Raw genomic sequence first — 115,343 nt, 5'->3', positions numbered from 1 at the left:
AAATTTGCTCGTGGGGTGTCCAAGCCACAAAGCAGCGATTGGACCGCCTTTAGGGCTCATTTCGAGGTGGGGCTTCGGCGGATTGGCCAGTCGATACCTGATATAGCCGAGCTGCCGTTGGGTATAAACTGAACATCCTTAGCTCTTGAGAATGACGGAAACCTTCTTGCTCATTTTGCTGGCCCCCGTAGGCGCCCTGCTTCAAAACGACGGGTATCTGACGGTGCAGTGTCCGCTTCATCGCCTACGACAACACATTCGATGACCTCGTCGACAACGCGATCGAAGTACCTAAGGCCGTTACCGATCCTGCGGTTCCAGCTTCAAATACCGCGCCGCCTCGACTAGGGGAGCGGCGGTACCATCTCTATCATTCGCTGACCTGGCCGATAACCTAACTTCGCCATCTTCGCGACTAGACGATCCTGATGCGATGGCAGCGCACGAAAGAGCAGTCAGTCAGACGCTTGGATGGGTCCATGCCCGCCAGTTTCGACGGATCGGAAATCGAGCGGCTGTCCGAACGAGCCAACGCCGATAGGTGCTTGCCGGCGGGATGTTCGGTGCCAGGTCTATGCGGCTGTCTTATCTCGATCATGACGGAAGGCAGGAAGGTGCCTTTGCCGTAGACCAGCCTTATCGGGTAGAGGACGGTTGCAACCGACGCGGCTCGGCTCTCGTCTTCAAAATGGTCCTGAAGGACATGCTCCGCAGTGACGAAGGTTCCGAACGGATCAGCTTTGAACGCGGTGCCAAGTCCGGTCAGCAGGCCTCCTTCTCGGTCCACCGTGATCACCGAGGTGTCTGCCGCCGTAGGCCGAAAGGGTCCTGAATTAGGAACCGCGACGGCGGACCTTGGCACTTGTTGGGATCGATTGGAAAACTTGCTGTCTGTGACCTACGGCTCAACATAATTCTTGCCGAATCGTCTGGCGAGTTCGGTGCCAACCTCGGGGGTGAGCGGCACGGCGAGGAGGCTGGTCTTGGCGATCGCAGGAGCGGCGCGGTCGAAGAGCGCGATGCATGGTCCGCCGTTGAACCGCGAGATGTAGGCGATGCCGTCGGCGGCGGTGTTTGCATGGATGTACGCGCTCAGCTTCCAGGTCGCGACGTAGTTGTCGCCCATGACGTCCGACAGCCGCAGACCGTGTGCCGAGATACCGGCATCGTCGAGCGGATAGAGGCGCAACGTACTCGAGGTGGCGATCTCGCTTCGCGCCCGAACAAGCACGTCCGTAGATAGCACGTCGGTCACGGTCGGCACGCGGACAAGCGTCTCGCCGAAGGCGGTCTCCAGCTTGCGCGCGAGATACAGCACCTTGAAAGTACCGTCCGGGTCGTCATAGCGCAGGTCGGGCGCAGCACCATTCGGTCCGAAAAAGATCGGATCGTGGATCAGGCGATGGATCCGGTGCAGAACGGTTCTCGCCCGCAGGCTACGGGTTCGCAGGGGGAGTGACATCTGCTTACGCCCAGCCGCGCACCAGACTAAGGAGTTGGGCTCGGACGCCATCGTCGACACCACGTGCGAGCAGGTCGAGGATCGAGGTCTGCTCTTCGGCGAAGCCGTCGAGGGGAGCGACAAGCAGTTGCAGTTGGCCCCAGGGGTTCATGTCGCCGAACTCCGCGAGGACGGGTTTGAGGCCGGCGACGACTGCACCGTCCTTGAACTGCGCGGCGGGGAACCGAATGTCGTTGCCGTAGGGCACGCCGAGGATCTGGCCACGCTGCCGCTGCTTGTCGACGGCCGCCGGGGTGACGCCGAGGAGTTGCGCGACGTCTGCGCGGCTGAACACGCCGCCAGCCCTCTTGGTTAGCTCGGTCCGAAAGTTTGCGGTGCGTGCCTTGGCGGCTCGCTCGGCGGCGAGGCGCTCGGGCGGGGCTGGTGCGAGGTCGCGCGGTGCAACGGCCAGCGCCTGCGCTGCGTCACCTGCAGCGAGGATCGCCGCGAGTGTGTCCTCGCTAGCGCTCGCGATCGCGCTTGCCACAGCTCGACTCAGCACTTCGTTCGCGCGGCGACGAAGAGTGAAGTCGGCTGTGATAGAATTCGCACGGCTGCGCGGTGTCACGTTTTCTGAAGCGGCAGGAGCATTCGTCATTAAACCATGTCCTCGTTGTCTTTCATATGGCACATCTTGACACTGCGGACAAGTTGAAGCTTGATACGACGAAGCGCCAACCGCTGCCCGCATGCACCCAGGTGTTCCAGGCAAGGTGCATACGCATAGAGGAGACATGGAGGCGGCATCCCTGAACGGATGATACGCCATGACGAAAAGGCCGGACTCATGTCCACCCCGGCCCGCAGAACAGGTTGCTATTGCAAAGTTTCAGACGATGACGTGGGTCGCCGCTGCGCGTCGGTATCCGAGCTTGCCAGCAGCTTCTTCCATTTCACTTTCCCCAACGCAGCAGCGATCGGTTCCAGTCGATGCCGAGAAGTCGATCTGGTGGAGTTCACGGTGGATCGTCCAAATTTGGGGGGCGACCCGTAGCGGCAGCTCCTGCTAACGGGCGCATGGCCGCAGATCTGGTCCAATGTACGATCGGTCAGGCGAGCATCGTTACCCTTGGCCTTGAACGCATGGCGACGGGAGTGGAAGACCAGGCGTCGGCCGTTGGAGACATGACGATCGATGATGCGGTTGATCTTTGGCTGGCCTCCTTCGTCCGCTTGCCAACACTGTTCTCCTTAAAATCTGGAAAGAGATGCGTGTGGCCAAGCGCGGTGAGCGATGCCAATCCATCCCGAGGCAATGATCACGATCCTGAGACCTGACGATCACGAGCGGTGGCTGACGGGAAGTTATGACGACGTACTGGCGTTGCAGCGTCCATATCTGGCGGACCAGACGAACGTCCGGGGGCCGGTGTTCCCGATGCGTCAGCAGGCAGAGTGACACCGCTCCCGCCTATAGATCGCCGTTCACGGCGGATTCTATGCTGCCCGATTTGCCGACGTTCGTCGTCTAATCGCTGTGGATAAGCGTCGAACCGGGACCCCACCCGGATCTAGCTAAGTAATTGCTAAGGCTCATAAAGTCGCGACTAGAAGGGGACGCAATCGGTGCCAATCGCGACCTCATCACAACCCTACCTTTCCAAGATATCGCAGCTAGCTGCGTCGGCTAGAAGCTTGAGCCGGCTTTTAGTGCCGATCCACAATCTTCGTGACTAGACGATCCCGATGCGATGGCAGCGCACGAAAGAGCAGTCAGTCAGACGCTTGGATGGGTCCATGCCCGCCAGTTTCGACGGATCGGAAATCGAGCAGTCGTCCTAACGAGCCAACGCCAATAGGTGCTTGCGGGCAGGATGCTTGGTGCCAGACATACGCGGCGGCGTCATGTATCGATCATGACGGGAGGCCGGAAGACGGCTCGGTGTCCGCTGGACGAAGGCTCTTTGCATGGTATGGGCCTTCGCATGTTCGTTCGTTAATCGCCGGGAGCTCGATCATCCCGAGTTATTGGAAGTAATTAATGGCTGACCGTCCTCGTCTCGCGCTTGCGATTCCGACATATCAGCGCGCGTTGATCGTTGCCGAAAATCTGGCTGCAATGGCTGAAGAAGTGCGCGCATTGGACGTGGCAATCTACCTCTCCGATGACAGCCCCGACGACGCGACGGAGGCGGTTGTGCGGGAGCTACGACATATCATCCCGAATCTACACTATCGGCGCAATGCACCTGCTTTAGGACACGACGCGAACCTGATCGCGACGCTCTGCTGGGCAGAGGCCGAGCACGTATGGTTGATGGGCGATGCCATGCGGGTGAAACCCGGCTACCTTGGCCGCATTCTCGCATTTCTAGATGATCAGGACTTTCTGTTCGTACGCGGTCACTCCGAAGATCCGCGGATGATCCCTCAAATGCAAGGGGAGGAGGCCCTTGCGTTCATTCGTGAAGCATTGTGGCATCAGACATTGACGGGTGCCACAATCTATCATTCACGCGTGTGCGACTGGGTCAGAGAACAAGGCACCGCGCTCATAGTCAAGCGCAATTTTCCACAGCTTAGCGTTGTTCTTGGCTATGCAAGTACGCAACCTGTGAAAATCGGCTGGTTCGGCGAAGCAGCGATCGCGTCCGTTGCGAAATTAAGTTACTGGCGTGCTCGTGCGATTGGCGTATTCGTTGATGATTGGGCCGCGCTTGTACTTGCCTTCCCAATAGTTATTCCGGAGAATTTACGGAAACGTGTTATTCGGTCGCATTCGCAAAATACAAAGCTTTTTACTCCCGAGACATTGCTTTCGCTAAAGCCGTCTGGCGAGTTTTCGTGGAGTTCGCTACGCCGACCCCATTTCTTAAATGCGATGCACCTTCCATACTGGCAGGTTGTTGGGCTTCTGACAGTCCCGACCGCGGTGATCGCCGTGACAGCCGCGACTGCACGCGCAAGGCGCGGTCGGCAGTGGGTACGTAACCGATTGCACCGAACAGCATCTCAGACAAACCGATAAGCTGAGCGCGTTGGTCGCTCGCAATCGCCGAATGACTACCCAAGCCACCGTATCGGCGACGAAAACAATAAGTCGGTAAGGCGATCGTGCTCACACATTGAGGGTCGATGTGTGAGCACGATGCTCATTAGAACCGCAACCGGACCCCGGTGGAAATGCTCTCGCGGTGGTCGTCACGGCCAGTTTGTGCCTCGACTGACGAGAACAGCTCCACGCCACTCGGAAGGCGGTAGGCGACCCCTGCCGAAGCGGTGCCGACTACTTGCGAGCGCGGAGCGCCCAATGCGGTAAAGGTCAGCGGTGCGCCTGCATAGCTGGCCGTAGCATCGGCACGCTTGCCTTCAATCCGGGCGCGGGCACCAAACCCGACATAAGGCCGGAATGCCGCGTCGGACGTCTCGTCGCGTGCAAGGGTCGCACCGACATCGGCAAAGCCTGTGACCTGACGATCACGCATGACGGTCAGCGCGAACGGTCCGCCGTCCTCGCTCACGCGGCCGCGTGTGGTGCGGATATACGTGACACCAACCTTCGGGGTCACCGTCCAGTCGCCTGTCATGGCCGCTGCATAGCCGATCGTCAGGTCGCCGGCCCAGCTGTGAAGACCGTACCGTCCAGCTGCCGTGCTTGCCCCTGGCAACGACCGCATCGTACGGGCATCGCCACCGTCGTACAGCACCGATGCGCCCAGCCGGACGCTCCCGGCAGCATAGCGGCCGTGGACGCCTGCAACGACGCCATCGGTGCTGGTCGTGGCGCCCAGTGTCGTGATCCGTTGGCGGCTGTCCAGATAGCCGGCAAAGGCGCCGACCGACCAGTCATGGTTGCCGATGCCGATCCCGCCCAGGAACCCATAGCCGCTGCTCCGTGCTTTGGACGTGCCCGCATCTCGATCCGCACCAAGCGTATGCCACTGGCCGACCCCTTGCGCGAAGGTGAAGACACCAACGTCCTCACGGTCAGTCGTCGCAAAGCCAGGCCCGCGTGCAACGTCGGCCAGGCTCAGGGCCTGGTCGACGCCCATCTGGGTCGCTGAGGCATACGGCTCGGGCGTCAGCTGCGCGAACGCGAGCGGGTTGGACGCACCACTCGCGGTGAGCAACGTCGGCAAAACTGCGAACAGGGCACTTGTCGCCGGCTGCACCTGGATCGCTGTATTGGCATAGTCGATGCTGCGCGCAACCTGGGGGCTGAACGCGGCGTCGCCGAGGAACTGGCCAAGCAGCTGTATCCGGTCGGCACGCTGCACGACGAAGCCGAACACAGATGCCGCCTTGTCGATCGTCGTATAACTGCCGGTAATCCCGCCGCTGGCGACGATCAGATCGTATGACGTGCCGGCCCGCACGACACCGTCCGCGACGATGCGCAATGTCGCGCCCGATGCGATCGATAGCCCGCCATTGATCACCAGCTTGTCGGCAACGGTCGGCGTAATCTCGAACAGCGAGACCGAGCCATTTGCGAGCGAGACGTTGCCAGTGACCGTCATCGTGCCCGGCGAAGCGCCGGGGCTAAGCGTGCCAGCGACTGCGATGTCGCCAACGACCGAGCCCGCCGATCCGAAGGTCGCGCCCGAGCGTACGGCAATCTGTGGGGCGCGGATCATGGATCCGGCCAACCCGACGAGTCGACCACCCGACATGTCGACAGTGCCAAACGATGCCGTGCCGGCTATCGTCGCATAACCGGCAGTCATGCCGAACGCTTCGACGTTCGCGATAGAGCCAAACGCGACGGGTGCCGCAGCGCTACCGCCCGCCACCAGAACCGTATCGGTCCCGGCACCGCCATCGACCGACCCGGCAAAAGTGCCTGCGATTGTGAAGCGGTTGTTGCCTGCCCCAAACACGACCGGCGCCGTGAGCGATGCGCCCGGACCGACCGTAAGGTTGGCTACAGCGTTAAGGCGTTCATAGGTCTGAGCCCCTGTAAGTGTAAGTGTGCCGTTGCCCTCGCTGTTCAGGATTTCGAAGTCCCGCAGCATGTCGTTGCCAAGCGTACGGTCGCCTGCCAGTTCGAACGTCGCCGTGTCGGTCCCAGCGCCGCCCGAGACGGTGCCAGTGAGCGTTCCGCCAATCGCCAACCGGAAGCTATCATTGCCAGCGCCGAGATCGATCATGCCGGCGAGCGTACCGCCCGCAGCGACTGTTACGCTCTGTGCGCCGTCCCCAAAGGTCAACGGGGCGACGTTGCTGCCGAGCGTTCCCGTTACGCTCAGCACCCCGCCGGTCAGAGCCACACGCTCGAAGCCCGTCGCGGTACCAGCCAATGTCACCGGCGCGTTCGCCATGAAGCGCAACAGGTCCGTTCCGGCCCCGCCGGCGTATAGCCCGGCTGCGCGTGTCGTGCCGAGCGCCAGCTCGTCGTTGCCGGCGCCTAGCGAAACCATGCCGATATCGCCGTCGACCGAAAGCGTCTCGGCCGCGTCAGAGCCGGTAACGGCGCCAATAGCAAAGCCACCCAGCGCAACGTTGAGGCCTGTGCCTGCTAGTGCCACCGACTGGAAGTTCTGGTCGAGGGTCAACGCCAGTGTGCCACTGCCCTCAACATTCAAGCGTTCGAAGTTGCTGCGCTGACCAATGCCGCTGCGATTGCCCGCGAGCATGACGGTATACAGGTCGTCGCCCGTGCCCCCATCAACGCCGCCTGCGACAGTACTCCCGAGGCCTTCGACAAAGCGATCGTTGCCGGCTCCCAAGAACACGGCCCCCTGGATCGTACCGGTATTGATGACGCTATCATTGCCAGCACCGAGGTCAATGCTGCCAGCGATCGTGCCGGCATTGGTAACCGTTTCAGCACCCGCTCCACCGGTAATCACTACTGCGCCAGCGCTGCTCAGCACCTGCCCGGCTGCGATCGTTACGTTGCCGTCCGACACGCCGATCGTGTCGAAGCGGAAGGTCCCGGAATATGCGACGTTGCCGGTGCCGATCTGCGTAAAGCGTTCGAAGTTGATGAACTGGTCACCGTTGACCGCGCCGCCAACCGTTGCATCAACGATGAGACCGTCATTTCCTTCGCCCGCATCAACGGTGCCGATCAGCACCGCATCTGCGCGCTGGAGGAAGGTATCGTCACCAGCGCCAAGGAAGACGTTGCCTTCGATCCTGCCGCGGTTCTCGACTTCGTCGTCCCCGCTACTGAGATCGATCGAGCCTAGGATCGTGCCAGTATTAACAATCCGGTCACTTTCGCTGCCGATGGTCTGGATTGCGCCAGCGGCAAAGTTCGCAGGACTATCTGCGACGACGGTGCCGCCGCGGATCGTACCTGCGTTGGTGAGGTCGAGACCAGCGTTATAGGATATGATCGCGGTCGCATCTTTGCCGGTCGCTTCGATCAATCCGCTGCTCGTGTTGACGACCATTGCGGCAGCGGGAGCATCAGCGGTGAGCAATAGTGCGATGCCTCCGTCACCGTTGGCGCGGATCGTGCCCGCGTTGGTAACGTTGAGTGTTTGCGTGGCTGCGCTAGCCGTGCTGAGCACAGCACCGATACCGAAGTCGCCGGTTGCTTCGATCGTACCCGAATTGTCCAATGACGCACTGCCGGCCGAGATGCCGCTATCGACCAAAAGCGACACGGCCGTACGCGCAGCTGTGATCGTACCACCATTGACGAGCGCAACCGAAACTGACGAAGGCGCTGCGTCGTCAAGCCAGTATGAAGGGTAAGATGAGGCGGAGAAGGCGCCGACGAGGGTACCGGTGTTGGCCGCTGCGATCGAACCACCATAATTACTCGCCAGATATGCAGCCGTACCGTTTGTGCCCCCCGAAATTCGTCCGCTATTGGTGAACGTCATCCCGGTGGCATATAAGGAAACGGCATCCGAGCTCCCGTCGTTATCAATCGCACCGCTGTTGTTGAACGCGAGCGCTGCTCCCTGTTGAATTGATACGGCATTGCCTGCGAGGGCCGATGTCCCGATGGTTCCGGAGTTCGTCAACGATGCCGTCGTGACGAATGCGCCGCCGTCGATCGAACCTGCGTTGGTGATTGACGCAAGCGTCTGATCCGTCGGGAACAGCGGATTAGGCGTGAACGGCGAGGAGAGTGAATAGGGCAGCATGGTTGTCATGCGACCTTCGATCATGGCTTGGTTCACGATACTGCCGTTGCCCGCCACATACAGGTCACCTGCCAATGTGGCAGGCGCAGTTACGGTCACGACCGTGTCGTTGCCTACCGCCTGTATCAATCCGTCTTCGAAGTTACGGACAGCCGTAAAATCGATCGCAACCGTTGCGCTGCTGGTAAGGATACGGCCGTAGATATCACGTCCTTCGCCACCATCAACGATGCCCGAGACTCCTAAGGAATCTCCGGTCTGAAGCAGCAGATCGCTACTGTCGCCAAACAGCAGGTCACCCGCGATCGTGCCGCCAGCCGCAACGAAGGTGCTGCTTGCGTAGGACCGCGTTGGCGCGCCCGAATAATAAGGGTAACCATACCCCATATCGACGGTGCCGTTCACCGCCCCAGCATTGGTGAACGTACCATAATAGAGCTGAACAGCCGTTCCGCCCGTGCCGGAAATTGTTCCGCCAGATGCGTTGGTGATCGTTGCCGAGGCGGATGTATCGGTTCCGGAAATAGCGATGCCACCGGTGCTCGCCAACATACCCGAATTGACGATCTTTCCGCCATTGTATGCGCTGACCGCGACACCGGCGACCCGAATCGTACCCCGGTTGTCAAGCGTTCCACCCAACACGCCGCGCGCCGCCGCCCCACCGTCAACCTGTGTGATCAGGCCGGTGTTGATGACATTGGCTCCGGAGATGCCGATACCGCCGTCCAGCAGAATGGAGCCAGCGTTAGTGACAGATCCGCTACTGGCAAACCCACCGGTGATGCCGGTCGAACCGCTGAAGGCGTTACGATCGGTAACGGTGATCGTGCCGAAGTTGGTGAAGCTGTCGTCGCTACCAAGGCTCACGCCAACGCCCGAACCTGCAGAGCTGCCAGCCGCCCGCGTGACGGTAATGGTACCGCGGCTGCTGATCGCCAGTGTGCCGGTGGGGCTGCCGTAAGAGGCCTGCGTCGCTAAGATGCTGCTGACGGCAAGCGCCGATGTCGATGTGGTAGTTGCCAAATTGGCGTCGAGGTCGACACTACCGGAGCCGGCCAGCAAAACCTGACGCGTAACCGTCGTTGGGGCAGTCAGTGTTAGAGCAGCGCCGTCCGTCAACTCAAATGCGGCGCTCGCGAACGGACCGACCGGAGTCAACACGGCGGATTGCGTTCCCGTCACGCGATAGCGTAGCAAAGCCCCATCTGCGGCCGTAACCGAGCCTGTGATGCCCGCGAACAGTCCTGGGCCCGTATTGGCTAGGTCGGTGAACAAGAGCCCCCCGGAACCCAATACGAGATCGCCGTTCAACACGCCGCCGGTCTGCGAAATGTAGCGCTGAGAGCCAGCGCTCTGATAGTCCCCGGTCAGCGATACCCGGCCGTTGATCGTGCCGGCGTTGACGACCGACTCGTTGAAGGACGTGCCGGTAATCGCTTGGCCCCCACTACCGATTACGCCACCCGCGTTGTTAAACACCACGCCGTACGCGTCGAGCTGTACTGCAACCCCGTTGCGGTTGCTCGCGGTAATCGATCCGGTATTGGACAGGTACGCGCTGGTCTGCACGCCGATTTGTGCGCCCTGTATCGTGCCGCTGTTTGTCGAGAGTGTGCCAACGTTGCCACTGAGCTGTGCGCCGATGCCGGCTGTTGATCGGATTGTCCCACTGTTGGTCAGACTATTGCCGAAGATCGAGACCCCCGTGCCGAAGACGGTCAGCGTACCGGTGTTGACGATACGTGCCTGAGAACTGCTGATACCGTTCCCGGCCGAATTGATTGCGCCGTTATTTGTGATTTGCGAGGAATAGCCGGACCCTGCCGTGATCGCATAAGCCGATCCGCTGCCAGTCTGGATGCTCCCCTCGTTCGTAAAAACCTGCGCGTTGGCAAACGCGGTCCCAGACGTGACGATGGCCGCACGATTGACGAGGGTTCCACCGCCGATCACCTGGATCGTCGTGGGTGTGACGAAGCCTGCGCCGAGCGTGGTCGTCACGCCTTGGTCGGTGGCAATCGCGAGCTGTTGAAAACCCGTCAGCAATGTGACCGGTGTCGCGATCGTCGTGTCGCTGCCGATAGCGATCTGTTGAGTATTGATGCCTCCACCGGCGTCGACCGTGCCGGTAATGCCCGTTACCGGCGTTGCTGTGCCATCATAGCGCACCACCAGTGTATCGTAGCCGGAGCCGAACACGACCGAGCCGTTGATCCGACCCTGTGATGAATCGATCATGCTGCTGCTGTTACCCGTCACGACGTTGCCGGTGATCGTCCCCCGGTTTACAAGGTTGAGATAGCCGGTGCCGTTTATTGCGGTCGTGCCGCTACTGCTAATCAGGCCGCCAGCCTGATTTTGTACGATCAGGGACGACGATGCCAATGCTGCGCCGGCGCCGAAGTTTGCGATCGTCCCGCTACTGATCAGCGTACCAATGCTCGAACTAACGATTGTTGCTGCACTGCTGTTCGAGCGGATCGTGCCAGTGTTGGTCCATGTGCCGGGACTAATGGTATAGGGGTAGCTCGAGCCAGCGTTGCCTGTCGTTAGCGCGCTATTGCTGCCGCCATCGATCAGTCCTGCATTTTTCAGCATCCCGACGGGCCCGACAATACTGCCCGAGATCGTACCGGTTGCCTGGTTCGTGATCGAGGTGAACGATGACCGGCTCGTCGTGAAGCCATTTGTCGTCGATGCGACATCGCCCCGTAGAGCAATGCCGCTCGATCCGGTAATAGTGCCTGCATTATCAAGGGTAGCAATAAGCATCCCGTAAACATTCCCGGGGGTTTGCCCCATCGTCAGCGCAGTCGTTCCGGATAAGGTTGCACCGTTTGTTACGCTTAACGCCAACTGCGTCGTGCTATCGATGTAGGTAGAAACGGGGCCTGTCAGCAACGTAATTCCACTTTCCGAACCACCCGCCACTTGCCCAGAAATGGTGATCGTCTCGGCAATTCTTGGAAGGGTATTCGCGACTTCGATCGTTATCGGCGAGCTAGCTGTATTGGTGACGGTTGCACTGTCGGCAACGCTCACTGTTGTGCCTGCTGTCGTGACGCGAATACCGTTCACGTCAGTGCCGGCACAGGTAGTGATGCTATTTGCTACCGTTGGTTCGGGTGAGCACTGTGCGAATGCTGGCTCTGCGACCCAAACAGCTGCAACCATTGCACTCGTCTGCAGCGCGCGCATGCGCACACGGCGCGTCCGCGACGTCATTTCTCCGACCTTCATATATTCCCCCGAGTGTTGGAGGAATCGCTAATGAATCGGCTAGGGCATGTCTACAACGTACTGTTTGCCGCCAACCGACGAGCTCGTATGTACGTGAGAGGCGGCATAAATTTATGCAGTCAAGCGGCGTTTAATAAGGGTTCTGGCGAAGCAGATCTCAGGAATGCCAATATGGTAAATTCGGATTAATAATATCTTTCTACTATATAGATAGTAGAGGGATGCGTACTGTAAAATCTCGAGAACCGCATCTATCAATACTGTCGCTGCGATGTCTGAATATTTGTAATAATCTATTTAGTCCCAGCTTATTCGCTTCGCTAGCAAAACCTCTCAATGAACGCGGGGCGGGATGGATTATTCACATTGCGCATCTCGATTTAAATTTCGAGTTAGATGAGCTGCGAGAGTAGTGTTACATGAAAAATCTAGGTACTAATTCTACAATTTTAAAAAGATTGATACGCAGGTCAATTGTTGCTGCAACCAGGCACGTGGGAATGACACCTCGGTCTAACGATTTTGGCCTGTCTGCTCCCAGTTAGCCTGGGCTTTCAAATGGCGTTCGCGGCGTGAAGCCTCCCGCAGCAACCTCTTACGCTTCTTTCGCGAAGTCATGAAAAGATCTGCCAGAACTATAAAAACAAGTGCGAGGATGATCATGTAAGCCATCATCGTCTCCAAAAATATTGGTTCCGATATATAACCGATATGAACCAAATTGGCTGCGTGTTTACAAGCTTAACGGAGTGCGCCGTCTCATTCTGGCGCACCGGTAGTTCCGTAATCTGATTCCGTACGATGTCCGTTGGCCGGCTCAGTGCGGTCATCCACTCGAAATTGCGGCGTTCGATCGCAAACCCAGCTCCATAAACGCCTTCGGCGTGCAGCTCCGCCAAGTCCCGTCGAACCCGAGGGGGCAGGATCGCATGAGATAAACGAACAGCTTTTGAAGGTGAAGTACGTTAAGCCTTGCCGATTGTCAGGAAACTGTAATAGTCCGTGCGAGTGATCGGCAAATGCCGGCATGTGAGAGGATAATTGGATGCTGACGGCAGGAATTTCGTGGTGCGTTGTCTCGATCGCTCTGGGATTTGGTGCCGGGCGTGTGGCAAACCGCGTGAAACACCAAGCCGTGTAGGTAATGTGGTGCGTTGCCGTCGCGGTAGCCTGTATTTGGGGTGGTTCGTGTTTTTTGATGGCCGTCGCGGGGCTAGGCTACCTGTGCAGTTCGGCTGTTCGCAGGTTTTTCGACGGTAACGATGGGTGAGTAATCCATATCCATGGCGTTGTCACAGACGCGTCTATGGGGTCAGGAGATCATAGCATCTCGCTCGTAAATAACCATTGCCTTGGTATAGGCAGTCGATCATGCGGCTATGTGAGTCCGATCTTCAGCGACAGCTAGCATAGTGTTGACCGCCTCAAGAATTTCCGCAGTGGGGCGTGCTCCCCAAGCCTGTGGGTCGACTTGGCACAGTTTGGCGCTGGGCGAATAATATCCGTGAGTAGTGGTAACGAGCGGGATATTATTTTCTATTGCGTAAAGGTCGATAAGTGATGTGACCTCAAAAAAACTCGCATTGACGACAAGCGTTGCGCCCGAAACGAACGGAAAAAATAGAGGCTTTGGAAGCTGGCTAACGTAGATGATGCCATGCTGAAGCGCAAAATCTATGGTTGACCGGAAATATCCTTCGTCGGATCCCTTCCCGCCTGCCAGTACAATCTCATACCCGCGATCACGCAACTGCATGGCGGCCAGTCCTTGGAGTGCTGCAAGCTGGTTTTTGCGTGGCTCAATGCGGCCTGATACCAAAATGTAGCGTGGCGCAGCCGACATGCTGGGAGATGCATAAGGTGCTACGGGATGTGGCAATAACCATGCCCCGTGCCCAGGTGCCCCATGACTGGCGCTAATTTCTGCGAGTTCACTTTCCGACGTTACCAGAAGTTCGCACCGTTTAATGAGCTGGGCAATGACTCGGTCGCGGCTAAGCGCTACCCGCAGTCGGGACGCGTCCAACTTTCGCAGCGCTTTTGCCGCATCGACCATCGCCTCGTATCGATCGGGGCGCTTGCCCGCGAGCGAACCAAGCACACCTTTCAGACCGCCTACTCGGCCTAGATATTTTGCGACGCCAGCAACGGGATGGTGAAGCGGATACAGTAAGATCCGGCCCTCAGGACGGGCGCGCGCCATGGCGATCGCCGCTTCATAGGGACGATCAATATTAAACAGGAACAATAGGTCGGTTGCGTCAAGGGCCGGGGGCAGCGCCTCGGCACTAACTACGCAGACGGTTGCTCCTGCAGCTTGAGCATCGCGTGCGATCTGACGAGCAAGATCGACGTCACCCCCTGGCTTCGCAGCATGATCGTGACGTAGCACGAAGTAGCAGCAGCCATACCCCTCAAGCGTCGCGATGTTAAAGGGTTCTAGCAACGTATTCTCTCCATGCCTGCTATCTGCATGGCGATATCAGGGGGTTGGAGCAAGGTGTCAGATCATACGTCAGTGATCCATCTGCGGCGTTGTGGCTGATCCGCATCAAGCGCCTGCCGTCCTGGAGGCCCTCGGAGCGGACAGCCATGTGCCGCGAACAGGCATTCTAACGGAACTGCCAGGCTAACTAGCGGGTAGCGAAGAGTGCATTCCGCTCACCCTTTTGCCGAGACTGGTGTTGAACCAGGCCCGTATCGAATGGTCTGCTAGATAATGGCCCTTCTGCCGGCCGATACATTCCTGTCAGCTGCCTCACCGCCAGCGGTGACGTCGCCGATCTGGCAGGCATGCTGGGGCGAAGCTCATTTTTCAAACGCCGCAGCTCTCAGAAGTCCCAGATATGCCGTAATGGGGTCGACAACATCCTGCGACTGGTCCACCCGCGACATGATAATTGTTCCTTATCAGGGCGCTGCTGGTCACCGATGTTCTCGATTTTCAACGTAAGTGGCGTGGAGGGGGTTCAGTCGCATGACGTGCTCACGCGCGATTGGACCTTCGTTCCGTCAAAGCCGTGGCAGGGAACATTCGCTCACCGACTGCGGGCAACGATCGCCGGCCGCCGCCCGCCGCCCGAGCAGGCGATTCTAAAACGACCAAACTGGCGATCGCGCTGGGTTCTCTACTTTGCCTATCTTCCGCAAGGTAAGGTAACGCCTGCGCATCTTTTTACACTCGAAAGACTGGCTCGAATGGATGCCGGCCTGTTTGTCGTGTGCGCACTACCCCCAAACACCGCAGTGCCAACGGCCATCTACGATTATGCGGATGCCGTTGCGTCTAAGGGGTTGGGTGGCTTTGATTTTTCCGCTTACGCCATTGGGCTACGCAGCCTCGTCGAAGAAAGCCCAGGGTGTAATTTATTTGTAATGAATGACTCTGTTTTTGGACCATTCGTTGATCTGGACAAAGAGTTTTCTGCCGCGAGCTGGGATCTTACTGGGTATACCGCGTATTCTCTGATCGAAAACCACATTCAATCTTATGCCTTCATACTAAAAAATGTCAATGATCGAGTAGAAAAGGCTTTAAGACCCGTATTTCCAAAAAGATATACGTACGACAGATACAAGGACGTCGTCTTTCAGCAGGAAACTCGACTAGCCCGTATTGCGAGCCATCACATGTCGGTGGGCGCCAAGTGGTTCTCAGATCATCGGCTCACGAGTGAGCCGTCATTCTTTTCTGCTATTTCTCTTCTAAATTCTGGATTTCCGTTTCTGAAAAAGTCCCTGCTCCATAGACGGCCCGATGTATATGATCATGAAGACATCCAGCATGTCCTGGAGGAGCTTGCTCACCCACGCGGATAGAGCTGTATTGCCCCTAAACCGGGAGGGGGCTGTTAGCGTTGGATGGTTAGTTGCGTAATTGAGGCTTGTTTTGAATAACGATCTTGTAAGCGAGGTACAGACAGACCCGCCGCTCAAACCTTACTCCCCCCCAATCAACCACCTTGCAGGTCGTGACTGGCTGAACATGCAAGCGGTTGGGTCTTGCGACGGGACGAGCCGCAACCGTAAGGCAAGTTTCACCGGTATCCCGAAGGCTGGCAATTGTGGCATAGGGCCCCGATGGAGCAGCGTATCAGCCCCCTTCGGACACCGCATATGACTACGAGCAATCGCCGGTATGACCCCATTCCCGGCCATGCCCCGGTTCAGACACCAGGACATATTCCCGGCAATCCTGACTCGCTCATCTCGATAGGCAATATGGAGGCCAGGCGCGTGCGGTGCTACGCAGCGATCGCCGGTGGGGATAGCGTTGCGATCGGGTTGGGCTTTCTCCTTGCCAACCTTGTATATCTCGGAGCGTGGTCGTCCTTGCACGGAACGACGATGTTGAGCGTCCTGCTGCCAATCTATTTCTGGGTGGCTGCGATCAACGGTTCCTACAATGCCGAGGTTCTTCGGGACCCGCGCATTGGTGCTTTCAAGGCTATTCGGGCGATCGTATTTGCCGGCGCCGCGATGCTGATCATCGCGTATTCGTTCAAAATCGGCGCGGTATTCTCGCGCTGGATTTTTTGGACCGGAATGATCGGCGCCGTTGCACTTCTGGTCGCCATACGGCTCGCGCTAGGGCGGATCCTTCTTCGCAGTCTTGGGGGGGCTCCGTTCAGCACGGTCGTTATCGTTGACGGCGTTGCCTGGGATGCCGAGGCGCATAGCGTCGTCATCGATGCTCAACAAATTGGCTTTGATCCTTTGACGGAGGATCCCCTTCAGTACCACCGACTGGCAAAGCTCGTTGCCCATGCCGACCGTGTCGTAATAGCTTGCCGCGACGAGCAGATCGTTGCGTGGGCCCATGTTCTCAAGAGTATGGCCGTCGACGGTGAGGTTCTGGCGCCTGACGTTGATCGCATCGATATGATTGGTATCGGTCGCTTCCAGAGCCACAGAACCTTGGTGGTGTCTGCAGGCCCGTTGCATCTAAGGGCACGTATCTTGAAGCGCTTGTTCGATGTCATTGTCTCGGCCCTGGCGTTGCTGCTGCTGTCTCCGCTGCTTGTGATGATCACATTGGCTATTCGCCTTGAATCGTCTGGGCCGATCATGTTCCGGCAACAGCGAATTGGGCGCGACAATACGTTGTTCATGATGCTTAAGTTTCGCAGCATGTATCATGATCAATCCGATGCGACCGCAAGCGTGCTAACAACCCGTTCGGACAGCCGCGTAACCCGGGTGGGGCAATTCATTCGCCGTAACAGCCTCGACGAGCTCCCACAGCTTATCAACGTCCTGCGCGGCGATATGAGCGTAGTCGGGCCGCGGCCGCATGCCTTGTCGGCGCGTGCGGCAGAACAGCTTTATTGGGAAATCGACGCACGCTATCGGCATCGTCACGCGGTCAAACCGGGCGTGACCGGTTTGGCGCAGGTTCGTGGGTTTCGAGGCGCGACGGTCCTGAAGACCGATTTGACCAATCGACTATCGTCGGATCTCGAGTATCTGCGAGACTGGTCGATGGGCAAGGATTTCTGGATCCTGTTTCGCACCGTCTTCGTCATTAGGCACGACAATGCATTCTGAGAACGTTCCATACAGTCCGCCTGTCAGTGTCGATTCAACCGGCTCGCATTGGCTGATCGATCCAGCGCGTATATCCGTCGTCATTCCCACCTTGAACGCCGAGCCGTATCTGTCGGCATTATTGCCGGCACTGGCACAGCAGGGGCTTGCCCCCGAACAGTTCCTCGTCGTGGATTCCGAGTCCGGCGATGCGACCTGTGACGCGTTTCGCCGCTTTGGCGCAACGGTCGTGGGAATTGACCGCCGGACGTTCAACCACGGCGGTACGCGGCAGTTTGCGGTCGAGTTGCAACCCGAGGCCGACATCGTCGTCATGATGACGCAGGACGCCATCCCGCAGGGACATGATACGATAGCGCGGCTGGTTAATGCCTTTACCGATCCCGGGGTGGGAATGGCATATGGACGGCAGCTACCTAGGACTGCCGCACGCGGCATCGAGCGGCATGCACGGCTCGTCAACTACCCCCCGAGTTCAGAAGTTCGCGGGTTAGAAGACCGTACACGTGTCGGCGTGAAAACGGTCTTCTGCTCTGACTCCTTCGCAGCGTATCGTGTGAGTGCGCTTGCGGAAGTAGGTGGCTTTCCAATCGATGCTTTTTTTGCAGAAGACCAGCTCGTCGCCGGACAGATGCTGATAGAGGGTTGGCAGATCGCCTACCGCGGCGATGCAGAGGTGATCCACAGCCATGGCTATACGGTCGCCGAAGAGTTTCGCCGATATTTCGACGTCGGCGTATTTCATGGCCGCAATCGCTGGCTGATCGATACGTTCGGCGCTGCCGAAGGCGAAGGGTTACGCTTTATACGCTCGGAGCTGACCTATCTGGCGCGTCACGATCCGATGCTGTTGCCGTCGGCTATTGTTAGAACATTTGCGAAATATGCAGGCTACAAAATGGGTAGTCGCGAGGCAAAATTGTCTAATCGATGGAAGCAACGGCTCTCTATGCAGCCCTTTTACTGGCGTCGGCAGCCAGATTGATCCGTACCTCCGTTGACGCTTGGGCCAACGTTAATCAAGGCAGCACTGCCAAACGGTGGCGAGGCATAGGAGCGTCCCCGCAGATCAATGATCAGGCGGCACCGGATCAGGTATCTGGGGCCTTATCGAACTGAGATAGATCGTATGGTTACAGGCTGTGCCGACATTCGATCGTTTGACATCAACGTCAACGTCTGTGCCTTGCATCCCTCTGGCGGTACCGTGATATTCACGCCGGACAGTTCGTTGCCCGCGGTGGCAAAGCTACGGATTAATGCTGTGGCCGATCCAGAACACGTTAGCTGCCACTCGGCTGGTGCTTGCAGTGCCGACCCCTGGACGATGTCGGCGTCGATACGATGCGTTCCAGGTTGCAGGAGCAACGTCTGCGCTAAAAGTGGTACGGCTATGTCATGAGCTGGATTGATATCCAGTACATACCCTTGGTCGGTTTGCCGAAACGCAATGAATTGATCGGCATCAGGGCCGATACGCCACTCAAAGGCACTGACGGGCGCGCCTTTTTGGCGTGTAGCAACCGCCCTGAAAGAGGGATCGTACGGAACCTGACCGCGCGCGTTTGACGATATGCCAAAGCTTCGAAGCCAGTACCCACGGGCCATCGCGACGTCGCCGGTATCCACCATACGATCGATGAACGTCATCCGCTCGGCTCCAGACGGAGGCGATTTCGTTCCTGCCAAGAGTGACAGCAGGGCTTCCATCTTCGGATAGGATTCCCGAGGCAAATTGGTTCGGGAATCTGCAAAAAAGCCTCCGCGCCAAGGCGGGTTATCTTTCAGCACCGCTGCAAATGCCAGACGTGAAGGCGCATCGCCGATGCTGGCATGGAACAGCTTTTGAACCGTAGCTGGTTCGGTTTGGCGGCGCGCCAGAGCGTTGAGTTGCGCCATGACCCTTGGGTAATCGGTTTGTAGAGCAGCATCGCGCATGACCCACAAACTGGTTGGCGTATCGCGCCAGCTAAGTTTTTCTGCGACTCTCATGACATTCGCTGCGACAGCTGGCTTGGTCGCCTGAAGCGCCTGACCGAGGGTACGCATGATACGTACGTCCATAGGGGCGGCAAAGGCTGTCGGTTTGGCGATCGCAAGAGCTTGATCGAAATGCTGGCTACGCAGGTACAGCTGCGCCAGCTTGTTTCCGGCATCAGGGTGCGAGCCTGGATCGAACAGGAGCAAAAGTGCAGGACTGCCGCTCCTGGCTGCTACCGCGGCGAGCCCCTGCACCCCGACAAACCACAAGAGCAGCGCGGCACCAACGAGTGTTGCACCCTTACGAGCGTAGCCACGCCCTGTGGACTGCGATGTGGTCTGTTCGGTTTGCATTGTTAACCCTGAGTGGGCCGATCGCCGTAGTTGTAAAGGTACCCGTAGTCGCTGGAATAGTAGCCGATCGATTTGGCATCGAACTTGGTCAAGAGGATACCCAGGACATGGGTGTTACCCGACACCAGGCGACCCAATGCGTCCTTCGCCTGGCGGGCGTGAACACGATTGGCTTCGACCACGAAGATTGTGCTGCCAACGCTGGCGACCAACGTTGGAGCGTCGGCAAGGCCTAGAACTGGCGGAGAATCGATGATGACAACGTCATAGATACGTTCGCATTTCTCGATCAGCGCCTTCAGACCGGCGCCGGCGATCAGTTCGGCCGGGTTCATCGGAATAGGCCCTGCCGTGACAAGGTCGAGACCGGCTTGGTTCGTATGATGAACGACGCTTTCGAACGTTTCCTGGCTGGCAAGGACGTTCGAGAGGCCGATCTTGTTGTCGATATCGAAGCGCTTGTGTTGCGAAGGCCGGCGCATATCGGCGTCGATCAACACGACCTTCAGTCCGATCTGCGCAAAGCTGTAGGCGGTAGCAAGTGCGCTTGTCGACTTGCCTTCGCCGGGGCCGCTGCTCGTAAAGATCAGGCTCTTAGGCGCCCCTGTTGACGTCGAGAGCAAGAGCTTGGTGCGCAAGGCCGCATATGCCTCGGACATGTTGGATTTGCGATCCGCCATCTCCTCACGCGGGTTAGTGCTGTCACTCAGCTTTGGAATGACGCCGACTGCGGGCAGCCCCAGCATGCGTTCAACGTCATGCGTCGAGCGGACTAGATCATTGAAGTTTTCACGCAGGAAAATAAGCGCGGAACCAACGAGCAAGCCTGCCACGATCGACAAGGCCAAATTAAGCAACGGCCTTGGCGATACCGCCCGAACCGGCGGATCTGCACGGTCAATGATCGAAATGTTATTGGCCGATATGCCGGCAGCAGCGCTGATTTCCTTGTAACGCTGAAGTAGGCCGTCATATAGCGTGCGGTTGGTGTCAACTTCCCGGCGCAGAATGTTGTAGCGGACGCCGCGGTCTTGTTCTGCGAGCGTCGTGCTCTTGAAGGCCGTGAGCTGGTTCTGCAGCGCGCTTTCCTGCGCCTGGGCAACAGCATAATCCTGGCGAATGCCATCGCGCAGTTCGGTCGCAATGCGCGTTGCTTGCGCCGAGAGCGTATCGATTTGCGCCTGCAATTCTTGCTGGGTCACATATGTCGAATCGTAGCGCTTTGCGTTCTGCTGATATTGCGCGCGCAGCTGCGCGCGCTGCTGGATCAAGGCCGAAATTGCGGGATTTTGCTGTACAATCGACAGGTTCATCAATGGCGTTGCCGCCGTCTCGCGCCAGCGCTGCTGGGTCTTGATGCGATCGGAGATGGCTTGCGAAAGATTTTGGTTCAATTGGATCAAGCTCGATGTCGTAAGCGAGCTTGGTCCCGATTGGGATCCGGCCTGACCGGCCCCTGTATCGATAAGCCGCGCAGAGCGTGCATAGTCGATCAAAGCGCGCTCTGATTCCTCAAGGCGTTGGCGGATCTGCTTGAGCTGGTTTTCAAGAAATTGTCGCGCATAGGCGCTGGTATCAAATTTGCGGCGCAAGTTGCTGGTGATGAAGTTGTCTGCAAAACTGTTTGCGATCTTCGCCGACAACGCGCGATCCGGGCTGGAAAATGAGACATTCACCGCACTCGAATCGACCGGCAACTTGACCTTCAAATTCCCTTGCAATGCATCGAGCACCTGCTCACGCTTGGTCTGGGCAAGGTTGAACGATCCTTGCGGACCTTCCGCTGCTTTCATGTGCATCTGCGGAAGAAACGTCGGGTCACGGAACAGGCCAAGCTGCGTCGCAACTTCGCGTGCAAGCGAGCGGCTATTAAGCACGTTGACCTGAGTTTCGAGGTAACGGTCGGAGTCACCGCTAGGCGACTGAACGTCAGCCCCCTCGATAATCTTGGCCTCCTTCATGTCGATCTGGACCTGCGCGGTCGCTTTATACATCGGCGTGCTGAGGAACGTCACAACGACGCCCAGAAGGATGCAAACTGCAAGCGCAGCGATCATTAGGTAGCGATTACGGTAGACCGTCGACCAGATCGCTCGCACATCGATAAGGTGCTTGGGAGACTGCGCGGACGCCTGCGCCGACCCCGCGCCTGGTGGTAAGCCGTTGTCCACGATCCCCGGTGCGGCCGTGCGAGGCAGGTCGTTTGAGAAAGCGGTGCTCATAAGGAACTCTGTCGATTTGCGGAATGCCGGGGCATGTGGATCAATTTACTAGCAACGGTATGAACAGGCCGAATGCTGGGAGTATGCTCAGCACATCATAGTAGCGCGATTTGGTCGAAGACGATCCCACGATCACGTAATCGCCGCTCTGGATATACGGATCAGGCGAGCGTCCTTCGCGAATGGCCAACACGTCGAACAGTGCACCGCTACGTACACCGTTGACCGTCCGGAAAATTGCTACGCGATCGAGTTGCGCCACACGGTTCGCGCCCTTGGCCATCGCAATGCTCTGAAGCAGGGTGGTCGATCCGAGCAGTTGGTACACGCCAGCTTCCTGAACGGCGCCATCGACAACGACGTTTTGCGTCTTCGTCGATGCAATGATGACCGAGACGTGAGGTTGACGCAGCCCGCGTTTCCGAAGCTCGGTTTCGATGACCGCGGCAAGCTCGGTGCTAGTGCGGCCGACAGCATGAACCTCGCCAATCAGCGGCAGCACAAGTCCGCCACCTGCTTCGACTGGTGCTTCCCTGACCGCAAGATCAGGCTCTCTGAAGACCGTGATCGTGAGGCTATCGAGCGGGTTGATACGGTATGCAACCTGGTCAGCTTCGATCCGCTCGGGAGGAATGACCTGATAGGCCTCCTTACCTTGCGGAAGATTGAAATGCTCCGAGGGGGTCGAGCATGCGGCCAAACATACCGACATGCTCAAGAGAACGCCTGCAACTGCCTTCGTCATACTGTTACCGAAACTCTCTTTGGGACTCGACCGGACCGTTCCGACGCGTCTCACTGCGCACACGACGGCGATTGCCACCGCGATAGCAACTAGGGTCTTGTAAATCCAGCGCCGTTGGTCGGGTGGCAAGAATCGCGCAATATACGCTCATGACCGCAGCGAGTGCGAGTGTGCGTAGCGGGTAGTCCAGAACCGAATGCAGCAACACCTCGACGACACCTGCAATCGCGATGGCAATGGGAGCAAAGCCCATATGCTCACGCCGACATGTTCGCAGTCGGGCAATGGCCGTTGCCGCGAACCATACCCCAAAGCCGGCCAGCAGAGCTACGCCTGCCGCGCCACCCTCCAAAGCTATCTCTAGGTAATCCGAATGAGCATGATTGACGTATGTCGGCTTGACGATGGACAGCGGTTCAAGAGCAGCGAAGATTGGCTGGAATGTGCCAAATCCAGAGCCGAACGGAAAATACACCTTCACGCCTTCGACGACGACAGGCCAAAACTGGTAGCGCAGGTCGGAGGAGGCGTCGAACCGTGACAAGGCTTGCGATACGATGGCCGTTTGAGGAAGTATGACGGCCAGCAGCAGCATCACACCGATGAGACCGCCAAACGCTAGAAGGGTACGGCGTTTGTCAAGCGAGGGAGGGGCGATGATGACTGCACATGCAACGATCCCGATAGGCAGGAGACCTAGGCCGGCGCGAGAAAGGCAGCCAAAGACGGTAAGTGACAAAAAGCATACCGCAACGATCGCGATCCACCGGCGAATGGTAATGTCCACCTTCTGGAACTGGTCCATGATCGACCAGGCAACGGCAGGCATGGCTGTGACAAGAAACAGGGCGCTATGATTCTTGTTCGCGAACAGGCCCGTACCAGGACGGCCATAGGTCGTGTATAGGTTAAGCCATGACAAACCTTGATACTGCGCGACGACCAGAAAGCTGTTCAGCAGGCAGAAGACCGCGATTACCTGGAGGAGCCGTCGCTGGGCGTCGCGCGTGATCCGCAAGGTCGCGACAAACATGGTGAGTGGAACGAGGAAAAAGGCGATCGTATCGCGGGTGCTTGCCGGGTCAAGGCTGATGGGCGCCCATCGCCCTGGCTCGCCTAGCGCTGTATACGCGGCGAGCTGCTGCTCGCGACCGGGCAAACTTTGCCAAAACGAAGGGGGCAGGGGCACAATTTGCGCGATCATCAGTACCATAGCCACGACGATCAGCGCTGCTGCCGCCTTGGCCGAGGCTCCGTGTTGAAGTTGCCACGGACGCAAGCAGAACCAAGCCAGTACGACGACGGCTGTGATTTCGACAACCAGCCGATGAAAGGGGAATAGCCAGTTGCCACCTCCCAATATCATGGCAATGGCCAGCATGCCTCCGGCCGCGATAGCGTCGCCGCGAGCGCCGGCTTGCGTCATTTCGTCTTTTCCTTAACGTGTTCCATCGTTATGGGGCCGCCTCTCGCATAAGATGCCTTAGGTGGCAATCTGACGTCAGTTCATTACCATATTGGGGAGCAATTTCAGATGCCAAACCCCAGCAATATGGCTTCTGAGCCAATGTCGGGTCCGGTTGGACGGATTTGGTTCCTGGCATCGCTGCCACCGCCGGTAAACGGTCAGGCCAACTGCAACGCGGCCATGTGGACACGGTTGTCCGGAAAAGCTCCCCTCATAAAATTGTCCCTTGGCCGTTCCCGCGTCGGCAAGATTGTCCGTTCTTTAGCCAATAGCTGGAAGCTCTTACGCTACGCAAAATGCGGCGACGCGGCCTATATATCCATTCCTGGTCAATATGGCGCTTGGCTGCTCCTGCCGGCTATCGCTTCGGCGCGGGCCAAGGGGCTTACGATATGGTTTCACCATCATTCGTTCCGTTCGATCAACCGCGGCCCCATGTCCGTTATGCGCCAGCTGGTTGCCAGAGCAGGTCCACGGCAAAACCACATCTTGCTATCGAACGGTATGCGCGATCGCTTCGCGGCGCTGTATCTGCAATCTAGCGGGCGCGCGCATGCAATGTCGAACACCGTATTGCTCGCGCCGGACTTGCGCATGAATCTGGCACCGCGATCAGACGGTCCGCCGACGCTTGGTCATATGTCTGTCCTGACGCGCGAAAAGGGTGTGCTGTATCTGATCGACCTGTTCGATGAGCTGAGCCAACATGTGCCGGGCATTCGTTTGGTGATCGCCGGGCCGGCAACCGATTCAAAGCTTTTAGCGGCCATTCACGCTGCTCAAACGCGGCATCCGAAGACATTTGAGTATCGAGGCGAGGTTGCGGCCATCGAGAAAGACAAATTCTACCGCGATATTGACTTGTTTGTACTGCCGACAACATTGGTTGATGAGGCTGAGCCGCTTGTGATGATCGAGGCATATGCACGTGGCGTTGATGTATTTGCAACTGCAGTTGGCTGCATTCCTGATCGCATTCGTGACCCCGAATGTATTTTATCCCTGGATCGTTCTGAGGATGCAGCACGTATCGCATCGGCTGTACGGGCAATTTCAACGGATTGGGCAAATTTGCGCGGCAAATGCCATGATCATGTAATACAGCTATCAAAGAGCGGAGAGGGGCAGGGCGTCGAGGTCTTCGAAAAACTATTTGGCAGCGTGAAATATGTAGAAATGGAGCATATTTTATCAGCTCCTGCGAAGGCGACGAAGGCAGACGCACCGTGAACTTTTACTTTGTACTTTTCATTCTATATATTATTGCGCCGAAAATCTCTCTCTTGGGAGAGAATATTCCTGTGCGCCCCGAAGATATTATCAGCGCCTTTGCTATCGTTATATTCTTTGCATTTCCGCGGCGCCGGCCGTTGGTAGTAACACTTCCTGTAAAGATGTATCTAGCGTTTGTTGCGGTAAACTTCTTTTCGGTAATAATACATTTTTCCGATGTTGGTCCAACGGGGTTCCTGTACGCGTTTCGTTTGTTACAGTACCTTTCGTGGTACTTCATTCTATATGAAGCATGTTTTGAGGTAAAATGGTCAGTAATGCGCTGGTCATTTTTGGCAATAAGTGCCATATTTATAGTTTGGGGTATACTTGAGTTGACCGGGGTCATCTCGGTGATCGGAAAATTCACCGGTGCCACGGAACGACTGACGATCAACACCTCGGGGCCATTTGAAACGTCAGTGATGCTGGCGATGCTCGCCTATTCGGTGTCGAGCTACATCGTGGCCGTGCCACTTCTTGTATTGGTATTCTTTACGCAGTCCCGCGTGACGCTGGTAGGCATGGTCGTGAGTTATTTCTCCTCACGCCCGCTGCGCGCGGTGGTCGCCGGAATGCTCGTGTTCGTTCTGTATCCGATCGCAATCCAGCCCTTGATGAACTCTCTACAGGACACGCGGATCGGGCAGTCTGAAGCGCCTGAGCGGATGGCAAACGTACTTGCGGTTTCCTGGTTACGCGCCCCCGTTCTCGAGGATCCTAGCTTTTTTCGTGAACGCCTTCTCACGGGAAACACCATTCAGCGATATATGGTGGATACCAAAGGCGACATGAGTTTTCGGATCCGAGCGGTACGTTGGCCTACTCTTATCAAAACTACGGTCAGCAATCCGGTTGCCTTGATCTTTGGGTGGGGCCCCAGCGCTTGGGGAAATGCGCTCGATAACTACTATGTCCGAGTATTTGGTGAGACGGGACTGGTCGGCCTTGGCCTGTTCCTTGCCTGGCTATGGGTTACGTTCCGGCGCCTCGAACCCGAAGGCGTGGCACGATACTCGCTGGTCATGATGGCGGCAGTTGGCGTGTTCATCGATATTTTCACCTCCTCGAAAGTCATGCCGCTTTTGTGGGCGTTCCTTGCGTTTGAAGAGGCGCTTCATCCGTTTGCGCTTCCTCAGAAGGGCAGGCCCGGTGAAATGCTGCGGCGCCCCCGTCGTCTTCCCCTGAGACTTGAAGACGGAACTGCGTGATGAATATTCCAATCCCCGATCGTGGCAGCGTGTCGCCTTCGATAGTAAACTCCCCGACGCCTGACGACGTTGTCGTTGCGATTGTGACGTATGGGCAGCGCAGGTCGATGCTGCTGGCAGTACTCGATCGCCTGCGAGACGAGGCTGTCGGTCACGTTGTGGTTGTGGATAACGGTGCCCGCTGGCCCGTTGCGACAGAACTCGCTGCTCGGTTTGGCGGCTGGGTCGAGACTGTTCCCATGGGCGGCAATATGGGCAGTTCTACCGGCTTCGCTGCAGCTTTCGAAACTGCCGGACAGGCAAAGCAGCCTTTCATTTGGATACTTGATGACGACAACCGTCCGGAGCGTGGCTGTCTGGCATCGTTGCTCGCAGCGCATGCGCAGGAGGCCGAGCACACGTCCTTAGCATCGCTGGCTGTCGTGGCTATGAGAACTGAACATTTTGGCGGTCATGTTTCTGCCAAGCAGTTGATGACGCGCTGGGACAGCTTCAGCGGTTTCCATGTCGCAGACCTTGCTTCCAAAGTTGCTCACCGCTTGCCCGGCAGGCGCCAAATCGTGCGCAATCGTGTCGAATTGGGTGTTACGCACTTTGGTGGAATGCTGTTTCATCGATCTTTGCTCGAGCTGCACGGTATGCCGCGTCCGGATTTTTTCATGTACGGTGACGATACCGAGTTCACCTGGCGTATAACGAGTAGTGGCGGGCGTATTGTTCAAGTAACAGAAGCACTGGTTGAGGACCTTGAAGGGTCATTCCAGCAGACGTCACATGTACGGAATCGGTTCATTGGCGCGTTACTGTCCGATAGCGACTTCAGAACATATTATTCAGTCCGCAACCTCGCTTTCTTTGAAAGCAGGTTTAGAGTTCGTAACATGGCAATGTTTGCTTTAAACCGGACAGTATATCTTGCTATTTTGCGTCGCTACGCGCGGCGTTTAAATCGAATGGACCGATACGAATTCATCCGCGCCAGCGCGGAAGAGGGTTTGGCAGGACATCTTGGGGCGAACGACCGATTTCCACTAGTCAATTGATGTTTGGGTCATAGTTATGCGTATCCTTAACGTCAGCCAGAATTATTACGTCGTCGGCGGTATGGATCGAATGATGTTCGAGCAGGCCCGTATTCTGGAGGAGCGGGGCCATGAAGTCGTTCCTTTCACGGCTGCAGATCCGCGCGATCAGTTCAGTCCCTGGGCGGCGCACTTTCCGCCCGCGGCACCGACCGATCGCACACCGATCACCGAACTGCCGGCAACGCTCTACCGCTCATCAGCCGCGAAGGCCTTGCGTACGCTGATGCAGAGCGAGGCATTCGACGTCGTTCATCTCCATAGCTGGTATAAGCGTTTGTCACCGGCAATTCTCCCGGTGTTGCGTGATGCCGGCGTGCCAGTGGTGCAAACCCTGCATGAATATCGTTCGGTATGCTCGCGTTCCACGATGTTTCGCGATGGCGAAATTTGTCGCGACTGCGCAGGCGGAAGGCATTGGCCGGCAATTGTTCACCGCTGTAATGGCTCGGTTGCAAAGACCCTGGCATCGGTTGCGGAAATGACGATAGCCGATCAGCTCGGATACCGCACAGTCGTGCAGCGCTTCTTGCCGGTCAGCGATTTCCAACGCGGTTTGCTGATCGAGATGGGCATGCAAGATGGGCAGATGCGCACCTTGCCCAATCCGGTCAGGATGCCGGACGAGGCCCTACAAGCTTCAGACGATACGGTCGGCTGCGTCCTGTTCGTCGGGCGACTTGAGAGCTACAAGGGTGTCGACGTGTTCATGGACCTTGTACGCGGCAGGCCTGACGTCGGCTTCGCGATGGCGGGGGATGGCAGCGCACGCACCTCGATTGAAGCGGCGCATTTGGCGAACCTTGCGATATTGGGCCAGCTCAATGAGGCAGACCTGCTTTCGGCTATCCGTTCCGCAGCATGCGTCGTTGTCCCCTCACTTTGGCCCGAGGCTTTCGGCCTTACGGCCGTGGAAGCTATGGCTGCGGGGACACCGATTATTGCAAGCCGTACCGGAGGTCTGACCGAGATCGTGCGTGATGGTACAGACGGCTACCTCGTCGATCCAGGTGATCGCGATGGCTTCATCACAGCGATAGACCAAATCCTTGGTGATCCCGCGCGCGCGCGGGCTATGGGCAAGGCCGGAAGAGCGCGGGCAGCCGAAGCGTTTTCCGAAGATCGGTTCTACGCACGCCTCATGGCCATTTACGGCGAAGTCATCGCAGAAGGAACGCCGCAGTGATCGAAAAACTCGTCAAGCTCGCTACCGGGCGCGACTACGCCATCGGCGCGGGCGATCTGGGCTATATGATCTCCAAGGGGGCGGTCCCCATGCTGCGCGGCCTCGTCTGGTCGGTACTGCATGTGCGGCGCTGGCGCGGACTGATGCTCGGGCCGAATATCCAGTGGGTGATGTCGGGCCGGATCCGTACCGGTCGCGGTGTGCTGATTGGTGGGTTCAGCTATGTCGACGGATCCGCGCGCGAAGGCATTGTGCTGGAGGACCGGGTGACGATCCGCGAGCATGCCTGGATTCAGGGGCGCAGTGGCTTGAACGATCCCGCCGAGGGGCTTTGGATCGGTGCGCATTCCTATATCGGGCCGCGCGCAGTGATCGGCATCGGTGGACCGATCCGGATCGGCAGTGGCGTTCAGGCCGGTGCCGGTCTTACCATCACTGCGGAATCACATGAGGCAGACGAAGCGGGAAGCTTCGTCTCCGGCCGTACCGAACGTCGCGGCGTGAGTATAGGCGATCGCTGCTGGCTCGGTAACAACGTTTCGATCCTCGACGGCGTAGAGATTGGCGCAGATTGCGTGATTGGTGCCAATTCTCTCGTCACGCGTTCGATACCGTCTGGATCGGTCGCCTTTGGATCACCAGCGCGTGTGCACCGGCGGACGGCACATTGAATTGCCGCTATCGTGCGTACGGATGCTGTCATTCGGCGAAACAGACCGTTTCCATAACGACTGCATCATTCCACGCTTAGGGTCGTTCCTTAACGATGCCTTCGAATATCAAAATTGCAGAGATGGCAGCCGTCGTCCGTCTTCTTCAACTCGCACTTCCACTCGCCGATAAAAGCGCCAGCCACCGTACCGCCGCTACGATCGCTGCCGCCATTCATAGCGCGACGGATCGTCTAATTGAGCTACGAAGCTAACTTTATCCGGTCATGCGGCGGAACGGTTCACACAACCTTGCTCGCCGGTGTCGCGTTGAGCTAAACCCGTCTCACCAGACCCGCCTTTTGTTTATCGCGCACTTCGCGGATTCACCTCGCCTCCGCCTCCGCCTCCGCGCGTCGCCAGCGCTATGACCTCCCGTAGTGCCGACTTTGCAAGCGCGTCTCCCATCATCGATTTGAATAGGCACTACGAATATATACCATTGTGCTTATCTGGGCCGCATTTGCACGTTCCTATAGCGTCGCACTGAAAGTGCCTGCGTTGATCTGCCATTCTTTGCGGTAATGACTGACGAACATGCGGGCCTTGGTATGATTTTTTGGTACAAGGTTGCCCTTGACCGTAATGAACGCCAGCTGCTCTTCCGGGTTCCGCCCCAGCTGGATTGGCTCCCCCAACACAATCGGCAGCGTCGGCTTTGTCGGGTAAAACCTATTCCCAGTAATAGTTACATTGCTAACATTGTAGCTGAATTGCACGCCGGCGACGGTAAAGTTTCGAATGCTATTAGCGCTTATTGTAACTCCGCCAGTATCCCCGCCCATTGCAATGCCTATAGGGCCACCGTTGATCCGGTTATTCGCAATCCTAAGATTACGCGGCTCGCCGTTTATACGATTGACCCGAATGCCAGATGTGCGACAATCCGCGATGTCATTATCAATGGCTTGGCAATCCGCAACTGTTTCCAGAAAGACGCCGATACTGCATTTGTGCACGGTATTACGGCGGATGATGCCGTTGTGTGAGGTTGCCGTCGTCGAATGGCCTGCATCATCATTGCCATAGATGTCGATGCCATTGTCGACGCAGTCGGAGACCGTATTGCGCTCGATCACAAGTCCGTTGAACTGCGAACTTTGGATGCCGATGTAACTTGCGCGCTCGACCAAGCAGTCTGCGATCCGCAATCCACGGCCTGGATTTCCATTGGCGCCAAGAACCATGATCGCCTGTCCGTTGGCGTCACGGACATTCAGACGCTCGACCGTGACGTTTTCGCACCGACCGCCCCATCCCAGTACGACAGCCCCGCCATTGCCGTCATCGCGGAATTCGCCCTGCCCTGAACGATTGGCCTCAAGAGTGAAGTCGCGCAGCGCCGCATCGTTCAGCGCCCCAGCCGTCGAGATGATGCGTGCATAGGTGCCCTTGCCGCGTTGCCGGTCCGCTAAACGTAGCACCGAGCGAGTGCGGTCAGCACCTTCCAGTGCCACGCCCGTACGCATGGTTAGAGCCTCGACGCCTGTTCCATCCTGGGAAGGGCGAAGATGTAAGGCAAACGTACCCGTACCGAAGCGGACGGTCCCCCCTCCGGCCGCTGCTGCCGCATCGATTGCGCGCTGAAAGGCTGGAGCATCGTCAGTCGTCCCATCGCCTCGGGCACCAAATTCGTTCACGTTGAATACGCGTGTTGGCTCGTTGTGCTGCGCGCACGCAGGTAAGGTGATTGCCGCGACGCTCGAGCCAAAGCTCAGCGCAATGAACGTTCTGCGATTGGGTTGGTAGGACAATCCTGCCTCCTGTTTATCGGCACCGTATGGTGCCCTGCGGGCGATACAGGCCAGTAGGGCGTGGTCGACCCCTAAACGACGGCTGCACAAGAGGCGAGCGCACAAGCGGGTATCAGCACCGGCGCTGTCAGCGGTAAATGCAACTCGTATCGGCTTTCCAACCGGGACACGCATCGGCGGAAAACGCGTATTTGCGGTTGCCTCGTCCGGTTAGCGCTATCCATGCCTGCCTCCAGCGCCGGCATTGATACTGAATCGGAAAACTGCGCGACGGTGATACCTTACGATCCAAGTCGGTGAGGGCTGCTCTAGCTGCAATAAATGCCGAAGATTTAAGCAACTGTACAACGATATGCCTAAATTATACGCAATTATATTTCTTGTCTAGACATTAGTTCTGTAGCATGATCGACATCGAACATGCCCGTAGAGGCAATTGTAGCGGGGAGGGAAAGGCGATCAAAAGGGGAGTCCTATGCGCACTATCTTGAAATTCTCTCGCCTCCTTGGCTGTACGGCGACGATTGCTCTATCATTCGGTCTTGCCGACGCAGCGCACGCTCAAAGCGCGGATGCGGTACCCGTCGCTGCTGGCGCGGCCGCCGACGAGCCCCCCGGCGATATCGTCGTCACCGCGACCCGCCGCGAAACATCATTGCAGAAAACGCCGATGGCGATCACCGCGCTATCCGGACAAACGCTCACGAATGCTGGCGTCACCAACATTGCCGATTATGCCAAGTTCGTACCGAGCCTGCGCATCCAGGATAACGGCCCTGGGCAGCGCCGCGTCAGCCTGCGCGGCGTACAGACGTCGGGCGAGGCGACGGTCGGCGTCTATTACGACGATACGCCGGTAACGGGATCGGTCGGCGTATCGAGCGACGCGGCCGGACGCACCGCCGATTTCACCCTGTTCGACGTCAACCGCATCGAAGTGCTGCGCGGACCGCAGGGCACGCTGTACGGCGCGAGCTCGATGGGGGGCGCGATCCGAGTAATCCTCAACAAGCCGACGCAGGAATATGAGGGCAAGGTCGAATTGCAAATTGCCGATACCAAGGGCGGAGGCTTCGGCTATTTCGTCCAGGGCATGGTCAACGTGCCGCTGGTCAAGGACTTGGTGGCGGTGCGCGCGGTGCTATATCGGCGCGATTCCGACGGTTACATCGACAATACGTACCTCGGTCGGAAGAACACCAACGATTACACCGCGACCGGCGGCCGCGTGATGGTGCGCGTGACGCCGTCGTCCAGCCTGACGATCGACGGTTCGGCGATGTTCGAGAATACCGATGCCTATTCGGCAAGCTGGAACCCCGCGGTGGGCGACTACAAGGCCGCGTCGCAGGTCATGCTGCCATATACCGACCGCTCACAGATCTATAACCTGACCGGCAAGCTCGATCTCGGCTTCGCGTCGCTGACCTCGATCAGCTCCTACCAGCATCGCCGTTCGGCCTATGCCGCGGACGACAGCTATTATATCGCCAGCTATCGCACCGCCACGCGTTGCGCGGCTTATGTCAACGCGAGCACCGGCGGTGGCGCCTGTTCGGCCGATCAGCTGACCAATTACTTCGGCTATATCGACGGCCTGAGCCCGGCGGCGATCTACTATCCGGGATCGACCAAGGATTTCACGCAGGAAGTCCGGCTAAGTTCGATCGGCACCAACCTGTTCGACTGGACGGTCGGCGGCTTCTACCAGAACCGCAGGAACGACGTCACGTCCGAGGACGCGCGCGCCGACAAGGCGACGGGTGACATCATCACGCCGAACCAGATCTTCTATCGGCGTGAAATCTTCGACAAGCTGGAGCAGTTCGCGGCCTTTGGCGAGGGGACGTTCCATCCCACGCCGACGATCGGCCTGACGGCCGGTATCCGCTATTTCGATTACAGCAAGACGGTGGAGGGGTTCACCGACATCGCCTGGACGCTGATCGGTGCGCCTGCGCGGCCGCTGTCGACAGTTGAGTCGTCAGAAAACGGTACGTTGCTCAAGTTCAACGCATCGTGGCAGGCGACGCCCGACACGATGTTCTACGCGACCGCATCGCAAGGATTTCGTCCGGGTGGCGCGAACCAGGTGATCGGGCTTTCGGCGGATCTCACGCCATACCGGTCAGACAGCCTGTGGAATTATGAAATCGGGTCGAAGTTCACGCTGCTGGACCGCAAGCTGACACTGAACCTCGCCGCCTACCAGATCGACTGGACCAACATTCAGGTCAGCGGGCGCACCACCAACGGCGCGTTCAGCTTCCTGTCGAACGCCGGCGCGGCACGTATCCGCGGCGTCGAGGCGGAGGCGTTCTTGCGGCCGATGCGCGGGCTGCAACTCACATTGTCGGGCAACTATATCGATCCCAAGCTGACCGAAGACCAAGTCAACGAGTCGGTCGTTGCTGCCGGGCGCGCGGGCGACCGCATTCCATTCATTCCGAACTGGTCCGGAGCGGTCGGCGCGGAATACACCACGCCGGTCAGCAACAGCCTCGATTTCTTCGCGCGTGCGGACGTCAACTACGTCGGATCGTCCTATTCCGAATTCCGGCCTACCAACGTCTATCGTGTCAAGATCGGCGCATATTCGCTGACCAATTTGCGCATCGGTTTCGACCTCAAGCAGAGCGATGCGGGCGTGTATCTCTTCGTCAACAACCTGTTCGACGAGGTTGCGATCAATCGGGCGTCGCAGTCTTCGACGGCGAACTCCTATTCCGCCACGTCGGCGGCGCCGCGGACGATCGGGCTGAACGTCCGCAAGAGCTTCTGACCGTTTCTACAGACAAAGGTAATCCTGCATGACCAGATCGCTTTCGCGCGTGGTACGCGTGCTGTTCTTGACCTCAGCGCTGGGGCTGTGCGGTTCTGCGCTTGCCCAGAGCGTACCGAGCCCGAAGGCGGTGCTGGGCCACGACCCGGGCGACGATTACTATCTCGCCAATTATGAGGACTCGATCCGCTATTTCCAGGCGCTGACCAAGGCGTCTGACCGGATCAAGCTGTTCGAAGCGGGCAAGACCACGCACGACCGGACGATGATGTATGCGGTGATCTCGTCACCCGCCAACATCGCCGATTTCGACAAGTACAAGGCGATCTCCAAACGGCTGGCCGATCCACGCGGGCTGACCGACGCGCAGGCGCATGCGCTTGCCAAGGACAGCAAGATCATCGTCCATATCGATGGCGGGATGCATTCGAGCGAGGTGTCCGACCACCAGTTGCCGCTCGCGCTCGCGTACAAGCTAGTGTCGGCGAAGAACGATGCCGAGATCGACGCGATCCTCGACAAAGTCATTCTCGTGCTGTGGCCGACGCTCAACCCCGATGGCCAGGACATGGTGGTCGACTGGTATCGCAAGCAGCGCGGCACCAAATGGGAGACGAGCAAGACGCCGTGGCTGTACCAGGAATATGTTGGGCACGATAACAACCGCGACGGCTACATGCTCAACATGAAGGAAAGCCAGGTCGTCAACGCGACCGAGCAGACCTATTCGCCGGCCATCTGGTATTCGCAGCACCAGAGCGCGCCGTGGCCCGCGCGCATCTGGGTGCCGCCGTTCGCCGATCCGGTCTCGTCCAACATCAGCCCATACATGCGGATCTGGACTAACGCGATTGGGACCAACATCATGACGCGGATGCAGGCCGAGCAGAAGCCGGGCGCGATCGCGCAGGCCCGCTTCGACAATTGGTATGCGGGTTTCCTCGATTACATTCACGTGTTCCGCAACACGATCTCGTTCTTCACCGAAACCGCGCACGACAGCGCGACCCCGATGACCAGCAAGGTCGAGGACTTCCCGGAGAACATGCGCGATCTGAAGGCGCAGATCATGTATCCCGATCCGTGGCGCGGCGGCGAATGGCATCTGAAGAACTCGGTCGACTATATGGTGACCGCATCGATGGCGGTGCTAGATACCGCGCAGAAATACCGCGAGACGCTGTTGTACAACCGGTATCAGGCGGGGCGCGACATGGTCGCGGCGTCGGTGAAGGACGGCCCGGCGGCCTATGTCATACCCGCCGGCCAGAGTGACATGCCCGAAGCGGCATCGCTTGCGCAGCTGATGCTGAGCCACGGCCTGGACGTGTTCCAGATCGATAAGCCGACTGCGATCGGTGGGCGGGACTATGCCGCGGGCAGCTGGGTCGTGCCGACCGACCAGCCGTTCGCCGGACTGGCGCGCGAACTGTTCGACAAGCAGACCTATCCGGATTCGATCCTGGACGGCAACGGCAAGCCGGTCGATTTGCCTTATGACGTGACGGGCTGGACCCTGCCGATGCAGATGCACGTCCGGGTCGACCGCATCTCGCAGCCGATCGCGGCCGAGGCGCGAGTGGATATGCGCAAGGTCGACAAGGCGACGCCGCCGCTCGGCGTCGTGAGCGGATCGGGCGGCACCTATGTCGTAAGCCGCAAGGTCAACAACAGCTACCGCGTGCTCAACACCGCGCTCGCGGCAGGCGGCCAGGCGACATGGACGCAGGATGCGATCGCGATCACCGGCGTCACGGCGCCTGCGATGAGCAAGATCGCCGCCGAGTTCAGCGTGCCGGTCACCGCCTCCACGGACAAAGCGACCGGAGAAGTCGTACACAAGGGCCGGGTCGCGCTGTATCGCCCATGGGGATCGAACATCGACGAGGGCTGGACGCGCTGGCTGTTGGAGCAATACGCGTTCCAGCCGAAGAGCGTCTACAATGCCGACGTGAAGGCAGGGCTGGCCGGCAAGTACGACACGATCATCATCCCCGACATGAATGCACCAAGTAAGGGACGTCCCGGCGATACGACACCGGCGCCCGACGTGACGTCGTCGTACAAGGGGCCGCTCGGGACGTTGATGGACGGGTTCGCGCCAAGCCAGATGCCCCCGGCCTATGCCGGCGGCATCGGCAAGGCCGGCGCGGACAAGCTGATGGCGTTCGTGCGCGGCGGCGGCACGCTGGTCGCGCTCAACAATGCGTCGGATGCGATCATCGACCTGTTCGACCTGCCGGTCACCAACATCCTGAAGGACGTGAAGAGCGAACAGTTCTTCTGCTCGGGCGCGTTGCTGCAGGTGGAGCTGAAGCCGGCGCTGGCGGCGACCGCCGGGATGCCGGTCGATCCGATCGTGATGTTCGAACGTGGGCCGGCCTTCGCGCCGAAGCCAGGGTTCGAGGGCGAGATTCTCGCGTCCTATGCGGCGACCGGCAACCCCTTGCGTAGCGGCGTCCTGCTTCACCCGGAGATGATCCAGGGCAAGGCAGCCGCGGTGTCGGTCAAATACGGCAAGGGGACGATCTACCTCTACGGCTTCAAGCCGCAGTGGCGTGCCCAGTCCCACGGCACCTACAAGCTGCTGTTCAACACGCTGTATAAATGACGTACGCGCCGCCCCGGTCTCTCTCGCGAGACCGGGGCGGTTATCGCGGTGATCCCCCGCTGGCGCCAAAGCGTGCGACGAGATCGTAGCTGTTGCCGACGAACAGCTGGCGGACATAGGTGATCCGGTCGCTGCCCCGCCAGGTGCGACGTTCCACGCACAGGCATGCGGAGCGCTGCGGAATGCGCAACAGGCGTGCTTCCTCCACGGTCGCGTCGAGTGCCGATATCCGCGTCTCCGCCTCGGTCCAGGGGACGTGCTGCAACAGCCAACTGCCCGGCGATACCGCCTCGATATCCGTCGCATCACCGATGTCGGGCACCGCCATCACGCTGATCAAGCGATATTCCAAGGCCAACGGTATGGCGTCGGCTAGATGCAGGCCCTCCAGTTCGAACAGATCGCCGTCGCCGGCCAGCTGCATTTCGTCCTGCAGGCTCGGTACGGGCTTGCGGACGCGGTGGCCGATCGGCTGATAGGCGTAGCTCTGGCCGCGGTCGCGGATCTGGGCGGGCAGGTCGGGTACGTCGAGCACCATCGAGTGCATCCGCGGCCGCGCGACGAACGTGCCGGCGCGCTTTCGTCGGTCGATCAGACCGGCCGATAGCAAGGCCGACAGCGCCTTGTTCACCGTCATCCGCGCGCAGCCATAATGCTGCATCAGGTCCTGCTCGATCGGCAGCCGGTCGCCGGGTGCGAGCTCGCCCGACAATATCCGCGCCTCGAAATCCGAACGGATGCGTTCGTGCAGCGGCTGCCTCATGAGGAAAGATTCTCCAGCACGATGAGGTAACGCGCGATCGCCGCCGCACGAGCATGGTGTCTGCCTTGGCTAACCAGCTTTTCGCCGTATCGCCAGACGCAATCGATCCCGGACCTGCCGGCCGCGAAGATGAACGCGTCAACGATGCCGTCGCCGGTCTTTCCGGCAAGCGACGGATGCTGGAGATCGAGGCTGACGATGTCCGCCGGCAGGCCGACTGCGAACCCGGGCGAGACGCCGAGCGCGACCGTGCCGCCGGCCAGCGCATCGGCATAGATATCCGCGCCGGTCGACCGTCCTGTGTTGCGCGCGAGCAGGTTGCGGCCAAGATGCGCGAGGCGCTGGCCATATTCGAGCAGGCGCATTTCCTCCGTTGCATCGATCAGCACGTTGGAGTCGCTGCCCAACCCATAGCGTCCGCCTGCCGCCAGAAAGGGCACCATCGGAAAGACGCCGTCGCCGAGATTGGCCTCGGTGATTGGGCATAGTCCGGCGACCGCACCCGAGCGCGCCAGTGCCGTCGCCTCGGGATCGGTCATGTGCGTGGCATGGACCAGGCACCAGCGCGCATCGACATCGGCATGGTCCAGCAACCATTCGACCGGCCGTTGCCCGCTCCAGGCGAGGCAGGCGTCGACCTCGCCGGTCTGTTCGGCGATGTGGACGTGGATCGGGCGGTCCTTCGCCAGCCCTTCAAGCAGGCCGAGCTGTTCGGGCGTCACCGCGCGCAGGCTGTGCGGCGCCACGCCGACGATCGCGTCCGGCAGCGCGGCTGCGGCGCGCGTCGAAGCGAGGTCGAGCAGCCGCGCATAGCCGTCGATATCGTGGATGAAGCGCGCCTGGTCGGGGCGGGGCGGCTGCGCACCGAAGCCGGCATGCGCGTAGAAGACCGGCAGCAAAGTGAGCCCGATCCCGCTGTCGAGCGCAGCGGCGACGATCGCGTTGCTCATCTCGGCGGGATTGGCGAACGTCTGCCCGTCGCGGTCGTGGTGAAGATAATGGAATTCGCCGACCCGGGTGAAGCCGCCCTCGAGCATCTCGATGTAGGCGAGCGTGGCGATTGCCTTCACGTCCTCGGGCGTCATTCGCGCGACGAAGCGGTACATCACTTCGCGCCACGTCCAGAAACTGTCCTGCGCCGGCCCGCGGATTTCGGCGAGGCCGGCCATGCCGCGTTGGAAAGCGTGGTTGTGGAGATCGGGCATGCCGGGCAGCGCGCAGGCGTGGCGTTCACAGACGAGGCGGTCGTCGCCTGGAGCCGCGTCGCAGTCGGTCTCGATCGAGGCGATGCGTCCACCAACGACGGTTATCCGCACGTTCCGCGCCCAGCCGCCGGGCAGAAGCGCCTGTTCGAACAGGAGCGACGATCGCGCTTCGGACGTGCTCACATGCATGGACAAAATCTCCGATCGGCTGGTACAGTTTTGTCTATACATTAGGTTCGAAGGGTGCAATCAAGATCCTCGCAAACTGTAAGCGCAACCACGGGGGTAACGGTAACGTGCGATGCGATACGCTATGGACTCGGGCGCGGTTGGCGACTTGCGCAGGCGACGGGCTGGGCCTGATCGAACAGGGATGCGTCGCGGCGAGTGACGGCACGATTGTCTATGCGGGTCCGGTGGCGGATGCGCCGGTTTTGGATCCTGTGCAGCGGATCGATTGCGCGGGTCGCTGGATTACGCCGGGCCTGATCGATTGCCACACGCACCTCGTGCACGGCGGCGACCGGTCGCATGAATTCGAACTACGGCTGGCGGGCGCATCCTATGAGGAGATCGCGCGCGCAGGCGGGGGCATCGTCTCCACCATGGAGGCGACCCGCGCGGCGAGCGAGGATGCGCTGGTCGCGAGCGCATTGCCCCGGCTGGATGCGCTGATCGCCGAAGGGGTGACGACGGTCGAGATCAAGTCTGGTTACGGCCTCGACACGGCCACCGAAGTGCGCATGTTGCGTGCGGCGCGGCGGCTGGGTGTCGAGCGGCCGGTGCGGGTGGCGACCACGTTCCTCGGCGCGCACGCGCTGCCGCCCGAATATGCCGGGGATGCCGACGGGTATATCGCGATGCTGTGCGACGTGCTGTTGTCACAGGTGGCGGCGGCTGGGCTTGCCGATGCGGTGGATGCGTTCTGCGAGGGGATCGGCTTTTCGCTGGCGCAGACCGAACGCATTTTCCGCGCAGCGGCCGCGCACGGCCTGCCGGTCAAGCTGCATGCCGAGCAACTGTCCAACCTGCACGGCGCCGCGCTCGCTGCCCAGTACGCCGCGATCTCCGCCGATCATCTCGAATATCTCGATGATGCCGGCGTGGCGGCGATGGCGCGCGCGGGAACGGTCGCGACGTTGCTGCCGGGCGCCTATTATTTCGTCCGCGAGACCAAGCTGCCGCCGATCGCCGCGTTGCGAGCCGCCGGCGTGCCCATCGCGCTAGCGACCGACTGCAACCCGGGGACGTCGCCGCTCACCTCGTTGTTGCTGACGATGAACATGGGCGCGACGCTGTTCGGGCTGACGGTCGACGAATGCCTGCTCGGCGTCACGCGCAACGGGGCCCAGGCGCTGGGCCTCGCCGATCGCATCGGGACGCTGGAGGCGGGAAAAGCCTGCGACCTCGCGATCTGGGACATCGAGCGCCCCGCCGAACTGGTTTATCGCATGGGGTTCAATCCGCTCCATGCCCGCATCTGGAGTGGTCAATGAACATCGTCGTCCTCACACCCAGCGCCGTCACGCTGGCGCAGTGGCGTGCCCTGTATCGTGGTGCGCCGGTGCGCCTCGATCCGGCGTGCGCGCCGCGCATCGCGGCAAGCGCGGCCGCCGTTGCGCGCATCCTGGCCAAGGGCGCGCCGGTCTACGGGATCAACACCGGCTTCGGAAAGCTGGCAAGCGTCCGCATCGACAACGAGGATCTGGCGACGCTTCAGCGCAACATCGTGCTGAGCCATGCCGCCGGCACCGGCGCGCCGTCGCCCGTACCGATCATCCGGCTGATGATGGCGCTGAAGCTCGCGAGCCTGGGGCAGGGTGCCTCAGGCGTGCAGCCAGCGACGGTCGCTCTGCTCGAGGCGATGCTCGACAAGGGACTGACGCCGGTCGTGCCGTGCCAGGGCTCGGTCGGCGCGAGCGGGGATCTCGCTCCGCTGTCGCACATGGCGGCGACAATGATCGGCGTTGGCGAGATCTGGGTCGAAGGCGTGCGGCTGCCGGCCGGCGAAGCGCTCGCGCAGGCCGGTCTGGCACCGATCGAGCTTGGCCCGAAAGAGGGACTGGCGCTGCTTAACGGCACGCAATTCTCCGCGGCCAATGCGCTGGGCGGGCTGTTCGAGACGGAGTTGCTGTTCAAGTCGGCGCTGGTGACGGGTGCGCTCTCGACCGAGGCGGCCAAGGGATCGGACACGCCGTTCGATCCGCGCATCCACGCACTGCGCCGTCATGCCGGGCAGATGGAGACCGCGGCCGCCCTGCGCACGCTGATGCAGGGGTCGGAGATCCGCGCGAGCCATCTCGAGAACGACACTCGTGTCCAGGATCCCTATTGCCTGCGGTGCCAACCACAGGTGATGGGCGCGGTGCTCGACATCCTGCGGCAGGCCGCTACCACGCTTGAGATTGAGGCGAACGGCGTGTCGGACAATCCGCTGATCTTCCCCGAGACCGACGAAGCGCTGTCGGGCGGGAATTTCCACGCCGAGCCGGTCGCCTTCGCAGCGGACATGATCGCGCTCGCGATCTGCGAGATCGGCTCGATTTCGGAACGGCGCACGGCGATGCTAGTCGATCCGGCGCTGTCGGGGCTGCCGGCATTCCTAACGCCGAGACCGGGCCTCAATTCCGGCTTCATGATTCCGCAGGTCACCGCGGCGGCCCTAGTCTCGGAGAACAAACAGCGCGCGTATCCGGCCAGCGTGGATTCGATTCCCACCTCGGCCAACCAGGAAGATCACGTCTCGATGGCGGCGCATGGCGCACGGCGGCTGCTGGAAATGGCGGAGAACGCGAGCGCGGTGATCGCGATCGAATATCTGGCCGCCGCGCAGGCGATCGACTTCCACACGCCGCTGGTCAGCAGTACTGTCCTTCAAGCCGTGCATGTGTGCCTGCGCGCGGAAGTGCCGCGGCTGACCGACGACCGGCACTTCCATCCAGACATGGAGGTCGCCAACCGGTTGATCCGGTCGGGCGCGCTGGCCGCGATCGCAGGCGACCTGCTGCCGGGGGTTGCGTGACCGACTGGCTGCAGGTCCACCGCGGCGACGCCCCGCTGATCGTCGCCTTTCCGCATACCGGCACCGACTTGGTCGATGTCGAAGGCGGTTTCGCGTCGCCGTGGCTAGCCCGGCGCGATACCGACTGGTGGATCGACGATCTGTACGCCTTCGCGAAAGACCTTGGCGCAACGACCGTGCGGACGGCAATTTCGCGCAGTGTGATAGACGTCAACCGCGATCCGTCGGGCGTGTCGCTCTATCCCGGCATGGCGACGACCGAACTGTGCCCGACCACCAATTTCGACGGCGAGCCCCTGTATGAGGGAGGAGAGGGGCCAAACGCGGCGGAGATCGCGCGGCGACAAGCGCTCTGGTTCGATCCGTATCATGCCGCGCTGACGGCTGAGATCGCCCGGCTTCGCGCTACGCACGACGCCGTCGTCCTGTACGACGCGCATTCGATCCGCAGTCATATCCCGCGGCTGTTCGAGGGCGAACTGCCGCAGTTCAACATCGGCACCAATGGCGGCACGACCTGCGCGCCGGCCCTAACGGCGGCGGTCGAGCGGCACTGCGCGGCGAGCGGTCTGGGTCACGTGATCGACGGCCGGTTTCGCGGCGGCTGGACCACGCGGCACTATGCAGCGCCCGAGGACGGGTTCCACGCGATCCAGATGGAGCTCGCGATCCGCGGGTACATGGACGAGCCCGCCGACCTGACCCCCGGCAACTGGCCGTCCGCTTTTGATCCGGCGCGTACTTCGCCGATTGCCGCCACGCTTTCCGACATCCTGGAGGCGTGTCTCGCCTTCGCCCGAGCATAAGGACTGCTATGACTCGCCTCGACAACAGCCGCGATATCCGTGCGGCGACCGGCACCGAACTGACCGCCAAGAGCTGGCTGACAGAAGCGCCGTTGCGCATGCTGATGAACAATTTGCACCCCGACGTGGCCGAGCGGCCCGAGGAGCTGGTCGTCTATGGCGGCATCGGCCGTGCCGCGCGTGACTGGGAAAGCTATGACAAGATCGTCGAGACGCTGCGCCGGCTCGAGGACGACGAGACGCTGCTGGTGCAGTCGGGCAAGCCGGTCGGCGTGTTTCGCACGCACAAGGACGCGCCGCGCGTGCTGATCGCCAATTCCAATCTCGTGCCGCACTGGGCGACATGGGAGCATTTCAACGAACTCGATAGGCGCGGGCTCGCCATGTACGGCCAGATGACCGCCGGGTCCTGGATCTATATCGGCACTCAGGGCATCGTGCAGGGCACGTACGAGACGTTCGTGGAGATGGGCCGCCAGCATTATGACGACGACCTGTCGGGCAAGTGGTTGCTGACCGCAGGGCTCGGCGGGATGGGCGGCGCGCAGCCGCTCGCCGCGGTGATGGCGGGCGCGTCGTGCCTCGCGATCGAATGCCAGCAGAGCCGCATCGATATGCGGCTGCGCACCGGCTATCTCGATGTCGCCGCCGCTACCATCGAGGAGGCGATGGCGATCATCGAGCGGAGTTGCGCCGAGAAGACGCCGGTCTCGGTCGGGCTGGTCGGCAACGCCGCGGAAATCCTGCCCGAGCTGTTCCGCCGCGGCATCCGGCCCGATCTGCTCACCGACCAGACCAGCGCACACGATCCGATCAACGGCTATCTGCCGATCGGCTGGACCGTCGCGCAGTGGGCGGAGGGACGCGAGCGCAATCCGCAAGGCGTGGCCGACGCTGCCAAGCAATCGATGGCGGTGCATGTCCGCGCGATGCTCGATTTCCAGGCGGCGGGCGTGCCGACCACCGACTATGGCAACAATATCCGCCAGGTCGCGCTTGATGCCGGCGTTACTAACGCGTTCGATTTTCCCGGTTTTGTGCCCGCCTATATCCGGCCGCTATTCTGTCGTGGCGTCGGTCCGTTCCGCTGGGTGGCGCTGTCAGGTGACCCCGAGGACATCTACAGGACCGATGCCAAGGTGAAAGAATTGCTCCCGCACGACACGCATCTTCACCATTGGCTCGACATGGCGCGCGAGAAGATCCAATTTCAGGGTCTGCCGGCGCGGATCTGCTGGGTCGGGCTGGGCGATCGCCACCGTCTGGGCTTGGCGTTCAACGAGATGGTCGCGAGCGGGGAACTGAAGGCGCCGGTGGTGATCGGCCGCGATCATCTCGACTCGGGATCGGTCGCTTCGCCTAACCGCGAGACCGAGGCGATGCTCGACGGCAGCGATGCGGTGAGTGACTGGCCGCTGCTGAACGCGCTGCTGAACACCGCATCGGGCGCGACTTGGGTGTCGCTGCATCATGGCGGCGGCGTCGGCATGGGCTTCTCACAGCATTCGGGGATGGTGATCGTTGCCGACGGCACACTGGAAGCTGCGTCGCGGCTCGAACGCGTGCTGTGGAACGATCCGGCGACCGGAGTGATGCGCCACGCCGACGCTGGTTATGAGACCGCGCAGGATTGCGCGCGCAAGAAGGAGCTGGATCTCCCGGGGATCCTGTGAGCGACGGCGTGCTGATCCGCGCGGTCGACTGTCCGGAGGTCACATGGAAAAACGGTGGGGGGACGACGCGCGAGATCGCAAGTTTCCCCGCTGGCGCAGGCATGGACGACTTCGACTGGCGGGTCAGCGCCGCGCGGGTCGACACGCCGGGAGCATTCTCGCACTTCCCTGGGATCGATCGGACTATCGCAATCCTTTCGGGGCGGCTGCAACTGGAGGTCGCGGATCGGGATGCGATCACGCTCGTGGAAGGCGGCGGGGCGTATGATTTCGCCGGCGATGTCGCCGCGTTCGGCACGCCGGTTGCTAGCCCAGTTCTCGATCTGAACTTGATGGTACGGCGGGAAAGAGGCGTAGGCGCAATTTACGCGGTAAGAGCTGGTTTAATCCCTGCCATAACTGCAGGAACGATCTTGCTAGCCACGCGGGATATGGTGCTTCGTATCGGCAGCCGTGCCATTCGCATGCAGATCCACGACGCCTTCCGTTTTGCTGCCACACCCGACGAACATCTCATAGTGGACGCTCCTGCTCTGGCGTTGTCGGTAGCGCTTCACGGAACTCGGCAAGCGACGAACATCGCCACAATTGCAGAAACTGGTCAGGACGGATTGTCGGTCCGCCAGTAAGGGGCGACATGGCCTACCAACTTGATATCAGTAAGTACTCGTTCCGAGCCAAAGTTACGGCTGAACGAATATCGGATGTTGGGCAGCAGAAAACCAGCCGCGAACGTCCGCAACTGCGTCTGGCCAGAAGCGGTAGGGCAGAGACGCTTCGCCCACAACCCGGTCGAGGCGGTGCACGATGGGGTTGCTCGATAGCCGCCCCTCGCTCAGCTTGCGATTTCAACAGGAGCAACCCGCATGGCCGACCGGTTTTGGGTAAGCCGCAGGGGAGGTAATGCTGATACCCTGGATATGCCCTGCGCTCGTCATCGTTCTTTTTTGGGAATGTAACGTCTTATATTTTCGAGGGTAGTAGCGACCGATTAGTGGGCGATTTTTGCCCTGCCACGTTATGATGCGATGCTCCGTCGCTTAATTTATATCAGCCGTTCAATGATTGGTGCCGATCCCAAACAGGTTGAAGCCATCGTATCGACATCAATCCGTCGCAACGCACCGCTTGAATTGACAGGAATGCTTTGGGCTGATGGTGAAAGCTTTGCACAGGTAATCGAAGGGGACCCCCATCGCCTTGAGCAAACCATGGACCGTATCCGTATAGATCGACGTCATCTGGACATTGAGGTGCTATTGGATCGTTCCGTCGCGTCTCGTCAGTTTGGCAATTGGTCGATGAGACAGGCAGTAGATGACGAGGCCAGTGCGCACGCGAGCACGTTCATGATCGGCTTTGCAATGGGGGAGCGCACGAACTTGGCAAATCGATTGTATGAGATCGTTTTGGAAAGTGACCGGCGAAATTTGTTTTAAGGCGGTCTGATATTGCCAGAGGCCAGTCAAGTATCTAGATGCTCCGAAGAAATGGAGCATCCTATGTCCGACAATACGCTCGACCTGAACCCCGTTGAACTTGCCACGGAGCTGACAATCGCCTGGTTAGCTAACCCTAACACGCGTACCAATGCTGACGACGTTCCGTCCTTCCTGAACAAAATGTATGAAACTGTTTCGGTGCTGGTCGGCGGTAACGCTACAGCTGCCGAGCCCGAGGCACCGGCTCACGAATACACCCCGGCAGTGACGGCTCGTAAGTCGCTTGCCAGTCCCGACCACATCATCAGCATGATTGACGGTAAGCCGTACAAGACACTGCGTCGTCATCTCGCCACTAACGGCATGACGCCAGCGGAATATCGCACGCGTTATGGCCTGAAGGCCGACTATCCCATGGTTGCTCCTTCCTATTCAGAAGCACGCCGCATAATGGCCAAGAGCATTGGTTTGGGTCGCAAGCCTGGCCAGACCAATGTAGCCAAGGCTGACGCAAAGCCTGCTCCGGCTCCTCGCAAGCGCAAGGCCGAAGAGGCAGCCGTGGAATAATTCATGAGGCTGGCTTCCTTTAAAAATAGGGAGCCAGCCTATGCTAACAGCTGTAGCGGTGATGGGTATTCATCGGATCGGCAGCAGCTCATATCACGTTAGGCGCTCCTGCGTTCAGTCGCGGTGATTACTTGGTTCCGGCCTGCCTTTTTGGCACGGAGCAAAGCCGCGTCGGCGGTCTGCAACAGGCTTTGCCAGTCGGTATCCGCTGGCGCGCAAGCAAGACCGATGGAGACGGTGATCGGTCCCAGCTCTCGGCCATCGTGTTGTACGCGAAGCGCCGCGATGCGGCTCCTGATCTCTTCAGCTCGGAGCGCGGCAGCAGCCTGGTCGACGCCAGGCAACAGCAAAAGAAACTCTTCACCTCCGTACCGGAATACCAGGTTGTTATCCCTTACGGCTGCCTGCAGAGCCAGGCCTACTGCCCGCAGCACCGCGTCACCTGCGTCGTGCCCGTTGTCATCGTTGAATCGCTTGAAGTGATCAACATCGATCATCGCGCAGCAAACCGGTGAGCCAGTGCGTTCTGCGTCGATCAACGTGGTGGCCAGCGCTTCATCCAGCTGCCGTCTGTTGGGCAGCGTCGTGAGCGGGTCTGTCATGGCAAGCAGGCGCAGTGCTTCTCGTAGGCGCAGGTTGTCCAAAGCGAGACCGACATTCTCGGCCAGGAGTTGTAGGTAAGTTTCGTTCAGTGATGTAGTAGGATCGACCTTGCGGCTTTCCAGGTACAGCATGCCAAGGGTGCCCTGCTGTCCGATCAGCGGCAAACACAAGCTGTCCGGCCCGTCGCCTCCGTCGATATGGCTGCACGGTATGTCGAAGCTGGCACCAGAAGGGCGATGTGGAACTCCCCGCCGCAGCCCCCAGCATGCGAGGGGCGAAAACTCGGCAGCAGAGTGAACCGGCTCCAGCCACGAGCATCCCTCGACAAGAACGTTTCGGCTGGGATCGAACAGATAGAGGCGCCCTGCCAGCTGCGGGGCGACCTCAGGTGTGAAGCGCTTCACGATGTCCGTTAATTCCGAGACCGTGTCGCAACCCTGCATCCGCTGTGTCATGCGCGACAGAATATCCCGCACAGCACGATCCGCGTCGCGCTCGTGTTCCAATCGCTGACGTTCGATTCCGTTTTCCCGGAACACGCGCAGGGCCTGTGCCATATCACCGATCTCGTCGATTTGATCGAAGTGTGGCGGTTCGGTCTCGTAATCCTGGGCTGCAAGTCGGCCGATTACATCACTCAATTTCACAACCGGGTGGAGAACACGGCGCCGGAATACGAAATACAGTACGCAAAGAAACAGAAGGCCAGTCACTGCCAGCATCACTTCAGACGTGGATCGCCAGGCTCGCGAGGTCTTTTCGGCCGTTCGGAGGTCGTCGGCCATACGTTGATCGAGGCGGTACTGAAATCGTTCTACTGCCGATCGCGAGCGATCGAGTTCGCGTTCATACTCCGGAGCAAACAGCACGCGCAGAGCGGTATTGGTATCGCCCTGACGACGTGCAGCTATCGCTCGCTCCTGTCTGGTTTGAAGAGTGTCTGCCCAACCTAAGGCCTCACGCAGGCTTTTTAGCTCGTCTTCCCCGGCACCCGCATCTTTGATCCGCCGCGTCCGTGCTTCGACTGTGCCCAGTTCTGCCCGCACCTTTTCGTACGCCAGCAGGTCGGACGCATCGCCGTTGATGACGTACTGGCGGGAAAGCTCGCTAAGAGCGAGTACATCCTCGTCAATCGTCGCGGTCGCCCGATCGAGAGCATAGCGTTGGCTGACTGAGGTCCGCTCCTGCTGCTGAGCCGAGGACGCGAGCAGCATTGTAGTGCCGGACGCCAGCGTGAGCGCCACGGTCGCGCCGTATGCCCAGTTCGTGATGGTTGCCAAACGCATACATGACCGTACACGCCCGTTAGCTAGTATGCCGTTAATGATGCGGCGCGACCGGTGAAAGGCGACCAAGATTTTAGCCGCTAAAATTCATTTGCGCGGTTCGTTAAGCGACCCCTGTTACGGCGCAGCCCGTGCAGCTTCAATTCTCCCGTGTGGGCAGATGAACGAGGCGATCCAAGAAGCGCGGGGGTTGGGGTATCACATCCAGCGCGGCCGAGAGCGCATTCATGAATGGAGCGACCAGCTACGCGAGCGGGCCGAGCTGGCGGCGCAGCGCATGTCGAGCTTCGTCCAGGGTGCAGCGCGCGCGATGCGGTCGGGCTGCACGTCAGTAGCGGTGACGGATTCGACGCACTGCCGGCGCTCAACCAGTCACCGGCGCGTGAGCAGGCGCCGGCAATCGAGCTGGACCAGCGGGGGCAGGGTGGGCGCAATCGGCAGCGGCAGCAGGAACGGGAACGACAGCGCGGGCACGAGCCGGATATCGGCTTCGGGCGGTAGCGTCAGGCCCGCGCTTCGCTCTCGGCAACGTAGCGGCGCAGCACGCGGTTAATTTCCGTCTGGTAGCCGCGATCGTGGGCGTGTTCCTTGAACCAGCTTACGATATCGGCATCGAGCCGGAGCGTGACGGGCTTCTTGATAGGGCGATACAGACCTGGCCGGCGGGCATGCTGCCACGCCTCGGCCGATGCTTCGGGGATATCGGTGGTGTCGATCTGATCGTCCGGCAGAACTGCGAGCCGATCGAGCTGATCCTGCAGCTCGGGACTAAGCGCTTTCTTGCTCATAGCGTTTCCTTTCGTGTGCCGTTGCCTTTCGGGCGCTGATAATACGGACCCGGTCTTCGTCATCCGGTTGGGGATGGCTGTGAACGACCACCAGGACGACGACGGCACCGATCATGCCGATAGCGTGCCAGCGTTGCTCGCCGCCTTCCATGCGATCAGGAAGGACCACGTAGAGCAGATCGCTCCAGACTTCCTGCGCCAGCTCGAAGGACACCCCATGCTTGGCGAGATTCGATGCGGCTTTCCCATCGTCCCACTCGAAAACCACGGCCATTCCTGTATTTACAGAAATGTATGTACAACTATAGAGACGTTGATGCAAGGAGCACCGGCAGTTGCGGCCAATTGCGGACGCTCGTCTCGCGTGGTGATCGCGTCAAAGCTGCCACAAACAGCGGGCAGGCGAGGCGGGGAAAGGCGTGGTTTGCGGGGTCACAGGTTGGGGCCGATACCCCGCCCAGGGAGCCCGTCCTAATCGACGGTTGCGCGCTTCGTCCTCCCCACTGACGTGCCGGAGATGGCGACCTGTCACCGAGGCGAAGGAGGCACGGGGATCGAGGCATCGCCGGGCGTAAGAGCCGGCAACGTTTCGGTTTCGGCTGCCACCGTGTCATTAACGCTCAGCGTCAGCTGCGAAGGGCGCGCGGGAATTGGGGCATCGCCGGGCGCAAGAGGCGGCGATGCTTCGGTGTCGACTGCCACCGTGTCATCGCCGCCCAGCGTCGCGATCGCGGCCGGCGGGGTTACCACAATGGGTACGTCGATGGTTCGCACCACCGGTGGCGGAGCCGGCTGATAATAGTCGCGCCAAGCGTCGTATGCCGCGTAAAATTCGACGAACGGGCGGTCGAGCCGTAGCAGAGCTGCTCGGGCGAAGGCCGGTAGATCGTCATCGGCGACTTGACCGACCTGCGCGATCTCCACGCGTGCCACCGCGCAAAAGGCCGCCCGCATCGCCGGCTGCGCGTAGAAATTGTAGATGCGCGTCTGATTGTCATCATAGACACGCTGCCAGTCCCACCAACCGGGCGCCTGCCACTCCCGAATATAGGCTTGGTAGTGGCGATCGATCACGGCAGCATGCGTCTTGATCCACGCATTATAAGGCTCGACGACCCCACCACCTGCCTGGTCGCAGCTGAGCGCGGCGACGTTCAATGCGTTGCGCAGATGCCAAACGGCGGCCTGATCGGTATTGTCGAGATTAGGCGTGACAAAGGTGCCGTCGGCGCGCTTGGTCGGACTCTTCATGCCGATATAGCCACCAGCCGGCATCGGCGGGGGCGGCGGCGATAGCGTCGCGACAACCGGTGGCGGCTGCACGGGAGCGGGCGGCGTGGCGCAACCGGACATGGCGAGAGCCAGTCCGCCTAGCAAGCCCCATCCGAGGTTCGCGCGCAATGTCATCGTCTCGCCCAGGTAATCCGTTGAGGCGCGCTTAGCCCGCACCAGATGAACATTACAAGAATGGCTGATCTCCCCTCGTCCCCTCCCCGTCCTCAATCGAGGTTGTGGCCTGTCGAAGGGTCGGCGCCGATTTGGCTATATGCAGTAGCCCCGGCCCCATGGAGCGCTTCGTCGTTACGGATGGCTGCTGCCGGGAAGAGCGGCGCTATCACCCCGCCTGGCCCATTGATCACTAAGAAGTCGTCTTCGGCTCAGACGTTCAAAGGTTCGGTCGACGGTGTTGTTCATGAGCGGTCTCCTACGCGCCGACAGCGCACGAGCCGGCCGAAAAGCGGCTGAACCGAAATCGCCCACTTGCGGCCGTTCGCACCGCACGGCACGATGCGAGCATGATCGAGATTTTAGGACAAAGCTACGGGGTCACGGTCGGCAGCGATATTCAACGTGACGGCATGTATTTGGAGGTCGAGGATAACGCGAAAGTGGCCCTTGCTGAGGTATTTTACAGCGACCGCGACAACAGCATGACGTTCACAGGCTACCGAGCCGATCTGCCGCTTCCCCTTGTCGAATGGCTGATCGCCCACGCAAAGGAACGGCTGACACCCGCGAGCGGAAATGGCGGCTAACCCTCCCATCCCGGACATTCCGCTAACGCCCAAAAGCAGACATTAGGTCGCGCCAGCGGACGCTACCCAATCGCGCAAAGCCACCGCGTCATAATAGGCGTTGTGCGGAACCGCACTTCGCTGCTCGGAAGCAAAGTCGCATGTTCCGAGCAGTTCAAAACGAACAGAGCGCGCTATCAGCCGTCCTCCGCGCCGATTGGTAAGAAGGGAGGCCGCGTGTGCGATATCCTCCGGCCAGTCGGCAATCAGCACCGCGTCTGTGTCTGAGGCAAGATAGTCGCTGAACAGTTGAGCAACCTTGGCGAGCGGCCACTGCCTCGTTTGCAGGACGGGCAAGACGTTTGCTGCAACCCAAGGGACCGGCATAGGGCAATCGACCGCCTCATAGAACGGCGCGACCTCGTCGCGCTCTGGAACGGCAGCGATGGCGATCAGTTCGCCCCCAAACCCGTTGAATTCAGCATCAACAAAATAGCGCACACGATCCTTTCACCAGAACATGCCAAAGGCGTCCAGCAGCGATGTCCCCTAACCTCCCATTCCGGCCATTCCATTTTCGCCCAGTGCGGGGCTCTACGGCGTCGCGGATATGGTCGCCCCCTCTGCATTTGACAGGCTGCCGAGATATTTAAAATGACCGCTGGTGCACGTTGCGGCCACCTTCATACGTGCAACCGGTGCGAACTTTGCGGTGAACACTATGGTGCCGACACTAACCGTAACGTCGCCCAGTTTCGAAACCGACAAGGAAAAGGGGATTTCTCCAGAGGAGGGTACGCGACCTTGAGGTGTCTCCTTAAGAACACCGCGTTGCATCTCGATATGATCGACATCAAATTCAGTCGCATCGTCTGCCGGAGCATTCATCTGAAATCCAACGCCGTTCTTATCATCGGCACTGACGATCGCTACACTGGCGGACGGAACATAGTCTTTCGATGCCATCGCGAGTGCTGAGATCGTGCCGACAACCGTTACCGGCAGCGCCACGATCTGTGCCTCCGTACTGAATTGGTCTACCGATGCATCACAGTCGAATTGCAGCGGTGTCTGGGCATTCGCGATCAACGGTGCACCCAGCGTCCCCGTCAAGATCCCGATGACGATCATCAAACGGATATGTTTCGCCATTCCAACGTCTCCACGTAAATATGCCGTTCTTATCGTACGCAGCCGTCAACATTGCCATGCTGAGGTTCAGCGCACGCGATCTTCGAGGCGATCGCCATTGGCTACGTAGCGCGGCGCGGAACGGCGACGCTGGTCGCCGGCTGGCCCGGCTCTAAAACCGACTTCCGCATGGCGTTGCCCAGGATGTAGGTTGAGGCCGACCTGGCAGGGTAATTCTACACGGTCTCCTCAGGCTCGCCAACCGATCAGCTCTCGAGAAACACGGTCCCTTTTAGAAGGGCCGCAGCGTCAGCAGACGTCCGCTAACGCGAGCTGCCTTGCCAATAGCGGACGGACCGCAATCCTCCCATATCGGCCATTCCGCTAACGCCCATTCGTCGCCGTTCAGGTTAACTACGACGTTTCTCCATTGTCGCCGTTAATTGGCTCCTACATCGTGGCGCAATGACATGGATCGCCGAGATATTCGTCCAAGGCTTCTGGGAAGGTGCGGTCGAAGTTGCTTACCACAAGTGGGGATGGGTTGGCGGTGCGGTGGCTCTGTTAGGACCATTCGTAGTTGGTGGAGCAGTGTTGTAGATCATCTTCGGATGGCCGCCGACGCCCAGGTTGCGGACGTCCAGTCGAGCTTTCACGGTGAAAAAAGCCGCCATTGCTCTGGGTCGCTCAATCCGGCAAAATCAGCCTATGAATTCCTCGTCCGTTGAGCATCTGTGGTCAAGCCTTTGGGCGCCGCGACCTGCTGGGGAAGATATCCGACTGCGGTTCGCTCTCGGTGGCGAGGAGTTTGACAACACCGTACAGCAAGTTCCGCGCTTTCTGCGAGCGCACCGGCGGGCATCGTCTGTAGCCGACGCGCTGTTCAGCGAGAGCTGCGTGGCCGTCGTGGCGTGGAACGGTCGCCCGCCCTATCCCGAGGAGCTTGCTGACGACGTAAAGGATGGGTTCGTTGCCCTACAGTCCACCGGATTTGCGGCTCCTCAGATAAACGAATGGCAGGCAACTCTCTACCCCGACCCGGACGGTGAGGCGTATGTTTGGGACCTCCGCAGTTATGAAATGGGTCGTGATAAGGTCGCCCGCGACACACTGCTCTGGCACGCCATCGCTTCAGAGATGCCTATCTACCCGAGCGCTCCGGTCGTCACCTTCCTGCTCGACCCAATCACGTCCGTGATGCTGCACGTCTACGATGATCGGGGAATGGACATCGTAGCATATGATCCCGCTAGACTTCACGGTCTTTACTCAAAGTTTGCAGATTGGCTCTTCGACTACGATCGTGAGCGGATGGCGAAGCTGTTCTAACCACGTCCGCTCGTGCTGCCCCCGCGCCTGTAAGCTGCCGGTCCGCAGTTCTCTCCATCCCGGCCATTCCGTTTTTGCCCGATTGCAGATGGGGAAGATGACTGGCAGCATGATGTCATGATCGCTGTCTTTATCCTCCTCGCCAGCGCACCCGTGTCGGGCTGCGATCTAGCTCACATCAGCGGAGCCCGTGCTGTCCATGAAGCGCTCGGTCAGCGTGCCGTGAAGATTATGGCGGCTGCGGCTGCAACAGGTCCAAAGGCAGACGCCTTACTAAGCGCTTTGGTCGACGAATCGGCTAGCTTCAATCTAATCATTGGAGACGTGGGATTGCCGAATGCCGGTATAGCAGGTGCTCGGTCAATCGCCCAAACTATCAAGGCCGACCAGTTCCGGTATCTTGGCTGGGATTATATGGACCTTCCTGCTGACGGATGCGGAAAACAATTGATCACCGTGGATTTTATAAACAACCGCGACCGGCGCATTTCTCAGATGGAATTTACGTTTCAACAAGCGCGCTTGACCGCTGCAAAGGGTTGGCAGCACTCATTTGAAAGCGGGCCGCTGCCTGCTTTCGTACCGGATAGCAACGGCAGCTAATCTATCCATTTCGGCCATTCCGCTTACGCCCACTTGCAGACATTCGAAGCGCGTGTGAAAGTAGCGTCGATGAGGAGTGTCTGTGACTGTATCGGCTAATCCTCGAGCAGCTAACCTCGAACGCTGGCGTCCGGCCCTGTGGACGCTCCTTGGAGCCTTACTCCTCCTTCCGACCATCGCGATGTTGTTCACCGACGAGGTGCGTTGGACAGGTACCGATTTCATTGCGGCTGCCGCTATTTTTGCCGTTGTCGGCTGTGCGATTGAGCTGATCGTTCGGTTCGTTGATCAGTCTGTCTTACGCATGGCTCTCGTTTGCGGAGTGATATTAGCCGCCTTGATAATCTGGGCCGATGGTGCTGTCGGCATCCTCTAAATTGTGTAGCGGGACGGCGGCTCTCCTTCCCATTCCGGCAATTCCGCTTCCGAATGTCACGCGCTATAGCGTTGAGCAGTGTCACGATCCTTTTTAGTGAGCCGTATTATCAAGGCGGGAATCCCAAGATGGTAAAAAGCGAGCTGGTGGAACGCATCAGTCAACTCAATCCAGAGATCCAGCGATCTGACTGTCGGAAGGTCGTCGAAACGTTCTTTGATACTATGATAAACCAACTAGCTACAGGGGGTGATATTGAATTGCGCGGTTTCGGTCGCTTGTTCATGTCGCAAACTGCCACCCGAACCATACGTAATCCGCGCAGCGGCTCGGTTGTGTCAGACCAGTCGGTAGCGGCGGTGCGCTTTCGGACGGGCAAGCCGCTTCTCGCATTATTGAACGGTGCGTAGCAATTCAGGTGGCGGGTAGGCGTCGGCGTCGCGGTCGTAGCGAAAGGCATCGCGAGTGAAGAAGGCCTCGCGCTGGCGACCGCAGCCGATGGCCGGAATGTACGGCATGATATTTCGCTCGACCAGCTAGCCGAGCAGCGAGCCGCTGCCATACGCTTCGTCGGCCGAGAGGCTTGCGGGCGCGATGCCCAGCTTAGTTCTGATGCGTGACACCAGCGTCCGGGTTGCAGCCACTTCAGCTGCGAAGCGCGCGGGGGGGGGGGGGCCTCAACGTAGAGGATACAGCCAAAGCGGAGGTCAAGCAGCGGGTTGATAGCGTAGGCGTAGCGTGCCGGCCGGTGATTGCAGGTGAGCGTTGCCTGCGGGTCCGGCGAGATGCTTGCCGGCTCGACGGAGGCCGGCTCGTCCGGACCTGGCGGCAACGCGGCAGCGAGCGCCGCGAGATCCTCGGCGACGGGCCGCGAGACGCTCTCCCGAGCACGCCGTTCGTCAACTGCGTCGGCACCCTTCAGCTTCTTCTCTCGGCTGGCATCGGCCATGATCGCGCTGCCATCCACCTTCACGTCGCGCCCCGCTACCAGCCCGGCCGCAGCGCACTTGGCGACCACCTGCTCGAACAGCAGACGATGCAGGTCGCGGGCGCGGAAGCGACCGTGCCGGCTCTTGGAGGAAGTCGAATGATCAGGCACCCGATCGGCCAGAACGAGACGACAGAACCACCGGTAAGGCGAGGGTGAGACGCACCTCCTACAAGCGCCGTTCTGAGCGGCTGCCGGATAGGTAGCTGACCAGCAGTTTCCGCAGAAGTAGTTCCGGATCGATTGAGGGTCGCCCGGTCGTGCTGTAGCTCGCCACCAGTGCGTCGCGCACGAAGCCGAAATCAAAGAGGGCGTCGATACGTCGGAGCAGATGGTCAGCGGCCCATGATCGTCGAGCCGGAACCCATACAACAGCGCGCCCTGCGCTACCTGCCGCCCATCATGTCCCTACTCCTCGCCGCTTTGCAGGAGCGAGTCACGGCACCCGGCGGTAGCAGGCACCCGTTTTCAACAGTGTCGTCTGGTTGTGACACCCCAAGCGACGCAAGCCTTACCCGTTTCAGCGATGGGGACAGGTTTTGGGAAGAACTGCGTTTTTCCGTTCCGATCCATTCCGAGAACAGCCCTGCGTCGTCTCGATTGTTGTTCCTAATTGGGAAGGCCGGGATCAGTAGAAATTGCTATTACGAAGGCTCGCATTCGTTACGCCTTGCTCAAAGCACGCCCGGCGGCGATTAGGTAATTCATGCCGTCGACACCTCTGGAATCGTCGCCCCCGCTCAGTGCGGTTGAGCTCCAAGTGCTCACGCTGCTGGCGAGGGGGCATACCACGAAGTCTATCGCGGCGACCCTCGATTTGTCAGTCTATGCCGTCAACGAACGGCTGCGCGAGGCGCGTCGCAAGACGGGAGCCGCCAGTAGTCGCGAGCTCGCACGCCGCCTGGCCACACAAGAAAATTGGGACAAGCAAATCGGGGTTCCGGACGAGAACCCGCACAGCGCAGAGCCGGAGTCGCCTAGCGCGGCCATAGCGGCCCGCCGGCGATCGAGGAGTTTTGTCATTATGCTCGCAATCGTTTCAGTCTTCGGCCTTGCCGTTGTGGCCTTGCAAGTCGTGCCCCCGCCCGCAGCCATGCGCAAACAGGGCGCATCCGCACCGGCGTCCGGTGTTTCGCGCAGCATGGCCCCCCTCAGTCCCTATCGAGCCCGTTTCGACGCAGAGGCGCGCAACAACAATTGGGCCGCCCCCGCCGAATTGCGTACCCTATCGCTTTTTACTCTCGTTGATGGTGTCCAATCGATCGAGGTTCATTGCGCCGCCACTCTGTGCCGCGTTGAAGGCGCGGTGCTACCTGACGCGTTGAAGCGCGTCAGGTCCGGGGTTGAGGGGGCTACCTTACGTGATCGCCTCCGAGAGGCCGGGCTTGAAGTCGTTGCAACGGATTTTCGCATTTCTCCGGATGCGGCAGAGCCGGGTAAGTTCACCACCTTCCTAACCCGTACCGGCTGAGTCTAGACACGGGTCTACCACTTGTTTGGACGTCCCAAGTCGCCCCGGCGTCTACCATCGGCACTGGGGCGCACCTCGCGTACTCGCCAGCTTATCAAACGCGCTTCGCCGTACCGGTAAGGCAGATATCACAGGTTTTGCATTGGCTATAAACGCAGGGAAACGCCCACTTGTTGCCGTTGAAGCTGAAACAGGCGCTTCCCGATAGTGGACGTTCAGCCGAACTGAGCTCACGGTGTATACAGGTTGCAGGTCGACGGCGTAGAAGTCGGCGTAGGGTTAAAAACCTGAGAATAATCGCGCCGGTCGCGAACCACGAATGACGCAATATAGTGGATCGTCTGCGGAGGAGCGAGCCATGTACCGAACAGCGGCTGGGTGCGATAGTTTAACTCGACATACATCACGCCCGCTCCGCCAGGCGCCATGATCGGAGTCGAGCCGTTGTCGCTGATGCCTAGCGGCAGGTCGTAACCCTTGTCAGTCATGGCATCTGTACTGCCCGCCGTACTCGTCACGTTGGCTTTAAACTGACCGTCGAAGCCCGCCCCGCTTTTGGCGCCGATACACCGCTGCCAGTGGATGCGCTGCACCGGTTGCGTATCATAACTTTGCGCGACGTTTTCTAGGCTTGACACCGTGATACGCCCATTCGTCGTCAGGCTGATGCCTGCACCCTGGTACCGGGCCGCTTGAAGGATGTCATTCACGTCGACTTCGCGAAGCTGCTGGGTCGCCAGGTTGCTGTACGCTCCGACACGGGAAGCGTTGTCCGCAAGGTTCAATGCGATCTGGCTGACGCGCAGGTGGACTATCGCCAGGTTCGCTAACTCGACGCCGTAACATCCGACCAGCAGCACTATTGGCGCAGAAAGGGCGAACTCGAGTAACGCTAAGCCGGCTCGGTCGTGACAGAAGCGGACGGCGAACTTGCGGACATTGCGCTCTATCATATGCATATCGTTGCGTTGACGTTGACGGTTTGACCCGCGTAAGGCTGGTTCTTCAGCAGCGTGCTCGCTGTTATCGTCTGCATCGGCGACAATTTCATCAGCCCGGCTACCGGGAACATACGCGGATAGGTGATCGTCATCGTGTACAACGTCACCGCGCTTGCACCGCCTTGGCCGTTCAGGCCTGGGTCGGCATCCCACGCGCCGTTGCCGTTTTCGTCAGTGTAACACTCGCCTGGATCGCGCACTCCGTTGCTATTGGTATCAGTAAAAGGCTCGGGAGCGACCTCGCCGAAGCTGTCGTAGCTCTTGCGAGTTGCACACCATGTACCAGTGGATACCGAGGACGCGCAATTATTGGTAAGGTTATTAATCAGTGGCTTCATCAACGTGATGACCTGTCCGTCAATGGTAGCTGCGTTGCTGGCGCCGCCCTCGATTGCCGAATCGCGTGCCGCCTTTTGAACGGAACCTGTGAGGATAGACTGCGCATAGGCCCGGTACAGCAGATCGCCGAGCCCCATAACCATCAACAGCATGACTGGACAAATCAGGGCGAACTCGATCAGCGTCGCGCCGCACAAATCTTCGACCAACCGCTTGCGGGCGGGAACCACTACTTTGTGACCCGCAGCATGGCGAGGTGCTGCGCGATCGACGTGAACGCTGCCGACAGGCCATTGCCACTGGGGGTAAAGAGCGCCTGATTCGTCGTCGTCGCACAGGTTTGCAACGGGGTCGACGTACTGGTCGCAATTGCGACCGTCCACACATCGACATTGCGCGCCTTCGCGGCCGCACAAGCGGCGAGGAAGCGGGAGTTATGATAGTTGGTCAGGCTACTGGTATCACCGTTGGCAACACGCTTGTCATAATCCTCGTAACCGTACATCGAATAGGCATTGCTGTTTGGCGACATCACGCCGTCGGTAAGGAAAACAATCACTCGGTTTGGCGGGTTGCGGCCAGGCCACGTGGCAGTATCGCCCGCCCAAGCGCCGGTGGGCGAAATTAAGCGACTGCCCCAAATCATGCCTGTATCGTGGTAGGTGCCACCCTGCGGCACGAAGTCAGTTGCGTACAGATAATTATAGACGTTGCTGCGTGCCATCACGCTGAGTCTTTTTACCGGCTTGCCGCAGGCGGTATAACCGCTTTGAACCAATGCGGTGGAACCTAAGCTTGGACGGTAATTGTTCTCATCACCATTTGTATAATCGGTCGCGGCAGTTCGCCAATATTCGATATCCTGCATATGCGGCAACCACCGACTCGTACCGCTTGGCTTTGCGTCGGGATCTAGCTCGGAAGGCAGGCTGCTCGTCACGAAGGTGCTCTGCCCGGGATTTTGAACCGGGGTTTCGACGCACCCAAGCCACTGCGTTTTAGAACCGTCAACTGCGGTAGGATCGGTCATCGACAACGCGCCGTTGACCAAGGAACTCACGTCCCATTGCAGTTTTTTGTATTCCCATTTCGGGCCAAGCGTCTCGGTGCGGGTGTAGCAGAAGTAGCTATTCGAGTTAAACGCGCCTTGCGTGCGCCATACGTCTGAGGTGCTGGTAGCTGTGCTTGTAGAGGGGTCGTAAGTAAGCGCGGTAGAAGGTGTGCGAACAGATGCCGCGGTACAGTTTGCCTGCGTCTTGCTATTGCGCACATCAGATGTGGATATCGTGTAGTCTGCATAAACATGTCGTGACTGGTAATAGGGCTGATCCGACGATCCGCCAGAACCGACAAGGTAGCTCGGCGAAACGTCCAAGATCGCTTGTCCGGCATTCACAACTGAACTGTAGGACACAAACCCGTAGCGGACGTTCGTAGCGGGATCTGCGTTGGCGGCGAACGCGTCGTAAAAGCTCAGTACCGCTTTGCGAAGCGCTTCAATGCGCGAGACGTTGCTTCCGTTAGAAAATAGCTCCTTTACGGCATAGGCGCTACTGCCGGCATAGCCCGGTACGCCGCCGCTCGTTGGGCGCGTATAGGAATATGTGCCGGTGCCGCAGGTGTCTGCGCCACCCGACAGACACGCCATTGAACCGGTCGTATCCAGCACAAACATGACGTCTGTGTCCGCAACGTCGTACCGAGCCTGGCAATTTACGGCGATCGTTTTCTCAGACATGTTGAAGATCTTCATCAATGTCATAGGCACCGTGGCCGAGGCAGTGCCGGCAACTTGGCTATCGCTGGTCTTTGTCGGAGTGAAGACTAGGCCGGTACTCCCCATCCAGCCGGTCCTAAAGTTGTTAGAAAAGAAATTATTCGCTTGCGTCACTGCAACCGGCTCGAGAGTGCTATTGGCGCTCGTCATAAACTTGCGTCCTGCAAGAACCCCTGCATCGCACGCTTGCTGAAGACGCGCTTTGACGACGTAGAGACGCGCGACGTCCACCGCTGATCCCGCCAGTCCCAGCAGAGGAATGAGAAACGCGGCCATCATCGCCAGTGTGTTGCCCCGCCGGTCGCGGACAATGCGCATGAGGAAGCCCGCGTGTGCGCGGTTATCACCCAACGTTATCATAAAAAATTACAACCTCTGCCTCATCAATCGGGCGAGTAGACGCGCAGCCGATCAATCTGGACTAAGCCAAAGTGGTTAATTTTACCCCCACTCTGGATAGAATCGGCGCGGCTTTGACCGCAGTCTCTGCCGAAATCCCCGCTCGCAGACGGGGAATTGGGAACCATCGTGGTGAACATGGGGCGGAGTTTCCGCCTGGGCGTGGCGGCCGCAAAGGCTTATGCACTAAATGCTAATGGTCCCCTGTCATCAGGTGAACCATGTTGCGTAATCTTCGTCATCTCACCCGTTCGGATGATCCGTTACCGACGACAAAGGCCGCGAGGTCAATCCGTCTGGTGGACGCGTTTGAAGCAGAGGGATCCGGCTGGTTCTGGGAGACGGATCCGGACGGAACGATTACGTATATTTCTGATCATATACGACAGAATCTATGTAGCGATGCGTTAGACGCCGGTACTGCTACATTGCCACAGATTCTCGAGATTGATCCGGAGGGGATTTCGTCACGAACGTTGCATTTCCAGCTGTCGACCAGGGCTGGTTTTCACAATGTTGCGGTGCGCGCGATCGAACAGTCGATCCCAGTATTCTGGGCGATTTCCGGCCAGCCTCGGTTTGACAGCGAAGGAGTGTTTCAAGGTTATGTCGGGTCCGGTAGCGATCTGGCTGAAAGGCGCCGCTCGCAAGCTGACATTACTAGATTAGCGTACACTGATGCGTTGACTGGTCTGGCAAACCGCGAACGAATGCGCAATGCGCTGGAGCGCCTTTTGCTTGCCCGCCAAAGCGGCTTTCATCCGACCGCCTTGCTCCTCCTAGACCTTGATCGCTTCAAGGCCGTGAATGATACGCTCGGCCATCAAACGGGTGACGAACTTCTCCGGCGTGTGGCGCAACGTATCCAACGCGTTGTCGGCACGGACGGCGCCGTAGGACGGCTAGGGGGTGACGAGTTTAAAGTCATTCTCGCGAGCGATACTGCCAGGAGAGATGCAGAAGCTATCGCCACCGACATCATCCATTCGGTGTCGCAACCCTACCTCATCGAAAGCGCACCTATTACGATCGGGTGTTCGATTGGAATCGCAATAGCGCCGGAGCATGGACAGACGGTAGACCACCTCGTCCGGAACGCCGATCTTGCGCTCTACGCAGCCAAGGACGGAGGACGCGGACTACACCGTGTCTATACCGACGACATGCTTGTTGAGGCCACGCACAGGAAGCACCTCGAGGATGACTTGCGCCAGGCTCTGGCCCAAAACGAGCTTTACGTCGTCTACCAGCCCGTCGTCTCGATGGTCACAACGCTGATCGTCGGATACGAGGCATTGGTGAGGTGGGAGCACCCGGTACGGGGGGCAGTAAGCCCAGCTGAATTTATTCCTATTGCCGAAGAAATTGGTCTGATCGATGGCATAGGCGAGTGGGTCTTGCGGACCGCAGTTGCCGATTGCGCAAAGTGGCCCGCCGGCATTCGTGTCGCCGTGAACGTATCGCCAATCCAGTTCGCAAACCCCAAGCTGCCGTCGGTTGTCGCAAACGCGTTGATATCTGCGACGCTGGCTGCGGATCGCCTCGAACTCGAAATAACCGAAAACGTCTTCCTGAATGAGGGCAGCTGCACAGACCAGATGTTCAAGGCTCTCAAAAGTCTAGGCGTCCGTCTGGCTCTCGACGATTTCGGCACCGGCTATTCGTCGCTCGGTTATCTAAAGAATGCACCGTTCGACAAAATAAAAATTGATCAGAGCTTCATTCGCGGCGCGATTGTTGCAGGAAACCGCAACGCTGCCATCATCCGCGCGATCGTGACGTTGGCCGATACGCTAGGGATGGAGACGACGGCGGAGGGCGTCGAGCAGCAGGACGAGATTGCGTTTATACGGGAACTCGGCTGCAGCCATATCCAGGGCTATGTTTATGGACGGCCGGCCAGAATCGAACATGTGTTGGCTTGCCTATCGGACTACGGTGCGCCTGCGGAAGCCGTCGGCCATAAGGTCAGTCGTGCACCTCGCGAAAAGGTGCTTCGCAAGGCGCAACTTTTGCAGGGTAGCAATCGAACCCAGATTATTGTCCGCAACTTTTCAGCGAACGGAGCTATGATTGAAGGCTGTAACTTTAACAACACCGACGTCGGCGCATCTGTATTGATTGAGCTGGTTGATGGACATATACTATCTGGAAGCGTTCGATGGGTCAATACCGGAAGGGTCGGCATCGAGTTTTCGAAAAGCGTTGATCAAAAGATCATTATTTGAGTATCTGGAACGATATAGATTCTGTACTGCGCGCAGGCCCAATTAATGAATTGTACACTTGTTGCTGTCACCGGACGGAAAGGCCGATCACCATACGGCGGTCGGGCTGAGCCTGACCACAGCACGCGAAAGGGCGGTTTGCACGAGGTGAATCGGCATCGCCAGTTCAGCTACTGTCAATGTGTCGCCTTCCTGCATTAACAAATCATGCGCCAAATTGAGGAGCTTTAGCGCCTCTCGATATCGTTCCATACAACCCGTCCTGAAGTGTCAAACGCCCAATGCACGAACGGACCTTTCGGGTGCAAAAAGAACAGGTTAGCTTAGGTTAAGTCGCTGCCGATCGGTGGTTTCGCACATTAGGCGAGCTACTCTTTCAGCCTATCGCCTTGTAAGCCAGACCTCAGTGTGCCGGGAGGCTTCAGGCTGCCCCGCCGATTGCGACGTACATTTATATCTGTTTTGCCGAAGGATCGCGAGCGCGCAATTCGCCGCCGCCTCGCCGGTGTCGTTGTAATAGCGAACATCGGCAACGTTCGGCGTCACCTAGACAGGATCGCTGAATTTCTCGACTGTGAATTTCTTAAGGAGCGCCGCGCGTATTGCGATACCGGTTTGCTTCGGTTCCGACCCTGCCCATTAAATATAGATGTTATTTTCAAAATTGGCTTCACATGCGGGTCTCTCTGCCGCGGCGACATAGTTACGAAGAGGAGCAGGTTGCGGCGGGTAGATGCGCGCTTGGGATCGTCCTTCACAGGGAAAGAGTCATAAAATAGGATCGAGCGTTACTATTCACGTCCTCCCCACTCTTGAAGTTGGAATGGCTTGCGGTACTCTCTGCGCCTGCGAGCTTAAAGCATAAAAACCCGTTAGAAAACATCCGCAGCTTCCGGTAAGATCGTTACAATACCTGGAACTCTCGTCAGTGTTTGGCCGCCTGCCAAATCAATAGGTGAGACTACACTGATGGTTACCCTGCTTACCATCGTTGAGGGTCTATACGCCGTCGTTCTCATTGGCTTTGCAGTTTGCGCAATTGCGGCAAAATACATTCCGGCGTGAATGATTGGTTCCTCTGATGATCGGTTGGGCACCGCAGCGGGGAGGCGTCTTGGGAATGCTCAACCCGCTGCGATACCTTATTCATGTCACTAACCCAGACCGTAGGCAATCCCCACAAATCCGAGTTTGAAACGTTTGTCGCGACGAACGCGTGTGACGAGCACGAAAGAGGAAGCTCGCCGCGACTATTCATTGAACGCACCTGCAATCCCCACGGGTCAATCGTTTCAGGAAACTCGAAAAGGCAACGCTCGGTTTCGATTTCTGCGTTTGCGCGACGTACCGCGTCGCAGCATTAAGGTAAGGGCTTTCAAGCATCCTCTCCTAAAATTTCGACCGGGTAACTCCGGCCATTTTTTGGCCTGTTGATTAGGTTGTCGTGAGTGCCTGCGTTGTAGCGACTGCCAACTTGAAACGCCTGCAGGCTAGATCGTTGACGGAGGGGATTGGACATGGCCGCAATCACCGAGGAAGCCTTACACGGCAGATGGTTCTATCAGAAGACGATCAGCCGCTCGATCGTAACGGCGCGAGCTGCTATGTTCTCCGCAACGGTGAGATGAAGACCGGCACCGGCGCCGAAGTAGCCACGTACAGTATCGAGGGAGGGCGGTCATCAGGTCCACCGAACGACACCGATGATGACCGTGCACACGTTGAGCAGCTTGGACCCGTTGTTCGACAAGACAATAGACACCTTGTCGTCGTCCGTGATCTATATCCTCCCCGATCGCAGCGATCCGTATCATATGTACGGTTCATTCGTTCGCCGCTTCGCCGCGTTCTCAAGCGCCGATGTCTCAACCGGCGCCAGCAGGCTAGCGGGTCGTCCTCCATGCACCAAAAGTAGACCGTCTGCGCATCGGCAGGCCGAAGTTCCGGCAAAATTTCCGCGATTTACCCGCCGACGTGGCCGTTCGGACCGCCGACCATCCTGATCGCACCCGGTAACGCGAACCCTGTGCTCTTTTGGGCAAGGAGTGGTTCGAGAGAACTCAGTGCGGATAGATATGCAACAACTCCAAGATACGTAAAAAAATGCGGGTATTGATGCGGGTATTGATGCGGGCCGCGAACGGTTGCGCGCAGACACCCTTTGCCGCTGCCCCGCGCGAATACGTGTGTTTTTGACTACGTATGCCGCAATGTGCAAGCTGGCCGACCGTCATGGGCTTGGCGCAAAAGACGATAGAAGTTGCCAAGAATCTGCGTCAGAACCCTAATTCGCGTTGAGGGAGGCCAGGTAAAAAAAACGGGGCGAACCGACCGCTCAGCTTTGCCCGGTCGAAATCATCTATCTGGCCATTTTCGCCGGTTTGGGGCATCGGGGCGGCATAAACCCGTTCTGTCGACCATTTATGTCCGGCAGCGACCTTGTTGGAAGCCAACCATGCCAGTATCCAGCCTGAGATGACGTCTTCACTCTCACCTGTTCAGCTCATTCGCCCAACCCGTCACGGGGATGCGCGTGGATGGTTCACCGAGGTCTATAATCGTGAGGCGTTTGCCAAGCTCGGTATTACCTGTACTTTCGTGCAGGATAATCATTCGCTCTCTGCTCCAGCCTATACGCTCAGAGGCCTGCATTATCAGACCCCGCCGCGCGGGCAGGACAAACTCGTGCGGTGCATCCGTGGGCGAATTTTTGACGTTGCCGTCGACGTTCGCAAAGGCTCACCGACGTACGGAAAGTGGGTCGGCGCCGAGCTGTCCGCCGAAAATGGGCATCAGCTTTTTATTCCGATCGGCTTTGCGCACGGCTTTGTCACGCTCGAGGACAATTGCGAAGTCACCTACAAGTGTTCGGATACCTATGCTCCCGCCAATGATGGCGGCATCCGCTGGGACGACCCTGCGATCGGCATTGATTGGCCTATGCCCGTCGGGACCGCACCCGAGTTGAGTGGCAAGGATAAAGTCCAGCCGCTGCTCGCGGACTTCGACAGCCCTTTTCCCTATGACGGCCGCCCGCTGGCGCCACTCGCCTGAAGGACAGACCTATGCGCATTTTCGTCACCGGCGGGGCCGGCTTCATCGGCTCGGCTCTCGTCCGTCACCTCATCGAGACCACCGAGCATGAGGTGCTCAATTTCGACAAGCTGACCTATGCCGGCACGCTCACCACGGTCGAGCGCGTCGCCGACAGCAACCGCTATCGCTTCGTCCAGGGCGACATCTGCGACGCGGACGCGGTGAAAGCCGCGATCGCCGAGTTCAAGCCCGAGATCGTCACGCATCTCGCCGCCGAAAGCCATGTCGACCGCTCGATCGACGGCCCCGGCGCGTTCATCCAGACCAACATGGTCGGCACCTACACGATGCTCGCCGAAGCGCGCGCCTATTGGCTCGGGCTCGACGACGCGGCAAAGGCGGCGTTCCGCTTCCACCACATCTCGACCGACGAGGTCTACGGATCGCTCGGCGACACCGGGCTGTTCACCGAAGAGACCCCCTATGATCCGCGCTCGCCTTACTCGGCGTCGAAGGCGGGCTCGGACCATCTTGTCAGCGCGTGGGGCCACACGTTCGGCCTGCCGGTGCTGATCACCAACTGCTCGAACAATTACGGGCCGTATCACTTCCCCGAAAAGCTGATCCCGCTGATGATCGCCAAGGCGCTCGATGGCGGCGACCTGCCGGTCTACGGCAAGGGCGACCAGGTCCGCGACTGGCTGTTCGTCGAGGATCACGTCCGCGCGCTGCATGCGGTGTTTGAAAAGGGCGAGCCCGGCCGGACCTACAATGTCGGCGGGAACAACGAGAAGCAGAATCTCGAGGTCGTGAATACCGTCTGCACGATCCTCGACCGGCTGCGTCCCCGCGCCGATGGCCAGTCCTACGCGACGCAGATCACCTATGTCGCCGACCGTCCCGGTCACGACAAGCGCTATGCGATCGACGCGAGCCGGATCAAGAACGAGCTCGGCTGGGAGCCCGCCGAGACGTTCGAGACCGGCATCGAGAAGACGATCGCCTGGTATCTCGCCAACGAATCCTGGTGGCGTCCGCTGGTGGCCGCCAAGGCGTCGGAACGCCGCGGCGTGGCCGTTTGATGTCTGTGCGTATGAGTGTCGACACGAAGGGCTTGCAATGACCCAGCCAGTTCGGACAATTCTTGTTACCGGCGCCAATGGGCAGCTTGGTACTGAACTGCAGCGGTACGCTTGGCCCAAGGGCTGGGCCGTCGTTGCCCTGGATCAGGATACGCTCGACCTGCGAGATACCGCTGCCATCGCGACCAAGGTTGCGGAGCGTGAATGGGCGGCCGTCATCAACGGCGCTGCCTATACTGCCGTAGACAAAGCTGAGACAGACCTTGTCAACGCTTGGGCCGTCAACGCAATGGCACCTGCGGCATTTGCTGCTGCCTGCGCAGGTGCTGGCATTCCCATCGTTCAGGTTTCGACTGATTATGTGTTTGACGGTGCCCGTGAGGGCGCTTGGCAGGTAGGCGATCCGGTTGCGCCACTTGGGGTCTATGGTGCATCGAAGCTGGGGGGTGAACTTGCCGTACGTACGTCGGGCGCACGCCATGTGATCGTTCGCACGGCTTGGGTCGTTAGTGCGCATGGCAGCAACTTCATCAAAACGATGCTGCGTGTTGGCGCAACCAACCCGACGTTGCGGGTAGTCGACGATCAGCACGGGAGCCCGACATCGGCAGCCGATCTTGCAGCAGCCCTTGCGACGATCACCATGCGCCTCGTTGATGACGCAGCAGCGCCTACGGGCACCTATCATTTTAGCAATGCTGGCGCTGTGACCTGGGCGGGCTTTGCGCGCGAAATCTTTGCACAAAGCGCGGCGCGGGGGGGCGCTGAGGCTGAAGTGCAGGGCATTCCAACAAGCGAATATCCGACGCCCGCGACGCGGCCTGCTAACTCACTTCTAAGCCACGACGCTATCACACAAGATTATGGCATTCACCCCCAAGCATGGCAGACAGCACTCGGCACCATTCTTGACGAACTAATCGGCGTACCAGCCAAGGAGACACAGGCGTGAAGGGCATTATTCTTGCGGGCGGTTCGGGCACGCGCCTCCACCCAGCAACGTTGGCGGTCAACAAGCAGCTGTTGCCGGTGTACGACAAGCCGATGATCTATTACCCGCTGTCGGTGCTGATGCTCGCCGGCATCCGCGACATCCTGATCATCTCGAGCCCCGAATATATCGGCAACTACAAGAACCTGTTCGGTGACGGCTCGGCGCTGGGCCTGACCATCGCCTATGCCGAGCAACCCAAGCCCGAGGGTCTGGCGCAGGCGTTCACAATCGGCGCGGACTTCATCGGCGACGACAATGTCGCGCTGGTGCTGGGCGACAACATCTTTTTCGGCGCCCATCTCACGGACTTGCTGGCCAACGCGGTCGCGCGGCCGGACGGAGCAACGGTTTTCTCCTACCGTGTCGAGGATCCCGAGCGCTACGGCGTGGTCGAGTTCGGCGAAGCCGGCAAGGCGATCAGCCTCGAAGAAAAGCCCGAGGCCCCCAAGTCGAACCATGCGGTCACCGGCCTGTATTTCTATGACAATCGCGTCGTTCAATATGCGCGCGATCTCAAGCCATCGCCGCGCGGCGAACTCGAGATCACCGATCTCAACCGGCTCTACATGGAGGCCGGCAATCTGTACGTCGAACAAATGGGCCGCGGCTATGCCTGGCTCGACACGGGTACACACGATAGCCTTCTTGAGGCCGGAGAATTCGTCCGCACCATCCAGCATCGCCAGGGCGTACAGGTCGCGTGTCTGGAAGAAATTGCGTATCTCCAAGGCTTCATCACCGCCGATCAGGCGCGTGAGGCGGGCGAACGCTTCAAGAAAACCAATTACGGTCGGGCAATCCTGAACGCCATTGACGGCTAGGATTGCTGCCCATTTTGCTTTGCCGCATTCATGGAGAATGCGGCAAAGCAATCTTGTCGTGCGGGATAGGTTGCTGTGAAACCGCCTCTTCCGGACAGGCAGAGATGCCGGTGCCAACGCCTAGCATTTTATTCTCAGGTAATTTGTTTCGATTCAGGCGCTGATCCTCAATTTTGTATCCATATGCCCTCGGCGAAAGCCCGCATGAACCTAGCGGACGCCAACCCGCCCAGCTGATGGATGGGCGCACTGTGCTGTAGACTGTTCGGCCTGCTTCGATGATCCGCCTCGCCGCACTGCTCGCGCTATCTTCCGCTGCTTGATCCCGGCAGCGGCTGCTATTGTGCATACTCGCTGCTTGTCGTAATCGCGCGGGCACCGATAGCGCCACTGCCGTAGATTTACCGTTTGCACGGCACGCCGTACCGTGCGCTTACACAGCCTCGGCCGCGTCGGTCCGCCGCCAATATCGAATGAATATGGCGATAGTCCATGGCAGGCTGACTACGACGATAATGGCGCAATACGCCATCAGAACGTAGCTCGCTCCCCAGAACGACGTAAAGTACGTGGCTCCGGCGACCAATACACCGCAAACCAACGAGTTCCACAGCATCGGTTCTTCTTTGTGGACGCGCATAAAGGTGGCAAGCGCAAACACCGATATGTTACAGGTTGTTACCACCCCGATCAGAACAAGATCCGAAAGGGGGAGGAAGCGATGCATAATCTTGAGGTCAAAATATCGGCCCAGAGAAATTACTGCGCACAAACCAATGCAGGCGACGATCTGAAATGCGATAGACTGCCCGAACAGATGTAGGAACCGCCGCCGCAATTCTGCGCGATCGCCGCGGGCAACAAGTCCAGACAACATCGGCGTTGAAGCCGACATCCAACTCATAGCTATCAGCGAGATGTTGCCGAACACCGCGATCGACAATCCGATCATCGCTGCTTCTGCAGCGCCCCGATGGGCAAAGACGAACGGGGTGAAGACCTGATACAGCAGGTATCCGCTCATCCAGCTGACGCCGATCCTCCACTGCAGCGGGAAAATGTCGCGTCGCCAGCCATAGCCCTGCGCACCTTGCGCCACCCGTTCGACAAATGTCGGTACCCCACTGCGCCGGCGTAGCCACCATCCTGACGTCAGCGCAGATACGACGCTGATACAGGCTGCGGCATACAGCGTGGGATGGATAAGAATAATGATCCAGCAGGATACATATCCGACTATCGTCTGGGCCAAGCGCAAACGCGCAACATGCGCGATCTTGCCGGTGCCCTCGGCAATGGCTAATTGTGGGCTGTAGTAAAGGTTAACCGCCGCAGCCACGACGATCAGCAACCAGGAACCCACCCATTCCCGAGCGGGAACTGCACTGCTGCCTTGCCTAAGAAAAACAAGCCCGCCAATGCCGACGGCAACGGCAAAGACGATAGATAGGATCGCAAACCATCGGCGGACGGACTGACTAAGAAGTCCAATGCGATCGATGGCTGCTTGTCGCTCTTCGGGCGACGAGTTATGCTCTTCGTCAAGCTTTACAATTTCATGACTAACGAGCTGCGTTAGCACGAAGCTCAACCCAAGCTCAAAGAACGCTTGCAGTGCAATAAGACTGTTAAACGTATAGTAATAGCCCTGCATCTCGCGGGAAAATAGCGTGCTGGTCATCAATACCATAACCAGTCCCGCCACGACGCCCCAAGCGCGCTGAAGGACTGTCATGGCGATCGCCATATCGATGCGGAATTTTCGAGCTATCGTAAGCATCTAAGATCGTTTCGAACCATTATGGAGTATCGATATTGGAGGCGACGCCATGGCCAAGTCACGATGGCTAGGCAAGCTAATCCGGCAATAGGAGGTTGGTTCTGGCGGCAGCCATTCCTCTGGGTTAAGGAGCGCCATGCGTGTTGATTTCCGATGTGATGTGGACGAGGCGTTCGCCTTATCCCGACGGCCCCGTGTGTGTGGGGCCAACTGATGACTATAGATGCAGGAGCGCTGGCCGGGCAGCGCTGTGTCGTACTGGGCGCAGGCGGCTTTGTAGGAACGTCGCTATGTCGGCTACTCAACAGTAATGGCGCAAACGTTGTGGGATTTGGCAGGCGGTCGCGTATCGATACTGCCGTATTTCCAGGGGCCTGGGTCGACGGAGAATTTAACGATGCTCAGGCGATCGCTCAGGTTATAGATAGTGCCGATGTTGTATTTCACCTGTTGGGAGGAAGTAACCCTTCGGCGTCTAACCGCGACCCTGCAGCCGAGTTACAAACATCGTTAGCCACCAACCTATCTTTGATAACTACGGCAATTCGAGCGAGAGTTGGCAAGCTAGTCTTTGTGTCGTCTGGCGGTACCGTCTACGGCGCTGCTACGCATTTTCCGATACCCGAGGATGCTCCAACGGATCCTATCTCAGCCTATGGTCTCGGCAAATTGACGATCGAGAAGATGCTGCGAATCTACAGTATGATCGACGGGCTGGATTATACGATCTTACGAGTTGCTAATCCCTATGGTCCTTTCCAAATACCCAATCGACCTCAGGGTATTTTAGCAACAATTATTCAACGAGCATTGCATGGTAGCCCCGTCGAAATCTGGGGCGATGGTACTGTCGTACGCGACTATCTTCACGTCGAAGATGTGTGTGACGCGCTGGTGCGTGCTGCCGCGACGAACGCAGGCAGCAAAGTGTTCAATGTCGGATCAGGTATCGGCCGATCACTGAACGAGATAGTGGCGTCGGTATCCGATGTGCTCGATGTAAATATTTCGGTCGTTTATAAGGCTGGTCGTTCTGCTGATATTCCGACCAATATTCTTGATTGCACGCGCGCCCAGCAGCTTCTTGGCTGGACGCCGCAGGTCGACTGGGCTGAAGGTTTGCGTGGTACGGCTGACTGGCTATCTCGACTGGGGAAAGACTAATTTGGTCAGAGTTGGGCCCCCTGTGTCCGATAAGTGTCATTCTCGGACACAGGGGTAGCGCGCGAAAAAAGGGCGTGGCACACACTTTATATGGCCACGCATCACCCCTTTTCGATTCTCCCAGACGATCCCGATCTTGCGGTACCTTCGGCATCGCTCGTGACGGCGAATGAGCGCGAGCCGACGTTGCCTGCAATCCTCCATGAGAAGATTGAGCGTGCTGCCGCGTACGCTAAGGCAGCCCGTGCCGGCGCGACACGTCGCGCGTATGATTCCGATTGGGCAATTTTTACGGCGTGGTGTGCACAGCACGGTTTGGGCGCGTTGCCGGCAAGCCCCGAAATCGTCGCGGTGTTTGTGAGCGACCAAGCCAGTACGGGGCTCAACCCGTCGACAATCAACCGACGGGTAGCTGCGATCGGGCATCATCATCGTGCAGGTGGGCATCCGGCGCCTACCGCCATGCCAACGGCTGGTCGCCTGGCCGAAGTTCTGGCCGGCATCCGCGTCGAACACGGCGGCGCCAAACGTCAAAAGCGTCCGGCCGATGCTGCGGCGCTGCGCAACATGCTAGCGACAATTGAAGGTGATGGCCTTCGAGCGCTGCGCGACCGCGCAATCCTTGCCATCGGTATGGCCGCCGCTTTGCGCCGTTCCGAAATCGTCGCGCTCCAGGTCGAGCACGTCGGAATTGTACCCGAAGGACTCCGCCTGACGATTGCTCAGTCAAAGACCGACCAAGTCCGGCGAGGTGCGGTTATCGCCATCCCAGAAGGATCGCGTATTCGACCAAAGGCCCGCCTTCTCGCATGGATGACATCGGCTGGGCATACCGAGGGGGCAGTTTTCCGCCGCTTATCTCGTCTGGATGCGCTTACGCCGGCGGCAATGTCAGATCGTGCAGTCGCCCGATTGGTCCAGCATTATGCAGCGGCAGCTGGTTACGATCCGTCGCAGTTTGCAGGGCATTCTTTACGCGCTGGATTTTTGACTGAGGGTGCATCGCAAGGTGCTACGATATTTAAACTTCAAGAAGTAAGCCGACATAAGTCAGTTCAGATTTTAGCAGACTATGTTCGCAACGCTGAACTTTTTAAGGATCATGCGGGTCAGGGTTTCCTGTAAGATGCTGAAATATAATAGCTAATGCTAATCCGATATTCTTCCGGGTCGGTACGTTTTGTAGATTATAAATCAGACATGCCTACATGTTGGATAGTGCCCATGTCGACATGACGACACATAGGGTTGTTGAGATGACGACATGTTGACCTATCTAGCGCGAATGTGTGATTGTATACATGTCGGCAGGTACGCTGACAAACGGCGCAAGGCATCGGCAGTCGATTTAGTTTGCGGATCATGCAGAGCGTCCCTGACCGCTGGCCAAGAGGATCCGTGACGATCACGGCGGACACGGACGACGGCGTGGAATCGGACCATCAAGATTCATAGGACAAAATGATCGCGACCTATCCGCACCAGTCCTTGCGCCCGCAGCGTCGTCAACATGGCGTCTTGATTGACTGTGGCCTCTCGCCTTCGATCACCAGGTTCCCGCATATCGCCATCGTTGGTATGGATCGCATTTTTTAAAGAATCCAGGTACCAATTAAGGTTTAGAAGAGAGAGATTTAGCATAATCGCTGATATAGGGTTTGAGGGACTGACGTATGTAAATGAATCGATATTGCATGATGATACAATAATCTGTCGCTGGGATTACTTGAGGGCCGATGGGGATCAGATTATGCTTCCCGCCTAGCTTGGAGTTTTGGAGATGCCGCACACATCCGAACTTTTGAAACGTTTACGGGAAGCACTGGCTATAGCTGATGCGGCAGACGACCATTTGGTCGCGGCTTATCTAGCCTATCCTGTCGAGCTTCTAGAAGCACGTCAAGACAAGCCCCCGTCAGTATCCGGTCCGCCTACTAAAGGCTGATCATTTCCCACAATCTTCATTTTTTCAATTAACGTACCCACTCATGCCGTACTGGCGCGCCATCTAAGCCGGATGGGAGGTTCGGAATTTCTCCGTTCGGGTTGTTCGAGCTTGCGTGGTAAAAGCGCCGGGCCTTATGGGGCAGGTAGCCCGGCCTGATCGAGGTGCAGATACAGTGAGCTGAAGTCCGCGACTGAGCGCATATGCTCCCAGTCTGTAAAACTGAGATAGCGCTTGTCGCGATAAACGAGGCCGTCTTCTGCAAGTAATTTCAACGTGCGGTTGACGTGTACACTGGTGAGACCAGTAGCATCACCAATCTGTTCCTGCGTCATCGGAAGTTCGAAATTTTCCCCGTTGTTTAACCCAGCGAATTTCATACGGGTCGCAAATTCGCACAGCAGATGGGCAATTCGTGTGCGCGCGTTGCGGCGCCCGACGTTCATAACCCATTCGCGGAAGACGGACGCATCGACGAGTGCGTCGATCCACATTGCCTGCGCCACCGCTGGACGCTCCGTTGCCAGCACCCGAAGCCCATCCCTATCGACATCAGCGGTTTCAAGCTTCGTCAGTGCCTGCACATTATGATCGGCTAGCTTTAAGAACAGATGCTGGAGGTCAAGGATGTCGCCAGGCATATGGAGCGAAACTATCTGGCGGGCCCCCTGTGCGGTGAGTTTTTGCCGATAAGCAAAACCCGACAGTACAAAGCTGCAATACCGCTTCGCTAGCTCGCCTTCACGTATCAAATAGGAATTGGGTTCGTACGTCCGGGTCACGTAGGGAAGTGCCAAAATAGCGTTTTGGTCCTCGGATGACAAAACATTCCGAGAAGCGAGCTTTCTTACTAGCTTTTCCATAGGATGGTCGGTGTTTGACATGCAGCGCTCCATTGGGCGGGAGCTCACGCATCTCTCAGTCGCCAAAACCTAGGTTAATCCTGCGCTAGGTAAATAGCCCTAACATGGATTTCGTTGAATTAGATAACATAGATTATATGTATATACACTCGGTAAGATGCAAGGCGATCGCCTCGCTGGACCATTCCAGTTGAGCCAGACCCGCGGCTATCGCTAACCGGCCAATCGCGGTGGAAGCGGCTGCGTCATCGAAGGTTAGGCTTGCTGCCAGTGGGGCTCCCGGCGCCAGCTTCATGATTGATGCGACTTGCGCGCCCGCACCCGAACAGGCGCCGCGTTGGCGGCGTGATGCTTTAGGAGATCGTCAAGGCTTGTGGCTGCCGGTTGTGGAAAGAGTGCTTCAAGACCCCCCTTCTCATCGCAAAGCCACCGCGGACTGGATCACGTCCTCAAACGATGCCTTACCCTCGTTCTCTAGTCGCTGCCAGGTCCGGTAAGCGATTGTGGCGCGCTGCGCCGCAGCCTGTTGGGTCCAGCCCATGGCAATGCGGCTAGCCCTTAATCGATTCGCAAGCATGTGTTGAATTTCTGAAAGTGTTTTCAACCAAGACCAAATATGATCAATTAAAACACCTAAATACAACATAGTTATCCATATATGGACAATTATAGATTGTACTTCGAAGTCAATAAGCTACCGTTTAGCCCTATTAATCTACAGGCGCTAAGGATTCTGACATATATTTACCTAAAGTAAACGTTCACGGACCTGGGTAAATTTTCTGTTCTTCGGAGGGTACTCGTAATGCGCGGCGAAGACCCATTGAGCTCGAGGCGTTCATTTCCTAACCTCATGAACGCCGGAAACTCACCTTCAGGTTGGATGAGAAAGCGAGGGCCCCTCACCCGACCCGCAGTCGTCGGCATGCAGCATTACGCGCTTGGGAAGGGAGTGCGCGGCTGTCATGCACTATCGCTGGCTGCTTCTGGGGCGGCCTTGTTTGTGCGTCGCGTTTATAGCTTTGGCGATGGTTCACTTGGTCGGGCTCACTGTTGACCGACGCCGCCACTCGATCAGTGACGATCAGCCCGTGCGTCCGCTACTTTCCATAGGACATCACCAGCGTCATCAACGACGAGCAGGCTGCCATCGGCCGTAACCGCGGTCGCACGCGGCCGCCCGCGCACCTCGTTCCCATCGATAAACCCCGTTAGGAATGGCTCAACGGAGCCTGTTGCCCCGCCGTTGTTGAACGGGACGAACACGACGTCATAGCCCGCCAAGGCTGACCGCTCCGTTGAGCCATGCCGCGCGACAAACGCGCCGTTGCGATAGCGCGCCGGAAACGACGTGCCGCGCCCGAACGCAAGCCCCAGTGCGGCGACATGTCCGCCAAGGGCAAAATCGGGAGCAGCAACGCTGTCGAGTGATACGGGAGGCTTGGACACGTAGCGAGCGTCCTGATGAGCTCCAAAGTAAGCGAATGGCCAACCGAAATGCTGCCCGCGCCTGACGCTCGTCAAATAGTCGGGGACAAGTTCATCACCCAAACCGTTTCGCTCGTTGACCGCTGTCCAGAGCATCCCGGTATCTGGTTCGAAAGCCATCCCGACCGGGTTGCGCAGTCCAGCGGCATAGACGCGCAGCCGATTACTGCGGATGTTCAACTCGAGAATGTTGGCGCGCTGACGCTCGATTGCCCTGCCTCGTTGTCCAGCGTCCGACGCGGCACCTATTGCGACGAACAGATGCTGCCCATCCGGAGCGGCAACCAGATTGCGGGTTAGATGAAGTTCCCCCTTTGCCGTTGGCAAGCGCACATGGACCTTTAGCGGCACAGTTTGCGGTATTGCGACCTGCCCTAGTAGGAAAGGCACGGAGACGACGCGATCGTTCTCGGCGACGTAGAGTCGCCCTCGAACAATGGCCATCCCGTAAGGTGCTTTCAGACCGGACAAAAGGGTCGAACGGAACTCGGCAACGCCGTCACCGTCTCGGTCCCGAAGCAGGTAGATGCAGTCCGAGCCCCTGCCTAGCCGCATCTTGCCGCCTCGCGGATTAGCCCCGGACTGCGCGACGAGAACGTCGCCGTTCGGCAGTGGTACTGCGTTCAGCGCTGCGCCAAAACCTCGGGCGAATGCTGTGACGCGCAAGCCAGATGGGGCTATCGGGGTTTCTCCATCTGCGAATGCACGCAGCTTTGGCGTGAGCCGAACTGGAGGTGTTGCATAGAAGTCCGGCAGTGCCGGCGCCGGACCGGTGACCGGCATTGGAATAGATTGAGCCTGCATGGCGGTAGGTGCAACGCACGCAGCGAGCAGGATTTGCACTCTCATCATTAGCCTCCGTTGCCGCACGGGCGAAAGCCCGCCCGCCACCCACAGGCGACCGCAAAAGGTGCGGCACCGTGCTACTTACGTGGATTAAGATGAATGGCCAGTTGCAGCATTAGACCGCTCATGGGCGGCCAAGGGGAGCGCCAATTGCCTAGAGGAAGATAGTGTCCAAACCGGCAGCAATCGCCAAGGTCATCGAATGGCGCACACTGGTCGCGGCGGTCCATAGCTGAGCTGTTTTACTGGGAATATGGTGGGCGATGACGGGCTCGAACCGCCGACATTCTCGGTGTAAACGAGACGCTCTACCAACTGAGCTAATCGCCCCTTTCGGGTGGGCGGCTGATGCCCAAGCCGGGCGACCGAGGCAAGCTAAAAAGGTTTGGCGGTCATGCAGTCAGCAAGTTGGCACCCCCTGGTCGCCACGATATTACCGCTGCATCGCATCGCATCGCATCGCATCGCCGCCGCGATCAGACAGAGCCATGAAGACGCGGGGGCGGTCGAGCAGATCGGGGCGGCGTTCGAACAATCCAGCGCCGGTCATCGGCGCTCTCGACATCTCCGATGCTGGCAAGCACAAGTGTTCGAGAGCAACGCCCGGCGGTGTACCCGCGCTTGGACGCACAACTCACCGCGCGGGGGCTCTGATGCCTGAGTTCACGATGCATCCGCGTGCATCTGCTACCACCCTGCCCCCGGCAAACCCGTCTTCACAGTGCGCGCGGGCACGGTTAACGCGCTTTGCCATGTGTTCGGGCCAGACAATCTATCTCCCTATGCCCCCGAGCGTGATGGTCATGGCTTCGGGCCTTTCTGGATGAACCCTGCCGTTATCGAGGGGAAACCACCAGATCGCGCCTAAACATCAGCCAACGAATTTCGACGGTCAGATGGCCAGGAGACCCACCGTGACGGCTCTCGACCTTACAGAATCCAGACGCCGGCACGTTCCGAACTTCAGACGCTCATCCATTCGGCGGTATTGATACAGCGCGTTGCCTGCTGACGCTGCCACCATCGTAGGGTTTCGGACGTCTAATGCTTATAGAAGGTCTTGATCTCACCGTGGAAACGGTCATCCTAGAACTCGACTGGTGCGATAGTTGACCGACAATGAGGGCCGCAAGGCCAAGCGGCGATGGTCTGATCTGAAGATTTTGACGCACGGCACCGATAGATAAAATATAGACTATCACACTCACATTGAAATTGCTTTTCATAATTAGACGGTCATAGATTAACGCAATTGACCTGGACTGGACCGTACAATTAATGATTTAGCAGCGGTTAGGTTGCAAAAACCCCGACGATCGGATAATTGATATCTCCGAAATGGAGACATGAATGTCAGACGACGTATACGCACCGAACCCAGTAGAACTGGCAGCTGAATTAACTATTGCTTGGTTGGGCAACCCTAATACGCGTACCTCCGCTGATGACGTACCAGCCTTCCTCGGTAAAATGTACGAAACTGTTTCATCTCTCGTAGATGGAAATCGTACGCCATCTACGTCCGAGACAGAAGTCAAAGAATACTCTCCGGCCGTCACGGCCCGTAAATCCCTCGCTAACCCTAATGTCATTATCAGTATGATCGACGGCAAGCCCTACAAGGCACTGCGCCGCCATCTTTCGGCTAACGGTATGACCCCAGCCGAATATCGTGAACGTTATGGCCTTAAGCCGGACTACCCTATGGTCGCTGCCGCTTATTCAGAAAGCCGTCGCGCAATGGCTAAAAAGATCGGATTAGGGCGAAAGCCAGGTCAATCCAACGCTGCAATGGCTGGTACCAAGCCATCTTCCGCATCGCGTAAGAGCAAGGCCGAGGAGGCAGCAGAGGAATAAACTCGTTTGATCCTTGGCGCGCGCGGTACGAATACGAACACGCGCCTTCGGATTTTTCCCAACCGTCTCAAACGCTAAGGAGACTGTCCGGGCGGCGTAGTCTGGGGAATCGACTTACTTAGAGAGCCTCAGCGCGCCACTCGTAATGATCTACACAGGTGAATTTTCAAACGATCTCGATGGTATGTTGGAATTTTTCTCGGTTTGGTTCGGTGAAAGCCGTAATGGCAGCCTGAAGAGCAACGCCCCGGTAGTAGTCGTCATTCAAAATTGCGCCCGCTTCGGTTCACTGGGACGTGGTTCCGTTCACTAGGCCACGTGGACAAAGGGCAGCCACAGCGTAACTGATGCGAGCGCGACGAAGCCGAGATATGACTCTGCTGTCTTGTCATAACGCGTTGCGACACGGCGCCAGTTCTTGAGCTTGCTGAACAAACGCTCGACGAGATTGCGCCAACGGTATTTCTCGCGACATGCGGTATCGGTATGCGGCGGTTACTTTTGGTTGGAATGACCGCCTCGACATCCGCCCTGGCGAGTTCCTGGCGGATGGCATCAGCGTCATAGCCCTTATCGGCAAGCAGGGCCTCGATCCGGTCAGCCAGCATCCCGAACAAGGGCCCGAAGCCCTTCACGTCGTGGGCCTGGCCCGGCGTCAGGACGAAACATAGCGGTCGCCCCTGACCGTCACAGCGGGCGTGCAGCTTGGTTGTGAAGCCGCCTCGCGAACGGCCGAGCCCCTCGAATTCTTGATCCCTTTTTTTAGCCCGACGGCGCAGTGGTGCGCCCGGACTACGGTGCTGTCGATCATGTCGGCGCTGACATCCCGCTGGACGACAGCGGCCAGGGTCTCCAGCATGGCTTCGAACACGCCCGTCACGACCCAGCGACGATACCGCCGGAACACGCTGTTCCACTTGCCATATTCATCCGGCAAATGCCGCCATTGCGCGCCTGTCCGCGCCATCCACACCATGCCTTCGAAATAGGGCCGGTTGTCTCCCGCGGGTCGGCAGCCACGTCCTCGCTCCGACGGCAGCAGGGGCCCGATCAGAGCCCACTCATCATCCGAAACCCCAATCCGCTCGCCCAACGCCGCCTCCAAAAGACAGCCTTGAATCAACCGATCAGACGCGCGTCAACCTTTGTCCACGTGGCCTAGTTGAGCTACGCTGGCCCTTGCCGAATGTGGCGACGTAGACGACCATACTCAAACTCGGGCTTCCGTCGCTGACCCAGCGCTCTCTTCGAAGCGGAACGGTCGACACCGCGCACCGAACGGCATGCACCAGTTACTTCTAGCGAATGCAGCGCGATCGTGACGCCACATATTGAAAGGTGCTGCCATCCGGTTTCTACGGAGGCGAGTGACCGCGCAAAACTGCGGGCGTTGCCAAATTCCGGCCGTCGCCCGCCAAGAGGACAGTAGAGCGAACTGCTCGTCCTGTTCCGCAAAAGCGATACGTCACATTCGGTTCGTAGCCCAACAACCAAGTTATTGGATTGAGCCTAGCGAACCGGATGGCCCCGAGTTTTCCGTGTAATACCACGAAGTCAGATCGCGCCCTCGTGGAGATCGCCGTAAGGGCACACGTTTTCCTCGTGAAAGCACGAGAAAGAGGGCTTGGAATGCGGTGTGCGACAGACCGGAACCGTCGCGTCGGCCCAGGAGCGGTGCCAGTTCGCCCCAACCAGAGCCTCGTCCGCTAATGTTCGTGCTATCACACGGAAAACCCCCTTTCCATTGGACAAGCGTGGGACGTCGACACAGGTTGAACGCTGTTCAACGCGAGTTTGGGATCATGGGTAACGTTTCGGTTTTTCAAGGCGATCTTTTTTCGCTGCATAGTCCGCTATACGGCGATGTGCAGGGCGAGCGCACCGTCGCGGAATTTCCGTTCTTCGCATTGTCGAAAAAGGCACACATGACGCCAATGGTTTTCGAATCAGGCGAAGCTCGGATTGAGATCAATCCCAGTAAAACTGGTGTTGCTACCATTTATGACAAGGAAATCCTGCTCTATATCGCTAGCCTTATGGCTGAGCGGGCTGAGAAAGGCGAAAAAGCCGACCGCATTATGACGTTTACTGCTAATGACCTTTTCCGCGTTACGGGTACAAACTCATCCGCGCGGTCTTATACATCACTTAAAGCATCCCTGAACAGGCTGCAGGGGACGCAGATTGTCACCAATATCGAAACCGGTGGTGAAGGATCAGACAGCTCATTTTCTTGGCTACTTAAAGCCGATATCAAGTACATAAAAACGTCGACGGGTGAACGCCGCGTAAAATGGGTCGAAGTCATGGTATGTGACTGGCTGTATCGAGCGATTTTAACGGATCAGCGGATTGCCGCATACCACCATGATTTCTTTAAGCTTGGTCCCATCGAGCGACGTTTGTACGAGCTCGCTAAATTTAACTGCAAGGATGATGGCGGCTTTAACCTTGATATTGGTGAACTAGCAGCGCGGGTTGGATGCGCTGCGGACCGGCGTGGCCTCGAATATTTTAAGAAGCAACTTCGCGAAGTGTCCGAACAGGACAGTCTTCCCGAATATATGCTCGATGTGGTCGAAACCAAAATACCGTCGCCACGGGGTGGGCGGCCGCGGTTGCATACTACCATAGGTTTTCGGCCAAAAGCGGATCTCGCGCTCGTTGAGGACGCAACAGACGCATAACGCGTTTGCAAACCCGCGAGTTCAGGGGTTTTCCGTGTAATAGCACGAACGCAGATGGTTCGTTCTCACGATTCATAACGACGCTGTCAGCCTCGAAGCAGGGTTTTCCGTGTAATAGCACGAACATTACCTGGGTTTTCCGTGCGAAAGCACGAACCTTGACGCTTTGCCATGCCGTCACAAACCGCAAGGGTAGGTCAACGGTTCGTATCGTTCGTCAGATTGGATTTTATCGATCGGTCGAGTGGCAACGTGACCGTTAAATCATGGCACGGGGCCAAGGGGGGATGGACGATTTTTAAACACGATCATGCGCCCCGTACACGGAGGCCACGACACGCTGTTCAAGCTGGCGTCTGTCCCACTTTTACCTGTGCCACCGATAACGAAGGAATGGCTGTGACCGGATAAAAGGAAACCCGGCACAAAGGCCGGGCATCCCAGAAAGCGCATACTAGGCTCGTGCCGGCAAGCACGAACGATCGTCCACAACGATCTGCCAAATACGCGCTTTTAAGATTGAATTCAAGGATGCGCGTTTCGTGCCACGGCTGACTTTTGCCTGTTTCCCGCCACCTCAAAAGGGGAACGGACGATGGGAACTATTACTATAGGCGACGCCGCGCTGAAGGCGTTCGGCATGCTGACGCGCGCGCACTCATCGGCGCGGTCGGGTGCACCGCACCGGACAGGTGCGCCTGTGCTGCGCGATAGCCTTGAGGCTGGTACTTTCGAAGAGGTATTCTGGACGGCACCAGCCAAAGGCGAAACGGATCGGCTGCTGCATGTCGCGCGCAAGACCCTCGATGCGGCGCGGCGCCTACGTCGCGATGCGCGGTCGGGCCACCGAACTTTAAGTGCTGTAGAGCAGGGCATCAGCAAGCTGACCGGTAGTGCCGTTAGGGTCTTTGAAGAGATCCTCACCCTCGCGCGTTTGAACCGTGGCCGCGTGTATCCCTCCTACGACTATCTTGCCCAAGCGACGGGACTTGGACGTGCGACGGTCGGCCGTGCACTCGCGGTTCTCGAAGCCATCGGCTTTCTCGTGCGACAGCGGCGTTTTCATCGCTTAAAATGTGAAGGGCCTGGGCCTCGGTATGGGCAAACCTCCAACGCCTATCGGCCGCTGATGCCCGGCAGCGTGAGATCCTATCTTCCACGATGGATGCGCCCTGCCCCGCTGCCGGATGACGCAGTCCAACATCACGCTGATCGTATCGCGGAAACCAATGCGATGCTGGATACCCTCACCTGTCGAGAGCTTGCGCATATCACTGTCGATGGGCCGCTCGGTCGGATTCTTGCTAAATTAGGCGATGCAATCGACTGTCAAGAACGCGAAGCTCAAAACGGGTCACAACCGCTAACGAGATTATTATTAACAGCAAATCAATAGTGTTGGCCTAACCGGCCAACGCGCTCGCCTGACGGCAAAATGCGGCGAAAACATCAACAAAAAGAACCGGCAACGCACGCTGAAAAACCTGGACGCACCGACGATGTCGGCGCGCATGCTCCCTAGTGGGACCATGCGGCTTACGACGCTCGAATATCAGCAGCTGCATTTGCGGATCGGTCTAGACAGGCAGTATGTTTTCGAGGCGTCAGTTCCCTTGCCGGAGATTGAACATGACAGCTAGCTTGTCTCAGGACCGACACCGCCCTTGAATCGATCTGAAATCTGAAACTGAAGGAAACATCAAACACGTATTTTGTCGCGGCTGCATCATGCCGCTTGCGTATTCGGCAAGGTACGCTTAACCGCAGCGCCGTCGGGGAGTGGCGCAGGCTGGTAGCGCACCTGGTTTGGGACCAGGGGGTCGCAGGTTCGAATCCTGTCTCCCCGACCATTGTTATGCAGGCACAATCACCAGCGTAGATCGCCATACTTGTGGTCATCGTACGAACGTTTTTTACGCATATGTAAGACGCTGTGAACGCGATTTTGACCTCTGCATCGTGTCGGTTCAGCCATAAGAGCTTGCTCCCTACCGGCATGTTCGATCGCCGGGCGAACCCCGTACCACCCTAGCGAACTTCAAGCGCAAACGCGTTCGTGATCCTACAGTCTGGACCTGTCAAAAGCTAAAGCTTGCGACAAAATCAATGCGATTCACATGCCGTTAGGGCGTTGTCAGTACTGAGCAGATCAATCGGAAACGTTGGACCCAACATGATTGCAGATACACGCGTGGTAATAATTGGGCTCGGTTATGTCGGGTTACCACTTGCCGTTGCCTTAGCTCGGTCATTCGAGACTTGGGGAGTTGACGTTGATCGTGACCGTGTTGGCCAACTTGCACGCGGCTATGATCGCACTGGTGAAATCGATACGGACCGTCTCCGCGCATCAAGTCTGCACCTAACAACCAATCCAGCAACATGTCCGGATGCCGACTTCTATATCGTTACCGTGCCGACCCCGGTCGATGCCGACAACCGCCCCGACCTATCTATCTTGATGGCTGCAACACGGACCGTCGGCGGAATGCTGAAGGCTCCCCAACGTTCGATTATCGTCTATGAAAGCACTGTCTATCCCGGTGTGACCGAGATATATGCGGCCCCGAACTGGAGCGAGTCAGCGGCCTTGTCTGTGGCAAAGACTTTTTCCTCGCCTACTCGCCGGAACGGATTAATCCCGGTGATCGGGAGCATACTATTGATAGGATTACGAAAGTCGTTTCCGGTCAGACGCCACGCGTGCTGGATGCGGTGGCTGACCTCTACGAACAGGTAACAAGTGGCGGCGTGTTTCGTGCTGCTTCAATCAAGGCGGCTGAAGCCGCTAAAGTTATCGAGAACGCACAGCGCGATATCAATATTGCGTTTGTTAATGAAATCACTCAAATCTTTTCCAAGATGAACTTATCAATCTGGGATGTTCTGGTAGCAGCTGGTACCAAATGGAATTTTCTGAAATTTGAGCCAGGTTTGGTTGGGGGACACTGTATCGGTGTCGATCCATACTATCTAGCACATCGCGCTGTCGAACTTGGCTCGCATCCGCGCATCATCCTAGCAGGCCGCGACATGAACGACGGCATGGCTACATGGGTAGCAAAAGACGTGCACGACTGGCACGGGTCTGGACCTGGGCGCGTCCTCGTGCTTGGCCTGGCATTCAAGCAAGACGTGCCGGACCTTAGGAATTCTAAAGTCGCAGATTTAATTAAGAGTTTTTGCGAGCTCGGTTATCAAGTTGAAGTTCACGACCCGGTAGTTTCTTCGGAAGAAGCGACGCACGAGTACGGTTTTGAACTAGTGATAGAGCCTAATAAAATCTATGATTTGATTGTCTTGGCTGTTCCTCACCGCGAGCTTATTAGTGATTTTGACAGGTTTGCTAAACTACTTGCTAGCACAGGTGGCATCGTCGACTTGAAAAACGTTCTTGCGGCGTCCGGAAAAATTCCGCCCGGTGTCAAGCTTTGGACAATGTAGCATCCCATCTTCGCTTGCCGGATACCCCTGCGCTTGGCTACGGATCGCTGATCCAGGGAGAGACCTCATGCGCGTTCTTGTTACCGGCGCGGCCGGGTTCATCGGCTTCAACGTCAGCCGGCATCTGCTCGCGCGCGGTGACACGGTGCTCGGCATTGACAGCCTCAATGACTATTACGACGTCACGCTGAAGCATGCGCGACTTACTGAGCTTGGTAAGCTTGGTAGCGGGTTCAGCTTCAAGCAGGTCGACTTCTCCGACCACGTCGCGCTGGACGCCGCGCTCGTTGGCGAGCATCTAGATCGCATCGTCCATCTCGGCGCACAGGCCGGCGTCCGCTATTCGATCGAGAATCCGCGCGCCTATCTCCAGGCCAATCTTGCCGGTCATCTGAACATGCTCGAGATCGGCCGGCACCGACAGGTCGAGCATCTCGTCTACGCGTCCTCCTCCTCGGTCTATGGCGGCAACGACACGCTGCCGTTCCGTGTCGAGGACCGCGTTGACCAGCCTTTGTCGCTGTATGCCGCGACCAAAAAAGCCGACGAGCTGATGAGCGAGACTTACGCCCACCTCTACCGCCTGCCGCAGACCGGCCTGCGGTTCTTCACTGTTTATGGCCCCTGGGGTCGGCCCGACATGGCGATGTGGTTGTTTACCAAGGCAATCTTCGATGGTCGACCAATCGACGTGTTTGGCGAAGGGCGAATGCGGCGCGACTTCACCTATATCGACGACATCGTCGCCGGCGTGGTCGCCTGCCTTGACAATCCCCCTGCCGACGACGGTGCGGTCAAGGCGGGCGGCAGCATCAGCCCGCATCGGATCTACAATATCGGCAACAGCCGCTCTGAAGATCTTGGCGAGATGATCGCGCTGATCGAGCAGGCTTGCGGTCGTACCGCGGAGCGCCGACTGCTACCGATGCAGCCAGGCGACGTACGGGACACCTTTGCAGACATAGGCGCCATCCAGCGCGATCTGGCATTTGTACCTCATACAACAATTGCAGAAGGTGTGCCGCGTTTTGTAAGATGGTACCGTGAGTACCATAATATCGAAGGTATAGCACGCAAATGAAGTTGTCCGGTGCTTAGCCGTCTGAAATTCGCACGTTCAAGCGATTATAAATTGCCTGGTTAGCAGTACGGAAACTGACGTGCTTCTCGTGCGGCCCATTAAGCACCACATGGTGTTCCTACTGTACAATCACGCTTTCAACCAAAAACGCCAGCGCACTGCCCTTGTAGAGAAAGTATTGCGCGCCACAGGCTAATTCTATGATCGCGCCGAAGCGCGGACGAGTTATTGATATCGCCGAGACCGTCCCCAGGAAGCGGCCCGGCGCGTGGGACACAGGGGCTACCGCCTTTCTTCCGAAACGAAACACGACCCCGTATGGCCTTTACTGACCGACGACGATCGCCGACTGACGCTATTGCTCGCGCCCACTGCGATCTAGGTGTTTGATCCCGCGATTTGATGGTCCGATCCTTTCGTTAGAATGGAAGGAAGCAGTATGGAACAGGTACGTCACGGGAGCGCCACGACACGTATGCCGTCAGAGCAGCAATACAGCGATCGCAAGCTTCGCTCTCGACGCTGAGCCGAGAGCTCGGGATCAACCCGAATACAGTGGCGAAGTGGCGTAAGCGAGCGACGGTTGAGGATTTGAGGACCGGGCCGAAGGCCCCACCCCTGCCGCTCGACGATTGCCTCTATGCGTTGCAGCCGTCGATCCCGCATCTGACACGGTTAGCCCTGCACCGCTGCCTGCAGCGGCACGGCATATTCCGTCTGCCAGATATCGAGGGCGACAAGCCTAAGCGACAGCGCTTCAAGTGCTACCCGATCGGCTTCTTTCACATGGATATCGCCGAGGTTCAGACTGCCGAAGGCAAGGCTCTCCTGAGATCGTCCAAGGGCTCTACCTGTTCGTCGGCATCGACCGCACCAGCAAGTTTGCGGTCACCCAGCTCGTCGACAAGGCTGACATGCGGACGGCTTGGGAGTTCCTCGAACTTCTGCTGAAAGCCGTGCCCTGCCGAATTCATACGATCCTGACCGACAATCCTGTCCTGAGCGAAGTCGAACGGGGCATCCAGTTCGCCGAGCAACCGCGCAACCGCAACACCACCTGGTCGCGTTTGTCCCCATGTAGACATGAGGCGGTCCCTACGGGTATCCACCTGCACAGTAGCGCCCGCCTCGGCCGCAGCTGCGATAAGCGGTAGTTGCGGTATGCCATACCATCCCAGTGGGTATCGACGTCAGTTGGCGACGCAGGTCGATTTTTGCTAGTCCCCTGCCCTGGGGCTTACCGTAATAGCGCAGAAGGCGTGACGCGACGATCTCTGTTCAAGATCGAGGAAACGCGCAGTCGGGGGGCGTTCAGGAGCGCTGCGAGCAATGTTTAGCGACGTCATAAAGCATTTGACGCCGCTGGCACAGTCCGGGAAGATTGTGCAGACGTCGTAGCACGGATCGCGATCTGACCCGCGCAGACGGGCACAGGTCAGGCGGATATATGCCGCGTCGAGCAAACCCTAACCATAGACCATCGATCTGAGCCAGAACGTCAATACGCGGCATTGGCATCTCACCACCACTCATGGCCAAGATACATGGCGAAGCGCAGGTAGGGTCGTGTGCATCGTTTACATCGAGCGCGGCCAAAGCGGATCGTTTTTGACAGTTTTCGGCAACCGATGAATTAGAGCCACCGCTTCTCAAAAACATCGGAACTGTTAGTTCGTGAACCAGTGTGCGTGCGAACAGAAACTGACCCTACATACGTCGCCTCGCCGGCCATCAGCATCCTCCCTCTTGGAACATGTCGACATGTCTGTGAGTGGCCGTGTCGACGATCGGTCTGTCGGCAACCGTTCTTCTAAGGCGTGACGAGCATGATCGTCAGATAGTTACGAGCCTTTGGGTGCCGTAACGGCGTGCGCTCATTTGACCCATGAAAATGGAGGCGGCCATGCAGGGGGGAACACCTTCCAACTATAACATGTCGACATGTGGCCATGTTAACATGCCGACTAAACGGCAGATCGATCTCTCAACAGTGGGGATTCTCATATCTCGGAGGCGCAACAGGTCAACGTGTCTTCCTGTCGACATCGGTGCTGCCTCGATATGCGGCCAAAATCGATATGACCCGTGACACCCGGATCCCACAGTGACACTCCTTGGCTTGGTAGCCATTGGGCCCGGTTTGGTGCAGTGGAGACATCGTACGGTACCGCGGTTTAGTGATAAATGCCGTCCATCAGCTTGTCGACATGTAGATATATCGATTGCCCAATGAACTAATGCATTAACGAACTGATACTCCAGTTAATTTAACAGGTCGGTATCACGACCTGTCCACAGGCAGACACGTAGACACCCGGGTGCCTGAAGATTCCGTCCCCTTTAACACGCAAACGACCCAATGAGTCGACATGTCTGCCATCCGATCTGTCGACGAACCTGAATGTCGTATTGTCGACCTGCTAATTGTGGTCCGTACCGGGGCCCTGGATTGTCGGAAAGGACGTAGCTACCTGTTCCTACGCGATTTCGGAGGTGGCAACGAAGCTTCTACCTTGGCGCGCCCCGAACTGGGGGCAGTCTTTCAAACGTGGAATTCGTGTGCCCGCATGCAGATCGCGGCGCTGCCATGCGGGATAACGAACGTTAAGTCGCCAACCATACTCCTTATAAAGCCGTCATCGCCGCGGGCCGGTTACCACGGAAAGATCTACCCCTGACTTTCGAGGATGCGCTCCCGTCCCTCGGTCTGGAAGGCCGCTCTGCCAAGAGGCGTGGCGCCATACGACGCAACCGCTGCCTTAAGGCGGCGTTGTATACGATCGTCGCGGATATTAGACCGATCAGCTCAGCCGCATCTATGAGCTGGACCTGGCGCCGGCCCAAGTTCGTCTGCTCTCAGTTCGCGGTTAGGCTAAGATCGTCGTAGCGATTGCGAGCGATGGCGTTGGTGCCCAGCACCAAGGCAACTCATATTTTCAATATACCTTGTCCTTCCGGTCCGGTTTGCGGCCAAGACAAGCACACCCAAGTTCACTGGGCAGAGTCACGCGACGGTAAATACCCAAGGCCTACCGCCCTGCCCTGCCCTGCCCTGCCCTGCCCTGCCCTGCCCTGCCCTAACACGTTCACGAACCGGATGCCGTTTACCCGCCATGCCTGTGCACCCGCATCCCTTAGATGTTGGCGAAGATCCGGTTGAGGGAGCAAGTTTCATCTAACCGACTGTGTTCTCAGCATAATATGATGTCCGCATGCGTTGTGCAGGAGGGATAGCGGTTTATAGACAAGTCGACAAGTCGACAAGTCGACACGCCGACCAGCATACACGCCGACCAGCAGACATATCGACACGTTGACGGATCGACGGGTCCGATTGTCGACGTAGCTCATTGGGCGACATTCATCCGTCCTATTTTAGCAAAGTTGGCATGTCGTCATGTGGACTCGTTAGATTGTACCAGCGATCGCAATCATCAGTTAGAAGGGGGAACGCAGGCAAGAAGAGGCTGGTGCGCCATCTCGCTGCTGCCGCTTACGATACAGGGCGCGTAGCTCTTGTCCTCGATACCGACCCCAAGCCACCGCCGGCCAATGGGCTGCCTGGCGCTAGGACGGGCCTCCGGAGGTAATCGACAGACCACCATTGCGCAGAGTCATGCGACGGCAAATTATGAAGGCCTACCGCCCAGCCCCCCCACCGCCCTAGCACGTTCACGAACCGCGTGCCTTTTACTCGCCATGCCCGTGCCCCCGCGTTCCTTGGTGCGTTGACGGGGATCCGGTTGGTGGAGCCAGTTCAATCTAACCATCTGTGTTTTCGGAATAATATGCCGTCAGCATACGTTGTGCCAAAAGTGATTGAGGTGCGTAGACAAGCCGACACGTCGAGCGGCAGACACATCGACACCTAGACGGCTCAACAAGTCCGAGTGTCGACGTAGCTTATTAGGTAAAATCCATTCGTCCTCGATAGCGAAGTCGACATATCGTCATGTGGACCCATCAGGTTGTATCAACGTTCGCAATCATCAATCAGAAGAGCAATGCAGGCAAAACAACACTGGTGCTCCATCTCGCTGCTGCCGCTCACGATGCAGGGCGCGTAGCTCTTGTCCTCGATACCGACCCTCAAGCCACCGTCAGCGAATGCCGCCTGGTGCCAGAACGCGCCACAAAGGTAGTCGACAGCGGTCATGCGACGGCAAATTTCCAAGGCCTACCGCCCTGCCCTGCCTAGCACGTTTACGAACCACATGCCTTTTACCCGTTATGCCTGTGCACCGGCATTCCTCAGTGCTGTTGCCGGGGAACCGGTTAATGGAGCAAGCGCCCTCTAACCGGCTGTGTTCTCGGAATAAAATGGCGTCCGAATGCGTGGTGCCATGGAGGATCGCGGTACGTTGAAAGGTCGACACGCCGAGCGGCAGACACATCGACACATAGACGGATCAACAAGTCTGAGTATCGACGTAGCTCGATAGCAAAACTGCATCCAGCCTCTTTAACAAAGTTGACTTGTCGTCATGTAGACATGTAGGGGGGGGTATGCCAACGATCGCAATCATCAGTCAGAAGGGGGGCGCAGGCAAAACGACGCTCGCGCTCCATCTCGCTGCTGCCGCTCACGATGCAGGGCGCGTAGCTCTTGTCATCGATACCGACCCCCAGGCCACCGCCAGCCAATGGGCTGCCTGGCGCCAGGACGCGCCTCCGGAGGTAATCGACAGCCCACCGCCGCGACTTGCCGCAAAGATCGAGCAGGCGAGGGGGCAGGGGGCGGAGTTCATCGTCATAGATACGCCGCCTCATGCAGACAGCGCAGCGCGTGCTGCTGTAGAGATCGCCGATCTAGTCCTGATTCCTTGCCGTCCTAGCGCCTTCGATTTGTCGGCCATTCAAACTACGGCCAAGCTCGTCCAATTGCTCCGCAAGCCCGCGTTCGTTGTGTTTACCGCTGGCTCTCCCAACGCGCCACGCATGTACCAAGAAGCGAGCGAACTGGTGGAAGGTTTCGGTACAACGGCTTGCCCACTCTTTATTCCCGACCGCGCTGCCTTCCGCCATGCCAGCGCTGAAGGTCGCACCGTCATGGAGTTCGAACCCGAAGGCAAGGCCGCCGATGATATTAGACGGATATACAAGTGGACATGTCTACAAGTAGGCACTTTGGTTGGGTCGTCGAAGAAGCCTGCTCGTAAGAGTTCGGTACACAAGGGGAAAAACGTAGCATGAGCCGCAAGCCGTCGTTCGCCAACCTACGTGATCGTACCGCGCCCAACCCAATTTCGGAGGCGCAATCGCCGCAACCATCTGATCGACAGGGGGGCAACCAAATGCCAGGCGGGCAGGGGGGGGCATCCGTCCCAGCAAGCCGTCAAGGCCGTAAGCAGATTGCCGGTTTCTTCAGCCCCGAGATGTCGTTCGCGATGCATACGTTGGCCCGCCGGCAGGGACGAAGCCTTCAGGCACTGATGGCCGAGGCATTCAACGATGTTTTGCGCAAACACGGCGAAAGTCCGATCGGGGATTAATTGTGCGGTACGAACGCGTCTCAGAGCCCGACCGAAAATTGAGTTGAGCGATTTCAGTAGCTTGTGATTCACCGAGGGTTGCGAAGACCACGGGGATCACATGAGCTGGACCGAAACCGCTCGGCGCGAGCATGACAGAAGCAGGCTGCGCTATGCAAGCGACTGCACCGATGGGGAATGGGCTGTCGTTCGGCCGTTATTGAGGCGAACCTCCAGGGTGGGACGCCCCCGCAAGCACAAGGCGCGGCCCCTGTGGGATACGATCCAGTATATCGCATCGACGGTTGCCTATGGACGCAACTGCCAAAGGACTTTCCGCCCTTCACAACGGTACAGTACCATTTCTACCGGATGCGCGACAACGGCCTGCTCGATGTCATCAACGCGGTGCTGGTGGCATGGGTGCGGGTATCGCAAGGTCGCACGCCGGCGCCGACCGCAGGCGTGATCGATAGCCAGCCGGTGAAGACCACCGAGGCCGGTGAGCCTCGCGGATACGACGCGGGCAAGAAGATAGAGGGGCGCAAGCGCCATGTCGTGACAGACACACTCGGCAACATGCTCGAAGGCGTGGTGCACGGCGCCGATGTTCAGGACCGCGACGGGGCTCCCGGCCTGATCGAGCGATCCTGCGACGCGTATCCCACGCTCATCAGACTGTATGCCGATGGCGGCTATGTCGGGCAGAAGCTTGAAGCAGCGGTCGCGCACATTGACCGGCTGACCATCGAAATCATCAGACGGTACGACCTGAAAGGCTTTGTCGTCCTGCCCCGGCGCTGGGTCGTCGAACGCACGCTAGCGTGGCTCAGCCGATGCCGGCGTCTCGCCAAGGACTGGGAAGCCTCCATCGCCTCGTCCGAAGCCTGGATGGTCGTCTCGTCCAAAAGGCGAATGACCCGCCGTATCGCTAAACTCGAATTATGATTCGGGCTCTTAGGCATCAGAGCGTGGGGGGCCAAAATCCCGCGAACGCATAACCAAGCGCCGCGCAAAAAGCCCCATCTCCGATTGCAGCAGCAGCGCGGTGGCAAGTCCGATCAGCACGACTATCAGCCACCACCAGAGCCCTTCACGCACGATCCAGCCCATCAAAATCGCAGTGCTTTGCGCACGTTCGCCAAGAGGGGTGACCGCGCTCAGCAGCGCATGCCGCCAGCCTTGCGACCACAGCAGCCCGAGGGTTGCCGCCACCCCCCAGCCATAGAGCCTTTTGTTCGCAGTGCGACGCAGTGCAACCATTGCAGGTAGCAGCAGAACGAGGTGAACCACACGATAGCCGATGTTCTGTGCGGTGAAAAAACAACCGCATGTCAGCATTATGCCCGCTAACAGGAACGTCCGCTCACGCTCGCTCAACCGCGTGACATCCTCCCCTATCCAGTCGCGTAATCCCAGTCGTGCGCCCATCAAGATTGCGGCAAAAACCATGACGCCGTGTAGTGCCGAACCCATGAGATTTGGCCAGCCGATCAACTGGGTAAGGCCGCCCGCGACCGTGATCGATCCGAACATGTCGGAGAAATACGGTCCAGTCGGGATCAGCTGGAGTGCGCGCGCCAGATCATGGCCCGCAATTGCAATGAACAAAGCAGTCAGCGCGATCGATCCGGCCGTAACCGCGAAGAAGCGTCTTGGCCCCTCGCGCGTTGCCAGTGCCATCAGCGTCATCGGGTAATATTTGAGCAGACCAGCCAGCAGCGCCAACATGTAGGCGATGACACGCACCATCGGCGATCGACAGGCCAGAGTGGCAGCGCCCGCGGCGAGAATGAAGATTACGAGGTCGTTGTTCCCGCGCTCCACCGCATAGACTGTCGCCGACGACACGACGCCCAACGCGATCAATGCGACATCACGCCGGGTTCGCCCCGCCGGCAGCAGCAGCAATGCCGCAAGGAACGCGATATCGAGCCCGAAGCCGATCGGTTGCAGCCACCCGAGGGTCATGGGAAACGCCGCCAGTGTCAGCCACAGCGGCGAGTAATCATATACCCGGCCGAGATAGTCGCACGGGTTGACGACGAACACGTCGACTCCCTTTCGCAGACACCGGATCGCGGAAAGCACCGTATCGGTATCGAGGAACGGGAAGCTGAACACCTCCACGCCCCAGCCGCGGATGATCGCATCATAAAGATCGCGCGCGCCGCCCGCATAAAGCGCAGCCAATAGTATAAACAGGATCGTGGCCGCGAAGGCCGGCACCCAAAATGCCCGATTTCTCATTTTGTTAACCGCTACGCCTCTACCAGTTCTCAAGCGCGTATTGCGCGCGGCAGAGCATGCCGACAAGGAGCGAGACATGATTGGGGGCAAAAAAGTCACGGTGGTGCTGCCAGCCTACAATGCCGCAAAGACATTGCGGCAGACCTATGCTGAAATCCCGTTCGATGTCGTCGACGACGTCATCCTGATCGACGATGCAAGCACCGACGACACTGTCGCGGTGGCATGCGAGCTCGGCATTCATACGCTGATGCATCGTAGTAACCGTGGCTATGGTGGCAACCAGAAGTCCTGCTATGCCAGTGCACTTGCGCGTGGTGCCGACATCGTAGTCATGCTGCACCCCGATTATCAATATACGCCTCGGCTTGTAACAGCGATGGCCAGCATGATTGCGTCCGATCAGTACGATATGGTGCTGGCATCCCGCATTCTCGGGCGCGGCGCGCTGGTTGGCGGAATGCCCAGATACAAATATGTTTTCAACCGCATGCTCACGCTGGTTCAAAACATACTGATGACGCAGAAATTGTCCGAATATCATTCGGGTTATCGTGCGTGGAGCCGCACCGTACTGGAAAAACTACCATTGTCGTCTTGTTCGGAGGACTTTGTTTTCGACAATCAGATGATGGCACAAGCGGCATGGTTCGGCTTCCGGATAGGCGAGATATCCTGCCCGACCAAATATTTCGCCGAAGCATCGAGCATCAATTTTCGGCGCAGTTGTACCTACGGGATCGGCGTGCTGATGACCGCGCTCGATTACCGGCTCAATCGCTGGGGTCTCCGTCGCTCATCGATCTTCCATGGCAACGAGGCTCGCAGCTTTGACGATGTGTCGCTTCGCGCGGTGCTCGCGGTAGGTCGACGTTGAGGGCACCGCCCCGCGCGATCATCGGATCGGTGATCCTCGCCGCGCTGGGCGCCGGCGCCTTCGTCTCGCGCGGACTGCGCAATCCGATGACACAAATCGATAGCCTGCTCGTCGCGACCCAAGCGAGCGGTCCGCAAGGCTGGCTTGTCTTTGCCGCCATTCAGGTCGCTGTCGCTGCGTTGGGGATCCTGCCCGCCTCGTTGCTCGCGATTGCGGCGGGATTGTCCTACGGCATATGGCTGGGCTTTGCGCTGTCGGCGACGGGGACGCTTCTTGGCGGCTGGGTGGCTTTTTTGCTCAGCCGATCGATTTTACGGCCATGGATCGCCCAATTGCTCATGTCCCGCGATGGGCTCGCCAAGATCGACGCGGCGGTTGCCCGCGACGGTTGGCGATTTGTCTGCCTAATGCGGGTCTCCCCGGTAATGCCGTTCGCAGCCACCAGTTATGGGCTGGGACTTACCGGGATCGACAATCGCCAGTTCCTGCTCGGCACTCTGGCCTCTTTGCCTGCATTGTTGGGGTATGTCGCAACCGGCGCGTTCGCGCGCGCCGGGCTGGCCGTAACGCAGAACGATACCAGTCTGCTTCAGAGCGCGATGCTGGTGATGGGTCTTGCCGCAACGATCTTCGCAGGCCTGCGCATTCAGCGAATGTTGCGCTCGAGTCTTGGCGGCGGTGAAACCTTGATGAATGCGACGGTGTAGCATTTCTGAAACTTCGCTCGACGGTACCGCAGCAACGCTGTTCCTGGCGTGCATCGCTGCGCGAAAGGCAGCGTAGACAGGATGATCCGCGCCATCTTCAGCTCCAGTCATCGGACCTGGGTGCACGGCGCGTCTAGCACGACCTTCTGGCCGAAGGCCTTTCGTGTGGCTTGCGTCGCATCGAGCGATTGATGCGTGTGCATGGCCTGAGAGCGCGTCCGCGGCGTCGTGGCCTACCTAAGAGCCCGACTCATAATTCGAGTTTAGCGATACGGCGCGTCTCTCGCCTGATGGATGAGACGACCATCTAGGCCTCGAATGCGGCGTTGGAGGGTTTCCTAGTCCTTGGCGAGACGCCGACGTCGGCTGAGTCACGCAGGGTGCGTTCGACGCCCGAGCGCCGGGACAGAATGACAAAAGCTCACATGAGCGAAGTCGAAGGACCCGTTAGGTCGGAACATCTGATGATTTCGATTGTCAGCCGATCAATGTACGGCATCGCTACTTTACTCTTCTGGTCGGCATAGCCGCCACGGCATACATTCTGGTAAGTGTGGGTTACGCGTCGCAGGATCGCCCGATCAGATCGGGCGCCCCGTAGAGGTCCTGGACATCGGCGTCGTGCACCACGTCCCGAGCATGTTGGTCACGACGTGGCGCTTGCGCCCCTTTATATTCTTGCCCGCGTCGTATCCGCGAGACCCGCCCGCCTTGGCGGTCTTCACCGGCTGGCTATCGATGAATCCTTCGCTCGGCGCTGGCGTGCGACCTTCCGATACCCGCACCCATCCCACCAGCGCCGCGTTGATGACATCGAGCAGGTCGTTGTCCCGCATCCGGTACAAATGGTATTGCATCATTGTGAAGGGCGGAAAGTCCTTGGGCAGTTGCGCCCGTTGGCACCCTGTTGACGCGATATCCTAGAGCGCATCAACAGGGTCCGCGCTTTGTGCTTGCGGGAGCGTCCTAACCTGGAGGTTCGTCTCAATAATGGCCCGACGACAGGCCATTCTTCATCGATGCAGTTGTTTGAATAGCGCAGCCTGCTTCTATCTTGCCTGGCCGAGTGGTTTTAGTCCAACTCATGTGATTTCGTGGTCTTCGCAACCCCCGCTAAACCACATGCTCCTAGAATCGATCAATTAAATTATCGGTTAGTCTCTTACATATTGTTCGCGGATTCTGTACCATTGAGTGGTTAAATGGCGGCATCGCTTGTGTCCAATCACTTCGGTTACGCGAAATATAGCTAGAAATGAAATAATATAATATAGGCTAAAGGCTGCGCACCATAGACAACTTTTAGGAGGCCGCGGTTTGCTTGGAAGCTTCATCGGGGTCATCATCCACCCGCTACGAGGCGAAAATTTCTTGAGAGATCGGTGTTTTTACAAAGTGTAATATATAGAAGACTCCTTAAAATATACTGTTCCGCGTTATGAGGCACATAATCCACCTAAATTTAACGCATAAGGGTCGTCATAATGGAGTTGCCCACCGCAAGATTAAGTAATAGGAAAAAATACAGTGTAAGCATTAATCGAGAGGCAGCGATAACCTTCGTTGATCGAGATCATAACGATTGGTATTATGTCGATATACGAATCTAGACAATAATAATATGATTTTATCATGTTTTGTAATCAGTCGCCAGTCACCGGACGATGCGTTTCTCGCTTTGCCATTTTCAATCAGTTTATGTTATGGTGCATCATGTTGAAAATTCGTACTAAACGACGTGCCGACAACGGCGTTCGAGCGGCGCACCGCCTCGCACAAATCGAGACGTCGATCCGGACGCTGCAAAATGAAGACTTACTTGATTTTGCTGATATCTTTAGGTCTCAGCTTCAAACCCCCCTTGCTGAAATAGCGTACGGCGAGATGGCTAAGAGAAACATAAAAGTCTAATGTAGACACTGATTGTGTAATCTTATGTCGAAAAAATTGGTGATTCCAGCAGTAATTCTTAAGCGTCGCATAACCTCATGGAATGATACCTGAGTATCTTATTCATTATTGGTAATACGCCATTGGCTGCAAACAATATTATTCGATTTTGCGAACATAGCGCTAATGTATGCGCGTTGTCTTCAACATGAAGCTAGGCAGCTCAGCAAATAGCTGGATTCAATAATATACTAATTATGGTCGGTACCATAATTCTTATCTGCTCTGGCTGTTCGAATCAGGTTTAGGGACTGAGCTACTGGATGATAGCGTCGCGAGTCTTTCGGAATCGATCAGGAGCCGCATTTGCTCGAACGGATTAGTACCGAACAGTAAGCGTTGAAAAATACCACGTGCGGTAGAGTTCTGACGCTCAGTCAGCGGCGTTCTCCTGAGTGCGCTGTCGACTGGTCGCTTGGTACGCTCAGGCCCCTTGGACAGGTAACCTGGGCGTACTGGCCGCTTGGTACGCTCGGGCCCCTTGGACAGGTAACCTGAGCGTACCAGGCGTTGTTGCTTATGGAGCCGTTCCGCGGCCTGCTGTCTTCGCGATCCGTTCATGCGGGTGCATCCTCGCTACCAGCACTGCAGTAATGACATCGAACAGGCTGCCGTCGCGCATGGTACTGTACCGTTGTGAAGGGCGGAAAGTCCTTGGCAGTTGCGCCCATAGGCAACCATCGATGCGATATACTGGATCGCATCCCACAGGGTCCGCGCCTTGTGCTTGCGCTCGCGCCATCCTAGAGGTCCGCCTCAATAACGGCCTGACGACAGCCCATTCTTCGTCCGTTCGATCGCTTGCATAGCGCAGCCCGCTTCTGTCTCGCTCGCACCGAGCGGTTTCAGTCTAGCCCATGTGAACCTCGTGGTCTTCGCAACACCCGGTCAATCACAAGCTACTGAAATCGCACGCCTCAATCCTCGGTCGGGCTCTTAGGCGTTTTACGGGCGCGGGGTTTCCGGGGTGCCTCAAGAAATATATCGATTTTTTCGGAAGACTTCTGTGATTTTAAACCTAAGCCAACGGATTTTGCCATAACTCGACGTGTGTTCGAATAAGACGGCGCAACCATCGGATAGTCGGCACTGAGATTATATCGGCTGCGATATTCTGCCGGGGTAAGTCCATGACTCTTAAGATGACGGCGTAAAATCTTGTAAGGTTCGCCGTTGATCAACGACAATATATGATCCGGGGATGCCAAAGATCGTTGAGCCGTAACGGCTGGTTCAAATTTCTGATTGGGCTTATCTAGGGATATCGGACTAACTGCGCTCGATAAATCTGAAACAGCTGCATACATGGAAGTTAGAAACGCTGGAATATCTTCGCGATCCGTACGCGTACTCGGGTTGGCCAGCCAAGCCGCGGTCAACTCGGCGGCCAATTTGACTGTTCTGATCTCGTTGTTCATTTGTGAATCTCAGTATATCAGAGCTGCTTTTGTCAAACTATCAATTGTAGAAACGTCCTGCTAACTAAATTAGATATCTTTCAAATTAATGTAGCGTCGCCAAGCCGCAGTTCTATGACGATGGAACTGTATGAAGGCGAATTTTATTTATCAGATGGCTGTTCCTAATCGATGTTTTATCATGCCAAAGCTAGCTTTGGTGCTTCGGTCCCTTGGGCTTTTAACGATCGACGGGCAGCTTGCTCACCACTGAGAAAGGCAGCGTCGGTCCAGATGTAACCCCATTGACCAAATCGGCCGCAGTAACGGATGCCAATGTCATCGAGATATCCTTGGACGATCTCGACTGCTGCGCGTCGCTCCAAGTCAAAAATAACATTGCCGAACGGGATCCAGATGGCGCTTTGATGGATAACTTCGCTGCGATCGCGGATCAGTCCACAGGATATAAGCGAGTCTATGACTGGTTCAATCCAGTCATCAGGTGTGCCCGTAAGTGGGCGGTATTTGTCGCTGAAGTACACCTCTGCCTGGAAGGCGCCGCAATTCGGCGGACATGACTTAGGCGCTAACTTGTTGCGGTAGCTAACGCGTGCAAATGGAATGTCTTCGTCGTAAAAATAAGACCATTGTGCCTTGGTCTCTACCGGTCGGTTCACGCCAACATTTACGACAACGACCTGCGAGCACGCCAAGCGCCTTGATGCGTCAAGGACGTCATTGGGTACACCTTTTATGAGTGGAACTAGCTTAGGCAGGGGTATTGATGAGATAAGTGTGTTGAAGGCCGCGGTTGCGCCGCTCGCAAACGTAACAATCTGGACTATTGGATCGATTTCAACGACCTCGTGATTATTGTAGACTTTCGCTTTATCGTAAAACCCTTTGATAAAACCTTCGAATCCGCCTTCTGTGGGGTAACGGAATTCGTCGACATAGAACACGTCGAGTGGTTCGTGTTCCAACGCGCCACGCAAAACCTCGTCAAGGCTAGGTCGGTATAACCGTGGTCCAAGCCAATCAGTTGACATGTTCGAGGCGTCCGTCGTGTGATATTTACGCGTATAGACCATGGGGAATGTATTCGCAAAGGTTGGACCATATGTCGCGAGCAACCAGTCGGCGTAATTTGCTACTAACGGTTCTTCGACGGCATTTGCGGCCGTAAAGTCCTTAATGCAATCTACAATTAGGTCTGTTGGTAAGCCGTGAAGGTTAACCTGTGCGGGGTGCTTGATCCAGTGTCCCTGCCAGTAATTGTTACAATATACGCGGCCAATTTCAAACTTATCAGCAGATTTCGCGAACAATGCCTTGACGCGTTCACTTTTCGTGAACGAGATGTGTACGCCTTCGTCAAAAATAAAGCCGTCGCCCGAGCCAAAACTGGACGTGAGCCCGCCCGGCCGCGGCCGTTGATCGTAGATTCGCGCTGATACGCCTTGTTCGGCCAGATAGTTAGCGGCGCCAAAACCGGCCATGCCCGATCCCAGGATGACGATACCAGTGTCGATCATTCAAAAGTCCCCTTGCTATGCGGTGAATTCAGGCGCGGTAATGTTGTCAACGCTGTGGATCGCGTGATGCTATGCGCACGCGTACCAGCCCTGCCTGCAAGGCCAATGTAGCTGCGGCGTCGATCCGGTCGAAAGATGTATTGGCTCGTATAGCCATATCCAGGAGCGAATGGCGTCCGTCCGCTAGGTTCAAAAACCACAGCAGGTCCATCTGACTGGCGCCACCAGCTTCTTTTTGACCAGCTATGGCACGGTACAAGCCGCGCTCCCCCAGCTGTGGTTCGCCGCGTCCGTCAATTCGTTCGTAAAAGACATCGCGCTGTAACGTGCTGACGATTTTCGAAACGACTTCCAAGGACTCGTCCAGCGCTGTCGCAGTGACGAACGTGCAATCGTCGCGTGAGGTATGATATTCGGGAAATTGCCCGTGAACGCCTCGCATCAAGCATCCCACGGGTAGGTCAAATTCGGGCGAGCAATATTGCCGTTCGTCATATCCATAGGGTGAAAAGGGCAGCAAGGTAGAAGATACCTGCGACTGTGCGAGGACGTGCCCCGCAGTACGGTCAATTTCTGCGCCCCTCCGACTGGCCTTGTAATGGAACCTCCCCGCGTCCCCTAGGCACGTGAGGACCAGGCCATGCTTGATGCGGCCGAGTGTCGCCTCATTTTGCGCAAGCCAAGTGATCGCCCCAATCGTTGCTGGTACAAACAGAAAGCGGACTCCCATTCTACCGGGCGTAGCCAGAAGATTTCTCGCCAGGGCGGTTGCTACCGCCACTCCTGACAAATTATCGTTGGCAAGGCTTGGGTGGCAGATATGGACACTTATGAGTATTTCGTCGTCGGACAGGCCGGGTACGAGCATCTCCCCATAAGTGAGATGGCCAGGTTCGAGGTCGCTGTCGATTTCGACCAAATACGCGTCGTCTTGCATCGCCTGCCAACGCGTGTCCTGCACGCAAAAACCCCAGTCGTCAGCGTAATACCCGGTTCGATACGGTATGACGTCGGGTTGTTCAGGCAGGGTGTAAATGTGGGCCGCGAGGTCTTCGCGCGATACGATTGCCCTAATAGGGCGGCTGTAGCCTACAACGTGAAGATTGGACTCGGCAAAGTCGACCAGCGTTTCACCAGATAGTGACCGTATAGACGCGGTACGAATGTTCCACTCTTTTGGGACGTGCCAATCAAGAACAGACGTGCCGGTCGGCACTTCCTCAATGATTAATGGTATATGTTTGGCAATTTCGTGAAGCGTTTTGCGAACGCCATCGCCAGTCAGGCTTCGCGCAAGGGGGAACAACGTTTTGACCAAGCCCATCGAATCAAACGGCAAATGCTCACTATCCGGCGCAGCGGATCGACACAGCCTCGGCATGGCTACTGCTGCCGTCATTACAATGTCCCCCATATGTCTTCACACGGCAGTGCGTGGATCAATATTTAGCGTATAGCGAATGTTGGCGAGCGTCCTCGGAGGTATAAGTATATAAACTGGAGAAAATGGATTATATTACAAGGAAGTATACGGATCGATCACTGTTAAGATCTATCATGCCCGCTCTTCGTCGAAAGATGGGCTGGTATGATTCATATTTTGGCAATTAATACATCTCGTTGTTGAGATGATCATCAACGGGTAATGGTTGTACGCCATAATTGCCTTTGCCTGTTACCATCGTTTACTTTTACCGTTGGGTACGGTACATAGCGGGGGCGTTACACCGATGATTTGCTGTTTGTCGGGGGGGCTATGATAAGTGATCTGAACCGAAAACTACGTAGTAGATGGTCGGATGGGGATTGGTTGCCGATCTGTAGAACGGCGCCAGGTAAAAACCTGATTGCCTTATCATTTGATGATGGACCTTCTCCTAATACCACACCGGAAATTCTCGAGATTCTCGATCGTTTCAATGCTACTGCTGCCTTTTTCTTATGTGGAGAACGTGCAGAACGCTATCCCAAGCTGGTGCAAGACATTGCCATGAATGGCCATGCGATTTATTCTCATGGCTATCGGCACAAACGCATGGACGAATTGTCGCCTGACGATTTCATGCGCGACTTAGCGCGGACTGAAGCTATTCTGGCACGGGCTAGGCCGGCGCCAAGTCCCTATCTCGTCCGGCTTCCCTATGGGTCAGGTCATGATAGTGCCAGGGTCCATGCACAATTGAGCGCATGGCGCGACGATATACAGATAGCACACTGGAGCCATTCGTTTGACGATTGGACGTTGGCCGATAACTGCAGCACGATCACGGCTCTACAGACGCGCTGCGACAGCACCGTGATAGCCGCCTTGGAAGATCCTCGGTTCGGTGGTTCGATCCTGCTGCTTCATGAAGATGCAATAGGTGCAGAGGCACCACTTTCCGGTGCCATCGCGCCGATTGTACTGACGTCGCTGCTGCGCGGGTTTGCGCGGTACGGGATCAAAACAACAACGATCCGTCCGTCTACAGGGCGCCGCACCCTTTCGCGTTTCGTCCGTTTTACGGCTGTGCACTAGATGCTTGCTCTTGGTAGGGAGCTGGTGTCGCCTTCGACCGTTCTTAACCCTTTGCTCACCGTTGCGGTATGCACACACAACCGTCCACATTTACTTGATCAACTTTTGTCCGTTCTGCTGCCCCAATTGGCGCCGCTGCGTATTCGTCTTGTCGTCGTCGATAGCGCGAGTTATCCGCCTGCCGTACCGCGGGCAGAGTATGCTGCGCGCTATGGCGATTTGTTGACGCTTGTACGTCTCGATGCAGCCGGTATCTCGCGAGCACGGAATACAGCGTTACATGAATGCAGAACGCCTTGGATCGGCTATATCGATGATGACGAACTGCCGTCGCCAGGATGGGCGCAAAAGGCACTTCAGCTTGTAGAACGCCTTCCAACCGCCTGTGCCGCTTGCAGTGGTAATGTCGCCCCGAAATGGCCCGGCGCTACGCCACCGGCGGTGGGTCAACGGTGGCTTGCCTATCTCAGCATGCTGAACCGGCAGGGCGAGTTTGATCAGAAACGGAAAACGCGGTTCGGCATTGGGCATTCAGTCATCCGCCGCGATGCGTTGTTAGCTGCAGGCGAATTCGATACGAGTTTGGGGCGTCATGGGACATCGCTGCTTAGTGGGGAGGAGTCCCATCTTGTCGAGGTTCTTCTGCGCTGTGGCTGGCAGATCTGGCATTCCGATACGATACAGGTTGATCATATTGTTGAACCTGAACGGCTTGAGCGCAGCTGGGCCAGGGAACGAGCGTATTGGGAGGGCATTTCCATCACGCGCCGGGCGCAGTTGGGCGACTTTGCGTGGCCTTGGTGGATTGTCGCATCCGCGTATCTCAAGGTAGCTCTACTTTCTATGATCGTGTCGTACGTCAACGAACGCACTGAACTCGATCTTGTCTTAGCTTACGCACAAGGCGTGCTGCATGGCCATACGGGTATCCCAAGGATTCCCGGCATTAGACGTGGACCAGCGGCGATTTCCTCCGATGGTGTCGCTAAGCCGGCTACTATGTATCGAGGTCCGCATTCTACGCCATCATCATCGGGGTAGTATACCGAAGCCAATCGTGCTTTGTCTCTATTGCGCGTTAAGCGAAACTCGTGAGCCCAGTATTCGTATTGGCCTCAAGGACGATCGCCCGGAAATGCAATAGAGACAGTTAGCAACGCACAGTCTGCATCCGATGAGGGGCACTTGGCAGGGTATGGTCTGAGCTGAGACGTTAGCCACGGTGCAGTACCGTAAGCGTGACCGGCAGACCGCAGATCATTCGGCTTGCGTCACTGGCTTTACGGTTTGCGCAGCCCAGTTCCAGGGCATGAGCACGTCCCATCGCGCCGCTGCCAATCCGCTGCGATCTTCCCAGTGACCTCGGCGACGTAGGTATGCGGTTCGACGCCATTAGCCCTGCAGGTCTGGATCACGGTGTAGATCGCTGCGGCGCGCTTGCCGCCCGTCTTCGAACCGGCGAACAGCCAGCTTCGCCGTCCGACGGCAACGCCGCGCGACGCGCGTTCGGCGATGTTGTTATCGATCTCCAGGCGCCCGTCATCGAGGAAGCTACGCAGCGCGGGCCATCGCTTCGTGCCATAGTCGATAGTCTTGGTCATGTCGCACTTTCGCGACAGCCGGCCAGTGCCGCGTCGAGTTTCTTGCGTAGCCCATCGACCAGCGGCGTCGTCCTGTTCTGCCGCGCCGCCAGCCGCACGTCGGGCGGCCTGCCGCGAACCTCGGCTTCTATGCTGTACGAGACACCGATGCGTTCAAGAATGTCTGTCGTCAGCGGCATGGCAACTCGCTCATGCAGAGCTTGCCCCGGCGAAGGTCGGGGTCGAACACCTTGCGGCTGAAATGGGCCCAGCACACGACTTCGGTGACGCCGCTTCGATAGCGCGCGCTGTAACCAGAATAGCCGTCGGCCTGGAGGAGGCCTCGAATTCCGGCGAGATGGCCTTGCGGAAATGCGCCGGTGCGGTCGGTCGTGAAGCGATACCATGTCGCGCGCGGAGTGTTGCCAGAGGCGCGGTCGTCGACCGCATAGTCCCATAGCGGCCCGGTCGCGGTGCGTCCGCGGTCGAGTACGGGAATTGGCGTGTCGTCCGCGTGGATCTTGTCACCTTCATACGACGCTAACGCTTCAAGCAGAAGTTCACGTTGAATATTGGCAAATTAAGCGGACGCGTCGACTGGCTTGGCAGCCATGGGTGAGGCTGAACAAACTGTTCATTTCCCTTGGCTACTAATTGGGGCACCGTCCGAGGTGCTGTGATCGCGCTAGGAGGAAGCCAGCGACGACAGGTGCTGAGCTATCGTCTTGCCGCCGTGTGACCCGATGGTGGTCGCTATGAACTTTGCGTCGTTCTTGCTCATTGCCGCGATCTTTACGCGATTGAGAGCCGAGAGGAGGACGGGTAGGCCTGTGTCGCGCGCTGCCAACTCTGCGGTCCTTGCTTGTTCGTCAAGTTGGGCTAGTTCGGCTCTCAGGGCTTCGCGTCGCGCATCGATAGCGGCAAGGTTGGTCGTTTTAGACTGGTTCGAGGCACTGTATCACTCCGAAATGATTGCAAAACCGAAGCCGCAGCATGTCGGATGTTCGGTCGGTTAGATTGCGAGATTGATTGATCGGATGACCCGGTCGCTTGGCGCGCAACACCTCGACGTGCGATCGATTTGGAAGACCATATCTAGCACTCCGGCGCCGCAGTGTCCGCGAGCAATTTAATAGGAAGCCGGTACTTGTTTGAGAGGGGTAGTTAGTCGTACCTTATTGAAGCTAAGGGATGGCAGGATATGCCGAACGACACCAATGTTTAACGTTGGTCCGATCGGCGCCGCTGCACGGGGCTTCTAAGATGAATGTAGGCCTGCGCCTCAAGGATGAGCTCGTCGCGGAGGTCGACCGCATCGCCGCCGCGAATGGTCAGACGCGCAGCAGCTGGATCGCGAACACGATCGCGCGCGCGGTTCTTGCCCCGGACAATGACGATCTACCGAACGGGCCGCTTCAGGGCAGGGGCCATCCCGACGATCTGATCCGCGTGACAATCCGTCTTCATCGCAGCGAGATCGAGGCCATCGAGAAGGTCGGCGCGCCGCTTCGGCTGTCACGTAATGAGTGGATCAAACGTACGATCCGCTGGCAGCTCTGGGACAAGGCGGCCGTTCTTCGTCTTGCACCGGTTACGACAGAGGAACTCGGGAAGGCCCGCAAGATGGTCGTCAAAATGAGCGATAACGTGAACCAGGCCGTTCACGCCATGAACGCTGCGAATATGCCGGGCAGCTCGCTCGACATCGCGCGGATCGCCGGCTCGTTCATCGAGATGTGTACCGATTTCAAGGCGAAGCTGTTCGAGGCACGTCGCTCGTTTTCATCGTCGGTCGGCGCCGAAGTCGGCTACTGGACGGCGAACCATGAGGGACGTGAAGGATGAGCTTCCGGTTCTCCTCTGGCACGATGGATTCCATGGCCGGGGTGTTTGCGCCCCCCAGAAAGTACCGGCTTGGATCAGGGGGCGGGTCGCCAAAGGCGCCGAAGGCTGGTGGAACGATGCTCGGCATCGCGGTCGCATCGATGATCCCCAAACCGCATACGTCGAACGGCCGCTCTCGGCCGACCGTCCAAGCGAAGCATGCGTTTGGGGGGAGTACCGATGCCCGGATGAGTGGCCGAGCCGTGATGACGCTGGACCGAACGTCGCGGCGCGTTCCCGAGGTCGTGGTCCGCATCACGGGGCGCCAGCATGGCGGAGGTCACGTCCTCGCCAACTTCGCTTACATCAGCCGCTTGGGGCACGGACCGGAGAAGGAGCTGGGCCTCGAGACGAGTGATGGGGAGGTCCTTCGCGACGGTCGCGACATGCAGATCCTCGCGCAAGACTGGCACGAATGGGAGATGGATGGGGACGCTCGACGTAAGGGAGCGACCTCCATATCGATGATCCTGTCGATGCCGACGGGCACCGATCCGGAGAAGCTGAAGGCAGCTGCCGTCGACTTCGCCAGACAGGAGTTCGCCAACCGCTCATGGGTCGCTGGCCTTCACGTCGACCGCGATCATCCGCATGTTCACATCACGATCGCGCGCCGGGATCTCGACGGCCGTCGCTTCCATCCGGACCGCGAAGACCTCTTCCGTTGGCGCCAACGCTTCGCCGAGAAGTTGCGCGACAGGGGCATCGAGGCGAACGCCACACCGACACGGGCGCGGGGGCTCGACCCGATGCATGAGCACATAGCTATCCAAAAGATGCGCGACAAAGGTCTTGTCCCACGCATCGATGTAAGCCGCGCGGATCGCGCGCAGCGCCTACGCGACCAGGGTGTCGCCGACCCCGTTATGACTGTCCTGGCAACCCGCCACGCCATGGTTCGGGCGACGTATGTTCGGTCGATCACCGAGCTCTCTGCGTCACCCTCCTTTGCTGACCAGGTGGTTGCCCAGAGCCTTGAGAAGTTCGTCGTTTCGATGCCCGAGCCCGAAGCAAATTCGGCAAGGGCAATCCGGGAGGCGCGCGAAACGCGTCCTGTTCGGAATGACCTCACGCCGATCGAGCACCTCAGCACCTTGGACCGGCTAAGGGCGCTGCGAGACAAGGCGACGCAACCTGATGCGACGCCGGCAACCGCGCTAACGCCTGCGAAATCGAGGGAGCCCGATCGCCAGCTCGAGGTTGCCGATCGACTTCAGGCGCTGATCGAGAGAGCCAACAAGCTCAGCGAACTCACCGCGAGCGATGAGCCGCCCGACGCGACCAACGAACGCCTCCGGGCGCTTATCGAGAAGACGAGCCAACCTGTTGCGCCAATCGAGACAGAGCGCGCGGATGAGATCGTCCGGCAGGTTCAGGAGCGCGATCGGGCTGAGCAGGAACGCGATCGGGCGCGCGATAGGGATGGACCGGGCCGTTGAGCGCCGAGGGAAGCACAGTGGCTCTTGCCGCATTGCTCGACGGAATTTCCCTTCTTCAGGGGCAACTCGCGGCACTGAGCGAAAGCAACGCGCGCATCGAGGGATCGCACCGCGCGATCATCGATCGGCTCGATACGATCGACGCCGGCCAAGCCGCGGTGACGGGTATCTTGCCGGTCCTTGAGGCGATTCTCGGTCGAGTGATCGACAATCAGGGACGCACCGATGCCGGCTATGAGAGCGTCGTGAAGGTCCTGGGCGCGCTGTCCGACAATCAGCAGAAAGCCCGAGAAGAGATCGCGACCGTGGTGCCCGTGCTCGAGGCGATCATGGATGACGCGAAAGCTGGCCGCTCAGCCGTTGCGGAAGGTTTCAATCAGCTCGTGCTGATGGTCGATGCCATCGGGACAAACGTCAGCACCGACAGCGGCGCAATCGCAGATGCGCTTCGGCTGCTCGCAACCAGCGTCGAAAAGGTATTCGAGTTGGTGGTCGCCAATGGTGAAGCCGGACGCGGTGAAATGCCCCAGCTCGCGCCGGCAGTCGCACAGATCCTTGCCAACCAGGACGAGGATCGCGAGCTGAACTCGGGCCGGGTTCAAGAAGGTCAGCACCATAGCCGCCTTCAGCTATGCCGCTGCGAGCGGGCGTGGCGGCCCGCTGCCTGTCGATGTCGAGGACGACCCGCTGCTGGAGCGCTTCATCATCGCACAGCCTGCGCACCTTGCTTCTGAAGAACGCGCCCTGACGGACTGGCAAGCGACAGTGGCGTCCGAGAGTACGGCCAAACTGACGGCGATCTTGAAGGAGCAGTATACGCCCTCGCCGACAGACACGCCCGAGACGCGCGTGCTGCGCTATCGTATGGCGGCGATTACGCGCGCAGCGATCGAGGGCAGGGGAGCCGCGGCGCCAAAGCCGCCCACCACGACTAGATCGGTCGACCAATCGGCCGCAGCGTGTATGATCCGTTCGCAACAACTCGCCAAGATATGGCGGGCCGGCGAGAGCACTGCGCTCTACGCCGAACCTGAGTTGGCCGGTGCGTTCGATCTTTTCGTTCTTGCGTCACGCCAGGCCGGGACGAGACCCGAAAGTCAGTCGACCCCTGAACTGGCGGCGCTGCAGGGAGAGCTGGCAGCCATGATCGAGACCGGTAGTCGACCAACGCTTGCGGATGCCCGCTTCCCGCGTACCGCCAATAATACGATCGCCCCCGAAGCTGAAAGGGAGCGCTGAATCGGTTACCGGTGTCACCTACAAATCGTTCTTCGCGGGCGGCAATTTGCATCTGCGACGATTGTCACCTTGGCAACCTCGGCCCGATCAACGAGGGCATGCGGCCGTATCGAAGTGCAGATCCGCGACCTCGACTAAGCGATGATTGGTGACCCGGCGCACGAACTGATCCGGCTCGGCCTGTCGTTTGCGATTGCAGCACGCAAATCGGATCTACCCGGTGTTCGACCACCCAAATGACGGAAGTGATGGTCGATGCTTATGGCAAACCATGACTTATTCGACAAACGGAGACGCCGGCCTAGAACCAGATACGGTATGCAGCGTTAGTGTCGCGCGTTGAACGTAGATGGACGCCTCTTACCAGAAGGGCGAAATTTCGGCTGGTTGTCGGATCATGGTATGTCTCCGCCGAGCGATTTGTGGGCGAGCACCGTGCCCAGGCCTTCGAAAAGGGCGTCCATCATAACCGGTTTGGCAAGTACACTATCAGCGCCGGCTGTCCGGCAGCGCTTGACCTCGCTTTCACGTCCCTCAGCGGTCAGTACAATGATTGGAATGGCCCTTTTGTCGTCCAATCTGCCACGGACCCGTTCTATGAATCCAACGCCGTCCATGTCAGGCATACGTAGGTCGACTAGAACCATATCATATGTTCCAGCATCCAGTGCGTCGAGACCCGCTGCGCCGCTTGTGAAGGCATCGGCTGAACCGCCAGCGACCTGCAGCATGTCGGTCAAAACCTGCAGATTTAAAGGATCATCATCGATGCACAGGAAGCGCATGATCTGGTTAAACCGTCGGGGAGAGGCGGTTTCGACCTCCCCTCTTCGCCTCGTACAATGCTGCATCGGCCGCCCCCAAGAGATTTCCCCCGTCATCTCCATGTACCGCGGCTATCCCGCCGCTAATGGTGACATGAATAGCGTGCCCCTCATGCCCGATTGTTAGAGCGGCGATCGTAGCCCGCAACCTTTCGCAAACCTCAAAGGCTTGACCCAAGGTCGCCGCGCGCAAGAGAATGGCGAACTCCTCGCCCCCGATCCGTGCTACGACGTCTCCACCACGAACCATTTTAAGGGCAACTCGCGCGAACTCACGTAACACTTGGTCTCCGGCAACGTGCCCAAATACGTCATTTACCTGCTTGAAGTGATCAAAATCGATTACCGCAAGGCAACACGGAAGCGCGCCACCTTTCGCCTGTTCCATCATGGCGTCGAGCTCAATCTGGAACGCGCGGCGGTTTGGCAGCTGGGTAAGCGGATCGGTTAAAGCCGCCTGCGAGAGACGTTCTTCGGTCGCCTTCCGCGCGGACACGTCACGAGTAACGCTCACTACACCTTCAACGATGCCCGTGTCGTCCTGAACGGATCGACTATGCGTTTCAAACCACCGCTCCTCGCCTGTGTTGATCGCAACTCGGTGCTCGATGCTGATCATCTTTCCGCCTGCGCGAAGAGCCATAAGGTGCGAACGCCTGACAGATGCACGATCTTGGGCCAGTACAAGGTCTGCAGCGTTGCGACCGACGAGTGTTGACGGTGCGTAGCCTCCCAATTGCTGCACAGACGGAGAAACGAAGCGGATCGTTCCATCGACGTCAGTGTTCAAGATAACGTCGGTAGAGTTTTCGGCGAGCATCCGATACCGCGCCTCGCTGTCACGTAATTGCTGGAATAGGTGCCTCCTCCTAGCTAGGTCAACAGCGATCGGCATCACGGTCAGGACGGTTGCAGCAAGGTAAAATTGTAGAAACTGCATACGGTCACCCACACTGCCGACTAACAGGCTGATTGGACCTGATCCGCTCAGTGTGAAGCCACCGCCGACCATTGTAAGAATGACCACACAAAGGGCTGCGCCTAATCGACCAGCACGGAACGTGGTGAGAATGATCGGTAGCAGGGGAAGGAATAACAAGGGCAGCTTTTGCTGAATGAAAACCGTAAGGCAGGTGACGATTACAAAGGTCAGAAGCAGTCCGATTTCTGCAAGACGAGCTCGAGTGGCGCCCCGTGCCCAACTGCGAACATCGCCGTGCATAAGCAGTGTAAAAATTGGCGTGAACGTGATCGCACCCAACGCATGCCCGGTAAACCAGCGTGTGAGGTTGACCTGATAACTCCCGCCCGCAATAGCCGTCGCCATAGCGGCCGCACCTATGCCACTGGTCAGGGGCGCAACGACCCCGCAGATGAGGACGAAGCGCAAGAGCCAGTGCTGTGATACCAATGGGTGTTCCGGAATAGATAGTCGCTTCAGCAGGACGGCTGCGACGACGGCTTCCAAGATGTTCATGGCTGCGATGGGAAACGCGGCCCACGTACCAAGCCCGACGCACGCCGTCGTGACAGCGCTGGACACGGTGCAGCCGAGCAGATGACGATACCATTTTTCTCCAGGTAGCGTCCTCAATCGCGCGATTAGGAACGCGCTGGCAATCCAAAGAAAGGCGACTCCGCCGTCGAAGCGGGTGAAGGATACCGTCGCGATCGACAATGTCAGGTATACTATGGAAGTAATGATAGCGCTCGATCGGTGGCGACGGATCGACATGCCAAGACTTTACTCTAGAAAGATGAATAACATATGTATGCTGCTTTGGAGTAATCATTTCAAGCTCTTAGCGCTAGAAGCCGCGCAATGCCCAAACGCTCGGCAATTTCTTGAAATGCACAAGGTAGCGCTAAGCCACAGGCCGTACCAATGAGCATGTGCTCTCCGGCCGTCAGTGGAATGTCTCCTATAACGAGAGCAATTCGTACGCCGGACGCGGCGAGGATGTGGAGAACGAAAATGGCCATGGCTCTTTGTCCGAGCCACGCCAGAAGGCTCAACGCCATGCCGCTCAACGATTGCACCGCGGCCATAACGCAAACGGATCCCGCAAAGGCACAGGGCAGTGCGCCCACTGTGAGATACGCGAAGCGTTGCGTGTGGGGCACGAGCTGCCATCCCAAGGCCCACGCGGCTGTGGCTACGGCCGCTACCACTGTCGGTCGCGCTGGATGCCACGCTATTATCCGCTCAGAAAGTACGATTCCAATGGCGAAGAAGATCATGTGGTGAAGCCCGAGATCGAGCGGTGAGCCTGAATATACAAAATCCGCCGCGACAACTGCGAAAGCTCCGATAGTTATAATAATCACATAATTATGTCGAAAGAACGCCGCAATGATCGTGTAAACGAAGAGCGCGTACAGGAACCAGAATTGTCCTATCGGTCGCCAGAGGATTAAGATTAGGTCCCGCCAGTGATGTGTACCGGTCGCCGTGTGGGCCATGATGGCAACAGCGGTTCCCTGAATTAGCGACCATAGTATATAGGGATATATGATAGTGACAATCTTACGGCGAATTACTGTGAGCCACGACTTGTTAATTGAACGCCCACTGTTCGCCCCGGCGAGTAGAAAAAAGAACGGCATGTGGAATGTGTAGAGGGCTAGGTCGAAACGCTGAAAATCATCACCTATAGCGAGACCAGAGCCGCTTAGACCGCGCTCAACATGGCCGATAACAACAAGAACGGCGCCTGCGCCTCGCGCGGCGTCGAGCCATGTGGTGCGCCGTTCCGCTGCGTGAGGCAAAGTGACCCCAGGTCTCGGTATGCGGAGGATCGGACGCGCTAGAGGGATACGTATCTCCATTGCTAACAGGCTGGGGCGGACGTCCGATGATCACAGTGTATCCGCAGAAAAGCGATGCAACTAAGTATACGCAGGCTATTATTTGCACGAACGCGGCATATCATAGTCCGACGTTCTACCTTTAACGTAATGACGTTAACTTAAGAAAAGTGGCGCCGTTGCAAACTTATAATCTATGATAAAAAATAAAATAATATTGCAAGACTAAATTAAACATATAATAATATGAAAATATTGTAAAATATGTATTTTAGATACTATAATTTATCTAAATCAAATTTATTTGCCACTAGATCTGCGATCGCTAAGGAGGCTGTGAGTCCGGGAGACTCTATCCCGTAAAGTGCGACCAAGTTATTTAAACCGTGGTGATCACGGCCATGAATAGCGAAGTCAGCAGTGTTATCTCCCGGTCCGCTTAACTTAGGGCGAATACCGCAATAGTCCGGAGACAGTCGAGCAGGATCAAGTCCGGGCCAGATCCGACGCGCAGCAGCTTCAAACGCGTCGCCTCGGTTCGCGCCGAACGCATAATCAACACCGTCAATCCACTCGACATCAGGCCCGAAGCGGGCACGTCCCGCCAAATCAAGCGTCAGGTGTGTTCCCAAACCGCCTGGAACTGGTACAGGATAGATAAGGTGAGTAAAGGGGTGTCGCCCATGATATGCAAAGTAATGCCCCCGCGCGTAATGTTGCAACGGGATTGTATTTTTCAACAGCCCTTCAGTTTCAGCCGCGAGAGCCTGTGACCCGTGCCCGGCTGTTATAACGACACGCTCTGCAAAAATAACAGGATCGCTTTCCCCAGTGATATGAACACTCCAGTGTTCGTCATCATGCTGGGACAAACTTGTAACTTTCGTATTCAGGGCCAGAAGCGCGCCATATGCCTCGGCATCAGAAAGCAAAGCCATCATATAACTATGGCTGTCTATGATGCCGGTTGATGGGGAGAGCAGCGCCGCAACGCATTGGAGAGCTGGCTCAAGCCGGCGACTATCGTCGCCGGATAGCAACATTAAATCATCAACACCGGCGTCAATGGCATTCTCTTGGATCCGATCTAGTATGGGTAGGTCTTGCGCTGTGGCCGCGACGATCAATTTGCCGATGCGGCGATGCGGGACGTGACGCGCAGCACAATATTCATACAGTGCCGGGCGCCCCGCGGTGCAAAGCTGCGCTTTAAGCGGCGTATCCTGGTAATAAATCCCCGCATGAATGACCTCGCTGTTGCGCGCACTGGTTGCCGTGCCGATTGCCGCCTCTTGTTCGATAATGACCACACTTAAACCAGAGGCAGACAGACGACGTGCGATCGCAAGGCCGACTACACCCGCGCCGACGACGACGACATCGACGGCGTTCTGCGCTTTCATAGCGAAGGCGGCACGAGCGGTTCGATGCGAGGCCAAGTCGCGTCGCGGTCCGATAAGGTGGTGACCGAAAGGGGCCACGCGATATCAAGTATCGGATCATCGAAAGCCAAGCCGCCCTGCGCGGAGGGGACATAGCGGTGAGAGAGCGAATATGTCACTTCGACGTCATCGGTCAGTGTCTGGAACCCGTGTGCAAAGCCTGGAGGGACGTAGATTTGCGTCGGTGTCGTACCGTCCAACCAAAAACACAGATGGGACAAATAGGTCGACGACTCCAGTCTAAGATCAATGATCACGTCGAAGATGGCACCTCGTACGCACCTAACTAGTTTGCCTTCGCGGTGTGGCTCGCGTTGAAAGTGCATACCACGGACGGTACCCTGCTTGCGCGTCAACGAGATATTCTGCTGAACAAAAACCTCGTTTATCCCATGCGCGCGGAACTCATCTTGGCACATTGTCCGCGCAAACGAACCGCGTTCGTCCGTGTGAACGCTCAGCTCGATTATAAACGCACCGGGCAGCGTTGTTGGCACAAAGATCATTTGAGCACTCCCCGATGGCGGCAGGGGGACTGGGGCAGCATCTGCTTGCTCCAAGGCGCAGGAAGCGTCCAAGAGGCGAGTGATAAACGTTCGCCCATGCGATCAAGCTGACCGTCGCCATTGAGCGATCTTATCGTTAGGCGCCTCGCTCCAAATCTTCCACGGCGGTACACCGCCGGCCCAATGCTGTTCGAGGACATGTTTGTCGCGGAGCGTATCCATGCTCTGCCAGAAGCCAGTGTGAATATGGCATCCCAACTTGTCGCGTTCGATCAGCCGGTTCATCGGCTCTGCTTCAAACACAGTATTATCGCCATCGATTTGGGTTAGCACCATGGGGTCGCAGACAAAGAAACCGCCATTAATTAGGCCGCCTTCGCTCGCTCCTTTCTCGCTAAAGCCCTGAACTGTCTCAAGATCGTCGCCAATACGCAGCGCGCCGTATCGGCCTGGTTGCGACACTGCTGTTAGTGTGCACCATTTATCGGATCGGTCATGGGAAGCAATGACGTCACCAATATTAACATCGCTCACCCCGTCGCCATATGTCAGGCAGAACGGTGCCTCCGCCAACAAATGGCGCGCGCGAAGCATGCGGCCTCCGGTCATCGTATCGATTCCAGTGTCCAGAATGGTTATCCGCCAATCGTCTGTACAGGCATCAAGCCATTCGACATTTCCCGTCGTCAGATCGACCGAGACGTCACACGATCTGGCGCGGTAGTTCAGAAAATATGACCTGATGAAATCTACCTTGTACCCACCTAACACCACGAATTCACGGATGCCGTAATGGGCGTACATTTTCATGATGTGCCACATGATTGGACGGCCGCCGATTTCAACCATTGGCTTTGGCATGATCGATGTTTCTTCACTCAGGCGCGTACCGAAGCCGCCTGCTAGAAATACTGCCTTCATGCCGCCAGATCCTTTGCAAAAACGGAAGGGGCACTATCGCGAGCTGACCACGTCAATCTCTCGGATAGATGACCTTGGGCCATGAGACCTTTGAGAGATTCGAGACGGATGAAATGCCGCGACTGCCGGTAATTTCGGTCAGTAAACGCCAGTGCTTTCAATCCTGTAATCAGCGCGGTTATCGAGTTTTCAAGCCGCATGCGAGGCACAAAGTCGGGCGCGAGTGAAGCAAAGAGGCCGAAATCGACCTTGTATGATCGTGAATCGGCGGGCGCATCCCTGTTGATCGAAACCTCGCAGCCCGGCACCGCACGGCTCACTGCCTCTGCAAGGTCGCGGACCTGATAATTACCCGACGTATGTCCGGCGTTAACAACT

Annotated in this window: 93 protein-coding genes, 2 tRNA genes and 5 pseudogenes (1 of these 100 only partly in view); 55 read left to right on the top strand and 45 right to left on the bottom strand. The window is 58.0% G+C overall.

All coding sequences use genetic code 11. The features are described 5' to 3' along the window. Nucleotides 1-415 precede the first annotated feature (415 nt). The 3 genes from SJY41_RS21085 to SJY41_RS21075 form a co-directional block, all read right to left on the bottom strand. Nucleotides 416-796 carry a hypothetical protein gene (locus SJY41_RS21085; protein ID WP_380784342.1) on the bottom strand — a complete coding sequence of 127 codons (381 nt, stop codon included), beginning with the start codon at nucleotides 794-796 and terminating at the stop codon, nucleotides 416-418. Nucleotides 797-898: 102 nt separating this feature from the next. Next, a complete protein-coding gene (locus SJY41_RS21080; protein WP_380784341.1) occupies nucleotides 899-1,462 on the bottom strand; it encodes an RES family NAD+ phosphorylase in 564 nt (187 codons plus the stop codon). A gap of 4 nt (nucleotides 1,463-1,466) precedes the next feature. Further along, nucleotides 1,467-1,988: a hypothetical protein gene (locus SJY41_RS21075; protein ID WP_380784340.1), complete on the bottom strand. Its 522-nt coding sequence runs from the start codon at nucleotides 1,986-1,988 to the stop codon at nucleotides 1,467-1,469. A 747-nt stretch (nucleotides 1,989-2,735) separates the two neighbouring features. On the opposite strand from SJY41_RS21075, the gene SJY41_RS21070 reads away from it, so the two are divergent. Then, nucleotides 2,736-2,900 (top strand): hypothetical protein, encoded by a 165-nt coding sequence (locus SJY41_RS21070; RefSeq protein ID WP_380784339.1) that lies wholly within the window; start codon nucleotides 2,736-2,738, stop codon nucleotides 2,898-2,900. 582 nt (nucleotides 2,901-3,482) lie between these two features. Beyond that, complete coding sequence (locus SJY41_RS21065) at nucleotides 3,483-4,469, top strand: glycosyltransferase family 2 protein (protein WP_380784338.1); 987 nt, start codon at nucleotides 3,483-3,485, stop codon at nucleotides 4,467-4,469. Between the two features lie 127 nt (nucleotides 4,470-4,596). Here the strand turns inward: SJY41_RS21065 and SJY41_RS21060 are convergent, their stop codons facing one another. Then, complete coding sequence (locus tag SJY41_RS21060) at nucleotides 4,597-11,790, bottom strand: autotransporter outer membrane beta-barrel domain-containing protein (protein ID WP_380784337.1); 7,194 nt, start codon at nucleotides 11,788-11,790, stop codon at nucleotides 4,597-4,599. Nucleotides 11,791-13,159: 1,369 nt separating this feature from the next. Beyond that, on the bottom strand, nucleotides 13,160-14,236 hold the full coding sequence (locus SJY41_RS21055; protein ID WP_380784336.1) for a hypothetical protein: 1,077 nt from the start codon (nucleotides 14,234-14,236) through the stop codon (nucleotides 13,160-13,162). Between the two features lie 485 nt (nucleotides 14,237-14,721). On the opposite strand from SJY41_RS21055, the gene SJY41_RS21050 reads away from it, so the two are divergent. From SJY41_RS21050 to SJY41_RS21040, 3 genes are all read left to right on the top strand, one after another. Further along, nucleotides 14,722-15,609, top strand: coding sequence for a rhamnan synthesis F family protein (locus SJY41_RS21050; protein WP_380784335.1), 888 nt, complete (start codon nucleotides 14,722-14,724; stop codon nucleotides 15,607-15,609). A gap of 261 nt (nucleotides 15,610-15,870) precedes the next feature. After that, nucleotides 15,871-17,337, top strand: coding sequence for an exopolysaccharide biosynthesis polyprenyl glycosylphosphotransferase (locus SJY41_RS21045; RefSeq protein WP_380784334.1), 1,467 nt, complete (start codon nucleotides 15,871-15,873; stop codon nucleotides 17,335-17,337). Further along, a complete protein-coding gene (locus SJY41_RS21040; RefSeq protein ID WP_380784333.1) occupies nucleotides 17,327-18,322 on the top strand; it encodes a glycosyltransferase family 2 protein in 996 nt (331 codons plus the stop codon). The genes SJY41_RS21045 and SJY41_RS21040 overlap by 11 nt, the downstream gene beginning before the upstream one ends. Nucleotides 18,323-18,444: 122 nt before the next feature. Here the strand turns inward: SJY41_RS21040 and SJY41_RS21035 are convergent, their stop codons facing one another. Genes SJY41_RS21035 through SJY41_RS21020 form a run of 4 tightly spaced genes read right to left on the bottom strand, consistent with a single transcriptional unit; the run spans nucleotide 18,445 to nucleotide 24,064 of the window. Beyond that, on the bottom strand, nucleotides 18,445-19,671 hold the full coding sequence (locus tag SJY41_RS21035) for a hypothetical protein (protein ID WP_380784332.1): 1,227 nt from the start codon (nucleotides 19,669-19,671) through the stop codon (nucleotides 18,445-18,447). Nucleotides 19,672-19,673: 2 nt separating this feature from the next. Further along, nucleotides 19,674-21,893 (bottom strand): GumC family protein, encoded by a 2,220-nt coding sequence (locus SJY41_RS21030; RefSeq protein ID WP_380784331.1) that lies wholly within the window; start codon nucleotides 21,891-21,893, stop codon nucleotides 19,674-19,676. A 40-nt stretch (nucleotides 21,894-21,933) separates the two neighbouring features. Continuing rightward, nucleotides 21,934-22,638, bottom strand: a complete 705-nt coding sequence (locus SJY41_RS21025) for a polysaccharide biosynthesis/export family protein (RefSeq protein ID WP_380784330.1) — start codon at nucleotides 22,636-22,638, stop codon at nucleotides 21,934-21,936. Nucleotides 22,639-22,642: 4 nt separating this feature from the next. After that, nucleotides 22,643-24,064, bottom strand: a complete 1,422-nt coding sequence (locus tag SJY41_RS21020) for an O-antigen ligase family protein (protein ID WP_380784329.1) — start codon at nucleotides 24,062-24,064, stop codon at nucleotides 22,643-22,645. Between the two features lie 108 nt (nucleotides 24,065-24,172). On the opposite strand from SJY41_RS21020, the gene SJY41_RS21015 reads away from it, so the two are divergent. The 5 genes from SJY41_RS21015 to SJY41_RS20995 are packed head-to-tail and all read left to right on the top strand — an operon-like array spanning nucleotide 24,173 to nucleotide 29,528. Next, nucleotides 24,173-25,336 (top strand): glycosyltransferase family 4 protein, encoded by a 1,164-nt coding sequence (locus SJY41_RS21015; RefSeq protein WP_380784328.1) that lies wholly within the window; start codon nucleotides 24,173-24,175, stop codon nucleotides 25,334-25,336. Then, nucleotides 25,333-26,589 (top strand): hypothetical protein, encoded by a 1,257-nt coding sequence (locus SJY41_RS21010; RefSeq protein ID WP_380784327.1) that lies wholly within the window; start codon nucleotides 25,333-25,335, stop codon nucleotides 26,587-26,589. The genes SJY41_RS21015 and SJY41_RS21010 overlap by 4 nt, the downstream gene beginning before the upstream one ends. Beyond that, complete coding sequence (locus SJY41_RS21005; RefSeq protein ID WP_380784326.1) at nucleotides 26,589-27,632, top strand: glycosyltransferase; 1,044 nt, start codon at nucleotides 26,589-26,591, stop codon at nucleotides 27,630-27,632. Before SJY41_RS21010 ends, SJY41_RS21005 begins: the two co-directional genes overlap by 1 nt. Before the next feature lie 16 nt (nucleotides 27,633-27,648). Then, entirely contained in the window at nucleotides 27,649-28,857 is a 1,209-nt protein-coding gene (locus SJY41_RS21000; RefSeq protein WP_380784325.1) for a glycosyltransferase family 4 protein, read from the top strand. Beyond that, a complete protein-coding gene (locus SJY41_RS20995) occupies nucleotides 28,854-29,528 on the top strand; it encodes an acyltransferase (protein WP_380784324.1) in 675 nt (224 codons plus the stop codon). Before SJY41_RS21000 ends, SJY41_RS20995 begins: the two co-directional genes overlap by 4 nt. 512 nt (nucleotides 29,529-30,040) lie before the next feature. On the opposite strand, the gene SJY41_RS20990 is transcribed toward SJY41_RS20995, so the two are convergent. Continuing rightward, nucleotides 30,041-31,321, bottom strand: coding sequence for a right-handed parallel beta-helix repeat-containing protein (locus SJY41_RS20990; protein ID WP_380784323.1), 1,281 nt, complete (start codon nucleotides 31,319-31,321; stop codon nucleotides 30,041-30,043). A gap of 475 nt (nucleotides 31,322-31,796) precedes the next feature. On the opposite strand from SJY41_RS20990, the gene SJY41_RS20985 reads away from it, so the two are divergent. Both SJY41_RS20985 and SJY41_RS20980 read left to right on the top strand, forming a co-directional pair. Then, nucleotides 31,797-34,103, top strand: coding sequence for a TonB-dependent receptor (locus tag SJY41_RS20985; protein ID WP_380784322.1), 2,307 nt, complete (start codon nucleotides 31,797-31,799; stop codon nucleotides 34,101-34,103). A gap of 28 nt (nucleotides 34,104-34,131) precedes the next feature. Beyond that, the gene (locus SJY41_RS20980) at nucleotides 34,132-36,714 is read left to right on the top strand and encodes a M14 family zinc carboxypeptidase (protein WP_380784321.1); all 2,583 of its coding nucleotides are present in this window, start codon (nucleotides 34,132-34,134) and stop codon (nucleotides 36,712-36,714) included. A 40-nt stretch (nucleotides 36,715-36,754) separates the two neighbouring features. Here the strand turns inward: SJY41_RS20980 and SJY41_RS20975 are convergent, their stop codons facing one another. Together SJY41_RS20975 and SJY41_RS20970 are read right to left on the bottom strand one after the other, a co-directional pair. After that, entirely contained in the window at nucleotides 36,755-37,477 is a 723-nt protein-coding gene (locus tag SJY41_RS20975) for a UTRA domain-containing protein (protein ID WP_380784320.1), read from the bottom strand. Beyond that, nucleotides 37,474-38,871, bottom strand: a complete 1,398-nt coding sequence (locus SJY41_RS20970) for a formimidoylglutamate deiminase (protein ID WP_380784319.1) — start codon at nucleotides 38,869-38,871, stop codon at nucleotides 37,474-37,476. The genes SJY41_RS20975 and SJY41_RS20970 overlap by 4 nt, the downstream gene beginning before the upstream one ends. A gap of 107 nt (nucleotides 38,872-38,978) precedes the next feature. Between SJY41_RS20970 and hutI the strand changes: the two genes are divergently transcribed. The 7 genes from hutI to SJY41_RS20935 all read left to right on the top strand — a co-directional run bounded on the left by hutI (nucleotide 38,979) and on the right by SJY41_RS20935 (nucleotide 46,192). Then, nucleotides 38,979-40,178: an imidazolonepropionase gene (gene hutI, locus SJY41_RS20965; RefSeq protein WP_380784318.1), complete on the top strand. Its 1,200-nt coding sequence runs from the start codon at nucleotides 38,979-38,981 to the stop codon at nucleotides 40,176-40,178. Then, entirely contained in the window at nucleotides 40,175-41,704 is a 1,530-nt protein-coding gene (gene hutH, locus SJY41_RS20960) for a histidine ammonia-lyase (RefSeq protein WP_380784317.1), read from the top strand. Before hutI ends, hutH begins: the two co-directional genes overlap by 4 nt. Beyond that, nucleotides 41,701-42,510, top strand: a complete 810-nt coding sequence (gene hutG / locus SJY41_RS20955) for an N-formylglutamate deformylase (protein WP_380784316.1) — start codon at nucleotides 41,701-41,703, stop codon at nucleotides 42,508-42,510. Before hutH ends, hutG begins: the two co-directional genes overlap by 4 nt. Before the next feature lie 8 nt (nucleotides 42,511-42,518). After that, on the top strand, nucleotides 42,519-44,183 hold the full coding sequence (gene hutU / locus SJY41_RS20950; protein WP_380784315.1) for a urocanate hydratase: 1,665 nt from the start codon (nucleotides 42,519-42,521) through the stop codon (nucleotides 44,181-44,183). Next, entirely contained in the window at nucleotides 44,180-44,812 is a 633-nt protein-coding gene (locus SJY41_RS20945; RefSeq protein WP_380784314.1) for a HutD family protein, read from the top strand. The genes hutU and SJY41_RS20945 overlap by 4 nt, the downstream gene beginning before the upstream one ends. Before the next feature lie 399 nt (nucleotides 44,813-45,211). Next, on the top strand, nucleotides 45,212-45,622 hold the full coding sequence (locus SJY41_RS20940) for a BLUF domain-containing protein (RefSeq protein WP_380784313.1): 411 nt from the start codon (nucleotides 45,212-45,214) through the stop codon (nucleotides 45,620-45,622). A 63-nt stretch (nucleotides 45,623-45,685) separates the two neighbouring features. Beyond that, nucleotides 45,686-46,192 carry a MucR family transcriptional regulator gene (locus SJY41_RS20935; protein ID WP_380784312.1) on the top strand — a complete coding sequence of 169 codons (507 nt, stop codon included), beginning with the start codon at nucleotides 45,686-45,688 and terminating at the stop codon, nucleotides 46,190-46,192. Between the two features lie 98 nt (nucleotides 46,193-46,290). Here SJY41_RS20935 and SJY41_RS20930 read toward each other — a convergent pair whose 3' ends face one another. Then, the gene (locus SJY41_RS20930; RefSeq protein WP_380784311.1) at nucleotides 46,291-48,081 is read right to left on the bottom strand and encodes a diguanylate cyclase; all 1,791 of its coding nucleotides are present in this window, start codon (nucleotides 48,079-48,081) and stop codon (nucleotides 46,291-46,293) included. Nucleotides 48,082-48,312: 231 nt separating this feature from the next. On the opposite strand from SJY41_RS20930, the gene SJY41_RS20925 reads away from it, so the two are divergent. Further along, nucleotides 48,313-48,582, top strand: coding sequence for a hypothetical protein (locus SJY41_RS20925; protein WP_380784310.1), 270 nt, complete (start codon nucleotides 48,313-48,315; stop codon nucleotides 48,580-48,582). A gap of 2 nt (nucleotides 48,583-48,584) precedes the next feature. On the opposite strand, the gene SJY41_RS20920 is transcribed toward SJY41_RS20925, so the two are convergent. From SJY41_RS20920 to SJY41_RS20910, 3 genes are all read right to left on the bottom strand, one after another. After that, complete coding sequence (locus tag SJY41_RS20920; protein WP_380784309.1) at nucleotides 48,585-48,869, bottom strand: BrnA antitoxin family protein; 285 nt, start codon at nucleotides 48,867-48,869, stop codon at nucleotides 48,585-48,587. After that, nucleotides 48,850-49,143 carry a BrnT family toxin gene (locus SJY41_RS20915; protein WP_380784308.1) on the bottom strand — a complete coding sequence of 98 codons (294 nt, stop codon included), beginning with the start codon at nucleotides 49,141-49,143 and terminating at the stop codon, nucleotides 48,850-48,852. Before SJY41_RS20915 ends, SJY41_RS20920 begins: the two co-directional genes overlap by 20 nt. 254 nt (nucleotides 49,144-49,397) lie before the next feature. After that, nucleotides 49,398-50,276 carry a hypothetical protein gene (locus SJY41_RS20910; protein WP_380784307.1) on the bottom strand — a complete coding sequence of 293 codons (879 nt, stop codon included), beginning with the start codon at nucleotides 50,274-50,276 and terminating at the stop codon, nucleotides 49,398-49,400. 389 nt (nucleotides 50,277-50,665) lie between these two features. Here SJY41_RS20910 and SJY41_RS20905 point away from each other — a divergent pair, with 389 nt between their 5' ends. Next, the gene (locus SJY41_RS20905; protein ID WP_380784306.1) at nucleotides 50,666-50,905 is read left to right on the top strand and encodes a hypothetical protein; all 240 of its coding nucleotides are present in this window, start codon (nucleotides 50,666-50,668) and stop codon (nucleotides 50,903-50,905) included. A 42-nt stretch (nucleotides 50,906-50,947) separates the two neighbouring features. Here SJY41_RS20905 and SJY41_RS20900 read toward each other — a convergent pair whose 3' ends face one another. Continuing rightward, nucleotides 50,948-51,385 (bottom strand): hypothetical protein, encoded by a 438-nt coding sequence (locus tag SJY41_RS20900; protein ID WP_380784305.1) that lies wholly within the window; start codon nucleotides 51,383-51,385, stop codon nucleotides 50,948-50,950. Nucleotides 51,386-51,478: 93 nt separating this feature from the next. Further along, on the bottom strand, nucleotides 51,479-52,036 hold the full coding sequence (locus SJY41_RS20895; protein WP_380784304.1) for a hypothetical protein: 558 nt from the start codon (nucleotides 52,034-52,036) through the stop codon (nucleotides 51,479-51,481). Between the two features lie 876 nt (nucleotides 52,037-52,912). On the opposite strand from SJY41_RS20895, the gene SJY41_RS20890 reads away from it, so the two are divergent. The 4 genes from SJY41_RS20890 to SJY41_RS20875 all read left to right on the top strand — a co-directional run bounded on the left by SJY41_RS20890 (nucleotide 52,913) and on the right by SJY41_RS20875 (nucleotide 54,733). Next, nucleotides 52,913-53,344 (top strand): DUF3885 domain-containing protein, encoded by a 432-nt coding sequence (locus tag SJY41_RS20890; RefSeq protein ID WP_380784303.1) that lies wholly within the window; start codon nucleotides 52,913-52,915, stop codon nucleotides 53,342-53,344. 117 nt (nucleotides 53,345-53,461) lie between these two features. After that, a complete protein-coding gene (locus SJY41_RS20885; RefSeq protein ID WP_380784302.1) occupies nucleotides 53,462-53,947 on the top strand; it encodes a hypothetical protein in 486 nt (161 codons plus the stop codon). 181 nt (nucleotides 53,948-54,128) lie between these two features. Continuing rightward, entirely contained in the window at nucleotides 54,129-54,323 is a 195-nt protein-coding gene (locus SJY41_RS20880) for a hypothetical protein (RefSeq protein ID WP_380784301.1), read from the top strand. Nucleotides 54,324-54,376: 53 nt separating this feature from the next. Then, on the top strand, nucleotides 54,377-54,733 hold the full coding sequence (locus SJY41_RS20875; protein WP_380784300.1) for an HU family DNA-binding protein: 357 nt from the start codon (nucleotides 54,377-54,379) through the stop codon (nucleotides 54,731-54,733). Here SJY41_RS20875 and SJY41_RS20870 read toward each other — a convergent pair. Continuing rightward, nucleotides 54,716-54,841 carry a hypothetical protein gene (locus tag SJY41_RS20870; protein WP_380784440.1) on the bottom strand — a complete coding sequence of 42 codons (126 nt, stop codon included), beginning with the start codon at nucleotides 54,839-54,841 and terminating at the stop codon, nucleotides 54,716-54,718. The two genes, SJY41_RS20875 and SJY41_RS20870, sit on opposite strands and share 18 nt — an antisense overlap. A 230-nt stretch (nucleotides 54,842-55,071) precedes the next feature. Between SJY41_RS20870 and SJY41_RS20865 the strand changes: the two genes are divergently transcribed. Continuing rightward, nucleotides 55,072-55,470, top strand: coding sequence for a hypothetical protein (locus SJY41_RS20865; RefSeq protein ID WP_380784439.1), 399 nt, complete (start codon nucleotides 55,072-55,074; stop codon nucleotides 55,468-55,470). On the opposite strand, the pseudogene SJY41_RS20860 reads toward SJY41_RS20865, so the two are convergent. Then, nucleotides 55,399-55,617 (bottom strand): annotated as a pseudogene (locus tag SJY41_RS20860) (hypothetical protein); the annotation flags it as partial. The gene SJY41_RS20865 and the pseudogene SJY41_RS20860 sit on opposite strands and share 72 nt — an antisense overlap. A gap of 400 nt (nucleotides 55,618-56,017) precedes the next feature. Between SJY41_RS20860 and SJY41_RS20855 the strand changes: the two are divergent. Beyond that, nucleotides 56,018-56,782: a helix-turn-helix transcriptional regulator gene (locus tag SJY41_RS20855; RefSeq protein WP_380784299.1), complete on the top strand. Its 765-nt coding sequence runs from the start codon at nucleotides 56,018-56,020 to the stop codon at nucleotides 56,780-56,782. 230 nt (nucleotides 56,783-57,012) lie between these two features. Here the strand turns inward: SJY41_RS20855 and SJY41_RS20850 are convergent, their stop codons facing one another. From SJY41_RS20850 to SJY41_RS20840, 3 genes are read right to left on the bottom strand one after another with little or no spacing between them, the layout of a single operon-like run. Beyond that, nucleotides 57,013-57,735, bottom strand: coding sequence for a TadE/TadG family type IV pilus assembly protein (locus SJY41_RS20850; protein ID WP_380784298.1), 723 nt, complete (start codon nucleotides 57,733-57,735; stop codon nucleotides 57,013-57,015). Next, nucleotides 57,732-58,352: a TadE/TadG family type IV pilus assembly protein gene (locus SJY41_RS20845; RefSeq protein ID WP_380784297.1), complete on the bottom strand. Its 621-nt coding sequence runs from the start codon at nucleotides 58,350-58,352 to the stop codon at nucleotides 57,732-57,734. Before SJY41_RS20845 ends, SJY41_RS20850 begins: the two co-directional genes overlap by 4 nt. Next, a complete protein-coding gene (locus SJY41_RS20840) occupies nucleotides 58,352-60,217 on the bottom strand; it encodes a TadE/TadG family type IV pilus assembly protein (RefSeq protein ID WP_380784296.1) in 1,866 nt (621 codons plus the stop codon). Before SJY41_RS20840 ends, SJY41_RS20845 begins: the two co-directional genes overlap by 1 nt. Nucleotides 60,218-60,519: 302 nt before the next feature. On the opposite strand from SJY41_RS20840, the gene SJY41_RS20835 reads away from it, so the two are divergent. From SJY41_RS20835 to rfbA, 5 genes are all read left to right on the top strand, one after another. After that, nucleotides 60,520-62,526 (top strand): putative bifunctional diguanylate cyclase/phosphodiesterase, encoded by a 2,007-nt coding sequence (locus SJY41_RS20835; RefSeq protein WP_380784295.1) that lies wholly within the window; start codon nucleotides 60,520-60,522, stop codon nucleotides 62,524-62,526. Nucleotides 62,527-64,965: 2,439 nt separating this feature from the next. Next, the gene (gene rfbC / locus SJY41_RS20830) at nucleotides 64,966-65,580 is read left to right on the top strand and encodes a dTDP-4-dehydrorhamnose 3,5-epimerase (protein ID WP_380784294.1); all 615 of its coding nucleotides are present in this window, start codon (nucleotides 64,966-64,968) and stop codon (nucleotides 65,578-65,580) included. Between the two features lie 11 nt (nucleotides 65,581-65,591). Next, nucleotides 65,592-66,644, top strand: a complete 1,053-nt coding sequence (gene rfbB, locus SJY41_RS20825; protein ID WP_380784293.1) for a dTDP-glucose 4,6-dehydratase — start codon at nucleotides 65,592-65,594, stop codon at nucleotides 66,642-66,644. A gap of 37 nt (nucleotides 66,645-66,681) precedes the next feature. Then, nucleotides 66,682-67,596 (top strand): dTDP-4-dehydrorhamnose reductase, encoded by a 915-nt coding sequence (gene rfbD, locus SJY41_RS20820; RefSeq protein ID WP_380784292.1) that lies wholly within the window; start codon nucleotides 66,682-66,684, stop codon nucleotides 67,594-67,596. Further along, nucleotides 67,593-68,459: a glucose-1-phosphate thymidylyltransferase RfbA gene (gene rfbA, locus SJY41_RS20815; protein ID WP_380784291.1), complete on the top strand. Its 867-nt coding sequence runs from the start codon at nucleotides 67,593-67,595 to the stop codon at nucleotides 68,457-68,459. Before rfbD ends, rfbA begins: the two co-directional genes overlap by 4 nt. A gap of 433 nt (nucleotides 68,460-68,892) precedes the next feature. On the opposite strand, the gene SJY41_RS20810 is transcribed toward rfbA, so the two are convergent. Next, on the bottom strand, nucleotides 68,893-70,239 hold the full coding sequence (locus SJY41_RS20810; protein WP_380784290.1) for a hypothetical protein: 1,347 nt from the start codon (nucleotides 70,237-70,239) through the stop codon (nucleotides 68,893-68,895). A 213-nt stretch (nucleotides 70,240-70,452) separates the two neighbouring features. Here SJY41_RS20810 and SJY41_RS20805 point away from each other — a divergent pair, with 213 nt between their 5' ends. Together SJY41_RS20805 and SJY41_RS20800 are read left to right on the top strand one after the other, a co-directional pair. After that, the gene (locus SJY41_RS20805) at nucleotides 70,453-71,403 is read left to right on the top strand and encodes an NAD-dependent epimerase/dehydratase family protein (RefSeq protein WP_380784289.1); all 951 of its coding nucleotides are present in this window, start codon (nucleotides 70,453-70,455) and stop codon (nucleotides 71,401-71,403) included. A gap of 90 nt (nucleotides 71,404-71,493) precedes the next feature. After that, nucleotides 71,494-72,528, top strand: coding sequence for a site-specific integrase (locus SJY41_RS20800; protein WP_380784288.1), 1,035 nt, complete (start codon nucleotides 71,494-71,496; stop codon nucleotides 72,526-72,528). Between the two features lie 954 nt (nucleotides 72,529-73,482). Here SJY41_RS20800 and SJY41_RS20795 read toward each other — a convergent pair. The 4 genes from SJY41_RS20795 to SJY41_RS20780 form a co-directional block, all read right to left on the bottom strand. Continuing rightward, complete coding sequence (locus tag SJY41_RS20795; protein ID WP_380784287.1) at nucleotides 73,483-74,232, bottom strand: Crp/Fnr family transcriptional regulator; 750 nt, start codon at nucleotides 74,230-74,232, stop codon at nucleotides 73,483-73,485. A 394-nt stretch (nucleotides 74,233-74,626) separates the two neighbouring features. Next, nucleotides 74,627-74,857: a helix-turn-helix domain-containing protein gene (locus SJY41_RS20790; protein ID WP_380784286.1), complete on the bottom strand. Its 231-nt coding sequence runs from the start codon at nucleotides 74,855-74,857 to the stop codon at nucleotides 74,627-74,629. Nucleotides 74,858-75,285: 428 nt separating this feature from the next. Beyond that, nucleotides 75,286-76,548, bottom strand: coding sequence for a PQQ-dependent sugar dehydrogenase (locus tag SJY41_RS20785; protein WP_380784285.1), 1,263 nt, complete (start codon nucleotides 76,546-76,548; stop codon nucleotides 75,286-75,288). 251 nt (nucleotides 76,549-76,799) lie between these two features. Continuing rightward, nucleotides 76,800-76,875 (bottom strand) — tRNA-Val (locus SJY41_RS20780). A gap of 1,020 nt (nucleotides 76,876-77,895) precedes the next feature. Between SJY41_RS20780 and SJY41_RS20775 the strand changes: the two genes are divergently transcribed. Beyond that, nucleotides 77,896-78,402: a MucR family transcriptional regulator gene (locus SJY41_RS20775; protein ID WP_380784284.1), complete on the top strand. Its 507-nt coding sequence runs from the start codon at nucleotides 77,896-77,898 to the stop codon at nucleotides 78,400-78,402. Nucleotides 78,403-78,662: 260 nt separating this feature from the next. Here SJY41_RS20775 and SJY41_RS20770 read toward each other — a convergent pair whose 3' ends face one another. Both SJY41_RS20770 and SJY41_RS20765 read right to left on the bottom strand, forming a co-directional pair. Beyond that, nucleotides 78,663-79,106 carry a transposase gene (locus SJY41_RS20770; protein WP_380784436.1) on the bottom strand — a complete coding sequence of 148 codons (444 nt, stop codon included), beginning with the start codon at nucleotides 79,104-79,106 and terminating at the stop codon, nucleotides 78,663-78,665. Beyond that, entirely contained in the window at nucleotides 79,058-79,495 is a 438-nt protein-coding gene (locus SJY41_RS20765) for an IS5 family transposase (protein WP_380784283.1), read from the bottom strand. The genes SJY41_RS20770 and SJY41_RS20765 overlap by 49 nt, the downstream gene beginning before the upstream one ends. Nucleotides 79,496-80,204: 709 nt before the next feature. Between SJY41_RS20765 and SJY41_RS20760 the strand changes: the two genes are divergently transcribed. From SJY41_RS20760 to SJY41_RS20710, 11 genes and pseudogenes are all read left to right on the top strand, one after another. After that, nucleotides 80,205-81,089, top strand: a complete 885-nt coding sequence (locus tag SJY41_RS20760; protein ID WP_380784282.1) for a replication initiator protein A — start codon at nucleotides 80,205-80,207, stop codon at nucleotides 81,087-81,089. Between the two features lie 595 nt (nucleotides 81,090-81,684). Then, the gene (locus tag SJY41_RS20755) at nucleotides 81,685-82,485 is read left to right on the top strand and encodes a helix-turn-helix domain-containing protein (RefSeq protein WP_380784281.1); all 801 of its coding nucleotides are present in this window, start codon (nucleotides 81,685-81,687) and stop codon (nucleotides 82,483-82,485) included. 377 nt (nucleotides 82,486-82,862) lie between these two features. After that, nucleotides 82,863-82,939, top strand: a tRNA-Pro gene (locus SJY41_RS20750). 323 nt (nucleotides 82,940-83,262) lie between these two features. Continuing rightward, nucleotides 83,263-83,589: pseudogene (locus SJY41_RS20745) on the top strand (nucleotide sugar dehydrogenase); the annotation flags it as partial. A gap of 56 nt (nucleotides 83,590-83,645) precedes the next feature. Continuing rightward, nucleotides 83,646-84,533: a nucleotide sugar dehydrogenase gene (locus SJY41_RS20740; protein WP_380784435.1), complete on the top strand. Its 888-nt coding sequence runs from the start codon at nucleotides 83,646-83,648 to the stop codon at nucleotides 84,531-84,533. Nucleotides 84,534-84,600: 67 nt separating this feature from the next. Then, nucleotides 84,601-85,614 (top strand): NAD-dependent epimerase/dehydratase family protein, encoded by a 1,014-nt coding sequence (locus tag SJY41_RS20735; protein ID WP_380784280.1) that lies wholly within the window; start codon nucleotides 84,601-84,603, stop codon nucleotides 85,612-85,614. 439 nt (nucleotides 85,615-86,053) lie between these two features. Then, nucleotides 86,054-86,648 (top strand): annotated as a pseudogene (locus tag SJY41_RS20730) (IS481 family transposase); the annotation flags it as partial. Between the two features lie 2,918 nt (nucleotides 86,649-89,566). Further along, a complete protein-coding gene (locus SJY41_RS20725) occupies nucleotides 89,567-89,812 on the top strand; it encodes an AAA family ATPase (protein WP_380784279.1) in 246 nt (81 codons plus the stop codon). A gap of 308 nt (nucleotides 89,813-90,120) precedes the next feature. Beyond that, a complete protein-coding gene (parA, locus tag SJY41_RS20720) occupies nucleotides 90,121-90,807 on the top strand; it encodes a ParA family partition ATPase (RefSeq protein ID WP_380784278.1) in 687 nt (228 codons plus the stop codon). Beyond that, nucleotides 90,804-91,106, top strand: coding sequence for a ribbon-helix-helix domain-containing protein (locus SJY41_RS20715; RefSeq protein WP_380784277.1), 303 nt, complete (start codon nucleotides 90,804-90,806; stop codon nucleotides 91,104-91,106). The genes parA and SJY41_RS20715 overlap by 4 nt, the downstream gene beginning before the upstream one ends. A gap of 100 nt (nucleotides 91,107-91,206) precedes the next feature. After that, nucleotides 91,207-92,033, top strand: a protein-coding gene (locus SJY41_RS20710) for an IS5 family transposase (RefSeq protein ID WP_380784276.1) whose coding sequence is annotated in 2 segments (ribosomal slippage) — nucleotides 91,207-91,387 and nucleotides 91,387-92,033 — 828 coding nt in all. Because the reading frame shifts where the segments join, the coding sequence is not laid out codon by codon here. 9 nt (nucleotides 92,034-92,042) lie between these two features. On the opposite strand, the gene SJY41_RS20705 is transcribed toward SJY41_RS20710, so the two are convergent. Continuing rightward, nucleotides 92,043-93,413 (bottom strand): hypothetical protein, encoded by a 1,371-nt coding sequence (locus SJY41_RS20705; RefSeq protein WP_380784275.1) that lies wholly within the window; start codon nucleotides 93,411-93,413, stop codon nucleotides 92,043-92,045. On the opposite strand from SJY41_RS20705, the gene SJY41_RS20700 reads away from it, so the two are divergent. From SJY41_RS20700 to SJY41_RS20690, 3 genes and pseudogenes are all read left to right on the top strand, one after another. Beyond that, the gene (locus SJY41_RS20700) at nucleotides 93,412-94,212 is read left to right on the top strand and encodes a glycosyltransferase family 2 protein (protein WP_380784274.1); all 801 of its coding nucleotides are present in this window, start codon (nucleotides 93,412-93,414) and stop codon (nucleotides 94,210-94,212) included. The two genes, SJY41_RS20705 and SJY41_RS20700, sit on opposite strands and share 2 nt — an antisense overlap. After that, nucleotides 94,209-94,919 carry a TVP38/TMEM64 family protein gene (locus SJY41_RS20695; protein ID WP_380784273.1) on the top strand — a complete coding sequence of 237 codons (711 nt, stop codon included), beginning with the start codon at nucleotides 94,209-94,211 and terminating at the stop codon, nucleotides 94,917-94,919. Before SJY41_RS20700 ends, SJY41_RS20695 begins: the two co-directional genes overlap by 4 nt. Before the next feature lie 110 nt (nucleotides 94,920-95,029). Continuing rightward, nucleotides 95,030-95,161: pseudogene (locus SJY41_RS20690) on the top strand (IS3 family transposase); the annotation flags it as partial. Nucleotides 95,162-95,500: 339 nt separating this feature from the next. Here SJY41_RS20690 and SJY41_RS20685 read toward each other — a convergent pair. From SJY41_RS20685 to SJY41_RS20670, 4 genes are all read right to left on the bottom strand, one after another. Beyond that, nucleotides 95,501-95,779, bottom strand: coding sequence for a transposase (locus SJY41_RS20685; RefSeq protein ID WP_380784272.1), 279 nt, complete (start codon nucleotides 95,777-95,779; stop codon nucleotides 95,501-95,503). Nucleotides 95,780-97,786: 2,007 nt separating this feature from the next. Next, entirely contained in the window at nucleotides 97,787-98,287 is a 501-nt protein-coding gene (locus SJY41_RS20680) for a MucR family transcriptional regulator (protein ID WP_380784271.1), read from the bottom strand. A 179-nt stretch (nucleotides 98,288-98,466) separates the two neighbouring features. After that, on the bottom strand, nucleotides 98,467-99,804 hold the full coding sequence (locus tag SJY41_RS20675) for a protoporphyrinogen/coproporphyrinogen oxidase (protein WP_380784270.1): 1,338 nt from the start codon (nucleotides 99,802-99,804) through the stop codon (nucleotides 98,467-98,469). Nucleotides 99,805-99,850: 46 nt separating this feature from the next. Beyond that, entirely contained in the window at nucleotides 99,851-101,203 is a 1,353-nt protein-coding gene (locus SJY41_RS20670) for a DUF4910 domain-containing protein (RefSeq protein ID WP_380784269.1), read from the bottom strand. Between the two features lie 357 nt (nucleotides 101,204-101,560). Here SJY41_RS20670 and SJY41_RS20665 point away from each other — a divergent pair, with 357 nt between their 5' ends. Both SJY41_RS20665 and SJY41_RS20660 read left to right on the top strand, forming a co-directional pair. Beyond that, the gene (locus tag SJY41_RS20665; RefSeq protein WP_380784268.1) at nucleotides 101,561-102,322 is read left to right on the top strand and encodes a polysaccharide deacetylase family protein; all 762 of its coding nucleotides are present in this window, start codon (nucleotides 101,561-101,563) and stop codon (nucleotides 102,320-102,322) included. A gap of 24 nt (nucleotides 102,323-102,346) precedes the next feature. Then, a complete protein-coding gene (locus SJY41_RS20660; protein ID WP_380784267.1) occupies nucleotides 102,347-103,363 on the top strand; it encodes a glycosyltransferase in 1,017 nt (338 codons plus the stop codon). Nucleotides 103,364-103,602: 239 nt separating this feature from the next. Here SJY41_RS20660 and SJY41_RS20655 read toward each other — a convergent pair. The 3 genes and pseudogenes from SJY41_RS20655 to SJY41_RS20645 all read right to left on the bottom strand — a co-directional run. Beyond that, nucleotides 103,603-103,947, bottom strand: a pseudogene (locus tag SJY41_RS20655) (transposase); the annotation flags it as partial. Then, nucleotides 103,920-104,102 (bottom strand): hypothetical protein, encoded by a 183-nt coding sequence (locus tag SJY41_RS20650; RefSeq protein ID WP_380784266.1) that lies wholly within the window; start codon nucleotides 104,100-104,102, stop codon nucleotides 103,920-103,922. The gene SJY41_RS20650 and the pseudogene SJY41_RS20655, both read right to left, overlap by 28 nt. Next, nucleotides 104,093-104,422: a transposase gene (locus SJY41_RS20645; protein ID WP_380784434.1), complete on the bottom strand. Its 330-nt coding sequence runs from the start codon at nucleotides 104,420-104,422 to the stop codon at nucleotides 104,093-104,095. Before SJY41_RS20645 ends, SJY41_RS20650 begins: the two co-directional genes overlap by 10 nt. A 671-nt stretch (nucleotides 104,423-105,093) precedes the next feature. Here SJY41_RS20645 and SJY41_RS20640 point away from each other — a divergent pair. The 4 genes from SJY41_RS20640 (at nucleotide 105,094) to SJY41_RS20625 (ending at nucleotide 108,464) form a co-directional block, all read left to right on the top strand. Continuing rightward, entirely contained in the window at nucleotides 105,094-105,747 is a 654-nt protein-coding gene (locus SJY41_RS20640) for a hypothetical protein (RefSeq protein WP_380784265.1), read from the top strand. 116 nt (nucleotides 105,748-105,863) lie between these two features. Beyond that, on the top strand, nucleotides 105,864-107,225 hold the full coding sequence (locus tag SJY41_RS20635) for a relaxase/mobilization nuclease domain-containing protein (protein ID WP_380784264.1): 1,362 nt from the start codon (nucleotides 105,864-105,866) through the stop codon (nucleotides 107,223-107,225). Between the two features lie 17 nt (nucleotides 107,226-107,242). Beyond that, nucleotides 107,243-107,959 carry a hypothetical protein gene (locus SJY41_RS20630; RefSeq protein ID WP_380784263.1) on the top strand — a complete coding sequence of 239 codons (717 nt, stop codon included), beginning with the start codon at nucleotides 107,243-107,245 and terminating at the stop codon, nucleotides 107,957-107,959. Between the two features lie 31 nt (nucleotides 107,960-107,990). Next, a complete protein-coding gene (locus SJY41_RS20625) occupies nucleotides 107,991-108,464 on the top strand; it encodes a hypothetical protein (protein ID WP_380784262.1) in 474 nt (157 codons plus the stop codon). A gap of 395 nt (nucleotides 108,465-108,859) precedes the next feature. Here the strand turns inward: SJY41_RS20625 and SJY41_RS20620 are convergent, their stop codons facing one another. The 7 genes from SJY41_RS20620 to SJY41_RS20590 form a co-directional block, all read right to left on the bottom strand. After that, entirely contained in the window at nucleotides 108,860-109,249 is a 390-nt protein-coding gene (locus SJY41_RS20620) for a response regulator (protein WP_380784261.1), read from the bottom strand. A 7-nt stretch (nucleotides 109,250-109,256) separates the two neighbouring features. Next, complete coding sequence (locus SJY41_RS20615; protein WP_380784260.1) at nucleotides 109,257-111,023, bottom strand: diguanylate cyclase; 1,767 nt, start codon at nucleotides 111,021-111,023, stop codon at nucleotides 109,257-109,259. Between the two features lie 59 nt (nucleotides 111,024-111,082). After that, the gene (locus SJY41_RS20610) at nucleotides 111,083-112,117 is read right to left on the bottom strand and encodes an acyltransferase family protein (RefSeq protein WP_380784259.1); all 1,035 of its coding nucleotides are present in this window, start codon (nucleotides 112,115-112,117) and stop codon (nucleotides 111,083-111,085) included. Nucleotides 112,118-112,374: 257 nt separating this feature from the next. Continuing rightward, the gene (locus SJY41_RS20605; RefSeq protein WP_380784258.1) at nucleotides 112,375-113,499 is read right to left on the bottom strand and encodes an NAD(P)/FAD-dependent oxidoreductase; all 1,125 of its coding nucleotides are present in this window, start codon (nucleotides 113,497-113,499) and stop codon (nucleotides 112,375-112,377) included. After that, a complete protein-coding gene (gene rfbC / locus SJY41_RS20600; RefSeq protein WP_380784257.1) occupies nucleotides 113,496-114,044 on the bottom strand; it encodes a dTDP-4-dehydrorhamnose 3,5-epimerase in 549 nt (182 codons plus the stop codon). Before rfbC (SJY41_RS20600) ends, SJY41_RS20605 begins: the two co-directional genes overlap by 4 nt. 102 nt (nucleotides 114,045-114,146) lie before the next feature. Beyond that, a complete protein-coding gene (gene rfbF, locus SJY41_RS20595; RefSeq protein WP_380784256.1) occupies nucleotides 114,147-114,965 on the bottom strand; it encodes a glucose-1-phosphate cytidylyltransferase in 819 nt (272 codons plus the stop codon). Beyond that, nucleotides 114,962-115,343, bottom strand: partial view of an NAD-dependent epimerase/dehydratase family protein gene (locus tag SJY41_RS20590; protein WP_380784255.1) — the end only. 707 nt of this gene lie beyond the right edge of the window; only the last 382 of its 1,089 coding nucleotides appear in the window; its start codon lies beyond the right edge, outside the window; the stop codon is at nucleotides 114,962-114,964. Before SJY41_RS20590 ends, rfbF begins: the two co-directional genes overlap by 4 nt.

It is taken from the genome of Sphingomonas sp. R86520, from assembly GCF_042466285.1.
Classification (GTDB): Bacteria; Pseudomonadota; Alphaproteobacteria; order Sphingomonadales; family Sphingomonadaceae; genus Sphingomonas.
This window is presented reverse-complemented; position numbering and strand designations above follow the sequence as displayed.

Coding starts and splice junctions, on each gene's coding strand:
- SJY41_RS21080 (WP_380784341.1), bottom strand. CDS start 1,462: ATGTCACTCCCCCTGCGAACCCGTAGCCTGCGGGCGAGAACCGTTCTG.
- SJY41_RS21070 (WP_380784339.1), top strand. CDS start 2,736: ATGCCAATCCATCCCGAGGCAATGATCACGATCCTGAGACCTGACGAT.
- SJY41_RS21065 (WP_380784338.1), top strand. CDS start 3,483: ATGGCTGACCGTCCTCGTCTCGCGCTTGCGATTCCGACATATCAGCGC.
- SJY41_RS21060 (WP_380784337.1), bottom strand. CDS start 11,790: ATGAAGGTCGGAGAAATGACGTCGCGGACGCGCCGTGTGCGCATGCGC.
- SJY41_RS21050 (WP_380784335.1), top strand. CDS start 14,722: ATGTTCTCGATTTTCAACGTAAGTGGCGTGGAGGGGGTTCAGTCGCAT.
- SJY41_RS21045 (WP_380784334.1), top strand. CDS start 15,871: ATGGAGCAGCGTATCAGCCCCCTTCGGACACCGCATATGACTACGAGC.
- SJY41_RS21040 (WP_380784333.1), top strand. CDS start 17,327: ATGCATTCTGAGAACGTTCCATACAGTCCGCCTGTCAGTGTCGATTCA.
- SJY41_RS21035 (WP_380784332.1), bottom strand. CDS start 19,671: ATGCAAACCGAACAGACCACATCGCAGTCCACAGGGCGTGGCTACGCT.
- SJY41_RS21030 (WP_380784331.1), bottom strand. CDS start 21,893: ATGAGCACCGCTTTCTCAAACGACCTGCCTCGCACGGCCGCACCGGGG.
- SJY41_RS21025 (WP_380784330.1), bottom strand. CDS start 22,638: ATGACGAAGGCAGTTGCAGGCGTTCTCTTGAGCATGTCGGTATGTTTG.
- SJY41_RS21020 (WP_380784329.1), bottom strand. CDS start 24,064: ATGACGCAAGCCGGCGCTCGCGGCGACGCTATCGCGGCCGGAGGCATG.
- SJY41_RS21015 (WP_380784328.1), top strand. CDS start 24,173: ATGCCAAACCCCAGCAATATGGCTTCTGAGCCAATGTCGGGTCCGGTT.
- SJY41_RS21005 (WP_380784326.1), top strand. CDS start 26,589: ATGAATATTCCAATCCCCGATCGTGGCAGCGTGTCGCCTTCGATAGTA.
- SJY41_RS21000 (WP_380784325.1), top strand. CDS start 27,649: ATGCGTATCCTTAACGTCAGCCAGAATTATTACGTCGTCGGCGGTATG.
- SJY41_RS20985 (WP_380784322.1), top strand. CDS start 31,797: ATGCGCACTATCTTGAAATTCTCTCGCCTCCTTGGCTGTACGGCGACG.
- SJY41_RS20980 (WP_380784321.1), top strand. CDS start 34,132: ATGACCAGATCGCTTTCGCGCGTGGTACGCGTGCTGTTCTTGACCTCA.
- SJY41_RS20975 (WP_380784320.1), bottom strand. CDS start 37,477: ATGAGGCAGCCGCTGCACGAACGCATCCGTTCGGATTTCGAGGCGCGG.
- SJY41_RS20970 (WP_380784319.1), bottom strand. CDS start 38,871: ATGCATGTGAGCACGTCCGAAGCGCGATCGTCGCTCCTGTTCGAACAG.
- hutH (WP_380784317.1), top strand. CDS start 40,175: ATGAACATCGTCGTCCTCACACCCAGCGCCGTCACGCTGGCGCAGTGG.
- hutU (WP_380784315.1), top strand. CDS start 42,519: ATGACTCGCCTCGACAACAGCCGCGATATCCGTGCGGCGACCGGCACC.
- SJY41_RS20940 (WP_380784313.1), top strand. CDS start 45,212: ATGCTCCGTCGCTTAATTTATATCAGCCGTTCAATGATTGGTGCCGAT.
- SJY41_RS20935 (WP_380784312.1), top strand. CDS start 45,686: ATGTCCGACAATACGCTCGACCTGAACCCCGTTGAACTTGCCACGGAG.
- SJY41_RS20930 (WP_380784311.1), bottom strand. CDS start 48,081: ATGCGTTTGGCAACCATCACGAACTGGGCATACGGCGCGACCGTGGCG.
- SJY41_RS20925 (WP_380784310.1), top strand. CDS start 48,313: ATGGAGCGACCAGCTACGCGAGCGGGCCGAGCTGGCGGCGCAGCGCAT.
- SJY41_RS20920 (WP_380784309.1), bottom strand. CDS start 48,869: ATGAGCAAGAAAGCGCTTAGTCCCGAGCTGCAGGATCAGCTCGATCGG.
- SJY41_RS20915 (WP_380784308.1), bottom strand. CDS start 49,143: ATGGCCGTGGTTTTCGAGTGGGACGATGGGAAAGCCGCATCGAATCTC.
- SJY41_RS20910 (WP_380784307.1), bottom strand. CDS start 50,276: ATGACATTGCGCGCGAACCTCGGATGGGGCTTGCTAGGCGGACTGGCT.
- SJY41_RS20905 (WP_380784306.1), top strand. CDS start 50,666: ATGATCGAGATTTTAGGACAAAGCTACGGGGTCACGGTCGGCAGCGAT.
- SJY41_RS20895 (WP_380784304.1), bottom strand. CDS start 52,036: ATGGCGAAACATATCCGTTTGATGATCGTCATCGGGATCTTGACGGGG.
- SJY41_RS20885 (WP_380784302.1), top strand. CDS start 53,462: ATGATCGCTGTCTTTATCCTCCTCGCCAGCGCACCCGTGTCGGGCTGC.
- SJY41_RS20880 (WP_380784301.1), top strand. CDS start 54,129: ATGTTGTTCACCGACGAGGTGCGTTGGACAGGTACCGATTTCATTGCG.
- SJY41_RS20875 (WP_380784300.1), top strand. CDS start 54,377: ATGTCACGCGCTATAGCGTTGAGCAGTGTCACGATCCTTTTTAGTGAG.
- SJY41_RS20870 (WP_380784440.1), bottom strand. CDS start 54,841: ATGCCGTACATTCCGGCCATCGGCTGCGGTCGCCAGCGCGAGGCCTTC.
- SJY41_RS20855 (WP_380784299.1), top strand. CDS start 56,018: ATGCCGTCGACACCTCTGGAATCGTCGCCCCCGCTCAGTGCGGTTGAG.
- SJY41_RS20850 (WP_380784298.1), bottom strand. CDS start 57,735: ATGATAGAGCGCAATGTCCGCAAGTTCGCCGTCCGCTTCTGTCACGAC.
- SJY41_RS20840 (WP_380784296.1), bottom strand. CDS start 60,217: ATGCGCATTGTCCGCGACCGGCGGGGCAACACACTGGCGATGATGGCC.
- SJY41_RS20835 (WP_380784295.1), top strand. CDS start 60,520: ATGTTGCGTAATCTTCGTCATCTCACCCGTTCGGATGATCCGTTACCG.
- rfbB (WP_380784293.1), top strand. CDS start 65,592: ATGCGCATTTTCGTCACCGGCGGGGCCGGCTTCATCGGCTCGGCTCTC.
- rfbD (WP_380784292.1), top strand. CDS start 66,682: ATGACCCAGCCAGTTCGGACAATTCTTGTTACCGGCGCCAATGGGCAG.
- SJY41_RS20810 (WP_380784290.1), bottom strand. CDS start 70,239: ATGCTTACGATAGCTCGAAAATTCCGCATCGATATGGCGATCGCCATG.
- SJY41_RS20805 (WP_380784289.1), top strand. CDS start 70,453: ATGACTATAGATGCAGGAGCGCTGGCCGGGCAGCGCTGTGTCGTACTG.
- SJY41_RS20800 (WP_380784288.1), top strand. CDS start 71,494: ATGGCCACGCATCACCCCTTTTCGATTCTCCCAGACGATCCCGATCTT.
- SJY41_RS20795 (WP_380784287.1), bottom strand. CDS start 74,232: ATGTCAAACACCGACCATCCTATGGAAAAGCTAGTAAGAAAGCTCGCT.
- SJY41_RS20790 (WP_380784286.1), bottom strand. CDS start 74,857: ATGTTGTATTTAGGTGTTTTAATTGATCATATTTGGTCTTGGTTGAAA.
- SJY41_RS20785 (WP_380784285.1), bottom strand. CDS start 76,548: ATGAGAGTGCAAATCCTGCTCGCTGCGTGCGTTGCACCTACCGCCATG.
- SJY41_RS20775 (WP_380784284.1), top strand. CDS start 77,896: ATGTCAGACGACGTATACGCACCGAACCCAGTAGAACTGGCAGCTGAA.
- SJY41_RS20760 (WP_380784282.1), top strand. CDS start 80,205: ATGGGTAACGTTTCGGTTTTTCAAGGCGATCTTTTTTCGCTGCATAGT.
- SJY41_RS20755 (WP_380784281.1), top strand. CDS start 81,685: ATGGGAACTATTACTATAGGCGACGCCGCGCTGAAGGCGTTCGGCATG.
- SJY41_RS20735 (WP_380784280.1), top strand. CDS start 84,601: ATGCGCGTTCTTGTTACCGGCGCGGCCGGGTTCATCGGCTTCAACGTC.
- SJY41_RS20725 (WP_380784279.1), top strand. CDS start 89,567: ATGTGGACCCATCAGGTTGTATCAACGTTCGCAATCATCAATCAGAAG.
- parA (WP_380784278.1), top strand. CDS start 90,121: ATGCCAACGATCGCAATCATCAGTCAGAAGGGGGGCGCAGGCAAAACG.
- SJY41_RS20715 (WP_380784277.1), top strand. CDS start 90,804: ATGAGCCGCAAGCCGTCGTTCGCCAACCTACGTGATCGTACCGCGCCC.
- SJY41_RS20700 (WP_380784274.1), top strand. CDS start 93,412: ATGATTGGGGGCAAAAAAGTCACGGTGGTGCTGCCAGCCTACAATGCC.
- SJY41_RS20705 (WP_380784275.1), bottom strand. CDS start 93,413: ATGTCTCGCTCCTTGTCGGCATGCTCTGCCGCGCGCAATACGCGCTTG.
- SJY41_RS20685 (WP_380784272.1), bottom strand. CDS start 95,779: ATGATGCAATACCATTTGTACCGGATGCGGGACAACGACCTGCTCGAT.
- SJY41_RS20680 (WP_380784271.1), bottom strand. CDS start 98,287: ATGAACAACGAGATCAGAACAGTCAAATTGGCCGCCGAGTTGACCGCG.
- SJY41_RS20675 (WP_380784270.1), bottom strand. CDS start 99,804: ATGATCGACACTGGTATCGTCATCCTGGGATCGGGCATGGCCGGTTTT.
- SJY41_RS20670 (WP_380784269.1), bottom strand. CDS start 101,203: ATGACGGCAGCAGTAGCCATGCCGAGGCTGTGTCGATCCGCTGCGCCG.
- SJY41_RS20665 (WP_380784268.1), top strand. CDS start 101,561: ATGATAAGTGATCTGAACCGAAAACTACGTAGTAGATGGTCGGATGGG.
- SJY41_RS20650 (WP_380784266.1), bottom strand. CDS start 104,102: ATGCCGCTGACGACAGACATTCTTGAACGCATCGGTGTCTCGTACAGC.
- SJY41_RS20640 (WP_380784265.1), top strand. CDS start 105,094: ATGGCAGGATATGCCGAACGACACCAATGTTTAACGTTGGTCCGATCG.
- SJY41_RS20635 (WP_380784264.1), top strand. CDS start 105,864: ATGCTCGGCATCGCGGTCGCATCGATGATCCCCAAACCGCATACGTCG.
- SJY41_RS20620 (WP_380784261.1), bottom strand. CDS start 109,249: ATGCGCTTCCTGTGCATCGATGATGATCCTTTAAATCTGCAGGTTTTG.
- SJY41_RS20615 (WP_380784260.1), bottom strand. CDS start 111,023: ATGTCGATCCGTCGCCACCGATCGAGCGCTATCATTACTTCCATAGTA.
- SJY41_RS20610 (WP_380784259.1), bottom strand. CDS start 112,117: ATGGAGATACGTATCCCTCTAGCGCGTCCGATCCTCCGCATACCGAGA.
- SJY41_RS20605 (WP_380784258.1), bottom strand. CDS start 113,499: ATGAAAGCGCAGAACGCCGTCGATGTCGTCGTCGTCGGCGCGGGTGTA.
- rfbC (WP_380784257.1), bottom strand. CDS start 114,044: ATGATCTTTGTGCCAACAACGCTGCCCGGTGCGTTTATAATCGAGCTG.
- rfbF (WP_380784256.1), bottom strand. CDS start 114,965: ATGAAGGCAGTATTTCTAGCAGGCGGCTTCGGTACGCGCCTGAGTGAA.